General features: G+C 66.9%; 105 protein-coding genes, 6 tRNA genes and 1 pseudogene. 40 read left to right on the top strand and 72 right to left on the bottom strand.

All coding sequences use genetic code 11. The annotated features are described in order from the left end of the window. Window positions 1-71: 71 nt before the first annotated feature. The 17 genes and pseudogenes from DIE06_RS09885 to hemN form a co-directional block, all read right to left on the bottom strand. Window positions 72-293, bottom strand: a pseudogene (locus tag DIE06_RS09885) (type VI secretion system tube protein Hcp); the annotation flags it as partial. A gap of 147 nt (window positions 294-440) precedes the next feature. After that, window positions 441-1,088, bottom strand: a complete 648-nt coding sequence (gene ureG / locus DIE06_RS09880; RefSeq protein WP_124661253.1) for an urease accessory protein UreG — start codon at window positions 1,086-1,088, stop codon at window positions 441-443. 12 nt (window positions 1,089-1,100) lie between these two features. After that, window positions 1,101-1,781 carry an urease accessory protein UreF gene (locus DIE06_RS09875; RefSeq protein ID WP_124661252.1) on the bottom strand — a complete coding sequence of 227 codons (681 nt, stop codon included), beginning with the start codon at window positions 1,779-1,781 and terminating at the stop codon, window positions 1,101-1,103. Further along, a complete protein-coding gene (gene ureE, locus DIE06_RS09870) occupies window positions 1,768-2,370 on the bottom strand; it encodes an urease accessory protein UreE (RefSeq protein ID WP_124661251.1) in 603 nt (200 codons plus the stop codon). Before ureE ends, DIE06_RS09875 begins: the two co-directional genes overlap by 14 nt. 18 nt (window positions 2,371-2,388) lie before the next feature. Further along, on the bottom strand, window positions 2,389-4,095 hold the full coding sequence (gene ureC, locus DIE06_RS09865) for an urease subunit alpha (RefSeq protein ID WP_124661250.1): 1,707 nt from the start codon (window positions 4,093-4,095) through the stop codon (window positions 2,389-2,391). A gap of 133 nt (window positions 4,096-4,228) precedes the next feature. Next, window positions 4,229-4,534: an urease subunit beta gene (locus DIE06_RS09860; protein ID WP_059455900.1), complete on the bottom strand. Its 306-nt coding sequence runs from the start codon at window positions 4,532-4,534 to the stop codon at window positions 4,229-4,231. Between the two features lie 14 nt (window positions 4,535-4,548). After that, window positions 4,549-4,851 carry an urease subunit gamma gene (ureA, locus tag DIE06_RS09855; protein ID WP_006048588.1) on the bottom strand — a complete coding sequence of 101 codons (303 nt, stop codon included), beginning with the start codon at window positions 4,849-4,851 and terminating at the stop codon, window positions 4,549-4,551. 238 nt (window positions 4,852-5,089) lie between these two features. Beyond that, window positions 5,090-5,965: an urease accessory protein UreD gene (locus DIE06_RS09850; RefSeq protein ID WP_124661249.1), complete on the bottom strand. Its 876-nt coding sequence runs from the start codon at window positions 5,963-5,965 to the stop codon at window positions 5,090-5,092. 173 nt (window positions 5,966-6,138) lie between these two features. Beyond that, window positions 6,139-6,831 (bottom strand): urea ABC transporter ATP-binding subunit UrtE, encoded by a 693-nt coding sequence (gene urtE, locus DIE06_RS09845; protein WP_124661248.1) that lies wholly within the window; start codon window positions 6,829-6,831, stop codon window positions 6,139-6,141. A 4-nt stretch (window positions 6,832-6,835) separates the two neighbouring features. Continuing rightward, entirely contained in the window at window positions 6,836-7,693 is an 858-nt protein-coding gene (gene urtD / locus DIE06_RS09840) for an urea ABC transporter ATP-binding protein UrtD (protein ID WP_124613340.1), read from the bottom strand. Then, window positions 7,690-8,874 (bottom strand): urea ABC transporter permease subunit UrtC, encoded by a 1,185-nt coding sequence (gene urtC / locus DIE06_RS09835; protein ID WP_124661247.1) that lies wholly within the window; start codon window positions 8,872-8,874, stop codon window positions 7,690-7,692. The genes urtD and urtC overlap by 4 nt, the downstream gene beginning before the upstream one ends. Before the next feature lies 1 nt (window position 8,875). After that, window positions 8,876-10,495, bottom strand: coding sequence for an urea ABC transporter permease subunit UrtB (gene urtB, locus DIE06_RS09830; protein WP_124661246.1), 1,620 nt, complete (start codon window positions 10,493-10,495; stop codon window positions 8,876-8,878). Window positions 10,496-10,637: 142 nt separating this feature from the next. Continuing rightward, window positions 10,638-11,945: an urea ABC transporter substrate-binding protein gene (urtA, locus tag DIE06_RS09825; protein WP_124661245.1), complete on the bottom strand. Its 1,308-nt coding sequence runs from the start codon at window positions 11,943-11,945 to the stop codon at window positions 10,638-10,640. Window positions 11,946-12,408: 463 nt separating this feature from the next. Next, a complete protein-coding gene (locus DIE06_RS09820; RefSeq protein ID WP_006758748.1) occupies window positions 12,409-12,732 on the bottom strand; it encodes a rhodanese-like domain-containing protein in 324 nt (107 codons plus the stop codon). An 11-nt stretch (window positions 12,733-12,743) separates the two neighbouring features. Further along, on the bottom strand, window positions 12,744-13,400 hold the full coding sequence (locus tag DIE06_RS09815; protein WP_124661244.1) for a protein-L-isoaspartate O-methyltransferase: 657 nt from the start codon (window positions 13,398-13,400) through the stop codon (window positions 12,744-12,746). A 105-nt stretch (window positions 13,401-13,505) separates the two neighbouring features. Beyond that, on the bottom strand, window positions 13,506-13,763 hold the full coding sequence (locus tag DIE06_RS09810; protein ID WP_006488573.1) for a hypothetical protein: 258 nt from the start codon (window positions 13,761-13,763) through the stop codon (window positions 13,506-13,508). Window positions 13,764-13,834: 71 nt separating this feature from the next. Beyond that, window positions 13,835-15,226, bottom strand: coding sequence for an oxygen-independent coproporphyrinogen III oxidase (hemN, locus tag DIE06_RS09805; RefSeq protein ID WP_124661243.1), 1,392 nt, complete (start codon window positions 15,224-15,226; stop codon window positions 13,835-13,837). A gap of 170 nt (window positions 15,227-15,396) precedes the next feature. Between hemN and DIE06_RS09800 the strand changes: the two genes are divergently transcribed. From DIE06_RS09800 to DIE06_RS09790, 3 genes are all read left to right on the top strand, one after another. After that, window positions 15,397-15,714, top strand: a complete 318-nt coding sequence (locus DIE06_RS09800; protein WP_124661242.1) for a YkgJ family cysteine cluster protein — start codon at window positions 15,397-15,399, stop codon at window positions 15,712-15,714. Window positions 15,715-15,845: 131 nt separating this feature from the next. Beyond that, window positions 15,846-16,427, top strand: a complete 582-nt coding sequence (locus DIE06_RS09795) for a DUF1439 domain-containing protein (protein ID WP_044846254.1) — start codon at window positions 15,846-15,848, stop codon at window positions 16,425-16,427. Between the two features lie 78 nt (window positions 16,428-16,505). Then, a complete protein-coding gene (locus DIE06_RS09790) occupies window positions 16,506-17,336 on the top strand; it encodes an undecaprenyl-diphosphate phosphatase (RefSeq protein WP_124661241.1) in 831 nt (276 codons plus the stop codon). A gap of 119 nt (window positions 17,337-17,455) precedes the next feature. Here DIE06_RS09790 and trmB read toward each other — a convergent pair whose 3' ends face one another. Then, on the bottom strand, window positions 17,456-18,223 hold the full coding sequence (gene trmB, locus DIE06_RS09785; RefSeq protein WP_124661258.1) for a tRNA (guanosine(46)-N7)-methyltransferase TrmB: 768 nt from the start codon (window positions 18,221-18,223) through the stop codon (window positions 17,456-17,458). 131 nt (window positions 18,224-18,354) lie between these two features. Beyond that, a tRNA-Gly gene (locus DIE06_RS09780) sits at window positions 18,355-18,429 on the bottom strand. A gap of 295 nt (window positions 18,430-18,724) precedes the next feature. Here DIE06_RS09780 and DIE06_RS09775 point away from each other — a divergent pair. Next, complete coding sequence (locus DIE06_RS09775; protein ID WP_006752094.1) at window positions 18,725-19,069, top strand: cupin domain-containing protein; 345 nt, start codon at window positions 18,725-18,727, stop codon at window positions 19,067-19,069. Window positions 19,070-19,156: 87 nt separating this feature from the next. On the opposite strand, the gene DIE06_RS09770 is transcribed toward DIE06_RS09775, so the two are convergent. Beyond that, window positions 19,157-19,483 (bottom strand): helix-turn-helix domain-containing protein, encoded by a 327-nt coding sequence (locus DIE06_RS09770; protein WP_124661240.1) that lies wholly within the window; start codon window positions 19,481-19,483, stop codon window positions 19,157-19,159. 315 nt (window positions 19,484-19,798) lie between these two features. Between DIE06_RS09770 and DIE06_RS09765 the strand changes: the two genes are divergently transcribed. Next, window positions 19,799-20,959, top strand: coding sequence for an enolase C-terminal domain-like protein (locus DIE06_RS09765; RefSeq protein WP_124661239.1), 1,161 nt, complete (start codon window positions 19,799-19,801; stop codon window positions 20,957-20,959). A 57-nt stretch (window positions 20,960-21,016) separates the two neighbouring features. Here the strand turns inward: DIE06_RS09765 and DIE06_RS09760 are convergent, their stop codons facing one another. The 3 genes from DIE06_RS09760 to DIE06_RS09750 form a co-directional block, all read right to left on the bottom strand. Next, window positions 21,017-21,505, bottom strand: coding sequence for a chromate transporter (locus DIE06_RS09760; RefSeq protein WP_124661238.1), 489 nt, complete (start codon window positions 21,503-21,505; stop codon window positions 21,017-21,019). Beyond that, window positions 21,502-22,092: a chromate transporter gene (locus tag DIE06_RS09755; RefSeq protein WP_124661237.1), complete on the bottom strand. Its 591-nt coding sequence runs from the start codon at window positions 22,090-22,092 to the stop codon at window positions 21,502-21,504. The genes DIE06_RS09760 and DIE06_RS09755 overlap by 4 nt, the downstream gene beginning before the upstream one ends. Window positions 22,093-22,219: 127 nt before the next feature. After that, window positions 22,220-22,975, bottom strand: coding sequence for a DeoR/GlpR family DNA-binding transcription regulator (locus DIE06_RS09750; RefSeq protein ID WP_124661236.1), 756 nt, complete (start codon window positions 22,973-22,975; stop codon window positions 22,220-22,222). An 81-nt stretch (window positions 22,976-23,056) separates the two neighbouring features. Here DIE06_RS09750 and DIE06_RS09745 point away from each other — a divergent pair, with 81 nt between their 5' ends. Further along, the gene (locus DIE06_RS09745; protein WP_124661235.1) at window positions 23,057-23,662 is read left to right on the top strand and encodes an NUDIX domain-containing protein; all 606 of its coding nucleotides are present in this window, start codon (window positions 23,057-23,059) and stop codon (window positions 23,660-23,662) included. Window positions 23,663-23,741: 79 nt separating this feature from the next. Then, window positions 23,742-24,626 (top strand): Sir2 family NAD-dependent protein deacetylase, encoded by an 885-nt coding sequence (locus tag DIE06_RS09740; protein ID WP_124661234.1) that lies wholly within the window; start codon window positions 23,742-23,744, stop codon window positions 24,624-24,626. A gap of 33 nt (window positions 24,627-24,659) precedes the next feature. Here DIE06_RS09740 and DIE06_RS09735 read toward each other — a convergent pair whose 3' ends face one another. Both DIE06_RS09735 and DIE06_RS09730 read right to left on the bottom strand, forming a co-directional pair. Beyond that, window positions 24,660-25,871 (bottom strand): S53 family peptidase, encoded by a 1,212-nt coding sequence (locus tag DIE06_RS09735; RefSeq protein ID WP_124661233.1) that lies wholly within the window; start codon window positions 25,869-25,871, stop codon window positions 24,660-24,662. Between the two features lie 198 nt (window positions 25,872-26,069). Next, entirely contained in the window at window positions 26,070-26,261 is a 192-nt protein-coding gene (locus tag DIE06_RS09730; RefSeq protein WP_124661232.1) for a hypothetical protein, read from the bottom strand. A gap of 25 nt (window positions 26,262-26,286) precedes the next feature. On the opposite strand from DIE06_RS09730, the gene crcB reads away from it, so the two are divergent. Both crcB and DIE06_RS09720 read left to right on the top strand, forming a co-directional pair. After that, complete coding sequence (crcB, locus tag DIE06_RS09725) at window positions 26,287-26,673, top strand: fluoride efflux transporter CrcB (RefSeq protein ID WP_124661231.1); 387 nt, start codon at window positions 26,287-26,289, stop codon at window positions 26,671-26,673. A 24-nt stretch (window positions 26,674-26,697) separates the two neighbouring features. After that, window positions 26,698-27,048: a DUF190 domain-containing protein gene (locus tag DIE06_RS09720; protein ID WP_124661230.1), complete on the top strand. Its 351-nt coding sequence runs from the start codon at window positions 26,698-26,700 to the stop codon at window positions 27,046-27,048. 9 nt (window positions 27,049-27,057) lie between these two features. Here the strand turns inward: DIE06_RS09720 and DIE06_RS09715 are convergent, their stop codons facing one another. Both DIE06_RS09715 and DIE06_RS09710 read right to left on the bottom strand, forming a co-directional pair. Next, on the bottom strand, window positions 27,058-27,621 hold the full coding sequence (locus DIE06_RS09715) for a YggT family protein (RefSeq protein WP_059448134.1): 564 nt from the start codon (window positions 27,619-27,621) through the stop codon (window positions 27,058-27,060). A gap of 76 nt (window positions 27,622-27,697) precedes the next feature. Beyond that, on the bottom strand, window positions 27,698-28,627 hold the full coding sequence (locus DIE06_RS09710; protein WP_124661229.1) for a Rossmann-like and DUF2520 domain-containing protein: 930 nt from the start codon (window positions 28,625-28,627) through the stop codon (window positions 27,698-27,700). A gap of 512 nt (window positions 28,628-29,139) precedes the next feature. On the opposite strand from DIE06_RS09710, the gene DIE06_RS09700 reads away from it, so the two are divergent. Beyond that, window positions 29,140-29,430, top strand: a complete 291-nt coding sequence (locus tag DIE06_RS09700) for a hypothetical protein (RefSeq protein WP_124661227.1) — start codon at window positions 29,140-29,142, stop codon at window positions 29,428-29,430. A 110-nt stretch (window positions 29,431-29,540) separates the two neighbouring features. Here the strand turns inward: DIE06_RS09700 and DIE06_RS09695 are convergent, their stop codons facing one another. Continuing rightward, entirely contained in the window at window positions 29,541-30,212 is a 672-nt protein-coding gene (locus DIE06_RS09695) for a LysE family translocator (RefSeq protein ID WP_124661226.1), read from the bottom strand. 34 nt (window positions 30,213-30,246) lie between these two features. Then, window positions 30,247-31,803 (bottom strand): UbiD family decarboxylase, encoded by a 1,557-nt coding sequence (locus tag DIE06_RS09690; RefSeq protein WP_124661225.1) that lies wholly within the window; start codon window positions 31,801-31,803, stop codon window positions 30,247-30,249. Between DIE06_RS09690 and DIE06_RS09685 the strand changes: the two genes are divergently transcribed. Then, the gene (locus DIE06_RS09685) at window positions 31,775-31,969 is read left to right on the top strand and encodes a hypothetical protein (RefSeq protein WP_124661224.1); all 195 of its coding nucleotides are present in this window, start codon (window positions 31,775-31,777) and stop codon (window positions 31,967-31,969) included. The genes DIE06_RS09690 and DIE06_RS09685 overlap by 29 nt on opposite strands. A gap of 431 nt (window positions 31,970-32,400) precedes the next feature. After that, window positions 32,401-33,528: a lytic transglycosylase domain-containing protein gene (locus DIE06_RS09680; protein ID WP_124661223.1), complete on the top strand. Its 1,128-nt coding sequence runs from the start codon at window positions 32,401-32,403 to the stop codon at window positions 33,526-33,528. Window positions 33,529-33,638: 110 nt separating this feature from the next. Here the strand turns inward: DIE06_RS09680 and DIE06_RS09675 are convergent, their stop codons facing one another. From DIE06_RS09675 to DIE06_RS09635, 9 genes are all read right to left on the bottom strand, one after another. After that, window positions 33,639-34,835 carry a pyridoxal phosphate-dependent aminotransferase gene (locus tag DIE06_RS09675; protein ID WP_124613312.1) on the bottom strand — a complete coding sequence of 399 codons (1,197 nt, stop codon included), beginning with the start codon at window positions 34,833-34,835 and terminating at the stop codon, window positions 33,639-33,641. 64 nt (window positions 34,836-34,899) lie between these two features. Further along, window positions 34,900-35,337, bottom strand: a complete 438-nt coding sequence (gene nusB, locus DIE06_RS09670; RefSeq protein ID WP_059530215.1) for a transcription antitermination factor NusB — start codon at window positions 35,335-35,337, stop codon at window positions 34,900-34,902. Next, window positions 35,334-35,852 carry a 6,7-dimethyl-8-ribityllumazine synthase gene (ribH, locus tag DIE06_RS09665; protein ID WP_059530212.1) on the bottom strand — a complete coding sequence of 173 codons (519 nt, stop codon included), beginning with the start codon at window positions 35,850-35,852 and terminating at the stop codon, window positions 35,334-35,336. The genes nusB and ribH overlap by 4 nt, the downstream gene beginning before the upstream one ends. Window positions 35,853-35,905: 53 nt before the next feature. Further along, the gene (gene ribBA / locus DIE06_RS09660) at window positions 35,906-37,048 is read right to left on the bottom strand and encodes a bifunctional 3,4-dihydroxy-2-butanone-4-phosphate synthase/GTP cyclohydrolase II (RefSeq protein WP_124661222.1); all 1,143 of its coding nucleotides are present in this window, start codon (window positions 37,046-37,048) and stop codon (window positions 35,906-35,908) included. Window positions 37,049-37,235: 187 nt separating this feature from the next. Further along, on the bottom strand, window positions 37,236-37,754 hold the full coding sequence (locus DIE06_RS09655) for a DUF1993 family protein (protein ID WP_124661221.1): 519 nt from the start codon (window positions 37,752-37,754) through the stop codon (window positions 37,236-37,238). Between the two features lie 182 nt (window positions 37,755-37,936). Beyond that, window positions 37,937-38,566: a riboflavin synthase gene (locus DIE06_RS09650; RefSeq protein WP_124661220.1), complete on the bottom strand. Its 630-nt coding sequence runs from the start codon at window positions 38,564-38,566 to the stop codon at window positions 37,937-37,939. A gap of 14 nt (window positions 38,567-38,580) precedes the next feature. Next, a complete protein-coding gene (ribD, locus tag DIE06_RS09645; protein WP_124661219.1) occupies window positions 38,581-39,702 on the bottom strand; it encodes a bifunctional diaminohydroxyphosphoribosylaminopyrimidine deaminase/5-amino-6-(5-phosphoribosylamino)uracil reductase RibD in 1,122 nt (373 codons plus the stop codon). Window positions 39,703-39,717: 15 nt separating this feature from the next. Continuing rightward, window positions 39,718-41,001 (bottom strand): glutamate-1-semialdehyde 2,1-aminomutase, encoded by a 1,284-nt coding sequence (gene hemL / locus DIE06_RS09640; RefSeq protein WP_124661218.1) that lies wholly within the window; start codon window positions 40,999-41,001, stop codon window positions 39,718-39,720. Between the two features lie 226 nt (window positions 41,002-41,227). Then, window positions 41,228-41,680, bottom strand: a complete 453-nt coding sequence (locus DIE06_RS09635) for a hypothetical protein (protein ID WP_124661217.1) — start codon at window positions 41,678-41,680, stop codon at window positions 41,228-41,230. 244 nt (window positions 41,681-41,924) lie between these two features. Here DIE06_RS09635 and DIE06_RS09630 point away from each other — a divergent pair, with 244 nt between their 5' ends. Continuing rightward, on the top strand, window positions 41,925-43,142 hold the full coding sequence (locus DIE06_RS09630) for a Bcr/CflA family multidrug efflux MFS transporter (RefSeq protein WP_124661216.1): 1,218 nt from the start codon (window positions 41,925-41,927) through the stop codon (window positions 43,140-43,142). Between the two features lie 171 nt (window positions 43,143-43,313). On the opposite strand, the gene DIE06_RS09625 is transcribed toward DIE06_RS09630, so the two are convergent. The 5 genes from DIE06_RS09625 to zwf all read right to left on the bottom strand — a co-directional run bounded on the left by DIE06_RS09625 (window position 43,314) and on the right by zwf (window position 48,746). Then, complete coding sequence (locus tag DIE06_RS09625) at window positions 43,314-43,775, bottom strand: type VI secretion system amidase immunity protein Tai4 (protein WP_124661215.1); 462 nt, start codon at window positions 43,773-43,775, stop codon at window positions 43,314-43,316. Further along, complete coding sequence (locus tag DIE06_RS09620; RefSeq protein WP_260433579.1) at window positions 43,772-44,248, bottom strand: type VI secretion system amidase effector protein Tae4; 477 nt, start codon at window positions 44,246-44,248, stop codon at window positions 43,772-43,774. Before DIE06_RS09620 ends, DIE06_RS09625 begins: the two co-directional genes overlap by 4 nt. A 355-nt stretch (window positions 44,249-44,603) precedes the next feature. Beyond that, complete coding sequence (locus DIE06_RS09615; protein ID WP_124661214.1) at window positions 44,604-46,532, bottom strand: bifunctional transcriptional regulator/glucokinase; 1,929 nt, start codon at window positions 46,530-46,532, stop codon at window positions 44,604-44,606. Continuing rightward, a complete protein-coding gene (gene pgl, locus DIE06_RS09610) occupies window positions 46,510-47,190 on the bottom strand; it encodes a 6-phosphogluconolactonase (RefSeq protein ID WP_124661213.1) in 681 nt (226 codons plus the stop codon). Before pgl ends, DIE06_RS09615 begins: the two co-directional genes overlap by 23 nt. Before the next feature lie 86 nt (window positions 47,191-47,276). Continuing rightward, window positions 47,277-48,746, bottom strand: coding sequence for a glucose-6-phosphate dehydrogenase (gene zwf / locus DIE06_RS09605; protein WP_124661212.1), 1,470 nt, complete (start codon window positions 48,744-48,746; stop codon window positions 47,277-47,279). A 431-nt stretch (window positions 48,747-49,177) separates the two neighbouring features. Here zwf and DIE06_RS09600 point away from each other — a divergent pair, with 431 nt between their 5' ends. The 4 genes from DIE06_RS09600 (at window position 49,178) to DIE06_RS09585 (ending at window position 53,579) form a co-directional block, all read left to right on the top strand. Then, the gene (locus DIE06_RS09600) at window positions 49,178-50,425 is read left to right on the top strand and encodes an ABC transporter substrate-binding protein (protein ID WP_124661211.1); all 1,248 of its coding nucleotides are present in this window, start codon (window positions 49,178-49,180) and stop codon (window positions 50,423-50,425) included. Window positions 50,426-50,563: 138 nt separating this feature from the next. After that, a complete protein-coding gene (locus DIE06_RS09595; RefSeq protein WP_124661210.1) occupies window positions 50,564-51,502 on the top strand; it encodes a carbohydrate ABC transporter permease in 939 nt (312 codons plus the stop codon). Beyond that, complete coding sequence (locus DIE06_RS09590) at window positions 51,492-52,349, top strand: carbohydrate ABC transporter permease (RefSeq protein WP_124661209.1); 858 nt, start codon at window positions 51,492-51,494, stop codon at window positions 52,347-52,349. Before DIE06_RS09595 ends, DIE06_RS09590 begins: the two co-directional genes overlap by 11 nt. A 111-nt stretch (window positions 52,350-52,460) precedes the next feature. Then, window positions 52,461-53,579: an ABC transporter ATP-binding protein gene (locus DIE06_RS09585; RefSeq protein WP_124661208.1), complete on the top strand. Its 1,119-nt coding sequence runs from the start codon at window positions 52,461-52,463 to the stop codon at window positions 53,577-53,579. Between the two features lie 355 nt (window positions 53,580-53,934). Here DIE06_RS09585 and DIE06_RS09575 read toward each other — a convergent pair whose 3' ends face one another. The 4 genes from DIE06_RS09575 to trxB form a co-directional block, all read right to left on the bottom strand. Continuing rightward, window positions 53,935-54,738 (bottom strand): hypothetical protein, encoded by an 804-nt coding sequence (locus tag DIE06_RS09575; protein WP_124661206.1) that lies wholly within the window; start codon window positions 54,736-54,738, stop codon window positions 53,935-53,937. A 255-nt stretch (window positions 54,739-54,993) separates the two neighbouring features. Next, the gene (locus DIE06_RS09570; RefSeq protein WP_124613300.1) at window positions 54,994-55,617 is read right to left on the bottom strand and encodes a trimeric intracellular cation channel family protein; all 624 of its coding nucleotides are present in this window, start codon (window positions 55,615-55,617) and stop codon (window positions 54,994-54,996) included. Beyond that, window positions 55,604-56,383: a Smr/MutS family protein gene (locus DIE06_RS09565; RefSeq protein WP_124661205.1), complete on the bottom strand. Its 780-nt coding sequence runs from the start codon at window positions 56,381-56,383 to the stop codon at window positions 55,604-55,606. Before DIE06_RS09565 ends, DIE06_RS09570 begins: the two co-directional genes overlap by 14 nt. A gap of 136 nt (window positions 56,384-56,519) precedes the next feature. Continuing rightward, entirely contained in the window at window positions 56,520-57,482 is a 963-nt protein-coding gene (gene trxB, locus DIE06_RS09560; RefSeq protein WP_124661204.1) for a thioredoxin-disulfide reductase, read from the bottom strand. Window positions 57,483-57,776: 294 nt separating this feature from the next. Here trxB and DIE06_RS09555 point away from each other — a divergent pair, with 294 nt between their 5' ends. From DIE06_RS09555 to DIE06_RS09545, 3 genes are all read left to right on the top strand, one after another. Further along, window positions 57,777-60,086: a DNA translocase FtsK gene (locus DIE06_RS09555; protein ID WP_124661203.1), complete on the top strand. Its 2,310-nt coding sequence runs from the start codon at window positions 57,777-57,779 to the stop codon at window positions 60,084-60,086. A 46-nt stretch (window positions 60,087-60,132) separates the two neighbouring features. Next, window positions 60,133-60,822 (top strand): outer membrane lipoprotein chaperone LolA, encoded by a 690-nt coding sequence (gene lolA / locus DIE06_RS09550; RefSeq protein WP_124613296.1) that lies wholly within the window; start codon window positions 60,133-60,135, stop codon window positions 60,820-60,822. A gap of 187 nt (window positions 60,823-61,009) precedes the next feature. Further along, entirely contained in the window at window positions 61,010-62,320 is a 1,311-nt protein-coding gene (locus DIE06_RS09545) for a replication-associated recombination protein A (RefSeq protein WP_124661202.1), read from the top strand. A 40-nt stretch (window positions 62,321-62,360) separates the two neighbouring features. Here the strand turns inward: DIE06_RS09545 and DIE06_RS09540 are convergent, their stop codons facing one another. Further along, window positions 62,361-62,627, bottom strand: a complete 267-nt coding sequence (locus DIE06_RS09540; protein WP_124661201.1) for a DUF2164 domain-containing protein — start codon at window positions 62,625-62,627, stop codon at window positions 62,361-62,363. A 251-nt stretch (window positions 62,628-62,878) separates the two neighbouring features. On the opposite strand from DIE06_RS09540, the gene serS reads away from it, so the two are divergent. The 3 genes from serS (at window position 62,879) to DIE06_RS09525 (ending at window position 66,225) form a co-directional block, all read left to right on the top strand. After that, window positions 62,879-64,180, top strand: coding sequence for a serine--tRNA ligase (gene serS / locus DIE06_RS09535; RefSeq protein WP_124661200.1), 1,302 nt, complete (start codon window positions 62,879-62,881; stop codon window positions 64,178-64,180). A 130-nt stretch (window positions 64,181-64,310) separates the two neighbouring features. Beyond that, a tRNA-Ser gene (locus DIE06_RS09530) sits at window positions 64,311-64,401 on the top strand. A 288-nt stretch (window positions 64,402-64,689) separates the two neighbouring features. After that, window positions 64,690-66,225, top strand: coding sequence for a methyl-accepting chemotaxis protein (locus tag DIE06_RS09525; RefSeq protein ID WP_124661199.1), 1,536 nt, complete (start codon window positions 64,690-64,692; stop codon window positions 66,223-66,225). A 33-nt stretch (window positions 66,226-66,258) separates the two neighbouring features. Here DIE06_RS09525 and DIE06_RS09520 read toward each other — a convergent pair whose 3' ends face one another. Beyond that, window positions 66,259-67,419, bottom strand: coding sequence for an alkane 1-monooxygenase (locus tag DIE06_RS09520; RefSeq protein WP_124661198.1), 1,161 nt, complete (start codon window positions 67,417-67,419; stop codon window positions 66,259-66,261). A gap of 542 nt (window positions 67,420-67,961) precedes the next feature. Between DIE06_RS09520 and DIE06_RS09515 the strand changes: the two genes are divergently transcribed. The 5 genes from DIE06_RS09515 (at window position 67,962) to DIE06_RS09495 (ending at window position 71,247) form a co-directional block, all read left to right on the top strand. Next, window positions 67,962-68,615 carry a GNAT family N-acetyltransferase gene (locus tag DIE06_RS09515; protein ID WP_260433576.1) on the top strand — a complete coding sequence of 218 codons (654 nt, stop codon included), beginning with the start codon at window positions 67,962-67,964 and terminating at the stop codon, window positions 68,613-68,615. A gap of 166 nt (window positions 68,616-68,781) precedes the next feature. Continuing rightward, entirely contained in the window at window positions 68,782-69,546 is a 765-nt protein-coding gene (gene minC, locus DIE06_RS09510; RefSeq protein ID WP_124661197.1) for a septum site-determining protein MinC, read from the top strand. Window positions 69,547-69,605: 59 nt separating this feature from the next. Beyond that, on the top strand, window positions 69,606-70,421 hold the full coding sequence (gene minD, locus DIE06_RS09505; protein ID WP_124661196.1) for a septum site-determining protein MinD: 816 nt from the start codon (window positions 69,606-69,608) through the stop codon (window positions 70,419-70,421). Window positions 70,422-70,433: 12 nt separating this feature from the next. Further along, window positions 70,434-70,688: a cell division topological specificity factor MinE gene (gene minE, locus DIE06_RS09500; RefSeq protein WP_006486661.1), complete on the top strand. Its 255-nt coding sequence runs from the start codon at window positions 70,434-70,436 to the stop codon at window positions 70,686-70,688. A 157-nt stretch (window positions 70,689-70,845) separates the two neighbouring features. Further along, window positions 70,846-71,247 (top strand): YXWGXW repeat-containing protein, encoded by a 402-nt coding sequence (locus tag DIE06_RS09495; RefSeq protein WP_124661195.1) that lies wholly within the window; start codon window positions 70,846-70,848, stop codon window positions 71,245-71,247. Between the two features lie 116 nt (window positions 71,248-71,363). On the opposite strand, the gene DIE06_RS09490 is transcribed toward DIE06_RS09495, so the two are convergent. Beyond that, the gene (locus DIE06_RS09490; RefSeq protein ID WP_124661194.1) at window positions 71,364-72,917 is read right to left on the bottom strand and encodes a chloride channel protein; all 1,554 of its coding nucleotides are present in this window, start codon (window positions 72,915-72,917) and stop codon (window positions 71,364-71,366) included. 182 nt (window positions 72,918-73,099) lie between these two features. Between DIE06_RS09490 and waaC the strand changes: the two genes are divergently transcribed. Next, a complete protein-coding gene (waaC, locus tag DIE06_RS09485; RefSeq protein ID WP_124661193.1) occupies window positions 73,100-74,098 on the top strand; it encodes a lipopolysaccharide heptosyltransferase I in 999 nt (332 codons plus the stop codon). Window positions 74,099-74,154: 56 nt separating this feature from the next. Here waaC and DIE06_RS09480 read toward each other — a convergent pair whose 3' ends face one another. The 9 genes from DIE06_RS09480 to rph form a co-directional block, all read right to left on the bottom strand. Continuing rightward, on the bottom strand, window positions 74,155-74,334 hold the full coding sequence (locus tag DIE06_RS09480; protein WP_124661192.1) for a hypothetical protein: 180 nt from the start codon (window positions 74,332-74,334) through the stop codon (window positions 74,155-74,157). A gap of 102 nt (window positions 74,335-74,436) precedes the next feature. Then, window positions 74,437-75,747, bottom strand: coding sequence for an MFS transporter (locus DIE06_RS09475; protein ID WP_124661191.1), 1,311 nt, complete (start codon window positions 75,745-75,747; stop codon window positions 74,437-74,439). 285 nt (window positions 75,748-76,032) lie between these two features. After that, the gene (locus DIE06_RS09465) at window positions 76,033-76,524 is read right to left on the bottom strand and encodes an energy transducer TonB (RefSeq protein ID WP_124661190.1); all 492 of its coding nucleotides are present in this window, start codon (window positions 76,522-76,524) and stop codon (window positions 76,033-76,035) included. Between the two features lie 239 nt (window positions 76,525-76,763). Next, complete coding sequence (locus DIE06_RS09460) at window positions 76,764-77,057, bottom strand: hypothetical protein (RefSeq protein WP_124661189.1); 294 nt, start codon at window positions 77,055-77,057, stop codon at window positions 76,764-76,766. 157 nt (window positions 77,058-77,214) lie between these two features. Further along, window positions 77,215-77,616 carry a hypothetical protein gene (locus DIE06_RS09455; RefSeq protein WP_124661188.1) on the bottom strand — a complete coding sequence of 134 codons (402 nt, stop codon included), beginning with the start codon at window positions 77,614-77,616 and terminating at the stop codon, window positions 77,215-77,217. Window positions 77,617-77,768: 152 nt separating this feature from the next. Continuing rightward, window positions 77,769-77,856, bottom strand: a tRNA-Ser gene (locus DIE06_RS09450). Window positions 77,857-77,898: 42 nt separating this feature from the next. Next, entirely contained in the window at window positions 77,899-79,113 is a 1,215-nt protein-coding gene (hemW, locus tag DIE06_RS09445; protein ID WP_124661187.1) for a radical SAM family heme chaperone HemW, read from the bottom strand. A gap of 34 nt (window positions 79,114-79,147) precedes the next feature. Then, window positions 79,148-79,777: an RdgB/HAM1 family non-canonical purine NTP pyrophosphatase gene (rdgB, locus tag DIE06_RS09440; protein ID WP_124661186.1), complete on the bottom strand. Its 630-nt coding sequence runs from the start codon at window positions 79,775-79,777 to the stop codon at window positions 79,148-79,150. Continuing rightward, window positions 79,770-80,510: a ribonuclease PH gene (gene rph / locus DIE06_RS09435; protein ID WP_124661185.1), complete on the bottom strand. Its 741-nt coding sequence runs from the start codon at window positions 80,508-80,510 to the stop codon at window positions 79,770-79,772. Before rph ends, rdgB begins: the two co-directional genes overlap by 8 nt. A gap of 175 nt (window positions 80,511-80,685) precedes the next feature. Between rph and DIE06_RS09430 the strand changes: the two genes are divergently transcribed. From DIE06_RS09430 to DIE06_RS09415, 4 genes are all read left to right on the top strand, one after another. Next, window positions 80,686-81,609 (top strand): YicC/YloC family endoribonuclease, encoded by a 924-nt coding sequence (locus tag DIE06_RS09430; protein WP_057928524.1) that lies wholly within the window; start codon window positions 80,686-80,688, stop codon window positions 81,607-81,609. Window positions 81,610-81,615: 6 nt separating this feature from the next. Further along, complete coding sequence (gene gmk / locus DIE06_RS09425) at window positions 81,616-82,299, top strand: guanylate kinase (protein ID WP_124661184.1); 684 nt, start codon at window positions 81,616-81,618, stop codon at window positions 82,297-82,299. Between the two features lie 58 nt (window positions 82,300-82,357). Then, window positions 82,358-82,561: a DNA-directed RNA polymerase subunit omega gene (rpoZ, locus tag DIE06_RS09420; RefSeq protein WP_006025620.1), complete on the top strand. Its 204-nt coding sequence runs from the start codon at window positions 82,358-82,360 to the stop codon at window positions 82,559-82,561. Window positions 82,562-82,624: 63 nt separating this feature from the next. Continuing rightward, entirely contained in the window at window positions 82,625-84,991 is a 2,367-nt protein-coding gene (locus DIE06_RS09415) for a bifunctional (p)ppGpp synthetase/guanosine-3',5'-bis(diphosphate) 3'-pyrophosphohydrolase (RefSeq protein WP_124661183.1), read from the top strand. 175 nt (window positions 84,992-85,166) lie between these two features. Here the strand turns inward: DIE06_RS09415 and DIE06_RS09410 are convergent. Beyond that, window positions 85,167-85,243: transfer RNA gene (locus DIE06_RS09410), tRNA-Arg, on the bottom strand. Window positions 85,244-85,310: 67 nt separating this feature from the next. After that, window positions 85,311-85,387, bottom strand: a tRNA-Arg gene (locus tag DIE06_RS09405). A gap of 130 nt (window positions 85,388-85,517) precedes the next feature. Here DIE06_RS09405 and greB point away from each other — a divergent pair. Beyond that, on the top strand, window positions 85,518-86,081 hold the full coding sequence (gene greB / locus DIE06_RS09400; protein WP_124661182.1) for a transcription elongation factor GreB: 564 nt from the start codon (window positions 85,518-85,520) through the stop codon (window positions 86,079-86,081). A gap of 104 nt (window positions 86,082-86,185) precedes the next feature. Here the strand turns inward: greB and DIE06_RS09395 are convergent, their stop codons facing one another. Then, complete coding sequence (locus DIE06_RS09395; RefSeq protein WP_124661181.1) at window positions 86,186-87,328, bottom strand: porin; 1,143 nt, start codon at window positions 87,326-87,328, stop codon at window positions 86,186-86,188. 507 nt (window positions 87,329-87,835) lie between these two features. Then, window positions 87,836-88,099 (bottom strand): hypothetical protein, encoded by a 264-nt coding sequence (locus DIE06_RS09390; RefSeq protein WP_124661180.1) that lies wholly within the window; start codon window positions 88,097-88,099, stop codon window positions 87,836-87,838. Window positions 88,100-88,490: 391 nt separating this feature from the next. Here DIE06_RS09390 and DIE06_RS09385 point away from each other — a divergent pair, with 391 nt between their 5' ends. Together DIE06_RS09385 and DIE06_RS09380 are read left to right on the top strand one after the other, a co-directional pair. Next, complete coding sequence (locus DIE06_RS09385; RefSeq protein ID WP_006476615.1) at window positions 88,491-88,694, top strand: cold-shock protein; 204 nt, start codon at window positions 88,491-88,493, stop codon at window positions 88,692-88,694. Window positions 88,695-88,855: 161 nt separating this feature from the next. Next, window positions 88,856-89,983, top strand: a complete 1,128-nt coding sequence (locus DIE06_RS09380) for an exonuclease domain-containing protein (protein ID WP_124661179.1) — start codon at window positions 88,856-88,858, stop codon at window positions 89,981-89,983. Between the two features lie 41 nt (window positions 89,984-90,024). On the opposite strand, the gene DIE06_RS09375 is transcribed toward DIE06_RS09380, so the two are convergent. Further along, a complete protein-coding gene (locus DIE06_RS09375; RefSeq protein WP_124661178.1) occupies window positions 90,025-90,618 on the bottom strand; it encodes a chorismate mutase in 594 nt (197 codons plus the stop codon). A gap of 224 nt (window positions 90,619-90,842) precedes the next feature. Continuing rightward, on the bottom strand, window positions 90,843-90,989 hold the full coding sequence (locus DIE06_RS38235) for a hypothetical protein (RefSeq protein WP_009690993.1): 147 nt from the start codon (window positions 90,987-90,989) through the stop codon (window positions 90,843-90,845). A 198-nt stretch (window positions 90,990-91,187) separates the two neighbouring features. Between DIE06_RS38235 and DIE06_RS09370 the strand changes: the two genes are divergently transcribed. The 4 genes from DIE06_RS09370 (at window position 91,188) to DIE06_RS09355 (ending at window position 95,788) form a co-directional block, all read left to right on the top strand. Next, window positions 91,188-91,577 (top strand): DUF2946 domain-containing protein, encoded by a 390-nt coding sequence (locus tag DIE06_RS09370; RefSeq protein WP_124661177.1) that lies wholly within the window; start codon window positions 91,188-91,190, stop codon window positions 91,575-91,577. A 127-nt stretch (window positions 91,578-91,704) separates the two neighbouring features. Beyond that, window positions 91,705-94,062 carry a TonB-dependent receptor gene (locus DIE06_RS09365; protein ID WP_124661176.1) on the top strand — a complete coding sequence of 786 codons (2,358 nt, stop codon included), beginning with the start codon at window positions 91,705-91,707 and terminating at the stop codon, window positions 94,060-94,062. Further along, entirely contained in the window at window positions 94,050-95,309 is a 1,260-nt protein-coding gene (locus tag DIE06_RS09360; protein ID WP_124661175.1) for a sialidase family protein, read from the top strand. Before DIE06_RS09365 ends, DIE06_RS09360 begins: the two co-directional genes overlap by 13 nt. Then, complete coding sequence (locus DIE06_RS09355) at window positions 95,306-95,788, top strand: TlpA family protein disulfide reductase (protein ID WP_124661174.1); 483 nt, start codon at window positions 95,306-95,308, stop codon at window positions 95,786-95,788. Before DIE06_RS09360 ends, DIE06_RS09355 begins: the two co-directional genes overlap by 4 nt. An 84-nt stretch (window positions 95,789-95,872) precedes the next feature. Here the strand turns inward: DIE06_RS09355 and DIE06_RS09350 are convergent, their stop codons facing one another. From DIE06_RS09350 to pepN, 7 genes are all read right to left on the bottom strand, one after another. After that, window positions 95,873-96,127 (bottom strand): GlsB/YeaQ/YmgE family stress response membrane protein, encoded by a 255-nt coding sequence (locus tag DIE06_RS09350; RefSeq protein ID WP_059530096.1) that lies wholly within the window; start codon window positions 96,125-96,127, stop codon window positions 95,873-95,875. Between the two features lie 231 nt (window positions 96,128-96,358). Continuing rightward, window positions 96,359-96,571, bottom strand: coding sequence for a hypothetical protein (locus DIE06_RS09345; RefSeq protein ID WP_124661173.1), 213 nt, complete (start codon window positions 96,569-96,571; stop codon window positions 96,359-96,361). After that, complete coding sequence (locus DIE06_RS09340; protein WP_124661172.1) at window positions 96,568-98,313, bottom strand: FAD-dependent oxidoreductase; 1,746 nt, start codon at window positions 98,311-98,313, stop codon at window positions 96,568-96,570. Before DIE06_RS09340 ends, DIE06_RS09345 begins: the two co-directional genes overlap by 4 nt. 175 nt (window positions 98,314-98,488) lie before the next feature. Next, window positions 98,489-99,298, bottom strand: a complete 810-nt coding sequence (locus tag DIE06_RS09335) for a LuxR C-terminal-related transcriptional regulator (protein ID WP_124661171.1) — start codon at window positions 99,296-99,298, stop codon at window positions 98,489-98,491. A gap of 182 nt (window positions 99,299-99,480) precedes the next feature. Continuing rightward, window positions 99,481-99,556 (bottom strand) — tRNA-Thr (locus DIE06_RS09330). A 208-nt stretch (window positions 99,557-99,764) separates the two neighbouring features. Next, window positions 99,765-100,778 (bottom strand): class 1 fructose-bisphosphatase, encoded by a 1,014-nt coding sequence (locus DIE06_RS09325; protein ID WP_124661170.1) that lies wholly within the window; start codon window positions 100,776-100,778, stop codon window positions 99,765-99,767. Between the two features lie 285 nt (window positions 100,779-101,063). Next, the gene (pepN, locus tag DIE06_RS09320) at window positions 101,064-103,757 is read right to left on the bottom strand and encodes an aminopeptidase N (protein ID WP_124661169.1); all 2,694 of its coding nucleotides are present in this window, start codon (window positions 103,755-103,757) and stop codon (window positions 101,064-101,066) included. Window positions 103,758-103,806 lie beyond the last annotated feature (49 nt).

The raw sequence follows: 103,806 nt of genomic DNA, 5'->3' as shown, positions 1-103,806 counted from the left end.
GGCGCTCAGATGCTGGTATTTCGTCATTGCAACACCCTACCTCATCAAAGGTGTTGCACTTGAAACTAGAGTCTAAGCAGATAGGAAGTCGCCGCGTCGAATTCCTTTTCGAACGCAATCGGTGAATGCGTACGCTTGCCGGTGATCTTGCCGTTAGCACCGTCAACCGGCAGATTTACACCGTGGCCAAAACTGATGATTTCAATGCTTCCTTCGCGGTCCTGGACGGTTGACGAGCCTTTGATGTCTGCGCCGCCATCATCCTTAAGCCACATATGTGCGGGAATCGGCATATCGAAAATCCTCACTTATGAAGAAAGCGTAATGTAAGGAATTGATGCCGGCCGAGTCAATTGGCTTCGCAAAGTCGCTGGAGGCCTTTCGGCAGCGGGCTCGCTCTTGCGTGCGCAAACGCTATGTCGTTCTGCCTGGACACTTATTCAAACCGTCAACAACCCCTTTTTCTCGATGAACGCGACGACCTCCGCGACGCCTTCGAGCGCCTTCAGGTTCGTCATCACGTAAGGCCGCTCGCCGCGCATCTTCTTCGTGTCGGAGGCCATCACGTCGAGGTTCGCGCCGACGAGCGGCGCGAGATCCGTCTTGTTGATCACGAGCAGGTCGGACTTCGTGATGCCGGGGCCGCCCTTGCGCGGAATCTTCTCGCCGCCGGCGACGTCGATCACGTAGATCGTCAGGTCCGACAGCTCGGGGCTGAAGGTCGCCGCGAGATTGTCACCGCCCGACTCGATGAACACGATGTCGGCATCCGGAAAACGCGCCAGCATCCGGTCGACCGCCTCGAGATTGATCGACGCATCCTCGCGGATCGCCGTGTGCGGGCAGCCGCCCGTCTCGACGCCCATGATGCGTTCCTCGGGCAGCGCGCCCGCGACCGTCAGCAGGCGCTGGTCTTCCTTCGTATAGATGTCGTTCGTGATCGCGACGAGGTCGTAGCGCTCGCGCATCGCCTTGCACAGCATTTCGAGCAGCGTGGTCTTGCCGGAGCCGACGGGGCCGCCGATGCCGACGCGCAGCGGCGGCAGTTTCTTGGTGCGGCGGGCGGAGGAGGGAGCGGGTGCGTTCATGGCGTGTCGGGTTCAGGAGCGGAACAACCGCGAATACTGGGTTTCGTGCCGCGCGGACAGGATGCCCAACTGCGGTGCGAACGTGTTGATGGCGTCGGGTGGCGTCGCGAGCGCGCGGTTCACGGCCGCGTCGATCGCGCCGCGCAGCGCGACGATGATGCGCTGGCCCGCGAGCTGGCCGAGCGGCACCGCTTTCAGCGCGGCGGAGGTCTGGTTCTCGACCCAGCCGAATGCGTACGCGGCGAGCACGGCGTCGGCGCTCGCGTCGTGCGCGGCCGCCGCGTAGGCGAACGCCGTCGGCAGCGCGATCGGCGAAAGCGTCGAAAGCGTCGCGCGGCGCGCGGTATCGCCCCATTCGAGCGACGCGCAGAGTTGCGCGAGCGACCAGCCCATCTGTTCGGTTTCGCGGCGCAATTCCGCCGATTCGCGACTCGCGACGAACCACGCGTTTTCGTGCGCGAGCGCGTCGGCGTCATGAGCCTGCCAGCGCGCGAGCTGGTGCGCGAGGAACGGCAGCTCGCCGTGGGCGAGCACGTCGGTCAGCCCGCTCGCGATCCAGTCGCGTGCGGTGTCGGCGTCGCGAATCAGGTTCGCGTCGAGCGCGGCTTCGAGTCCCTGCGAATAGCTGAACGCGCCGATCGGCAGCGCGGGCGACGCGAGATGCAGCAGCGCGACGAGTTCAGTGGTGGTCATGACCGTGATGGCCGTGCGAGCAGCCCGGACCATGCTGGTGATCGTGATCGTGATCGTGATCGTGCGAGTGGCCGTGGTGTTCGCCGAACACCTGCTGCGCGAGCGCGTAATCCTCGGCGAACGTGGCATCGTGCCCGTGCTTGTGGCCGCCGCCGTACGCGCCGGTTTCCGGCTGGAACGGTGCGCTCGCTTCCTCGACCTGCGTGCCGAGCCGGCGCAGCATGTCCGCGAGCACCGGATCGGCTTCGAGTTTCAGATAGCCGTCGCCGATCTCGACCGGCGTGTGACGGTTGCCGAGGTGATACGCGGCACGCATCAGTGTCAGCGGGTCGGTCGCGCGCACGAGCAGCACGGTCTCGGGCGCCGCGGCGACGCGCACGAGCGCGCCGTCGTCGGCGACGAGCACGTCGCCGTCGCGCAGCACGGTGCCGCGCGGCAGCAGGACCGCGACGTCCTCGCCGGTGTCGAGCGTGGCCGCGAGGCGGCTCTTGCAGCGGGCGTCATAGGCGAGCGTGAGCGTCGGCGCGCGCGCGACGAGCGACGCGGCGAGCTTCACGTTCGGGGCAATGCGTTTGTCGAGGGTGCGCATGGAACGGAAAACCGGAAATCAGAACAGGAAATAGCGCTGCGCCATCGGCAACACCGTCGCCGGCTCGCAGGTGAGCAGCTGGCCGTCGGCGATCACGTCGTAGGTTTCGGGGTCGACGCTGATCGACGGGCGCCACGCGTTGTGGATCATGTCGGCCTTCGTCACGTTGCGGCAGTTGCGCACCGGCACGATCCGCTTCGCGAGCCCGTAGCGTTCGGCGATGCCCGCATCGGCGGCCATCTGCGACACGAAGGTCAGCGACGTGCGCGCGAGCGCACCGCCGCGTGTGGCGAACATCTCGCGGTAGTGGACGGGCTGCGGCGTCGGGATCGACGCGTTCGGGTCGCCCATCTGCGCCATGGCGATCATCCCGCCCTTCAGGATCATCGACGGCTTGATCCCGAAGAACGCCGGTTCCCACAGCACGAGGTCGGCCCACTTGCCGGGTTCGATCGAACCGACTTCGTGTGCAATACCGTGCGTGATCGCCGGGTTGATCGTGTACTTCGCGACGTAGCGCTTCGCGCGGAAGTTGTCGTTGCGCGCGCCGTCCTCCGGCAGCGCGCCGCGCTGCACCTTCATCTTGTGCGCGGTCTGCCAGGTGCGGATGATCACTTCGCCGACGCGGCCCATCGCCTGCGAGTCGGACGACAGCATCGACAGCGCGCCGAGGTCGTGCAGGATGTCCTCGGCCGCGATCGTCTCGCGGCGGATTCGCGACTCCGCGAACGCGAGATCCTCGGCGATCGACGGATCGAGGTGGTGGCACACCATCAGCATGTCGAGGTGCTCGTCGAGCGTGTTGATCGTGTACGGGCGCGTCGGATTGGTCGACGACGGCAGCACGTTCATCTCGCCGCACACCTTCAGGATGTCCGGCGCATGGCCGCCGCCCGCGCCTTCGGTGTGGTACGTGTGGATCGTGCGGCCCTTGAACGCGGCGACCGTCGATTCGACGAAGCCGCCTTCGTTCAGCGTGTCGGTGTGGATCGCGACCTGCGTGTCGGTATCGTCGGCGACCGACAGGCAGTTGTCGATCGCGGCGGGCGTCGTGCCCCAGTCTTCGTGGAGCTTCAGGCCGATCGCGCCGGCGGCGATCTGTTCGACCAGCGGCTGCGGCAGGCTTGCGTTGCCCTTGCCGAGAAAGCCGAGGTTGATCGGCCAGCCGTCCGCCGCCTGCAGCATCCGCTCCATGTGCCACGGCCCCGGCGTGCAGGTCGTCGCGTTGGTGCCGGTGGCCGGCCCCGTGCCGCCGCCGAGCATCGTCGTGACGCCCGACGCGAGCGCCTCGTCGATCTGCTGCGGGCTGATGAAGTGGATGTGCGTATCGATGCCGCCGGCCGTCACGATCAGCCCTTCGCCGGCGATCACTTCGGTCGCCGCACCGATCGCGATCGTCACGCCGGGCTGGATGTCCGGATTGCCGGCCTTGCCGATCGCGGCGATGCGGCCGTGCTTGATCGCGATATCGGCCTTCACGATGCCCCAGTGATCGAGGATCACCGCGTTCGTGATGATCGTGTCGGGCACGTCGGCGGCCACGCGCTGGGACTGGCCCATCCCGTCGCGGATCACCTTCCCGCCGCCGAATTTCACCTCCTCGCCGTAGGTCGTGTAGTCGCGTTCGATCTCGATCAGCAGTTCGGTATCGGCGAGCCGCACGCGGTCGCCCGTCGTCGGCCCGAACATTTCCGCGTACGCGCGGCGGCTCAAGCGTAGTGTCATCAGAATTTGCTCCGAGAAACCCCGCCATTGATGGTGGGAAGGCCGATGCGGACGTGCATCGCCAGGTGTGGGAATCTTCCGCCTTTAGGCGGAGGAGGACGTCAAGTGCTGTTCCTGAAGAGCGGGGCGCGGCTTACAGCGGCCCCATCACCTTGCCCTGAAAACCGTAGACGGCGCGTTCGCCGGCCAGCTCGACGAGCTCGACGGTGCGTGTCTGGCCCGGCTCGAAGCGCACGGCCGTGCCGGCCGCGATGTTGAGCCGGAAGCCGCGCGCGGCCGCGCGATCGAACGACAGCGCGTCGTTGACTTCGAAGAAGTGGTAATGCGAGCCGACCTGCACCGGGCGGTCGCCGGTGTTCGCGACGACGAGCGAGCGCGTCGCGCGGCCCGCGTTCAGTTCGTGCTCGCCGTCGTCGGTGAGGATTTCGCCGGGGATCATGCGTGCTACCTCGGTCACGGAATCGGGTGGTGGACGGTGACGAGCTTGGTGCCGTCCGGGAAGGTCGCCTCGACCTGGATGTCGGGGATCATTTCCGGCACGCCTTCCATCACGTCGTCGCGCGTGAGCAGCGTCGTGCCGTAGTGCATCACCTCGGCGACGGTCTTGCCGTCGCGCGCGGCTTCCATCAGTGCGGCGGTGATGAACGCGACCGCTTCCGGATAGTTGAGCTTCAGCCCGCGCGCGCGGCGGCGTTCGGCCAGCAGCGCCGCCGTGAAGATCAGCAGCTTGTCCTTTTCTCGGGGAGTCAGTTTCATGAAGGCAGTCGTTCAGGAAAACGTAATTTTTATCGATGCGCGGCGGTTCCGGCGATGGCGCGGTTCATCGTAGCACCGTGCCGATTCGCGTGCGTCGTGTATCGGTTATGTAAGGAGCAAGGCGCGTGCCATGACGGCGGGACGCGGGGTAATGCGCGTTCGTGGTGCGCGCTGCATGGATTGCATGCACCGCGGCGGCGGCACTGCGCCGAAATGGTGCGTGCGTTGCCGCACGTGCTCAGGTCTGCCAGAGGCGCAGCGGACGTGCATCGACACCGTGCACGATCGGCCGCAGGTAAAGCCAGCAGTCGGTGAAGTGACGCTGCAGCGCTTCCATCGACGTCGATACCGCGCGCACCACCAGGACGCCCGGCGTCACGCAGGTCGCGCCCGCGCGCAGCGTGTCGTCGAACGGCATCCGGGCGGCGAGCGTCTCGGCGAGCGCGGCATCGCACACGGCGCCGGCCGCCCACAGCGTGCCGTACACGGGAAAGCCGGCGAGGCCCTGCAGCGCGCCGCGCAGCGGATCGTGCGCATCGAGCAGCGCGCGCTCGGTCCACAGCGGCCGGCCGTCGGCATCGACGAGTGACGAACCCGACGCGATGCGGCCCGCCGACCACGTTTCGCCGGCCGCCTGCCGGCCGAGTTGCGTCGCGTCCCAGCCGATCGCGCTCGCGCCCGCGCCGAGCGTCACCGTGAAGTCGAGCGCGGCGTGGGCCGCGTCGAAGAACAGGTTGTTCTGCGGCAGCCAGTCGAGCTTCGCGTGCGCGCCGACCGTGATGCCGATGCGCTGCGTCGCGTCGAGGCCGTTCGACTTGTACCACTTGGTCGCACCGGGCGTCGTCAGCACCGCATGCGTGCCGTCGCCGAGCGCGATGTCGATGTCGAGCCGATCGCCGCCCGCGACGCCGCCCGGCGGGTGAACGATGACCGCGTGGCAGATCGCGTCGCCTTCCGGATACAGCGGCCGCTGCACGCGCAGCGGGCCGTCGTGCAGCCGATGGACGAGCGTCGTGCGCGCGCCGTGCCGTTCGAAGCCGAGTTCGAGGCGGCCGCGCCACGACTTGGCGACGGCGGGACGGGACAGCGGAGCGTGGGAATCGAGGGCGGACATCGGCGGGAAGCAGGGGACGGACGCGGTGATCGAGGATGCTACCGCAACACTATACGCTTGGGTGTTCGGGTTGTTGAACGTGATGATGGGAAGGGACGACGGCGCCGACGATCGCATGACATGCATGGGTCGCCGGCGCCACGCGTCGGCGCGCTCACACGCTGCGTGCCGCGCTACACCGCGATCAGCTCGCGCACGCCGTTCGTCTCCATGTCCCGCGCAGCGCCGCCCGCAATGACCTCGCCGCGGCTCATCACCCAGTAATGGTCGGCGATCGAACGCGCGAAGTCGTAGTACTGCTCGACGAGCAGCACGGTCATCCTCGATTCGTCGACGAGCTGGCGCAGCGTGCGCCCGATGTCCTGGATGATCGACGGCTGGATGCCCTCGGTCGGCTCGTCGAGGATCAGCAGCTGCGGCTCGCTCATCAGTGCGCGGCCGATCGCGAGCTGCTGCTGCTGACCGCCCGACAGGTCGCCGCCGCGCCGTGCGCGCATGTCCTTCAGCACCGGGAACAGGTCGTAGATGCGGTCGGGCATCTTCGATGGCGCCTTGCGGCTTGCCGCGCCGACGAGCAGGTTCTCCTCGACGGTGAGGCGCGGAAAGATGTCGCGGCCCTGCGGCACGTACGCGAGCCCGGCCGCGACGCGTGCATACGGCGGCAGTGCGCCGAGCGCCGTGCCGCGCCACGACACACTGCCGCTCTTTGCCGTGACGACCCCCATCAGGCAGCGCAGCAGCGTGCTCTTGCCGACGCCGTTGCGGCCCAGCAGCACGGTGAGCTTGCCGTCGTCGGCGGCCAGCGTCACGTTGCGCAGGATATGGCTGCCGCCGTAGTACTGGTTCAGTGCATCGATCTTCAGCATCGCATCATCGTCCGAGGTAAGACTCGATCACCGCGTCGTCGCGCTTGACCTGGTCGAGCGTGCCTTGCGCGAGCACCGCGCCTTCGGCCATCACCGTCACGCGGCCCGTGTCGCCCGCGAGCGCCGCGACGAACTCCATGTCGTGCTCGACGACCATCATCGAGCAGGTGCCGCGCAGCGTGTTCAGCAGCTTCGCGAGTTCCATCGTCTCGTGGTCGGTCATCCCGGCCGCCGGCTCGTCGAGCAGCAGCAGAGCCGGGCGCTGCATCAGCAGCATGCCGATCTCGAGCCGCTGCTTCTGCCCGTGCGACAGCTCGCCGGCCGCGCGATACGCGTCGCTTTCGAGGCCGATCAGCGCAAGCGTCTCCTCGATCTTCGCCTGCGCGGCGCGGTCGAGCCGCGCGCGCAGCGATGCGAGCCAGCCCTTGTCGGTCTGCATCGCGAGTTCGAGGTTTTCCCACACCGGATGCTGTTCGAATACGGTCGGTTTCTGGAACTTGCGGCCGATCCCCGCACGCGCGATCTCGGGTTCGTTCATCCGCGCGAGGTCGATGGTCTGGCCGAGAAACACCTTGCCCGCATCGGGACGCGTCTTGCCGGTGATCACGTCCATCATCGTCGTCTTGCCCGCGCCGTTCGGACCGATCACGCAGCGCAGCTCGCCCGCGTCGATCGCGAGCGACAGCTTGTTCAGCGCGCGAAAGCCGTCGAAGCTCACCTCGATGTCCTCGAGGTAGAGGATCGTGCCGTGCGACGTGTCGATGCCGGGCGGCACCACGCGGCCCATCGATGCGGTGCCGCTGACGGCCAGCAGCTCGTCTTCCGGCGGTGGCGTGAACTGGTAGAGGGCCGTGCCGTTCATGCGCGTTTCCCCTTCGCAAGCAGCGTGTCGACGAGGCCCATGATCCCGCGCGGCAGCAAGAGCGGCACCAGCACGAAGATCAGGCCGAGAAAGAACAGCCAGTATTCGGCGAAATACGCGGTAAAGAAGCTCTTCGCGCCGTTCACCGCGAACGCGCCGACGATCGGCCCGATCAGCGTGCCGCGGCCGCCCACCGCGACCCAGATCGCCATTTCGATCGAGTTGCCGGGCGACATCTCGCCAGGATTGATGATGCCGACCTGCGGCACGTACAACGCGCCCGCGATCCCGCACAGCACGGCCGACAGCGTCCACACGAACAGCTTGTACGCGAGCGGGCTGTAGCCGAGGAACATCAGCCGCGTCTCGCCGTCGCGCACCGCGGTGACCACGCGCCCGAGCTTGCTGGTGACGATCGCGCGCGCGACGATGAACGCGAGCACGAGCGTCGCGAAGGTCAGCAGCAACAGCACCGTGCGCGTGCCGGGCGACGTGATCGGAAACCCGGCGATGCGCTTGAAGTCGGTGAAGCCGTTATTGCCGCCGAAGCCCGTCTCGTTGCGAAAGAACAGCAGCATCGCGGCGAACGTCAGCGCCTGCGTGATGATCGACAGGTACACGCCTTTCACGCGCGAGCGGAACGTGAAGAAGCCGAACACCCATGCGAGCATCGCCGGCACGAGCACGACCAGCGCGAGCGCCCACGCGAGATGCTGCGTGCCGCTCCAGTACCAGGGCAGCTGATGCCAGTCGAGGAACACCATGAAGTCGGGCAGGTCGCTGCCGTATTTGCCGTCGCGGCCGATCTCGCGCATCAGGTACATGCCGATCGCATAGCCGCCGAGCGCGAAGAACAGCCCGTGGCCGAGGCTGAGGATGCCGCAGTAGCCCCACACGAGATCGAGCGCGAGCGCGGCGATTGCGTAGCACATCAGCTTGCCGGCGAGCGTCATCGCGTACGCGGACAGATGGAACGCGCTCGACTCGGGCGCGACCAGCGCGGCGAGCGGCACGCAGATGCCGATCGCGATGCACAGCGCGACGAGCGCGACCCATGCGCGGCGCGACAGCAGCGCGGGGCGGGGCGGCAGGCCGAGCGCGAATTTTCCCTCCGCACGCGCGGCGGCGGGCTTCGGTGCGTCGGCGATCGGGTTCGACAACGAGTCGGTGAATGAAGTCATGTCAGGCCTCCGCGCTGCGTCCCTTCGGGGCGAACATGCCCTGCGGACGTTTCTGGATGAACAGCACGATCATCACGAGCACCGCGATCTTCGCGAGCACGGCGCCCCAGAACGGCTCGATCGCCTTGCTGACGAGGCCGAGCCCGAAGCCGCCGAGCACGGTGCCGGCGATCTGGCCGACGCCGCCGAGCACGACCGCCATGAACGAATCGATGATGTAGTTCTGTCCGAGGTCGGGGCCCACGTTGCCGATCTGCGACAGCGCGCAGCCGCCGAGCCCCGCGATGCCCGCGCCGAACGCGAACGCATACGCGTCGACGCGCGCGGTCTTCACGCCGACGCACGCGGCCATCCGGCGGTTCTGCGTGACCGCGCGCACGAACAGGCCGAGCCGCGTCTTCGTCAGGACGGCCCATGCGACGAACACGACCGCGAGCGCGAACGCGAGGATCACGAGCCGGTTGTACGGCAGGATCAGGTTCTGCATCACCGTCACGCCGCCGCTCATCCACGACGGGTTCACGACCTGGACGTTCTGCGCGCCGAACAGCATGCGCGTCGCCTGGATCAGGATCAGGCTCACGCCGAAGGTCGCGAGCAGCGTCTCGAGCGGGCGGCCGTACAGGTGCCGCAGCACGAGCCGTTCGAGCACGATGCCGACCAGCGCGGCCGCCGCGAACGACACCGGCACCGCGACGAGCGGATACCAGTCGAACGCGGCCGGCGCATAGCGCTGGATCAGCGTCTGCACGACATAGGTTGCGTACGCACCGATCATCAGGAATTCGCCGTGCGCCATGTTGATCACGCCGATCAGCCCGTACGTGATCGCGAGGCCGAGCGCGGCGAGCAGCAGCACGCTGCCGAGCGACAGGCCCGCGAACACGGTGCCGGCGATCTCGCCGCGGCGCTGCAGCGCGTGCAATGCGTCGAGCCCTTGCTGCGCGGCTTCGCGCACGCGCGCGTCGGATTCGGTGTAGCTGCCGTCGGCATTCTTCGCGACGAGCGGGCGCAACTGTTCGATCATGTCGAGATCGCGGCGCGCGGCCACCACCTGCACGGCTTCGAGGCGCTTCGCCGGATCGGCATCATGCAGCGCGGCGATGGCCCACAGTGCGTCGAGGCGGCGCTTCAATGCCGGATCGGTTTCCTTCGCGCGTGCGCGATCGATCATCGGCTTGAGTGCCGGGTCGGGCGACTTCAGCAGCGCGTCGATCGCGTCGCGGCGCGCGGCGACGTCGGGCGATGCGAGTGCGAGGCCCGACAGCGCGCCGGCGATCTTCGTGCGCAGCAGGTTGTTCAGCATCACCGGCTGTGCGTCGCCGGCCGGTGTCGCGGCCTGGGTGAGCGCGTCATGTGCGGTGTCGCCGGTCTGGATCAGCACGCGGCCGTCGCCGGTCGCGAGCGCGTCGCCGCTCGACAACGCATTGAGCAACGCGACGGCGCGCGGATCGGCATCGGCGGCAAGATGGTCGATCGCAGCCGTTTTCGCGTCGAAGTCGTCGCCGGCGAGCGCGGCGGTATCGGCGGCCGTCAGGGCGAACGCGGCGCGCGGCAGCGCGCACGCCAGTGCAACACAGGCGACGGCCGCGACGGCGGCGCGGCGAAAGCGTGTAGGCATCGGGAGATCCTGTCGGGCGTGGGAAAGCGAATACGTGCGGCGATGCGCGGGCGGGTGCGGTTCGTTACGGTGAGCCGGCGTTCGCGCACCTGCCTGCGAGCGGAGCGCCACGCCGGTGCGCAGCGCCCCGCATCGCCTCGCGTCAGGCCAGCGCCGCGCGCTGCCGGCGCAGGAACGCCGGGATCGAGCTGACGATGTCCGGCTTGCCCTGGTTCCCCGCGATGAACGGGCTCCACGGTTGCGCACGCACCGCGGTCTTCGTCTTCCACACGACGTTGAATTGCCCGTCGCCGCGGATCTCACCGATCATCACCGGCTTGTGCAGGTGATGGTTGCCGTCCATCGAGAGCGTGAAGCCCGACGGTGCGGCAACCGTCTGGCCGATCATCGCGACGCGCACCTTGTCGACGTCGGTGCTCTTCGCCTTTTCGACGGCCTGCTTCCACATGTGGATGCCCACGTAGGTCGCCTCCATCGGATCGTTGGTCACGCGCTTCGCGCCGCCCGGCAGGTTGTTCGCCTTCACCCATGCGGCGAACTGGTCCTTGAACTTCGTGTTCGTCGGGTTCTTCACCGACATGAAGTAGTTCCACGCGGCGAGATGGCCGACAAGCGGCTTCGTGTCGATCCCGCGCAGCTCTTCCTCGCCGACCGAGAACGCGACCACCGGCACGTCGGTCGCCTTGATCCCCTGGTTGCCGAGCTCCTTGTAGAACGGCACGTTCGAATCGCCGTTGATCGTCGAGATCACGGTCGTCTTGCCGCCCTGCGAGAAGTTCTTGATGTTCGCGACGATGGTCTGGTAATCGCTGTGGCCGAACGGCGTGTAGACCTCCTGAATGTCGGCGTCCTTCACGCCCTTCGATTTCAGGAACGCGCGCAGGATCTTGTTGGTCGTGCGCGGATACACATAGTCGGTGCCGAGCAGGAAGAAGCGCTTTGCACCGCCGCCTTCCGCGCTCATCAGGTACTCGACGGCCGGGATCGCCTGCTGGTTCGGCGCGGCGCCCGTGTAGAACACGTTGCGCGACATTTCCTCGCCCTCGTACTGCACCGGGTAGTAGAGCAGGCCGTTCAGTTCCTCGAACACCGGCAGCACCGACTTGCGCGACACCGAGGTCCAGCAGCCGAACACGCACGCGACCTTGTCCTGCGTGAGCAGCTGGCGCGCCTTCTCCGCAAACAGCGGCCAGTTCGATGCGGGGTCGACCACCACCGGCTCGAGCTTGCGGCCCATCACGCCGCCGCTCTTGTTGATGTCGGCGATCGTCATCAGCGCCGTGTCCTTCAGCGACGTTTCGGAGATCGCCATCGTGCCCGACAGCGAATGCAGGATGCCGACCTTGATCGGGCCCGTGCCCGCATCGGCCGCGTGCGCGAACGGGCTCTTGCCCGCGAGCGCGAGTGCACCGGCCATCGAACCGAACTTCAACAGACTGCGACGTTTCATCGGGATCCCCTTGTCGTGTTGGATAGTCGTGCGCCGTGACGGCGCCGGCATCGGAGTAACGCAAGGCATGTGCCAGTCGCATGGATGCACGCCGGGCGTGCCCGCGCGGGGTGGCGCGGGGCGCCGGCACGGTGCGCATGACGCGTCGTGCAGCATGCGCGACCCGTTGCGGTGCGCATGCACGGGCGCAAATGGTGCACGACGGGTGATCGTGTCGACGCACGCGCGACGTGTGATTCAGTGCGACGGGAAAGGGCGGGAAACTGAAGCAGAAGCCGAAGCCGAAGCCGAAGCCGAAGCCGAAGCCGAAGCCGAAGCCGAAGCCGAAGCCGAAGCCGAAGCCGAAGCCGAAGCGGAGGCAGAAACGCAAACGGGCGCGCCATGCGCGCCCGTTCGGCGGATCGGAGCGATCGGCTGCAACGCGCCGGTCGCCGTGGCGGCGCGCGATGCGCCGCCGGGAAGGTCAGTAACGCGGCACGGACGGATCGACGTCACGCGACCACGCGTCGATCCCGCCCTGCAGGTTGTACAGCTTCGTGAAGCCGCGCGATTCGAGGAACATCGCGACCTGCGCGCTGCGCATCCCGTGATGGCACACGCAGACGATTTCCGCTTCGTCGTCGAGCTCCTCGCTGCGCGCGGGGATCTGCTGCATCGGGATCGACACGCTGCCGGCGATCTGCGCGGTGGAAATTTCCCACGGCTCGCGCACGTCGAGCACGACCGGCGCGGGGCGCGCCGGATCGCGAAGCCATTCCGCGAGCATCGCGGGCGTCAGGATCTGCATGGGGCCGCCGCTCAGAACTTGAAACGCGACGGTTCGATCGCGTTGACGAGGTGATTGACGTAGGTTTCGAACACGTCGGCGACGCGGTACTGCTTCTCGTCGATGCGCGTGATGATCTGCGCCTTCATCACCGGACGGCCGCCGACGAACGCCGACAGGCGGCCGCCGACCTTCAGCTGTTCGAGCATCTGCTGCGGCACGACCGGCAGGCCGCCCGCGACGCAGATCACGTCGTACGGCGCCTTGTCGGGCCAGCCGAGCGAGCCGTCGCCCAGTGCGACTTCCGCGTTCGTCACGCCGTCGTTGCGCAGATTGTCGGCCGCGAACTTCGCGATGGCCGGATCGATCTCGACGGCCGTCACGTGCTGCGCGCGATGCGCGAACAGCGCGGCCAGGTAGCCCGAACCCGCGCCGATCACGAGCACGTTCTCGTGCTTCTTGACCGCCAGTTCCTGCAGCACGCGCGCTTCGACGCGCGGGAACAGCATCTTGCTGCCGCCGCCGGGCAGCGGCAGCTCGAGGTCGGCGAACGCGAGATCGCGGTATTCGGCCGGAACGTAGTTTTCCCGCTTGACGATCGACAGCAGGCCCAGGACGTCCAGATCCAGCACGTCCCACGGCCGGATCTGTTGTTCGATCATGTTGAAACGCGCGTTTTCGATATTCATGGTGTGGTCACGCAGCCAGGTCGGCCATCAGCGGGGGATAGAGAAACTTCGTGATTGTACCAAACGGGGCGGCGGCAAAGCCTTCAGACGGCCTGCAACAGACCTTTACCCTTTGCTCTTCTTGATCTGCGCCTCGAATGCGAGGTCGAGCTTGCTCGCCTTGCGCGGCTTTTTGGGGCCGAATTCGTCGACGAACTTGACGAATTCGTCGAGCGGCAGCGGCTCGCAGCGCTTCTCGGCGGTGCCGCCGGAACGGTCGACCAGGTAGAACAGTCCACCCGCCATCGCGACGGCCGCGAACTGCGGGTTGCCGGAACGGGTCTTCAGGCGTTCGACCGCGTGGGTTGCCTTGGTGGTGCGCATCGTGCGGATTCTTGCAGGGGCGTTGAGCCCGCTACTTTATCAAACCGGCCGCCCGCACGCGCCGTGCGGCGTCAGACGGTGCGCGAGTAGCGTTGCCGCGGCGTCTGGCCGAGGTACGCGTCGAAGGCCATCGCGATGTTGCGCACGACCATCCGGCCGGCCGGGTGGATCGTCAGGCGATCGCTTGCCACGGTCAGCAGGCCGTCCTGCTCGAACCCGCGCAGCGCGTCGAGCTCGCGCGCGAAGTGGTTGGCGAAGCGGATCCCGTGCGCCGCCTCGATATGCGAGAACGGCAGCTCGAGGTTGCACATCAACTGCGTGATCACGTCGCGGCGCAGCCGGTCGTCGGGCGTGAGCCGCACGCCGCGCGCGATCGGCAGCCGGCCCGCGTCGAGCGCCGCGCCATAGGCTGGCAAGTCCTTCGCGTTCTGCGCGTAGACGTCGCCGACCTTGCCGATCGACGACACGCCGAAGCCGATCAGGTCGGTGTCCGCGCGCGTGCTGTAGCCCTGGAAATTGCGCTGCAGCGTGCCGTTGCGCTGCGCGCGCACGAGTTCGTCGGACGGCCGCGCGAAGTGATCCATCCCGATGTACACGTAGCCGGCCGACGTCAGCATGTCGATCGCGAGGCCGAGCAGCGCGATGCGCGTTTCGGGCGACGGCAGCGTCGCGTCGTCGATCTGCCGCTGCATCTTGAACAGGTGCGGCATGTGCGCGTAGCCGAATACCGACAGGCGGTCCGGCGCGAGTTCGATGATCGTCTCGAGCGTGCGCGCGAACACGGCGACCGTCTGGTGCGGCAGCCCGTAGATCAGGTCGACGCTGACCGAATGGAAGCCCGTCGTGCGCGCGGCGGACAGCAGGTCGGCCGTCATCGCGAGCGGCTGGATCCGGTTGATCGCCTGCTGCACGACCGGATTGAAATCCTGCACGCCGAGGCTCAGCCGGTTGAAGCCGATGTTGCGCAGGTGGACGACCGTCGCGGGCGTGACCGTGCGCGGGTCGATCTCGATCGAGAACTCGGCGTCGGCGTCCGGCGCGAGCGCGAAGTGTTCGCGGGTGGCCACCATCAACTCGGCCGTTTCGTCGTCGGACAGGAAGGTCGGCGTGCCGCCGCCCCAGTGGAGCTGCGTGACCGGGCGCGCGGGATCGAACAGCGCGGCCTGCAGCACCAGCTCGCGCTTCAGTTGCTCGAGATACGGGCGCGCGCGGCGGCGGTTGTTGGTCGCGATCTTGTTGCAGCCGCAATAGAAGCAGGCCGTGTTGCAGAACGGGATGTGGAAGTAGAGCGACAGGTCGCTGGACGACGCGCCGGGATCGCCCGCGGCGCGCACGTAGTCGGCCGGGTCGAAATCGTCGCGGAATTGCAGCGCGGTGGGGTAGGACGTATAGCGCGGCCCGTTCGCGCCGTACTTCGCGAGCAAATCGGGACGGAACACTGTGTCAGCAGAACCGGAGTTCATGATGGTCTCGCTCTTTTTAGATGCTTTCGAGTATATGAATGCGCGATTCGGCTGCATTGTGTAATAACGTCGCAGCCGGCGGTGGCACAATGCGCAGTGGGCTGCCGCACGCTGCGTCCGGTTGCCGCACCGTTTTGTGTTGTTCGTGAGAGAGCCGAGTGTCCGTCGAAATGCCTGTCCGTCCGGCGCCCGCCGATGTCCCGCCGCCGCATGCGTGCCGCGAGGGGTGCGGCGCATGCTGCATCGCGCCGTCGATTTCCTCGCCGATTCCGGGGATGCCCGACGGCAAGCCGGCCGGCGTGCGTTGCGTGCAGCTCGGCGCCGACCTGCGCTGCCGGATCTTCGGCCGGCCCGAGCGTCCCGCGTGCTGCTCCGGGCTGCAGCCGTCCGCCGAGATGTGCGGTGCGTCGCGCGACGACGCGCTCGCGTGGCTGACGCGCCTCGAGGTCGCGACGCAGCCGGCGCCCGGCGCCGACGCGGCCCGCTGACGTGCCGCCGCGGGCCGTGGGTCGAGGGAACCGGCGGCATGCGCCGAAACACTAACTTCGGTCCACGGCCTCACACGGGGCGGAGCCGATAGCCAGACTGCCGCTTCGCCCGCTACAGGAGATTGTTCAGCATGACCGCATCTTGCACGCCCGGCCGGCGCCGCTTCCTCGCCGCCTGCGCCGGCGCCATCGGCGTGTCGGTATCGCTCGCCGCCTGCGCGTCGACGTTCCCGTTCATCCCCGATCACTACACGTTCTCGCGCGGCGACGTGCAGAAAGCCGTCGCGCGCAAGTTTCCGTACCAGAAGACGGTCGCGCAGGTCGTCGACGTGTCGCTCGCGAATCCGGCCGTCAACCTGCTGCCCGACCAGAACCGCGTCGCCGTGCAGCTCGACGCGCATTTCGCGAGTCCGTTCCTGAGCGAACCGGTGAGCGGCAAGTTCACTGTGTCCGGCCAGCTGGCTTACGACGCGCCGAGCCGCTCGGTCGTGCTGAAGGCGCCGGCCGTCGACAGCCTCGTGCTCGACGGCAACGCGCAGATGTACGCGCAACAGGTCGGCGCGGCCGCCGGCCTGCTCGCGACGCAGGTGCTGACCAACTATCCGATCTACACGTTCAAGCCCGAGCAACTGCAATTTGCCGGCGTGAACTACGAACCCGGTACAATTACGATTCTTACAAACGGCATACGCGTGGCGATCGTCGAAAAGTGACGGCGCACCGCGCGCGGCCGGGCGGGCCGCGGCGGTGACGTGGCCCTTTCTTTCGACTACTTCGGAGTTGGGCCACGGATGGACTGGATCCTGATCTGCAAGGCATTGATCCTCGGCGTCGTCGAGGGGCTGACGGAATTCCTCCCGGTGTCGAGCACCGGCCACCTGATCGTCGCGGGCAGCTTCCTGAATTTCAACGATGCGCACGCGAAGACCTTCGACGTCGTGATCCAGTTCGGCGCGATCCTCGCGGTCTGCTGGGAATACCGGCAACGGATCGTGTCCGTCGTGACCGGGCTGCCGAGCCGGCCCGACGCGCGGCGCTTCACGCTGAACGTCGTGATCGCGACGATTCCCGCGATCGCGCTCGGCCTGCTGCTCGAGAAGAAGATCAAGGCCGTGCTGTTCTCGCCGGTGCCGGTCGCATTCGCACTCGTCGTCGGCGGCGCGATCATCCTGTGGGCCGAGGCGCGGCAACGCGAACGCAGCGAGCCGCCGCGCGTGCAGTCGGTCGATGCGCTCACGCCGCTCGATGCGCTGAAGGTCGGCATCGCGCAATGTTTCGCACTGGTGCCGGGCATGTCGCGCTCGGGCTCGACGATCATCGGCGGGATGCTGTTCGGCCTCGACCGGCGCGTCGCGACCGAATTCTCGTTCTTCCTCGCGATTCCGATCATCTTCGGCGCGACGCTCTATGAAACCGTCAAGGACTGGCAGGCATTCACGGTCGATTCGCTCGGCCTGTTCGCGCTCGGGCTGGTTGCCGCGTTCGTCAGCGCGTTCGTGTGCGTGCGCTGGCTGCTGCGCTTCGTCGCGACGCATGACTTCACCGTGTTCGCGTGGTACCGGATCGCGTTCGGCCTGTTCGTGCTGCTCGTGGGTTACAGTGGATGGTTGAACTGGGCGTGATGCCGGTGCGGGGGCGAAGGTGTTCCCGATAGATGGAAAACGGCCCGATCGGCAGATGCCGGTCGGGCCGTTTGTCATTGCACGGCGCGTAGCGTGCGGTGCGTCGCGGCAGCGGGAATTCAGCCGGCGCGCTTGCGGAACACCAGGTCCCACACGCCGTGGCCGAGCCGCAGCCCGCGCCGTTCGAACTTCGTGACGGGGCGGTAGTCGGGGCGGGGCGCGTAGTCGGCGGCCGTGTTTTCGAGCGTCGGCTCGGCGCCGAGCACTTCCAGCATCTGTTCCGCGTAGTTCTGCCAGTCGGTCGCGCAATGCAGGTACGCGCCCGGCTTCAGGCGCGACGCGAGGTGCGCGACGAGCGGCGGCTGGATCAGCCGGCGCTTGTGGTGACGCGCCTTGTGCCACGGATCCGGGAAGAAGATATGCACGCCGTCGAGGCTTTCGGGCGCGAGCATGTGCTCGAGCACTTCGACAGCGTCGTGCTGGATGATGCGGATGTTCGGCAGGTTCTGTTCGCCGATCAGCTTCAGCAGTGCGCCGACGCCCGGCTCGTGTACCTCGACGCCGAGGAAGTCGTCGCCCGGGCGGTGCGCGGCGATTTCCGCGGTCGATGCGCCCATCCCGAAGCCGATCTCCAGGATGCGCGGTGCGCTGCGGCCGAACACGGCGTCCCAGTCGGGGAGTTCAGCGGCGTACGGGACGACGAAGCGCGGGCCGAGATCGTCGAGCGCGCGGCGCTGGCCGGTCGACACGCGGCCGGCGCGCGTCACGAAGCTGCGGATGCGGCGGCGGTGCAGCGGATTGACTTCGTCGGCGCCGTCGGCGGCTTCGTCGGGAAGGGCGGCGTCGTTCGGCGGCAGGCCGGCTTCGTTCGGATCGTCGTGCATCATCGGTGACAAGAAAGGCTCGGTTCGGGCGCGGGCCCGTTACGCGCAGCGGTGCGCCGGATGAACGGGCACATGGTACAAAAAAGCCGCCTTCGACGAGGCGGCTCTTGCGCTGGCTGCCGTGCAGCCGAAAGTGGAGCGGGCGATGGGAATCGAACCCACGTCATCAGCTTGGGAAGCTGAGGTAATGGCCATTATACGACGCCCGCAGAACGCGTAATTCTACAGGGTTTAGCCGAGACGTTGCAAGCGAGGCGTTTTGGCCGCCGATCTCGAAGCCGGCGTGGCCCGGGGTGGCGGGGCGACGGCATCGCCAGGAAGGGTCGTCAAGGTCCGGCCGGAAGCGGTCCGTCAACGCAAGGTAGAACGCAACGAACGCGTGCCGCATCTGCCTGCCAGCCGGTGTCGAAAATAGACGAGTCGGTGTCGGAACCATACAAGCCCCGTTACAGCTTTCGAACTAACGTGACAGACCTCTTACCCGATCGTTAGTCTGGAGCCGACATGTCCGATTTCATCACCGTTCTGCGCGAAACCTGCCCGACCCCGGTCCTCGATGCGACCAAGTGGAAGCGCATCGGCGGCGATCCGCACACCGTGAACCTCAACGCATACCTGTCGAAGGACGGCAGCAAGATCATGGGCACCTGGATCTGCACGCCGGGCAAGTTCGAGGTGAACTACGAGAAATGGGAGTACTGCCACTTCCTCGACGGCTACTGCATCATCACGCCGGAAGGCGAGGAAGCCGTGCACCTGAAGGCCGGCGATGTGTTCGTGATCGAACCCGGCATGAAAGGGACCTGGGAAGTGGTGGAGACGGTGCGCAAGTACTTCGTCTTCGCCTGAGCGAGGCTGCAGGCTCGATCCCCGCATTCCGTCGTCGTCCGAAACGCGCCCGACTCCCGGCGCCGGGAGGGCAAGCGGGGATCGCGCTCAATAAAACGCGTTCCGGTTCGGAAACAGCTCGCCGAGCGTGGTCGTACGCTCGGCCGGTTCCGCCACCCCGCCGATCGCGCCGGGTGCCTGACGCTCGCGATAGGCGCTCGGCGACATGCCATGCGCGCGCCGAAACTCGCGCCCGAGCTGCGACGCATCGGCAAATCCGCAGGCCGTCGCGATTTCAGAAACGTTCTTGTTCAGATGTACCCGCATCCACGCGGCCGTGCGAATCCGGATCGCCCGGTAGCACGCGGCCGGCCCGCTTCCGGTCGCTTTCCTGAACAGCCGTTCCAGCTGTCTCGTCGAGAGGCATCGTGACATGGCGTTGCTTCCGGCCTGTCGCCAGGCCCGCGCGACTACCCTTCATGTCGTCCTCCAATCCGTGTTTTTAATGTCTTGCCTGCGGTCCGTTGAACTGCGCGTTGCAGGAGGGTGAAATATCCGACCGCGACCCATGACAAATGCGGCGCGATGTTGATCGGTGGCGACACGTTTCGCGGGCGATGCCGATCGGCGCGACGGTCGCGCGTCTGCAGGACGGCGCGCAAGGGCCTATGATGCAGCGATCCGCCAGTCGCGCCGGCCACCGCGCGAGCATGGCCCGCGAACGCTGAACGTTCTTCCGGAATCCCGACCATGCGTATCACCGACATCCGCGAGCAAGCGATCCCGGTTTCCCGCTATGCCGATCCGGCGATTCCGTCCGGCGGTTTGACGACGAGCGTTGTCGCGATCGTCACCGATGTCGTACGGGATGGCCGGCCGGTCACCGGTTACGGCTATGCGTCGGTCGGCCGCCATGCGCAGGGCGGGCTGATTCGCGAACGGTTCGCGCCGCGTCTGCTGGCCGTCGCGGACGCCATCGCCGACGACGCCGGCACGAACCTCGATCCGTTTCGCGCATGGCGCGCGATGATGGCAGGCGAGAAGCCCGGCGGTCACGGCGAGCGCTGTGTCGCGGTCGGCGTGCTCGACATGGCGATCTGGGATGCCGCCGCGAAGATCGCGGGCCTGCCGCTCCATCGCTTCGTCGCCGACCGGCTCGCGCGCCACGCAGCGCCCCGCGTGCGGGTCTACGCGGGCGGCGGCTACCGCTATCCGCACGACGATCTCGCACGCCTGTCGGACGAGATGCGCCGCATTGCAGATCTCGGCTACACGCACGCGAAGATCAAGATCGGCGGCCCGGATATCGACCAGGACAAACGACGCATCGAAGCCGCCGCGGCCTGTCTTGTCGACAGCTCGCATCTCGCGGTCGACGCGATGAACACGTACGACGCGACGAGCGGCCGCGCTGCCGCCGCGCTGCTGGCACCGTTCGCACTCTGGTGGTTCGAGGATCTCTGTGATCCGCTCGACCTGCCGCTTCATGCGGACCTGACTGCGCAATACACGCCACCGGTCGCCGCCGGCGAGGCGTTGTTCTCGCTCGCGGAAGCGAAGCTGCTCGAACGCTACGGCGGCGTGCGCCCGGACCGCGACGTCCTCGTGTTCGATCCGGTGCATTGCTATGGCCTGCCGGGCTACCTGCAGATCGTCGACCATTTCGTGTCGAACGGCTGGCGTCGCGATGCATTCTGGCCGCATGGCGGTCATCTGTTCTCGCTGCACGTCGTGTCCGCGCTCGGGCTCGGCGGCGCGGAAGTCAGCCCGTTCGCGTTCCATCCGTTCAGCGGGCTGGCGGACGGCGAAACGGTCGATGCCGGCTGCGCGGCGGTGCCGCAGGCGCCGGGCATCGGCTTCGAGCTTCATGCCGATGCGTATCGCGCGTTTCGCTCGGTAGCGGGCCGCTGAACGGCGCCGCCGGCTTCAGCGCGCGGCGGTCGCGAACGGCGCGTCCGGCGCCTGCCGTCAGCCGATCGCATGCACGCCGACCAGCAGCAACGCGCCGACGACGATCAGCAGCAGCGCGTGAATGCGCGTGACCATCACGCACACGGTCGACCCGACCGCGATCGCCCGCGCGGGCCAGCCGCCGTCGAGCGCCTGCAGCAGCACCCAGACCGACGCGAGGATCATGCCGGCCGCGACCGGGCGCAGGCCGGCTTCGAGCGCGATCTGCCAGCGTGCGCCCTGGTGCCGCCGCCACAGGTGCGCGACGCCGTAGATCAGGAACGCGGTCGGCCCGAACAGTGCGAGCGTCGCGATCACCGCGCCGGGGCCCGGCGCCATCCGCGCGATCGCGAAGTCGTTCACGAACTGCGTGGCCGTCATCCAGTGATGCACGTCGACGACCTGTCGCTGGATGTCGGCGATAATCGTCTGGCCGCCGCCGATCGTCGCGATCGACAACGGCGCGAACACGCCGAACAGGGCGGCGTAGCGTGACGAGGCGGTCATCGTTCGTCGCTCCGGACGACGGAGGCGGCCGCCCGGCGGTATTCGAGCGCGACGCTCAGCGTGCCGCCGATCAGCACGGTCCATACGAGCGGCCAGTGCAGCACCGCCACCGACACGAACGTGAGCGTCATCACCGCGAACGGCAGCGCGCGGCGCGGCAGCCGGCGCACCGCGGTGATCGCCATCGCGATCGACAGCCCGATCGCCGCGGCGGCCGCGCCCGCGAGCGCGACATGCGTGAGCGGAAAGCGCGTCAGCGTCGAGAACGCGACGCCGAACAGCACGATCAGCACGGCAGGCGGCGCGATGATCCCGGTGAAGCCGGCCACCGCGCCGCGCCATCCGGCCAGTCGGAAGCCGATCCAGATCGCAAGGTTCTTCACGTTGACGCCTGGCAGTGCCTGCGAGAGCGCAAGGCCGTTGAGGAACGCCTCTTCATCGAGCCAGCGCCGCTCGTACACGAAGTCGCGCATCATGCGCCCGCTCAGCCCGCCGCCGAAGCTGGTGAGGCCGATCTGCGCGAACGCGGTGAACAGCGCGAGGACGCCGGGCGGCGCGGGTGCGCTCGGGGGGGCGGGCGAAGACATCGGGCGGACAGGACGCGGCGGGTGGGCAGTGGCCCATGGTAGCAAGTGGTGCCTGTCGGCACGCTGACATCCAGCCGGCGAGGGGGCTTGCCATGCCCCCGGCGCTGCCGCCGAAACCGGCGCGCGGCTAGGCCCGCACGACCGTCACGCCCGCGGCCTCGATAGGCTCGGTCAGCGCGGCATCGGTTTCCCGTTCGACGACGATGGCTTGCGCGAGCGCGAGCTCGCCGATCACGAACTGCGACGCCGCACGCAGTTTGGATTGCGATGCCAGCACGACCGTTTCGCCGGCACGCTCGGCCAATGCACGCTTGATCGCCGCTTCCTCGAAGTCGCCGGTGCTCAGCCCCGCGACCGGATGAACGCCGGTCACGCCCATGAAATACAGGTCCGCGTGGATGCGCGCGATACCTTCCATTGCCGCGGCACCCACCGCGACGATCGAATGCTTGTACAACCGTCCGCCGATCAGGATCACGTCGATCGACGGATGCGCGGCCAGCGCGACGGCGACGCTCGGGCTGTGCGTGACGATCGTCGCGCGCAGGTCGGGCGGCAACTGGCTGACGAGCAGGGCCGACGTCGTGCCGCCATCGACGATCGCGACCTGTCCGGGCGCGATCATCTGCGCGGCGCGGCGCGCGATACGTCGCTTTTCCGCGGTTTCGAGCGTCTCGCGCTGCGCGAACGGCGCGACGGCCGGCGATGCCGGCAGCGCGCCGCCGTGCACGCGCTGCAGCAGGCCTTCGGCCGCCAGCTCGCGCAGGTCGCGGCGGATCGTGTCCTCGGACACGCCGAATTGCGCGCTCAGTTCGACAGCCAGCACCTGGCCGTCGCGAGCGAGTGCGTCGAGGATCGCTTTCTTGCGTTGGGTCGTCAGCATCGGGTATGCACGAAATTTCTTGAAATTGCACGAATATGCACGTTACCATGCGTGCCGTCACTTGTCGAATGGGAGGCCGCCATGGCCGCAACGCGGGACCGCGTCCGCATCGTCGATACGACGGTGCTGTCCGATGACTGGTATGTGCTGAAGAAGGTCACGTTCGATTTCCTGCGCCGCGACGGCACGTGGCAGCGCCTGAGCCGCGAAACCTACGACCGCGGCAACGGCGCGACCATTCTGCTGCGCAACGCGGCGACGGGCGACGTGCTGCTCACGCGGCAGTTCCGGATGCCGGCGTTCGTCAACGGACACGACGGGATGCTGCTCGAAGCCGCCGCCGGCCTGCTGGACGACGCGACGCCCGACGCACGCATCCGCGCCGAGGCCGAAGAGGAAACCGGCTATCGCGTGCGCGGCGTGCGCAAGGTGTTCGAGGCGTTCATGAGCCCGGGCTCGGTGACGGAGAAGCTGCATTTCTTCGTCGGCGAATACGATGCGTCGCTGCGCACGGGCGACGGCGGCGGCATCGCGGAGGAGGGCGAGGATCTCGAGGTCGTCGAGATGCCGCTGCACGCGGCGCTGGATGCCGTCGAGCGCGGCGAGATCGTCGACGCGAAGACGATCATGCTGCTGCAGTACGTCGCGCTGCGGGAACCCGCGGGCGTGCGCACCGCAGCTGGGTGATGCCGCGGCGCGGCGCACGAACGGGCGTATGATCGCGCGACGCCACTCGCGCACCGTTCGACGCTACCACTGCTCCATCATGCCGCTTTCCGACTCGCCTGACTCCACCGGCTCTGCCGATTCCGACACGGCGGCCGCGCCACTGCCCGCTCATCTGGTCGCGTCCGCCGTCGAGGCGCTCGCGCGCGCCGATGCGCTGCTCGTGACCGCCGGCGCGGGCATCGGCGTCGATTCGGGGCTGCCCGATTTCCGCGGCACGGACGGCTTCTGGCGTGCGTACCCGGCGCTGCGCCACGAGCGTTTCGAATTCCACGAGATCGCGTCGCCGCAGGCATTCCGTGCGCATCCGCAGCTTGCGTGGGGTTTCTACGGGCACCGCCTCGCGCTCTACCGGCAGACGGTGCCGCATGCGGGCTTCGCGATCCTGCGGCGCTGGATGGACGCGATGCCGAACGGCGGCTTCGTGCTGACGAGCAATGTCGACGGTCAGTTTCAGAAGGCCGGTTTCGATCCGGCGCGTATCGCCGAGATCCACGGGTCGATTCATTCGATGCAGTGCCTGCGACCGTGCTCGGACGACACGTGGGACGCCGCGCCGTTCACGCCCGACGTAGACGCGGCCGCGTGCCGGCTGGTCGGCGAGTTGCCGCGCTGCCCGCGTTGCGGCGGCCTCGCGCGACCGAACATCCTGATGTTCGGCGACCATGGCTGGCTCGGCGAACGCTATGACGCGCAGGAGCGGGCGTTGCAGGACTGGATCGCGCAGGCAGGACGGGTGACCGTCGTCGAGATCGGCGCGGGCACCGCGATTCCGACCGTGCGTCTGCTGAGCGAACGGCTCGGCGCCGACGTGATCCGCATCAACGCACGCGAAGCCCATGCGCGCCGCGCGGACGTGATCGGGCTGAGGGGCGGCGCGCTCGCGACGCTGGTCGCGCTTGACCGTGCATGGCGCGGCGGTTGACCGCCGCACCCCGGGACGACCGGCGTTGGTGCGTTACGGCTGGCCGACGAGCGCCTGCACGAGCGCCGGGGCTTGCGGCGAACCGAGGCCGGTCACGTAGTCGTAGCCGCCCGCGGCGTTGCAGACGCTGCCGCAGCTGCCGTTGGACCCGGTCGTTACGTCGTGATAGTCGCTACCGTAGGCGTTTTTCCCGACCGTATAGAGCGTGTTGTAGGCACCGCTCAACCGGCTTTTGCCGGCCGCCGCGCGCAGCGAATTCGCGATCGCGACGAGTGCCGACCATTGCGGCGCGCCCGCGCTGGTGCCGCCGACCTGGAACCAGCCCGCCTGCCCCTGGTAGGTGACCGAGTCGTACACCGCAAAACCGCTGGACGGGTTCGCGTCGTAGCTGACGTCGGGCACGCCGCGCTTGCCGGCGACCGGCACCGGCCACACGGTCTGGCCGGCCGGCTCGGCCTCGAGGGAACTCACTCCGCCGCCGCTGCCGCTCCACGCGGCCTCGCTGACGTAGGCGCCGGACGTGTCGGTGGACAACGTCGTACCGCCCACCGCCACCACGTACGGCGAAGCCGCCGGGTACTCGGTGCCGGTGCCGCTGTCGCCGGACGACGCGACGAACGTGACGCCCGATACGTTGAAGTGGCTGTCGAAGCCGGTTTCGCTGCTGAATTCGTTGCCGCCGAAACTCATCGACACGACCGACGCACCGCGCTTGACCGCGACGTCGACCGCGGCCATCAGGTCGTTGAAGCTGGCCGACGCGGCCTCGACGAGCACGATCTTCGCCTTCGGCGCGATCGCGTGCACCCATTCGACGTCGAGCGACATCTCGAGCGACCAGCCCGAGTCCGTCTTGGGCCGGGAGCCCCGCGCGTACACCTTGGTGAAGCAGCCATTCGCGGTGGTACAGGCCGGCAGCGAGAACGCGTTGCTGAACACGCCGAGATCGGCTTCGATCTTCGGGTCGTCGTACGCGTCGACGATCGCGACGACCATCCCGTCGCCCTGGTTGGCGAGTGTGTCGAACCCGTATGCATGCCGGACGAGCACGGGCGTAAGACCGGCGATCGTGGCGGTGCTCGCGCGTGGCTTCGTATGGAACGGCGGACGCGCGAACCCTTTCGGCGCGCGGTGGCCTTCGACGTAGGACGGCGCTCCGTCGTCGGCGGCGAGCGCGACGGTCGACGCGAGCAGCGACGCGCACAGCGCCGGAATCAACATGGATGACAGGCGGATATTGTTCATTTTCTGAATCTCCATGTCGATGGAGTAGGGTGGCGAAATGATTTTACGGAATCGGTAATGCGGATTGCATCAAATATCGGTCGAATTCGGGAAAGCGATGATAGGGGAAAGTACGCGGAATGCCCATGAAACCTAGGGTTTTGAGGGTTAACGTGTGGCGGGGTAAAGCGGGTTTTCGATTTTTAAATGCTGAATAAATTAGCGGTCCGGGTTTGATTGATTTGTAATGTCCTGAGTAATTCGCTGGAAAATATCGTTTGAGACGGCCGTGCCGGAATAATGAAATGCGTCGTGCCGGTGTGGCCCGCGCCGGTCCATGCCGACCGGCCTGCCGGCATTGCCGTCGCGGCGCGATTCCGCATACAGTTCGGCGTAGGCCGCATCCGCCATGCGGCCTCGTCAGCGAGGAGCTTCCTTGTTCTATTCGATCGTCGCGATCTTCGTCGGCGCCGGGCTCGGCGCATTGCTGCGCTGGTTCCTGAGCCTGGCGCTCAACGCGTTCTTTCCCGCCGTGCCGCTCGGCACGCTCGCCGCGAACCTGATCGGCGGCTACGTGATCGGCGTGGCCGCGGTTGCTTTTACCACCCGCGTCGGGCTGCCGCCCGAGTGGCGGCTGTTCGTGATCACCGGCTTCCTCGGCGGCCTCACGACGTTCTCGACCTATTCGGTCGAAGTGATGATGCACGCGGTGCAGGGCGAATTCGGATGGGCGTTCGCGGTGGCTGCCCTACACTTGACTGGATCGTTCACGCTGACGGCGCTCGGCATGTGGACCGCGCGCGCGTGGTTCGCGGCGGCCTGAGCGCGCCAGCACCGGGAGGACGCGATGGACAGGGTCTTCTTGCGCTTCTACGTACACGAGCAGCACCGGCTGCACTGGAAGCCGCTGTGGGAGTGGTTGCTGGAGGAAGGCAACCGGATGGGCGTCGCGGGCGGTTCCGCGTTCCGTGCGATGGCCGGCTTCGGCCGGCATCGGGTGCTGCACGAGGACCGCTTTTTCGAACTGCAGGGCTCGCTCGCGATCGAGGTCGAGTTCATCGTCACCGAGGACGAGGCGCAGCAACTGCTCGAGCGGCTGTCGCGCGAGAAAGTGCGCGTGTGCTACGCGATGATTCCGGCGAATTTCGGCGTGATCGACACGCTCGGGGCGCAGCCGGCGCAGGGGCCGGCCGCGTAGCACAGCACGTCAGATGCCGAACATCGTCAGCGACACGGCGGCGCGCGTGACGATCATCAGCAGCACCTGCACGATCACGAACAGCAGGATTGGCGACAGGTCGATGCCGCCGAGGTTCGGGATCACGCGGCGCAGCGGGTTCAGGAACGGCGCGGTGAGCTGGTAGAGGATCGGCATCGCCGGCGAGCGCGGATTGAGCCACGACAGCAGCGCCATCAGGATCGTCATCCAGATCACGAGATTGAGCGCCCACTTCACGACGGTGAGCAGCGCGACCACGACGAGCGTCGCGATCACCGAGGCCGGATCGAAGCCGGCCATCACGACCATCAGCACCACATAGACGAGCGCGGTGAGCAGCGCGGCGACGACGCTCGCCCAGTCGATGCCGCGCACGCCCGCGATCACGCGGCGCAGCGGCAGCACGAGCCAGTTGGTCGCCTGCAGCACGGCTTGCGTGACGGGGTTGTACGGCGGCACGCGGACGGCCTGCATCCAGACGCGCAGGATCAGCGCGGCGCCGAACAGCGTGAAGACGGTATTGAGCAGAAAACGGGCGATCTCGCCGAACATCGTTGGCATCCTTTTTATACAGTCGAGTAGCGTGCGGCCGCCAACGCCGGATGGCGGCGCATCGGCCGACACCTTATCACGCCTCGTCCCGCGACGGGGAGGGGTGCCCGGTCGTGCGCGCGAGCGACGTTTCGACGGCCTGCGCGAGCGCCGGCAGCGCGGCGGGCGGCGCGGTGCGCTTCGCCGCGAGCGCGACCGCGCGGCGGGTCATCAGCGCATACAGCGTCGCGTGGTCGCCGCCGCGCGCCTCGAGCAGCGCGAGCTGACGCTCGACGATGCCGGTGTCGCCGCGCGATACCGGGCCCGCGAGTGCGTTCGCGAGGCCCTTGTCGCGTGCCGTCTCGATCGTGCCGGCGAGCATCGGCAGCAGCGCGCGCAGCGCGGCTTCCTCGTCGAAGCCGAGGCCACGCCACAGCTCGACCGCTTCCGACAGCCCGCACAGTGCGAAGCTCGCCGCGTAATGCGCGGCCGCGTGATAGAGCATCCGGCCGCCGGCCGGAATCGACAGCGGATGGCAGCCGAGTGCGGCAGCAAGTCGCAGCAGCGTCGCGTGCAGCGCGCCGTCCGCTTCGAGCGTGACCGAGCAGCCGTCGATGCGGGTGAGATCGGCGTCCGTGCCGCCGAACAGGTAGAGCGGATGGAAGCCACCGGTGGCCGCGCCTTGCCGCTTTGCCGGATCGAGTAGCTCGACCGCCGACGCGCCGCTGCAGTGGACGAGCGCCTGGCCCGCCGCGCGCGATGGATCGAACCGCAGCGCCGCGGCGGTCGACGCGAGATGGTCGTCGGGCACGGTCAGGAAGATCAGGTCGGCCGCGTCGACGACCTGCTGCGGTGTGGCGACCGCCCGGCAGCCGTCGATGCGCGACGCGACTGCCGTGGCCGAAGCCGCCGTGCGGCTCGCGATCGCGACGACCGGGAAGCCGGCCGCCGCGAAACGCCGGGCGAGGCAGCGCGCCAGGCGGCCGGCGCCGATGAAGCCGAGGCGGGGAATGTCGGGGAGGGACATGGCGGGTCACGAAGCGAAAACGGAGCAGCCGCCAGTATCGCAGGAATGACGAGGCGGTCGCGGATGGGCGGTGCCGGACGGGGACGACCTGAGCGGCGGCGTTCGATGCGGGGACTCGGTCAATTCGCGGAGCAGTCTCGCCGCCTGATGACGATCGCTGAATCCGGCCCCGAATTACACGCGTTCCGCGTCCCTCCCGAATTGTCGGCGTCTTGTCTCAAATTTGTAATCGTTGATTACGGAAGCGTGCCTGCCGCGCTTACCGGATCCGGTAAGACTGACCGGCCAATGTGTCGCGATTTGACGGGTGGGACGGAATCACGCGACCGGCAAGGGATGTCGAGGATCCGTAAAGCCATGCCGCACGGTGGCTGCAGCCGCGTGGAATTGCAATTTGCAACAAATGCGCGATACGCGCGGGGCGGGTTTTCGCTACATTGCTTCCATGCGACGTGCATGCCCGCCGTTGCCGACAGGAGCGCATAAATTACCGCTCCAGCAGGAGAATCGAAGTGAAAAAGCTCATTCCGTTCATCGCCGCCGCCGCGCTGGGCCTGGGTGCCGCGAGCGCCGCGCAGGCTCACGTGTCGATCGGGGTCGGCATCGGGGTCCCGATCGCACCCGCGTATCCCGTGTATGCAGCGCCGCCGCCGGTGTACTACGCACCGCCGCCGCCCGTGTATTACGCGCCGGCGCCCGCCTACTATGCACCGCCCCCCGTGGTCGTCGGCGGCTACTACGGTCGTCCGTACTGGCGTCACGGTTATGGTGGCTGGGGTCACCACGGTTACTGGCGTCGTTGACGCGTCGCGCGGCCTGACTGCGCGCGGCAAAACGGCGCAACGTCCCTCGCGGGGCGTTGCGCCGTTTTTTCATTTGGGGCGCGGCTCGGCGTGTGGCCGGCGCAGGGCGGTCACACCGCGCGTGCAATCAGGTCGCGATAGCCGCCGACGATCACGCTGTACGAGAAATACGCGAATAGCAGCGCCGACGCGACGTGGCACGCGCGCATCAGCCCCGCGCCCGCGCGCTTGCGGCCCTGGCTCGCGAGCGTGCACATGAAGAGCGTCCACGCGAGCCCGCCGAGGAAGAACCCGGACAGGAACACCGACGCCGTCGCCGGCGTGGTCGCGCCGGCTTTCGCGATCAGCGCACCGCCGACCGCCGCGAACCACAGGATCGCGCTCGGCGACGACATCGCGAGCAACATCCCGCGCATGAAGCTGCGCCGCGCACTGGCCCGCGGCTGCGGCGTGTCGTCCCCCTCGCCATCGTCGGCGCCGCCGGCCGGCGCGAGCGCTTCACGCGCCATCTTCCACGTGAGGAACAGCAGCACCGCACCGCCGCCGATCCAGACGATCCAGCGCACCGCCTCGAACTGCAGCAGCACGGCCATGCCCGCGAGCGCGAGCGCCGCGTAGACGAGATCGCCGACGCACGAGCCGACGCCGAGCCAGAAGCCCGGCCGGAAGCCGTGCGACAGCGTCAGCGACAGCATCGCGACGTTGACGAGGCCGATGTCGAGACACAGCGACAGCGAGAGGAAGAATCCGTCGGACAGCATCGAGGTGGGAGGAAAGCTCATCGTCGTTCTTGTCGGGTGCGTTCAACGCGCGGACTTACAGTCCGATCTCCTGCCAGAGGCGATCGACGCGCGCCTTCACGGCGGCGTCCATCTCGATCGGGCGGCCCCATTCGCGGTTCGTCTCGCCGGGCCACTTGTTGGTCGCGTCGAGGCCCATCTTCGAGCCGAGGCCCGCGACGGGCGACGCGAAATCGAGATAGTCGATCGGCGTGCTGTCGACCATCACGGTGTCGCGCACGGGGTCGACGCGCGTCGTGATCGCCCAGATCACCTCGTTCCAGTCGCGGATGTTCACGTCCTCGTCGACGACCACGATGAACTTCGTGTACATGAACTGCCGCAGGAAGCTCCACACGCCGAACATCACGCGCTTCGCATGGCCGGCGTAGCTCTTCTTCATCTGGACGATGGCCATCCGGTAGCTGCAGCCCTCCGGCGGCAGGTAGAAGTCGGTGATCTCGGTGAACTGCTTCTGCAGCAGCGGCACGAACACCTCGTTGAGCGCGACGCCGAGCACGGCCGGCTCGTCGGGCGGCTTGCCCGTATAGGTCGAGTGATAGATCGCGTCGCGGCGCATCGTGATGCGCTCGACGGTGAACACCGGGAACCACTCCTGTTCGTTGTAGTAGCCGGTGTGGTCGCCGTACGGGCCCTCGAGCGCGTGCTCGTACGCCGCCGACGCATTGCCGGCCGGCCGCGGCGGTGCGCCGGCCGGGGCAGGGGCGGGCGCGCCTTCCTGCGGATAAATGAAGCCTTCGAGCACGATCTCCGCGCGGGCGGGCACTTGCAGCGTGTCGACGCCGGGCGTCAGGCACTTCGCGAGCTCGGTGCGGCTGCCGCGCAGCAGGCCGGCGAACTGATACTCGGACAGCGAATCGGGCACGGGCGTCACCGCCCCGAGCGTCGTGGCCGGATCCGCACCGAGCACGACCGCGACCGGATACGGCTTGCCGGGGTTCTTCAACGCGAATTCGCGGAAGTCCAGTGCGCCGCCGCGATGCGCGAGCCAGCGCATGATCAGCTTGTTGCGGCCGATCAGCTGCTGGCGGTAGATGCCGAGGTTCTGGCGCGGCTTGTTCGGCCCGCGCGTGACCGTGAGGCCCCACGTGACGAGCGGCCCCGCGTCGCCGGGCCAGCAGGTCTGGATCGGCAGCTTGTTCAGGTCGACGTCGGCGCCTTCCCAGACGATTTCCTGGCACGGCGGCGACGACACCGATTTCGGCGCCATGTCCCACACGGCCTTTGCGAGCGACAGCAGCTTGCCGGCGTCCTTCAGGCTCTTCGGCGGATCCGGCTCCTTCAGCGCGGACAGCAGCCGCCCGAGGTCGCGCAGCGAGCCGAGCGCGGCGTCGTCGCCCGCATCGACACCCATCCCGAGCGCGACGCGGCGCGGCGTGCCGAACAGGTTGCCGAGCACCGGAAACGCGTTGCCGGGCGGCGCGTTGAACAGCAGCGCCGGGCCGCCGGCGCGCAGCACGCGGTCGCACAGCTCGGTCATTTCGAGCACGGGCGACACGGGTTGTGTGACGCGCCGCAGTTCGCCGAGTGCCTCGAGGCGCTGGATGAAATCGCGTAAGTCTTTGTATTTCATGAAGAAGGTCCGGGCCGCCCGCAAGTCGGGCAGCGATGGGCGGGCGCAGCGGCCGGCTGCGGCCCCGAATCGACCGACGATTTTACCCGCGCCGCAGCGCGCACGCCCGGCGGAGAAAAAAGTCGACCGCGCGCAGAGCCCCTACGGCAGGGGGCTCGCGATCTGAAGGGCGATTCAAAATTACTTTTTGTTATAATTTGAAGGTTTTATAGTGTTGACGATCTATAAAACCCTGCTAGAATCCGCTCACATTGGCTGCAGGGTAAAAGGCTTCGAGCCGCCAATCACCGATCTTTGACGCAGCGCGTCACCGTCCGCCGACACCTGCACGGCGTATTCGACGGCCTTTGTCGTAGTCCCAGCCAGCGCCACCAGACGCTGGTTTTTTGCGTGGGTGCCACCGCGTATGCCCGCCTCGCCCAGTGTGCGAAGGTGCCGGCCCTCTTACACCGTGGCCTCGAACGGTACTTATACCGTTTCCCCCGATGCTTGCGCGTCCCAACCAAGGCGTGCGGCGTCGTGATTCCGCGGCGCGTTTTCTGTCTCGCCATCGAGCCGAGCGAGCCGCACGAGTCATGTTCATGGGAGATGATCTGAATGAACGCTTGGTTATCGTGGCGTCCCAGTGAGCAGCATGCACAAATCGTGCGCAACATGCTGCGTCGCGGGACGCGTGTCAGTCACCATTTATTCAGCGTTGTCGGCTGTTTCGCTGTCGCGATCGCACTTGCCCTGTGGCTGCTGCCGACCGTGCGCGGGAACCTCGCCGCGAAGCTGATGCCGGTCGTATCCGCGGCCGTGCAGGCCGGTCCGGCCCGTCTGCTGACCGGTCATCCGCTGCCGAACTTCGCGCCCGCCGGCGCGCAGCCGCAGCAGGAAGACGCCCCCGAAACGGATGCGCTCGCCGTCGGTCTCGACGTCGCACCGGAAACCGCCGCGCAGAACGATGCGTCCGATCCGGCCCGCAACGGCCCGTCGCCCGTCGCGCTGGCGAAACTGATCCCGAGCCAGCGGGTGCCGGCCGATGCGCGCGACGATCGTGCGCTCGCGTCGAACCGCCAGCAGGCGCTCGTCGCCACCTATCTGTCGCGCCGTTACCGGGTCGCCCAGGAGCCGCTCGGCCAACTCGTCAAGGCCGCGTTCCAGACCGGCCACGACGTCGGCCTCGATCCGCTGCTGCTGCTGTCCGTGATGGCGATCGAATCGGGCTTCAACCCGTACGCGGAAAGCGGCGTCGGCGCGCAAGGCCTGATGCAGGTCATGTCGAAGGTGCATTCCGACAAGTTCGAATATTTCGGCGGTACCGACACCGCGCTGCAACCGCTCGCGAACCTGCAGGTCGGTGCGCTCGTGCTGAAGGACTGCATCGCCCGTGGCGGCTCGCTCGCGAACGGCCTGCGCCTGTACAACGGCTCGACCAACCCGGACGACACCGTATACGGCTCGAAGGTCATGGCCGAGCGCGGTCGCCTGCGCGACGTCGCGCATGGCCGCAACGTGCCGGTCAATGCGCCGCAGGCGCCGGCCCAGCCGTCGAAACCGATCGTCACCGCGGCCGTGACGGCAACGGCAGGCGGCGCGAAGCGCGTGCACGCGACGCTCGACGGCGCGCAGCCGATCACCGCGAAGGCCGCCGCCACGCCGAAGGGCACGCCGCAGCAGGACGACGCGAGCGTCGACACCGCGAAGCAGCCGCACGGCGATCACTCGGAGCTCGGCGCATAACGCTACGCGGTTCCGGCCCGACCCAAGCAAAAAGCACCCGATTCGGGTGCTTTTTCTTTTTGCGCGGACGGAACGGGCCTTGCATGCCGGCCGCCAAGGCCGGCCGGGCGTCAGTGCTGGCCGAACAGCGTCGCCAACCGCTCGACGGCCTCTTCGAGGCGCGAGTAGGCGGTCGCATAGGACAGCCGGATATAGTCGCGCGGCGCATGCACGCCGAAATCCATGCCCGGCACCAGCACGACGCCTGCGTCGTGCAGCATCGCCTGCGTGAGCGCCGCGCTGTCGCCGGCCGCCGGATGGGCGACGCCGCCGCAATGCGCATACACGTAGAACGCGCCGTCCGGCATCACGGGTACCGTGAAGCCGAGCCGTTCGAGCGCCGGCGCGATGAAGTCGCGACGACGCTTGAATTCGAGGCGGCGCGCTTCGTAGATGTCGAGCGCCGCCGGTTCGAAGCACGCGAGCGCCGCATGCTGCGCAAGCGCGGACGGGCAGATGAACAGGTTCTGCGACAGCTTTTCGAACGTGCTCACGAGCGCGGGCGGCACGACGAGCCAGCCGAGCCGCCAGCCGGTCATGCTGAAGTACTTCGAGAAGCTGTTGACGGTGACGACATCGTCGCCGTACGACAGCGCCGACACGGGCGCCGCGTCGTAGCTGAGCCCCTGGTAGATCTCGTCCACGATCGTGAAGCCGCCGCGTGCGCGCACGGCCTCGACGATGCGCTTCAGTTCGTCCGGCTCGAGCGACGTGCCGGTCGGGTTCGACGGCGACGCGAGCAGCACGCCGCGCGTGCGGTTGCCCCAGCGCGTGCGGACGTCGTCCGCGGTGAGCTGGAAGCGCGCTTCCGGGCCGCTCGGCACGAGCACGGGGCGGCCTTCGGCCGCCGCGACGAAGTGCCGGTTGCACGGATACGACGGGTCGGGCATCAGCACCTCGTCGTCGCGGCCGACAAGCGCGAGGCACGCGAGCAGCAGCGCGGCCGACGCGCCGGCCGTCACGACGATCCGCTCGGGGCTGATCGTGAGGCCGTAGGCGCGCGCATAGTGCGCGGCGATCGCTTCGCGCAGCGGTGCGATGCCGAGCGCGCTCGTGTACTGCGTGACGCCGCGGCGCAATGCGGCCGCGGCCGCCTCGACGACGGGCTCCGGCGCGGTGAAATCCGGCTCGCCGATGCCCATGTGGATAACATCGCGCCCGGAGGACTCGAGCCGCTGTGCCTCCTTCATCAGTTCCATCACGTAGAAGGGCTGGATCGCGTCGACGCGTGCGGCGAGCGTGACGAGCGAATCGGCGGTGGTATTCATCGGTCGGGCGGGGCGGGAAGGGAGAATGAAAAACGGGCGCTTGCGCGCCCGTCCAACTGCGGAATCAGCCGTTGCGGCGCGCCTGCGTTTCAGCGGGGCGCAGCTTCGCGGCGAGCTTGTCGAGCACGCCGTTGACGTACTTGTAGCCGTCGGAGCCACCGAACGTCTTCGCGAGTTCGACCGCTTCGTTGATGATCACGCGGTACGGCGTTTCGACATGATGCGTGAGCTCGAACGTCGCGATCAGCAGCACGGCGCGTTCGACCGGCGACAGCTGGTCGACCGGACGGTCCAGCGACGGCGTGAGGGCTTCGACGAGCGTTGCGTGCTCGCGAATCACGCCGTGCAGGATCGCGTCGAGCAGCTCCTTGTCGGCCTTGTCGTAACCGAGCGCGCCGCGCAGTTGCGCGTCGATCTCGCCGGAGGCCGCGTTCGACAGCAGCCACTGATACAGGCCCTGCGTCGCCAGCTCGCGCGATTGTCGGCGGGCGCTCTTCTTCATGCGCGCTCCTCTTCGTCGTCTTCGTCCTCTTCTTCCTCGTCCTCGTCGTCGCCGAGCTGGTCGAGTGCCATCGTCAGGTTGGCCATCTCGACCGCGACGCGTGCGGCGTCACGACCCTTTTCGGTCATGCGCGCGACGGCCTGCTCGTCGTTTTCGGTCGTCAGGACCGCGTTCGCGATCGGCAGGTTGAAGTCGAGGCCGATGCGGGTGATGCCCGCGCCGCTTTCGTTCGACACGAGTTCGAAGTGGTACGTCTCGCCGCGGATCACCGCGCCGAGCGCGATCAGTGCGTCGAACTGGCCGCTTTCCGCCAGCTTTTGCAGCGCGAGCGGGATTTCCAGCGCGCCGGGCACCGACACGAGCAGCACGTCTTCACCGGAGACGCCGAGGCGCTCGAGTTCTTCGACGCACGCATCGGCGAGGCCGTTGCAGACGGGTTCGTTGAAGCGGGATTGCACGATGCCGATACGCAGGCCGTCGCCTTCGAGATTCGGTTGGTATTGTCCGATTTCCATGATCTGGTCCGTGGTGTGGATGAACGGTTATAGGGCGAAAGCGTCGTGGCGGGTTACGCGTTGGACGCCGGGCAGGACTTGGCTTCGCCGCCGGGCATCGGAATGAAGCCCGTGACTTCGAGGCCGTAGCCGGACATGCTGCCCAGCTTGCGCGGATTCGACAGCACCTGCATCTTGCCGACGCCGACATCGCGCAGGATCTGCGCGCCGATGCCGAACGTCTTGAAATCGACCGGCCGGCGCTTCAGCGCAGCGGCCTTTTCTTCCTCGTCGAACGCCTTGAAGACGTCGATCAGATGTTCCTTCGTGTCGCCGCAGTTGAGCAGCACGATCACGCCGAGGTCGCGTTCCGCGATGTCGTGCATCGCCGCGTCGAGCGTCCACGAGTGCGTCGAGATGCCGGTCTCGAGCAGGTCGAGGACCGACAGCGGCTCGTGCACGCGCACCGGCGTGTCAACGTCGGGCGACGGCGTGCCACGCACCAGCGCGATGTGCGGCGAGCCGCTCGGCTGGTCGCGATACAGCACCGCGCGGAACGTGCCGTGCGCGGTCTGCATCGTGCGCTCGGCGATCCGCTCGATGATCGATTCGGTGCGGCTGCGGTAGTGGATCAGGTCGGCGATCGTGCCGATCTTCAGGCCGTGCTCCTTCGCGAACTCGAGCAGGTCGGGCAGGCGCGCCATCGTGCCGTCGTCCTTGATGACCTCGCAGATCACCGCGGCCGGCGTGAGCCCGGCGAGCGCGGTGAAGTCGCAGCCGGCCTCGGTGTGGCCGGCGCGCACGAGCACGCCGCCCGGCTGCGCCATGATCGGGAACACGTGGCCCGGCTGCACGATGTGCTCGGGGCGGACGTCGTGCGCGACCGCCGTGGCGATCGTGTGCGCGCGGTCGGCGGCCGAGATGCCGGTCGTCACGCCTTCGGCCGCTTCGATGCTGACCGTGAACGCGGTGCCGTACTGGGTGCCGTTGCGGTAGGTCATCAGCGGCAGGTGCAGCTGCTTGCAGCGTTCCTGCGTCAACGTCAGACAAATCAGGCCGCGGCCGTACCTGGCCATGAAGTTGATCGCTTCCGGGGTGACGAATTCGGCGGCGATCACGAGGTCGCCTTCGTTTTCGCGGTCTTCTTCGTCGACCAGGATCACCATCCGGCCGGCTTTCAACTCCGCGATGATGTCGAGCGTGGAGGCGAGCGTCATAAGGGGGCGAGAAAGAGGAAAGTGCGTATTTTACGCCAGCCGGACGACGTTTCGGCTGGCACCGGCTGCGTGCGGCCGGCGAGCGCGCGGAAACGCGGCGCGACCGGCCTGCGAGGCGGGCTTGCCCGGGCCGCCTCGGCTGGCCCGACGACAGGCAGCCGCAGGCCGGCCGGGGCCCGGCCGTGCGTCAGGCGTGCTCGTTGCGGCCGCCGAGGTAGTCGAGCTTGCCGAGCTCGACGCCGCTGTGACGCAGGATGTCGTACGCCGTCGTCACGTGGAAGAAGAAGTTGGGCAGCACGAAGTTCAGCAGGTACGACTGCCCGGTGAACTCGATCGGGCCGACGCGCATCTTGAGCACGACCTGGCGCGCTTCGCTGCCGTCGATCTGCGCGGCCTCGAAGCCCTTCAGATAGTCGATCGTCTTCTGGATGCGCGCATGCAATTCGTCGAACGTCTGCTCGACGTCGGGATAGCTCGGGATGTCGACGCCGGCGAGCCGTGCGGCGCAGCCCTTGGCCGTGTCGGTCGCGATGTACACCTGGCGGACGAGCGGCAGCATGTCCGGATAGAGGCGTGCGCCGATGAACACCGACGGGTCGATCTGCTTCTCGGCCGCATGCGCCTGCGCCTTGCCGAGGATGTGCTGCAGGTTGGTGAGGCCGCGGATCAGGACGGGCAGCGAAGCCTGGTACATCGAGATGGACATGGGGACGACTCCTGGAGGAAGAGGGGGCAGCCGGTACGCGGCGCACCGTGCGTCGCGGCGCCGAAACCGCTGCCGTTGCATCTTAGCGCGACGGGAAGACCCGTGCGCGTCGTTGGCCATCAGGCCAGGTGTCGGGCCGCATCGCCAGCCGTCATTCCCCATCCAGGGGCGGAACCGCCCGATCAGTCCTGGTGCACGCCCTGCGATGCCGACATCATCCGCTCGACATACCGCGCAATCATGTCGATTTCGAGATTGACCTTGTCGCCGGCCTTCACGTGACGCAGCGTCGTGACCTCGACCGTATGCGGGATCAGGTTGATCGAGAATTCGCAGCCATCGGCGCGATCGTCGACCGTGTTGACGGTCAGGCTCACGCCATTGACCGTGATCGAGCCCTTGTACGCGAGGTAGCGGCCGAGTTCGCGCGGCGCGACGATCCGCAGCTCGTGCGATTCGCCGACCGGCGCGAAGCGCGTCACGGTGCCGAGGCCGTCGACGTGGCCTGACACGATGTGTCCGCCGAGGCGGTCGTGCGCGCGCAGCGCTTTCTCGAGGTTCACTTCGCCGGGTTGCGCGAGGCCGACCGTGCGGTTCAGGCTTTCGCGCGACACGTCGACGTCGAATCCGGTTTCGGTCTTTTCGATCACCGTCATGCACGCGCCCTGGATCGCGATGCTGTCGCCGAGCGCGACATCGGCGAGGTCGAGCCCGCCGGCCTGCACGGTCAGCCGCACGCCCGCGTCGGGCGACGCGCCGAGCGGGTTGATCGCTTCGATGCGGCCGACGGCCGCGACAATTCCGGTAAACATCGCAACGGCTCCGTTCAATGAGTGACGGGTGGCGGCGCGACACGCGCCAGGATCCGCAGATCGTCGCCGATCCGCTCGACGCTGTGGAACGCGAGCCGCGTGCGGGCATCGAGGCTTGCCGGTGCGGCGAGGTCGAACATGCCGGCCGCGTCGCTGCCGAGCAGGCTCGGCGCGAGATAGACCAGCAGCTCGTCGACGCACTGCTCGCGCAGCAGCGAGCCGTTCAGCTTGTGGCCGGCCTCGACGTGCAGCTCGTTGACGCCGCGCGCGCCGAGCGCCGCCAGCATCGCGGGCAGGTCGACCTTGCCGTGCGCATTCGCGAGCGGCACGATTTCCGCGCCGCGCGACTTCAGCACGTTCGCGCGCACTTCGCCGGCAGCGTCGAGCCGCCCGCAGAAGATCAGCAGCGGCGCGCCTTCGAGCAGGCGCGCGTCGAGCGGCAGGTCGAGGCGGCTGTCGACCAGCACGCGTTGCGGCTGGCGCGGCGTGTCGATGCCGCGCACGGTCAACAGCGGGTTGTCCTCGCGGACGGTGCCGATGCCGGTGAGGATCGCGCACGCGCGCGCGCGCCACGCGTGACCGTCGAGGCGCGCGGCCTCGCCGGTGATCCACTGGCTTTCGCCGGACGGCAGCGCGGTGCGTGCATCGAGCGACGCGGCCGTCTTCATCCGCACCCACGGGCGGCCGCGCGTCATCCGCGACACGAAGCCGATGTTCAGTTCGCCCGCTTCGTTCGCGAGCAGCCCGCAGCGCACGTCGATGCCCGCGTCGCGCAGCATCCCGAGGCCGCGCCCGGACACCTGCGGATTCGGGTCTTCCATCGCCGCGACGACCTTCGCGACGCGCGCGTCGATCAGCGCGTTCGCGCACGGCGGCGTGCGGCCGAAGTGGCTGCACGGCTCGAGCGTCACGTACACGGTGGAGCCGGCGACGTCATGGCCGCGCGCGCGCGCGTCCTTCAGCGCCTGCACTTCCGCGTGGTCCTGGCCGGCCGGCTGTGTGAAGCCTTCGCCGATCACGTCGCCGTCCTTGACGATCACGCAACCGACGCGCGGGTTCGGCGCGGTCGTATACATGCCGCGCGCCGCGAGCGTCAGCGCGCGCTGCATATGGGCGAAATCGGTATCCGAGAACATGCGTGCGGACCCGGGTCAGGCGGCGAGGGCCGCGAACGCGCGGCGGGCGGCCGCGAGCGTCGCGTCGATGACCGCGTCGTCATGCGTGCTCGACACGAAGCCGGCCTCGTACGCGGACGGTGCGAAGTACACGCCTTCGTCGAGCATCAGGTGGAAGAAGCGGTTGAAGCGCTCGGTGTCGCTCTTCGTGACTTCCGCGAAGCTGGTCGGCACGCGCTCGGCGAAGTACAGGCCGAACATCGCGCCGATCGAGTCGGCCGCGAACGGCACGCCGGCCGCGCGCGCTTCGGCCGCGAGGCCGTCGGCGAGGCGCTTCGTCTGCGCGGTGAGCGCATCGTAGAAGCCCGGCGCCTGAATCAGCTGCAGCGTTTTCAGGCCTGCGGCGACCGCGATCGGGTTGCCCGACAGCGTGCCGGCCTGGTACACGCCGCCGAGCGGCGCGAGGTGGGCCATGATGTCGCGGCGGCCGCCGAACGCGGCGGCCGGCATCCCGCCGCCGATCACCTTGCCGAGGCAGGTGAGGTCGGCCGTGATCCCGTAGTATTGCTGCGCGCCGCCGAGCGCGACGCGGAAACCGCACATCACCTCGTCGAAGATCAGCACGGCGCCGTGCTTCGTGCACAGCGTGCGCAGCGCGTTCAGGAATTCGGGCGTGCCGCGCACGAGGTTCATGTTGCCCGCGACGGGCTCGACGATCACCGCGGCGATCTCGTCGCCGAATGCGCCGAAGGCTTCCTCGAGCGCGGCGACGTTGTTGTATTCGAGGACGGTCGTGTGCTTCGCGATGTCGGCGGGCACGCCGGCCGACGTCGGGTTGCCGAACGTCAGCAGCCCCGAGCCGGCCTTGACCAGCAGGCTGTCCGCGTGGCCGTGGTAGCAGCCCTCGAACTTGACGATGCGGCTGCGGCTGGTGAAGCCGCGCGCGAGACGCAGCGCGCTCATCGTGGCCTCGGTGCCGCTCGACACCATCCGCACCTGCTCGATCGACGGCACGAGCTTGCAGATTTCCTCGGCGATCTCGATCTCGGCTTCGGTCGGCGCGCCGAACGAGAAGCCGTCGGCGAGCACGTTCTGCACGGCCGACAGCACGTCCGGATGGACGTGGCCGACGATCATCGGGCCCCACGAGCCGATGTAGTCGATGTACTGCTTGCCGTCGGCATCCCAGAAATACGGGCCTTGCGCGCGCGCGACGAAGCGCGGCGTGCCGCCGACCGAACGGAATGCGCGCACCGGCGAGTTGACGCCGCCGGGAATGGTCTTCTGGGCGCGTTCGAAGAGGATCTGATTGTTGGACATGAGCGAAACCTGCGAGAGAAGGGCGCGGGGGCCTGTGCACGGGCCGCGGCGCTTGGGCGGAACGATCGTCTGATTGTACCGGAGACGCGCCTGGCGGGCCCGCGGCCGGGTCTGCGGCCTTTCGGCGCGAGGGGATCGGCGGGACGGCCGGAAACGAGGGCTCGATTCGATCGATCGACTGGCCCGATTTCCGGCCGAAGAGCGATCGCCGCGACTGCCGCCCCGGCTATCGCGGCGGCTTGCGCTTGCCGGTCAGCTCGGCCCAGCGCTTCTCGAGCGGGCCTTCGACCATCGGCTTGATCGATGTGCCGGAGGACTGTGCGTCCCAGGTCTGCACCGAGTACGGATGCACGCGCAGCGCGTCGCGCGCGATCACGACGTCGTGGTGGGCGTCGACCAGCCAGTCGTACACGAAGTCGATGCACAGCCGGTAGCCGCGCTTCGTCGCCGGGTCGGGCACTTCGTAAGGCGCGCGTGTCACGTAGCCGGAACCGAACACGCCCTTCGGCTCCTTCGCGACGCGGTGCAGGAACACGCGGTCGCCCGGCAGGATGCCGCGCGCGAAGCCGCAGCCCCACACGTCGTGCACGGCCTCGCCGGCCTTCACGCGCGCGGCGACGTCGGGCAGCTCGGGCCACGGCCATTTCTTGGGGCTCCAGATCAGCAGGAAGGCGGTCATCGGTTCGGTCGTGCGTCGATTTTGTCAGATAAGAGAGGCGGGGAGCAGCAAGCTTAATCGAATCCGCTCGCGACCATGCGCGACGCCGGCCGCACGGCGCTTTCAGGCCGTGCGCGGCAGCCGGCCGGCGGCACGTGAAAAAGTTGCGCGTACAATCATGGGCCTGAGCGCCGTCCGCGGCGCGGACTCCCGTCTTCACCGCCATGCGCGCCCCGATGCGCGCGGGCCTCCATTCCGGATACCCATGTCCCACGTCGTCCGGCGCCGGCCCGATGCCCGGCTGATCCTGTTGCTCGGCGCACTCGCCGCCTGCGGGCCGATTGCCACCGACATGTACCTGCCGAGCCTGCCGTCGATCGCCGAGGGCTTCTCGGTGAGTGCCGGCGCCGCGCAGCGCACGCTGACGAGCTTCATGGCCGGCTTCTCGGTCGGCATGCTGCTGTACGGTCCGCTGTCCGACACGTGGGGCCGTCGCCCGGTGCTGCTCGGCGGCATCGCGCTGTTCACGCTCGCGAGCGTCGGCTGTTTCGTGTCGGGCTCGATCGACATGCTGATCCTCGTGCGCTTCCTGCAGGCGCTCGGCGCGGGCGCCGCGTCGGTGCTCGCCCGTGCGATCGCGCGCGACGCGCACGAGCCGACCGATGCGGCGAAGGTGCTGTCGATGGTCGCGATCGTCACCGCGGTCGGGCCGCTGCTCGCGCCGCTGCTCGGCGGCCAGATCCTGCGTTTCGCCGGCTGGCGCGGCGTGTTCGTCGTGCTGGCAGCGTTCGGTGCACTGTGCGCGGTGACCGCGTACCTGCGCGTGCCCGAAACCTGGCCGAAGGAGCGGCGCAAGAGCGCGGCCGTGCTTGCGTCGTTCGCGTCGTACGGGCGCATCCTGTCCGACCCGGTCGCATGGGGGCACATGCTGTGCGGCGGGATGGCGTTCGCATCGATGTTCTCGTACATCACCGCGACACCGTTCGTGTACATCGAGTATTTCCACGTGTCGCCGCAGCACTACGGGCTGCTGTTCGGGCTGAACGTCGTCGGGATCATGATCGGCAACTTCGCGAACACGCGGCTCGTCGGCCGCATCGGCTCGCTGCGCATCATCGCGGCCGCGTCGTTCGTGAGCTGCATCGCGTCGCTCGCGGTCGCGCTCGTCGCGCTGACCGGGTGGGGTGGGCTGTGGTCGATCGTCGTGTGCCTGTTCTTCGTCGTCGGCGTGGTCGGGATCCTGTCCGCGAACTGCACGACCGACCTGATGCACCGCTATCCGCACAACGCGGGCGCGTCGGCGGCCGTGTTCGGCGCGATGCAGCTCGCGCTCGGCGCGCTCGCGAGCGTCGCGATCGGCGCACTCGCGGACGGCACGCCGTTCGCGATGGGCGTGACGATCGGCGTCACCGGCGTGCTGTGTTTCGCCGGCCGCTACCTCGTGCTGCGCTGGCATGGCCGGCCGGTGAAAGCGGGGGCTTGATCCGCCCGGCTGGATGGGCGGGCGACCAGGCGGCGGACGCGTGAGCGCAGCCGCGACGCGCGATGCTTGTGATTGCGTTGCGGATCGCTGCCGTCGAGTGGAACCGCGATCTCGCGGTATGGGTGCGTGTGGTCGATGTGCGACGCATGCATGAGGCTCCGCACGTCAGCGTCAGTGGGAACGGGCAGGCGAACGATTGTCGAGCTCGTAGCTGCGCTTGGGGCGGATCACATACAGCTTGACCTGGGCATCGAGTTCCTGGCTGTGGTACAGGTCCAGGCACTTCAGAAAGTCGAACCTCACGCCTTTGATCTCGGATTCGACGATCGGATTGCGGTAGTCCCGCGCAAGAAAGCGATTGACCAGCGATTTGCCCGCGTCGGGGTTACGTTCCAGATCGAAGTATGTCCAGTCCATCAGCGCGCTGGCGCTGCTTCCCGCGTCCCTCGCGGCGGACGGTTGATCCCGATAAGCGGTTGCGACGCATTCCGCGAGCACCATGTCCTTGTAGTTCTGCGCATAGGTTCGGGCGCTTGCTTGCGGTGACGACGCGGTATCCGTCGCATGGCTCGACCGCGCCCCTAACGTCAGTGCCCACAACATCACGCTCGATAACAGCAGATTTCTTCTCATGGCAGGCTCCAGAAGTGCGCGCGATCGGTGCGGTAATTTGTCCCCGGCTCGTTGAAATAGCACTGATCGCAACAGGTACTTCCATTGAAAAGGGTTGCATGTCCGGTGGCATTCGACCAACCCGAAACCTCGAAGAGAATGATCCCCTGCCGGTTTGTCAGGGCGTTGCCTCCACGGGGTGGCGGAAATCTGATCACCTCCGCCTTGCCCCATCGCTGCTCGAGAAAGTCGATGAGGTTCTTGACGCGGAAGAAGTACCAGCGCTTGTCCGCACCAGATACGGTTTGCCCCAGGATGTAAGGTATCGGCATGCCAGCTTGGCCGAGGATATAGCTCAGCCGCACCGCACAGTATTCTCCCAACGTAACTTCGGGTCCCTGCTGTTGATATTGGTGGCCACATTGCCGCCAATCATCAGAGCAACTTTCTCCGCAGAGTTTATCGGGGCGTAAATTCGCATTGCTGCTGCCCATGCAGCAGAAAAACGTGGTCTCAGCATTTTCTTCTCCGCATATTGGATGAACGCGATGCTGTCGATGCCAATGCCCGAGACGCGTATCTGTGCTTTTTGCGAAGCGCGCTATTTTGTGCGTTGGATCGACATGGAGACATCACATGCAGTGAAGGAAGTTACGAGTCCGGGCAACGGCTGACAATTGGACTCGTTCGAAACTGAGCGTCTGTACGATGCAGGTATCGTCAGAGCGACCGTCGACGATCGGCGATACCCCGCGGTCCGCGCCGATGTCGATCATGCAAAAACACCCCGGACGCCGGGCCTGAATCCAGCGTTCGGGGTGTCGTGTATCGACGGTGTTGCGCCGCGCGTCAGTCCCGCGCGACGTCCTTCGCCGCCGGTGACGCGCCGTGGCTCAGCCAGTCGAGCACGTCGGCCGTTTCGTCGTCGCTCGCCCGCGCGCGCGCCTGCGCGACGGCCTCCGGCAGCTCGCCGTTGGTCGACGCGCGACGGATCGCGACGCCGACCGCGAGGATGTCGATCATCAGCAGATGCAGGATCCGCGAGATCATCGACAACTGCGATTCGCGCATCTCGATGTGGTCGGTCTCGAGCGCGACGGTCGCGCGTTTCGCGAGCGGCGTGTTGCTCGACGTGATCGCGATCACCTTCGCGCCGGCCTGCATCGCGACGTCGAGCACGCGCAGCAGCTCCGGCGCGCGTCCCGACTTCGACACCGCGACGATCACGTCGCCCTTGCCGAGCAGCGCGGCCGATGCGGCCTGCATGTACAGGTCGCCGTACGCGATCGTCGGAATCCCGAAGCGGAAGAACTTGTAGTGCGCGTCCTGCGCGACGATGTTCGAGTTGCCGAGCCCGTAGAACTCGATGCGGCGCGCGCCGTTCAGGATCTCGATCGCATTCTCGACGTGCTCGAAATTCAGGTGCTCGCGCAGCTGCAGGATCGCGGACACCGTGTTGTCGAGCACCTTCGCGCCGAAGTCGGTGGCCGTGTCGCCGAGATGCACCTGGCTGTGGCTCATCGGAATCGTGCCGGTAAGGCCGGTCGCGAGCTTCAGCTTGAAGTCCGACAGCCCCTGGCAGCCGAGCGAGCGGCAGAAGCGGATCACCGTCGGCTGGCTCACGTCCGCCTTGCGCGCGATGTCGACGATCGGGTCGTTGATGATCGAGCGCGGATGGTTCAGCGCGAGATCGGCGACGCGGCGCTCGGCCGGCGTCAGCGCATCGCGCATCTGGCGGATCCGCTCGAACACGGCCGACGACGCGCCGCCCGAACGGTTCGACAGCTGCTCCGCGAGAATCGCCGACACCCCGAGGAACGCCGGATATTCGGCGGTGATCAGGTAGGTCGGGATGTTCTGGAGATACTGCGTGAAGCGGCCCTTCGCCTCGAAGCGCGCGCGGAACGACGAGCGCGTGAACAGTTCGCCGAGCTTCAGCGCGACGCCGCCGCCGATGTATACGCCGCCGAGCGCGCCGAGCGTCAGCGCGACGCTGCCCGCGAACGCGCCGAGAATCCCGCAGAAGCATTCGACCGTCTCGAGCGCGAGCGCGTCGCCCGCGTGCGCGCGCTCGACAATCTCGACCGTGTCGACGGTCGCGGCGACGCGCTTCTTGTCGCGCGCGGCGAGCGCACGATAGATGATCTCCATGCCGGGGCCGGCGCACACGCGCTCGAACGACACGTGCGGAAACTTCTTGCGCGCGTACTGCAGCACGAGATCCTCGCGTTCGTCCTGCGGCGCGAACGACGCGTGACCGCCTTCGCTGCCGAGCGCGATCCAGCGGTCGTCCGCCGGAATCAGGCCGGACACGCCGAGCCCGGTGCCGGGCCCGAGCAGCCCGATCACGCTGTTCTGGCGGCGCGTGCCGCCGCCGATCTGCACGCGCTGCGCATCGGTCAGGCCCGGCAGCGCCATCGCGAGCGCGGTGAAGTCGTTGACGACGAGCAGCGTGTCGAAGCCGAGCGCGCGACGCGTCGCCTCGATCGAGAAGCTCCAGTCGTGATTGGTCATCGTGACCTGATCGCCGTCGACCGGGTTCGCGATCGCGATCGCCGCGTGGTTCACGCGGGCGATCTTCACGTCCTTCAGATACTTGCGGATCGCGTCGGTGAGCGTCGGATAGTCGGCGCCGGGATAGACGCGGATCTGCGTGATCTCGCCGGGGCCGGTTTCCAGCGCGAAACGCGCGTTGGTGCCGCCGACGTCCGCGAGCAGGCGCGGGCCGTCGGCATGCTGGCCCGCGACGACAGCCTTACTTTGCGCACCAGTAGACATCGAGCTGGGTCCCCTTGTCGTTGGCCAGTTGGGAAATCGCGTTCTTCTGCAGCGTCGCGGCCGCGGCGTCGAGCACGTCGCGTTTGCGGCTGCCCGCGATCAACAGGAAGAGCCGGTCGACGCGCTTCAGCGCATCGAGCGAAAAGCTCACGCGTGCATGCGGCGCGGCGCCGGGATGCACGGCGACGAAGCGCTCGGGCGTCGCGATCGCGTGGTCCCATTCGGGCGCGTCCGCGAAGATCGACGCGGTGTGGCCGTCCTCGCCCATGCCGAGCACCGCGACGTTCGGTATGCGGTAGTCGGCGTTCGCGTTGAGTGCGGCGACGTGCGCGTCGAGCGCTGTGCGCGTGTCGACGAGCGGCAGGAAGCGGGCAGGGGTCGCCGCGTGCTGCAGCAGCGTGTCGCGCACGAGATGCGCGTTGCTGGCCGCGTCGTCCTCCGGCACCCAGCGGTCGTCGACCAGCGTGACGTCGACGCCGGCCCAGTCGAGCGCCGTGTGCGACAGCGTTTGCAGGAACGGGCGCGGGCTCGTGCCGCCGGACACCGCGAGCGTCGGGCGCGCGGGGCCGGCGAGCGCGGCGCGCAGCGCATCGCCGACGGCGCGCGCGAGCGCTTCGCTTTGCGCTTCCTGGGTGTCGAAAGCGTGGATCTCGATCACATCTCCTCCGGACTGCTTTGTCTGTTCAATTCGTGCGAATCGTGGGGCACGTTGCCGCGCGCTGGTGCGCACGGCAACGGTCTGCATCAGTTTTCTTCTTCGAGCCAGCAGGTGCCGTGCTGCGCGAGCATCGCGCTCGCCGCGGCCGGCCCCCACGTGCCCGCCGCATACGGCTTCGGTGGCTTCAGCGAGCGTGCCCATTCGTTCAGGATCGGCTCGACCCAGCGCCATGCGGCTTCCTGCTCGTCGCGACGCACGAAGAGGGCGAGGCGGCCGTTGATCACGTCGAGCAGCAGGCGCTGGTACGCCTCCATCTGCCCTTCCTTGAAGAACTGGTCGAACGCGAGGTCGAGGTGCACGCTCGCGAGGTTCATCCCTTCGCCGGGCTGCTTCGCGAGGCAGTACAGGCGAATCGTCTCGTTCGGCTGCAGCCGGATCACGAGGCGGTTCGAGCCGGCGCGCAGCGCGGTGGGCCCGAGCGCCGAGTGCGGCACCGGTCGGAAGTTGACGACGATCTCCGCGACGCGGTCGGCGAGACGCTTGCCGGTGCGCAGGAAGAACGGCACGCCGGCCCAGCGCCAGTTCTCGATCTCGACCTTCAGCGCGACGAAGGTTTCGGTCGGGCTGTCGGGCTTCACGCCCGGCTCGGTTGCATAGGCCGGCACCTGCGCGCCCTTGATCACGCCCGCATGATACTGGCCGCGCACCGCGACCTTGCCGATGTCGCGCGGATCGACGGGCTTCAGCGCGCGCAGCACGCGCAGCTTCTCGTCGCGCACCGCGTCGGAATCCATCGAGTGCGGCGGTTCCATCGCGACGATCGACAGCAACTGCAGCAGGTGGTTCTGCACCATGTCGCGCAGCGCACCCGTATTGTCGTAGAAATCGCCGCGCGCCTCGACGCCGAGTTCCTCGGCGATCGTGATCTGGATGCTCTCGACCCATTCGCGGCGCCACAGCGGCTCGAACAGCGCATTGCCGAAGCGCAGCGCGAGCAGGTTCTGCACCGGCTCCTTCCCGAGGTAGTGGTCGATGCGGTAGATCTGGTCTTCCGCGAAGATCTCGCCGACCGCGTCGTTGATCGCGTTCGACGAGCGCAGGTCGTAGCCGAGCGGCTTCTCGAGCACGATGCGCGCGCCTTCATTCAGGCCGACCGACGCGAGTGCCTTGCAGATCGGCACGAACAGCGACGGCCCCGTCGCGAGATAGAACACGCGGATGCCGGACAGCTGCGCGACCGCGTCGCGCAGCACGACGTAGTCCTCCGCGCGGCCGAGGTCGAGCTTCACGTAGTCGATGCGCTCGAGGAAGGACTTCCACGCGCTTTCGTCGAATGCCTTGCCGGCCGCCTTCACGGCGTGCGGCTTCACGTGCGTGTCGACCCACTCGAGATAGCCGGCCCGATCCGATTCGTGCCGTGCGACGGCAACGATCCGGCCGCTTTCCGCGAGCATGTTGCCGCGGTGCGCTTCGAACAGCGCGGGCAGGATCTTGCGCATCGACAGGTCGCCGGTGCCGCCGAAAAGTACGAAGGTAAAGCTGGAATCGGTATGCATGTGTCTCCGCCGGTTGGGGGGGCTGGGAAGCGATCCGTAGTGCGATAAAAATATTTTTGACACTGAATTGTAGTTTAACTACAATCCGCCGCAAGGGGTAGCACCTGGGTGAAGAAAAAAAGAAGTGCGGTCGATGAACTGCGCGAGCTTCGCCTTCGGGAACGCCTTGTGCCGAATGTTATCGGACATTGACGGTGCGCATCGTCCGCGCGCCGTCGCCCCCGGGCTCGCGCCGCGCCATCGCGGTGGGCCAGAAACACAAAGAGGAGACACGCCGTTGAATCTCGATTCACGCTTTCTGTAAGAGCCCGGCCGGTCATCGGCCCCGAACGCTGCATGCGTCCCGCGGCTCGATTTCCCCGTCGTTTATCAAGAAGCCGGTTCCCCGTCGGGGAACCTCACGAGTTGATTCAGTCTGGAGGAGATAAGTAATGAAAGTTCGCTCGATCATGGGCGCGCTCTGCGCCGCGGGTCTGATGGCTGGCGCCGTGGCGGCGCAGGCGGCCGAGAACGTAACGGTGCTGCACTGGTGGACCTCGGGCGGCGAGTCGAAGGCCGTCGGCGTGCTGAAGGACGACGTGCAGAAGCAGGGCTACGTGTGGAAGGACTTCGCGGTCGCGGGCGGCGCGGGCGCGGCGGCCATGACCGCGCTGAAGACCAAGGTGATCAGCGGCGACGCACCGTCGGCCGCGCAGATCAAGGGCCCGCTGATCCAGGACTGGGCCGACCAGGGCGTGCTCGTCAACATCGATTCCGCTGCCGGCGACTGGAAGCAGAACCTGCCGCCGGAAATCGACAAGATCATCAAGTACAAGGGCCATACCGTCGCCGCGCCGTTCTCGGTGCACCGCGTGAACTGGCTCTATATCAACAAGGCCGCGCTCGACAAGGTCGGCGCGAAGGTGCCGACCACCTGGGCCGAATTCTTCGCGGTCGCCGACAAGCTGAAGGCTGCGGGCATCCAGCCGGTCGCGATGGGCGGCCAGCCGTGGCAGGACCTGACGCTGTGGGAAGACGTCGTGCTGTCGCAGGGCCCGGCGTTCTACAAGAAGGCGCTCGTCGATCTCGACCAGGCGACGCTGACGTCGCCGCAGATGCTGTCGGTGTTCGACACGGTCCGCAAGATCCAGGGCTATTTCGATACCGGCCGTAACGGCCGCGACTGGAACCTCGCGACCGCGATGGTGATCAACGGCAAGGCCGGCATGCAGTTCATGGGCGACTGGGCGAAGGGCGAGTTCGAGAACGCCGGCAAGAAGGCGGGCAAGGACTATATCTGCGCGCCGGTGCCGGGCACCGCCAGCTCGTACACGTTCAACGTCGACTCGTTCGTGTTCTTCCAGCAGAAGGGCCAGAAGGACGCGACGCCGGGCCAGATCGCACTCGCGAAGACCATCATGACGCCGGACTTCCAGGAGCAGTTCAGCCTGCTGAAGGGCTCGGTGCCCGTGCGCCTCGGCGTGAAGATGGACAAGTTCGACGACTGCGCGAAGAAGTCGTATGCCGACGAGCAGACCGCGATCAAGTCGGGCGGTTTCGTGCCGTCGCTCGCGCACGGAATGGCGCAGGGCGATGCAACGGCCGGCGCGATCACCGACGTCGTCACGAAGTTCATGAACTCGCAGCAGGATTCGAAGAGCGCGGTCGCCGCGCTCGCGAAGGCCGCGAAGGTGAAGTAAAGCGCGACAGGCGCCCGGCCGGAAACGCATCGTCGGCCGGGCGCTCTTGCATGTGCAGCAAACGGGCTCGCCCGCGGGCCCGCGCCGTACCCGGCGCCGGCCTGGCCTGCGTCGCCCTCGTTCCAGGAGTCGAATCAAGTGGCTGCCCCTCTTAGCGGAAACGGATCCGGCGCTGCCGCCGCACGGCGCACGTCGCCGATGTCGGCCTTCGCCGATCGCTGGATTCCGAAGCTCGTGCTCGCGCCGAGCCTCGCGATCGCCGTGGTGTTCATCTATGGCTTCATCCTGATTACCGGCTATCTGTCGCTGACCAACTCGCGGCTGTTGCCGAACTACGCATTCGACGGCTTCGGCCGTTACTCGGACCTGTTCCAGAACGACGTGTGGTGGACCTCCGCCGCGAACCTCGGCTGGTTCGGGATTCCGTTCATCGCGATCTGCGTCGCGCTCGGGCTGTTCCTCGCGATCCTGCTCGACCAGCGAATCCGCAACGAAGGCGCGCTGCGCGCGATCTTCCTGTATCCGATGGCGCTGTCGTTCATCGTCACGGGTACCGCGTGGCAGTGGATCCTGAACCCGGGCCTCGGCCTGGAGAAGGTGATGCACGACTGGGGCTGGACGAGCTTCTCGTTCGGCTGGCTCGACGATCCGGACAAGGCGATCTTCTGTATCGTGATCGCCGCCGTGTGGCAGTCGACCGGCTTCGTGATGGCGCTGTTCCTCGCCGGGTTGCGCGGCGTCGACGCCGAGATCTTCAAGGCCGCGCAGGTCGACGGCGCGACGCTGCCGACCATCTACCGCAAGATCGTGATCCCGAGCATGCGCCCGGTGTTCTTCTCGGTGCTGCTGATTCTCTGCCACATCACGATCAAGACCTTCGACCTGGTCGTCGCGCTGACGGCGGGCGGCCCCGGCACGTCGTCGTCGCTGCCGGCCATGTTCATGTACACGTTTTCGTTCAACCGCGGCCAGCTCGGGCTCGGCGCGGCGTCGTCGGTGATGATGCTCGCGACCGTGGTCGCGGTGCTGGTGCCGCTGATGTATATGGAATCGAGGAGCACCCGCAATGCAGCCTAAGATGACGGTCAGCCGGGCAGTGATCTATGCGGCGCTGATCCTGTTCGCGCTGTATTTCCTGTTCCCGATCTACGTGATGCTGTCGACGTCCTTCAAGGACCTCGACCAGCTGCGCACCGGCAACCTGCTGACGCCGCCGACGCACTGGACCTTCGATCCGTGGGTGAAGGCGTGGAGCGGCGCGTGTACCGGCGTGCGCTGCGACGGCATGAAGCCGTTCTTCCTGAACTCGTTGCAGATGGTGATTCCGGCCGTGCTGATCTCGTCGCTGATCGGCGCGTTCAACGGCTACGTGCTCACGCACTGGCGCTTTCGCGGCGCGGATGCGCTGTTCACGATGATGCTGGTCGGCTGCTTCATCCCGTTCCAGGTGATCCTGTTGCCGATGGCGCGCCTGCAGGGGATGCTCGGCCTCGCGAACACGATTCCGGGCCTGGTGTTCGTGCACGTCGTGTACGGGATCGCGTTCACGACGATGTTCTTCCGCAACTTCTACGTGAGCGTGCCGGCCGAACTCGTGAAGGCCGCGCGCATCGACGGCGCGGGTTTCTTCACGATCTTCACGAAGATCCTGCTGCCCGTGTCGCTGCCGATCTTCATGGTGTGCCTGATCTGGCAATTCACGCAGATCTGGAACGACTTCCTGTTCGGGATCGTGTTCTCCGGCGTCGACTCGATGCCGATCACGGTCGCGCTGAACAACCTCGTCAACACGTCGACGGGCGTGAAGGAATACAACGTCGACATGGCCGGCGCGATCATCGCCGCGCTGCCGACGCTGCTCGTCTACGTGGTCGCCGGCCGCTACTTCGTGCGCGGGCTGACGGCGGGCGCGGTGAAGGGGTAAGCGCGGCTTCATCCGATACGACGAACCGGCCGCGCTCGCGCGCGGCGCATCGAAACGAACCCGACGCGGCGCCGCAGTGCGCCGCGCGAGACGAGACAGAGGATTCACAGCATGGCAAGCCTTTCCATCCGTGACGTGTACAAGACCTACCCGAACGGGGTGCCGGTCCTGAAGGGTGTCGACATCGAGATCGAGGACGGACAGTTCCTGATCCTGGTCGGCGGGTCGGGCTGCGGGAAGTCGACGCTGCTCAACATGATCGCCGGCCTGGAGACCGTGACGAGCGGCGAGATCTGCATCGACGGCAAGGTCGTCAACGACCTGTCGCCGAAGGATCGCGACATCGCGATGGTGTTCCAGTCGTACGCGCTGTATCCGTCGATGACGGTGCGCGAGAACATCTCGTTCGGCCTGAACATCCGCAAGGTGCCGAAGAGCGAGCAGCAGCAGATCGTCGAGCGCGTGTCGGCGATGCTGCAGATCCAGCACCTGCTCGACCGCAAGCCGGGCCAGCTGTCGGGCGGCCAGCGCCAGCGTGTCGCGATGGGCCGGGCACTGGCGCGCGATCCGTCGCTGTTCCTGTTCGACGAGCCGCTGTCGAACCTCGACGCGAAGCTGCGCATCGAGATGCGCGCGGAAATCAAGCTGCTGCACCAGCGCCTCGGCACGACGATCGTCTACGTGACGCACGACCAGATCGAGGCGATGACGCTCGGCGACCGGATCGCGGTGATGAAGGACGGCGTGGTGCAGCAGTTCGGCGCGCCGCAGGACATCTACGACTCGCCGTCGAACCTGTTCGTCGCCGGCTTCATCGGCGCGCCGCCGATGAACTTCATCAACGGCAAGCTGGTCGAGCAGGGCAGCGGGATCGCGCTCGAGATCGACACGGGCGTCAAGCGCGGCGCGCTGAACCTGCCGTTCGAGGCGGGCAAGCTGAAGTCGCACGTCGGCCGCGAGGTGATCCTCGGCCTGCGTCCGGAGCGCATCACCGACGTGCGCCACGCGCACAACGGCGACGCGTCGCACCTGCAGCCGTTCGACGTGCGCGTCGACGTGACGGAGCCGACTGGCCCGGACACGCACGTGTTCGCGCAGGTGAACGGCAAGCGCATCGTGAGCCGCGTACATCCGGCCGCGAACCCGCAGCCCGACCAGACGCTGTCGCTGCTGTTCGACGTGTCGAAGGCCGTGCTGTTCGATCCGGCGTCGGAAGAGCGGATCGCGTGAGGCGAGCGGAATCAGGGCATCGACGACGCGTCCGGATCATCACTCGATCTGGATCCCGTCGATTGCCCCGATTCGCTCGACGTAGTTGAATTCGACGCAGATGTCGTTGTCTATCCGCCTCGTGATAGCCGGCGAGGGCGATCATGGACTCGGTAGCGACAAGAAATACGAACCGATCGCGTGCATTATCGGCATGAACAGAAGGCACGCGAAGACGGCTGGAAAATAAAATCTCGAGTGGCGGACGGCGGAGAACAGGCCGGCCGCTGCGACGATCAGACATACCGTCGCGAGTGCGCCGAACAGATCGCTATCTGCGATTACCGAAAAGAGCACGCGCATCCTTGCCCCCGGCTTACTGATTGAATACGGCGAAATTCCAGCGATACAGCTGGAACTGCTTTAGAAAGTCTTTGACTTCGGCACCTGTCGTCTCGTTTCTGTAGTTCCACCCGTCCTCGTCGGGTGTGTAGTGTCCGTTTTCGACCCCCATGCCTGCATAACTGGCGCTTTGCGGATCTGCACGGTTGCGGCCGAATATCCTCATGATCGTCGTGAACGGACGCACGATCACACCGCTGGAATTTCCTTGCATGATCGAAATGGACGAAGGCGAGGTGCGCGTGACTAATTGGACGTGATGCCCTATGCCTGCGCGATCATTGGCCTGTACGAGCATATCTCCTGGCAGAAGCGACTCCGGTGTCGAGAGCTGTACGGTATTCGAATCGGTGCGTGGTGTGTCCGGCGCACCGAAAGTCAATGACACCATCGCGGCGGAACCGTACATCGTCGAATCGTATCGCTGGTGTTCTGATTCGCCGTAGATTTCCACGTTTCGATAACTACGTACGCCGGTCGTCAACCTGAGCGGCAACCCGCGCAGGGCGGCGAACTGGATAAGCAACCGTAACGCGAAGTCTTCGCAGGTAAATCGATTCACGCGCGTGCTGCCGTTGCGATCCCAGTATGTTTTCGTCTGCAGTTGCCTTGCCAGTTGCGGGACTGCCCGCTGGTATTCGGCGATGTCGGCATCGGTCCATGTGCGGACCGTTTTCCAGAATGTCTTGAATCGGGCGGTGACAGGCTTCGGCGACGCACGTGTTGCACTACGCGCGTTGTCCGACGAACGTGATTCTCCGGCGTTTGCCGTCTTCACCCATGATCGTTCCGCACTTACCGCCGTCGAGTACGTCTCCGCCGCGGTCTAACGGATCGTCTTCAACTACCGCGTAAAAAATAGTCAAGCCGGTCCCTCGTTTGCCGTCATCGGGCGGAACGTAGCACGGCACTATCCGAATTGAAGGGTGAATGTAAATATTTGTGTCCGATAGATCGTGTGCTCCTGGATCACCGGCATGCAACGACGAGGGGCTGTTTCAACCGCCCCTTGTGTTTCGGACGATGCGTGGATTCAGTGCGGCAACCGCACGTCGAACTTGAACGTCGCGAGCCGCGCAACGAGGATGAAGCCGGTCGCGAGCAGCACGCTGTACACCGAGTCGAACTGCAGCCACGCGAGCAGCAGGTAGAACCAGCAGCCGACGAACGCGCAGGTCGCGTACGGCCGCGAATCGCGCAGGATCAGCGGGATGTCGTTGCACAGCACGTCGCGGACGATCCCGCCGACCACGCCCGTGATCACGCCCATCATCACCGCGATGAAGCGCGGCATCTCGGCATCGAGCGCGATCGCGGTGCCCGAGATGCTGAAGATGCCGAGCCCGATCGCGTCGGCCACCAGCAGCAGCCGCTCCGCCGACAGCCGCGACAGCATCCGCAGCACGAACGGCGCGAACAGCGCGAGCACGAAGATCGCGATCACGTAGTCGTCGTGCACGACCCAGTAGAACGGCCGGCGTTCGAGCAGGATGTCGCGCAGCGTGCCGCCGCCGAACGCGGTGGCGAGCGCGACGACGAACGTGCCAACCGAGTCGAGACGGTTCTTGCGCGCCTCGATGAAGCCCGAAATCGCGAAGGCCAGCGTCGCGATCGCCTCCAGTATCGCGATCGCGAGCGTCAGCCTAGGATGCGGCACGTGGCCCCCGATCGGCGGGCGCCGCCAGCGGCTGCAGCAGCACGAGCACCGCGCCCGCGCCGCCGTCGTGGCTGCGTGCCTCGCAGAACGCGATCACTTCTTCCTTCTGCACGAGCCACGCGCGCACCTTGCCCTTCAGCACGGGTTCCTTGCCGATCGAGCCGAGCCCCTTGCCGTGGATCACGCGCAGGCAGCGCAGCCCCTTCTTGCCGGCCTCGCGAATGAACTCCGCAAGCGCGTCGCGCGCTTCGTCGCGCCGCATCCCGTGCAGGTCGAGCTGCGCCTGCACGATCCATGCGCCGCTCCTCAGCTTGCGCACGATGTCGCGGCTGATGCCGGGACGGTGGTAGTACAGCGATTCGTCGCTGTCGAGCAGCGTCTCGGGATCGAATTCGTCGGACAGCGTCGCGTTCAGCACGTCTTCCTCGTCGCGCTGCGTCTGCTTCGGCACCGGGTCGGGCGGCGTGCGGCCGGATTTGGCGCGCGGCGGCGCGTTCAGCGGCTGGATCGCGCCGATTTCGTTGCGGAACAGGTTCGCGTCGGCCTCGGCCTGCCGCGTGGCCTTCGCGGTTTCGACGCGAGTGCGCTCGCGGCGGTCGGCTTCGCGTTGCAGCGACTTGCGCAAGGCGCCGAGGCCGGCCAGGCCCTGGCCGCGCAACGCGGCTGCGTCGGGCGCGGGTGGCGGCGCGGCGGGCGCCGGGTTCGCGGGACGGGCGGCGATCTGCCGCTTTGCGGGATCGCTCGGATGGGGCTGGTTCTTCGCCATGATTCGGTAACCGGGCAGGCGCGTTCGGGCGCGCGGGCACAAAAAAAGCCGCTGCACGGCGGCAGCGGCTTTCCGGTCAAGCCCGCTTCGCGGCAGCGGACGCCATTGTAGCGCCCGTCGCGCGAAGGCTTGACGCTTACTTCTTGTCGTGCAGGCTTTCGAGGTAGCGCTGCGCGTCGAGCGCGGCCATGCAGCCCGTGCCGGCGCTGGTGATCGCCTGGCGGTACACGTTGTCCTGCACGTCGCCGGCGGCGAACACGCCGGGCACGCTGGTCGACGTCGCGTTGCCCTGCAGGCCGCTCTTCGTCAGGATGTAGCCGTCCTTCATCTCGAGCTGGCCCTGGAACAGGTCGGTGTTCGGCTTGTGACCGATCGCGACGAACACGCCCTGCACGGCGAGGTCCTGCTTCTCGCCGGTCTTCACGTTCTTGATGCGCAGGCCCGTGACGCCCGAATCCTCGCCCGTCACTTCGTCGAGCACGTGATCCCACTTGATGTCGACGACGCCTTCCTTTTCCTTCTCGAGCAGGCGGTCGATCAGGATCGGCTCGGCGCGGAACTTGTCGCGGCGGTGGATCACCGTGACCTTCTTCGCGATGCCCGTCAGGTAGAGCGCTTCCTCGACGGCCGTGTTGCCGCCGCCGATCACCGCGACTTCCTGGTTGCGATAGAAGAAGCCGTCGCAGGTCGCGCAGGCCGACACGCCCTTGCCCATGAACGCTTCCTCGGAAGCCAGGCCGAGATACTGCGCGGACGCGCCGGTCGCGATGATCAGCGAGTCGCACGTGTATTCACCGGAATCGCCGATCAGCCGGATCGGCTTTTCGTGCAGTTTCGCGGTGTGGATGTGGTCGAATACGATTTCGGTGTTGAAACGCTCGGCGTGCTCGAGGAAGCGCGCCATCAGTTCCGGGCCTTGCACGCCCTTCGCGTCCGCCGGCCAGTTTTCGACGTCGGTCGTGGTCATCAGCTGGCCGCCCTGCGCGATGCCGGTGACCAGCACCGGGGACAGGTTGGCGCGAGCCGCGTAGACGGCAGCCGTGTAGCCGGCGGGGCCGGAACCGAGAATCAGGACTTTGGCGTGTTTGGGCGTGGACATGTGCGAATCGAATCCGTAAAAGGCGGCCGCGGCGGGCGGGGTAAGGCTCGCCGGACGGTCTGGGTTGACCGGGATGCCGTCATAGATGGGTATCAGACGCGCATTATAAAGGCCTCGTTGCTGCGCTGCCGAACGAGAGTTTCAATCGTCGCGATAGCGTTGCCCGGCGTCCGCTTCGGGCACCCCGGCCCTGTTATGTAACCGTCATTTACACTTGACGCCCCGGTGCAGCGTTTACAATAAGCGCGATCGAACGACAGGCGGGCGCGCGGCCCGTCCTCTTTATACGGATTCATGGCAAAAGCTCCTTATTCCGCCCAGGCACAGGCGTTGCCGCACCGGATGTCGAAGCTCCTCACGGAGATCCGCTGGATTCTCCAGGTCGCGCTCTGCGCTTTTCTGGTGATGGCCCTGTTGAGCTACAGCCGGCGCGATCCGAGCTGGACGCACGCCGCGCAGGTGGACCACATCTCGAACTGGGCCGGCCGCGTCGGTGCGTGGACGGCCGACATCATCCTGCTGCTGTTCGGCCTGTCGGCCTACTGGCTGATCGTGCCGCTCGGGCGGCGCATCGCGGTCAACTACCGGCGCATCACGCGTCACGAGGCGGTCGCCGACGAACCCGAGCGGCCGATCGGCTGGCTCACCGAGATCTTCGCGTTCGTGCTCGTCGTGCTCGCGTGCGACGGCATCGAGGCGCTGCGGATGTGGTCGCTGAAGGTGCAGCTGCCGCGCGCGCCGGGCGGCGTGATCGGCGAGGCCGTGGCGGGTGCGATGTCGCACGCGTTCGGCTTCACCGGCGGCACGCTGCTGCTGTTGATCCTGCTCGCCATCGGCCTGTCGCTGTATTTCCGCTTCTCGTGGCTGTCGGTCGCCGAGCGCGTCGGCGGCGCGATCCTGTCCGCCGTCAACGTCGCGAAGCTGCGCCGCGAGGCCGAGCGCGACCGCAAGCTCGGCGAGGCTGCGGCCGTGCGCCGCGAAGGGAAGGTCGAAGAGGAGCGCGTGCGTATCGAGGATCACGAGCCCGTGACGATCGTGCCGCCGGTCGTCACGCCGGCGAAGTCCGAGCGTGTCGAGCGCGAGCGCCAGGTGCCGCTGTTTACCGACCTGCCGGGCGATTCGACGCTGCCGCCGGTGTCGCTGCTCGATCCCGCGCCGAAGACGCAGGAAGCGATTTCCGCCGACACGCTGGAATTCACGTCGCGCCTGATCGAGAAGAAGCTGAAGGACTTCGGCGTGGAGGCGAGCGTCGTCGCCGCGTATCCGGGCCCGGTCGTCACGCGCTACGAGATCGAGCCGGCCACCGGCGTGAAGGGCAGCCAGATCGTCAACCTCGCGAAGGATCTCGCGCGTTCGCTGTCGCTCGTGTCGATCCGCGTGGTCGAGACGATCCCCGGCAAGAACTACATGGCGCTCGAGCTGCCGAACCAGCGCCGCCAGACGGTGCACCTGTCCGAGATCATCGGTTCGGAAGTCTATGCGGCCGCGTCGTCGGCGCTCACGTTGAGCCTCGGCAAGGACATCGGCGGCAAGCCGGTGTGCGCGGATCTGGCGAAAATGCCGCACCTGCTGGTCGCCGGCACGACCGGTTCCGGCAAGTCGGTCGGGATCAACGCGATGATCCTGTCGCTGCTGTACAAGGCCACCGCCGAGCAGGTGCGCCTGATCCTGATCGATCCGAAGATGCTCGAAATGAGTGTCTACGAAGGCATTCCGCACCTGCTGTGCCCGGTCGTCACCGACATGCGCCAGGCCGGCCATGCGCTGAACTGGACCGTCGCGGAGATGGAGCGCCGCTACAAGCTGATGAGCAAGCTCGGCGTGCGCAACCTTGCCGGCTACAACAACAAGATCGACGAAGCGGCGAAGCGCGAGGAAAAGCTTCCGAATCCGTTCAGCCTGACGCCGGACGATCCTGAGCCGCTCGGCCGCCTGCCGAACATCGTCGTCGTGATCGACGAGCTGGCCGACCTGATGATGGTCGTCGGCAAGAAGGTCGAGGAACTGATCGCGCGGATCGCGCAGAAGGCGCGCGCGGCCGGCATCCACCTGATCCTCGCGACGCAGCGTCCGTCGGTCGACGTGATTACCGGCCTGATCAAGGCGAACGTGCCGACGCGGATCGCGTTCCAGGTGTCGTCGAAGATCGACTCGCGCACGATTCTCGACCAGATGGGCGCCGAATCGCTGCTCGGGATGGGCGACATGCTGTACCTGCCGCCGGGCACCGGGCTGCCGGTGCGCGTGCACGGCGCGTTCGTCGCCGATGACGAAGTGCATCGCGTCGTCGAGAAGCTCAAGGAGCACGGCGAGCCGAACTACGTCGAAGGGCTGCTCGAAGGCGGCACCGCCGACGGCGACGAGGGTTCGGCCGGCGCGGGAACCGGCGAAGGCGGCGGCGAGTCTGATCCGCTGTACGACCAGGCGGTCGAGATCGTCATCAAGAACCGCCGCGCGTCGATCTCGCTCGTGCAGCGTCATCTGCGGATCGGCTACAACCGCGCGGCGCGGCTGCTCGAGCAGATGGAACAGTCGGGGCTCGTGTCGGCGATGTCGTCGAGTGGCAACCGCGAAATTCTTGTGCCGGCGCGCGACGCGGAATGAGTCCGCGGCGCCCGCAGCGCCGGCCACCCAGGGAGAAAACCGCATCATGCAGCAACTTTCGTTCGTTCCTTCCCTTCGTTCGACGCGGCGCTGGCTCGGCGCGGCGTTCGCCGGCGCATCGCTGATGCTCGCGGCGACGCACGCGTTCGCGGGCGGCACCGAACAACTGAAGGCCTTCGTGTCGCAGGTGCGTTCGGCGAAAGGCGATTTCACGCAGCAGATCGTCAAGGCGCCGGCCAAGGGCGCGAGCGCCGCGCAGGCCGCGCCGAAGCCCAACGACAATTCGAGCGGCACGTTCGTGTTCTCGCGTCCGGGCAAGTTCATCTGGACGTACCAGAAGCCGTACCAGCAGGTGCTGCAGGCTGACGGCGACAAGCTCTACGTGTACGACCGCGACCTGAACCAGGTCACCGAGCGCAAGCTGAACGGCGCGCTGGGCGCGAGCCCGGCCGCGATCCTGTTCGGCAGCAACGATCTCGACAAGAACTACACGCTGCGCGATGCCGGCGAGAAGGGCGGCATCGAGTGGCTCGAGATGCTGCCGAAGGCGCAGGACACGCAATTCCAGCGGATCGGTATCGGCTTCCGCAACGGCACGCTCGCCGCGATGGAGCTGCACGACGTGTTCGGCAACGTCACACTGCTCACTTTCACGAACATCCAGACGAACCCGCCGCTGAAGGGCGATGCGTTCAAGTTCGTCGTGCCGAAGGGCGCGGACGTGATCAACGGCTGACCGTCAACACGCCGTTTTCCCGACACGGGCCTGCCGGCAACGGCAGGCCCGTGTTGTTTTCGAGCGCGGGCACCGGGCGCGGGCACTGGGCGCGGGCACCGGGCGCGGCGGTGCAGTCGCGCGGCTGTCATAATGTCGGGTCCGGCGGCCGGTTCGGCCGCCATCGTTTGATCTGGAGCGAGGGTTCATGTCCGACCTGTTTCAAGTCGAGCCGCGCCGGCCGCTCGCCGAGGCGCTGCGGCCGAAGACGCTCGCCGAGGTGATCGGCCAGACGCATCTGCTGGGCGAAGGCAAGCCGCTGCGGCTCGCGTTCGAATCCGGCAAGCCGCATTCGATGATTCTGTGGGGACCGCCCGGCGTCGGCAAGACGACGCTCGCGCGCCTCACCGCGCTCGCGTTCGACTGCGAGTTCATCGCGCTGTCCGCGGTGCTCGGCGGCGTGAAGGACATCCGCGAGTCGATGGAGCAGGCGAAGGACACGCTGAATCGCACCGGCCGTCATACGATCCTGTTCGTCGACGAAATCCACCGCTTCAACAAGGGGCAGCAGGACGCGCTGCTGCCGTTCGTCGAGTCGGGGCTCGTGACCTTCATCGGCGCGACGACCGAGAACCCGAGCTTCGAGGTCAACTCGGCGTTGCTGTCGCGGGCGCAGGTGTACGTGCTGCAGTCACTGAACGACGACGAGATGCGTCAGCTGCTCAAGCGCGCGCAGGAAATCGCGCTCGACGGCCTCGCGTTCGACGACAAGGCGATCGATACGCTCATCGGTTATGCGGACGGCGACGCGCGGCGCTTCCTGAACCTGCTCGAGCAGGCGCAGACGGCCGCCGCGTCCGCCCGGGTGACGACCATCGATGCCGAATTCGTCAGCAGCGCGATGACGCTGAACACGCGGCGCTTCGACAAGGGTGGCGACAATTTCTACGACCAGATCTCGGCGCTGCACAAGTCGGTGCGCGGCTCGAGCCCGGACGGCGCGCTGTACTGGTTCTGCCGGATGATCGACGGCGGCGCGGATCCGAAATATCTCGCGCGGCGGATCGTACGGATGGCGTGGGAAGACATCGGCCTCGCCGATCCGCGCGCGCTGCAGGTGGCGAACGACGCGGCCGAGACCTACGAGCGGCTCGGCTCGCCCGAAGGCGAGCTGGCGCTCGGGCAGGCGGTGATCTATCTCGCGTGCGCGGCGAAGAGCAACGCGGGCTACAACGCGTTCAACCAGGCGATGGCATTCGTGAAGCAGGACAAGTCGCGCGAGGTGCCCGTGCATCTGCGCAATGCGCCGACCAAGCTGATGAAGGAACTCGGCTACGGCCACGCGTATCGCTACGCGCACGACGAGCCGAACGCCTATGCGGCCGGCGAGTCGTATCTGCCGGAAGGGATGCGCGAGCCGCGCTGGTACAAGCCGGTGCCGCGCGGGCTCGAATCGAAGATCGCCGACAAGCTCGCGTGGCTGCGCGATCTCGACCGCGAGGCCGGCAAGAAGGACTGAACGACCGCGCGGCCCGGCGGCCGGCGCTGCCAGGGGCGCGTCAGCGCTTGCGGCCCGGCTGCTTCTTCCAGTACTCGAACGGCTCCTCGTGGCATTCGATGTCGAGCTCGGCGACCCGTGCGTGCAGGCGCTCCTGCGCATCGGCGATCGCGAGGTTGTAGATCGCCGGCGCGATTTCCTCGACGAAGAAGTGCAGCAGCGCACCGGCCTGGATGTTGCCGATCGGCTCGTCCATGTTTTCTGTGAAATAGCGTTGCAGCGATGCGATCGCGCGGTCGCGGACATCCTTGTCCAGTTCGATGGTCATCGGGTTCCCTCGGGTGATGGTGATGCGAAGGCGGGTGCGTTGCCCGCCGCGTGACGCCCGGCCGGGGCGGCTGTCGCGCGCTGCGCAGCGGCGTTGCGCAACGCGCTTCGCCGGCTGCCGACGCGCAGGCAGGCCATGCGATACTGCCACGCCCGTCGCGCGTTTGCGGCACTGTCCATCCGGCCAGTGCCGTGGCGGCCCCGCGGTGCGTTAGAATTCCCGTCTTACACAACGATTTTCCAAGTCCTCCCATGCTCGACATCCAGTTGCTGCGCAAAGACCTCGACGGCGTCGCGAAGCGCCTCGCCGATCGCGGCTACACCCTTGACGTCGCCGCGTTCTCCGCCCTCGAAGCGGAACGCCGCGCGATCCAGACCCGTACCGAAGAGCTCCAGGCGCGCCGCAACAGCCTGTCGAAGCAGATCGGCGCGATGAAGGGGAAGGGCGAGGACACGTCGGCCGTGATGGCCGAAGTCGGCGGGATCGGCGACGAAATGAAGGCGTCGGAGATCAAACTCGGCGAGATCCAGGCGCGCCTGTCCGACCTGATGCTGGGCATGCCGAACATCGCGCACGAAAGCGTGCCGGTCGGCCAGGACGAGGCCGACAACGTCGAAGTGCGCCGTTGGGGCACGCCGCGCCAATTCGACTTCCAGGTGAAGGATCACGTCGACGTCGGCACGCCGCTCGGCCTCGATTTCGAAACCGGCGCGAAGCTCGCCGGCGCACGCTTCACGATGCTGCGCGGCTCGATCGCACGCCTGCACCGCGCGCTTGCGCAGTTCATGATCGACACGCACACGCTGCAGCACGGCTACAGCGAGACGTACACGCCGTACATCGTGAACCCCGAGATCCTGTACGGCACCGGCCAGCTGCCGAAGTTCGCGGACGACATGTTCCGCGTCGAGAAGGGCGGCGCCGAGAACACGATCACGCAGTACCTGATCTCCACGTCCGAGATTTCGCTGACGAACACCGTGCGCGAGTCGATCGTCGAAGGCTCGGCGCTGCCGATCAAGCTGACCGCGCATTCGCCGTGTTTCCGCTCGGAAGCCGGTTCGTACGGCCGCGACACGCGCGGGATGATCCGCCAGCACCAGTTCGACAAGGTCGAGATGGTGCAGGTCGTCGCGCCGGACGCGTCGTACGCGGCACTCGACGAGATGGTCGGCCACGCGGAGGCGATCCTGCAGAAGCTCGGCCTGCCGTACCGCGTGATCACGCTGTGCACGGGCGACATGGGCTTCTCGGCCGCGAAGACGTTCGACCTCGAAGTGTGGCTGCCCGCGCAGAACACCTATCGCGAGATCTCGAGCTGCTCGAACACCGAGGCGTTCCAGGCGCGCCGGATGCAGGCACGTTTCCGCAACGCGCAGGGCAAGCCGGAACTCGTGCATACGCTGAACGGCTCCGGCCTCGCCGTCGGCCGCACGCTCGTCGCGGTGCTGGAGAACTATCAGAATGCCGACGGTTCGGTCACGGTGCCCGAGGCACTGCGTCAGTACATGGGCGGCATGGAGCGAATCGAAGCGCCTGCGCAGGTGTCGTGAGATCGCTCCACGATCGGTCTTCGAAGGGCTCGCAAAAAATTTGCAAAAAACGCTTGTGAGTTCCGAAGAGATCGTTCTATAATCTTTTCTTTCCCGGACGCGACCAACCGGGAAATGAAGCAGGAAGGAAGGAGAGGTGGCAGAGTGGTCGAATGTACCTGACTCGAAATCAGGCGTACGGTTTCCCCGTACCGTGGGTTCGAATCCCACCCTCTCCGCCAAAATACGAAGCCCCGTGATCCGGAAGGATCACGGGGTTTTTCGTTTGGTTCGCACGCGCGTGAACGTTGCTGCGTCGATGCCGGTGTTCGGCCGTGCGCACGCAACGGCCTGCATGCGCTTGCCGGCAGCCCGGTGCCCACCGTCGCCGGATCGCCACCTTTTTCGCGGCCGTCCCACGAGTCTCCACCGCCATTTTCCCGCTTCAGCCTTGGCTTCGCGCGCCGTTAACAGTGGGCGGCGGCAAGCGCCTTTTGCACCGTCGCCGTCTCCCGTCGACTCAAGGTCCCATGAAGCTGAGCTACAAGATTCCCCTCGCATTCGCCGTTGCGCTGCTGCTGATGTTCTGCGGCGCGCTGTACGGCATCCGCATCCTCAATCGCTCGATCGATACGTTCGCGAACGACGTGCAGACCCATGTCGCCGACGAGCGGCTCGTGTCGGCGACGCTCGTGCAGTTCAAGCTGCAGGTCCAGGAATGGAAGGACACACTGCTGCGCGGCAAGCAGCCCGACAAGCTCGACAAGTACTGGCAGGCATTCCAGACGCGCGAGCGCACGGTCGACACGCTCGCCGCGCAGCTCGTGCACCAACTGCCGCCCGGCGAGAGCCGTACGCTCGTCGAGCAGTTCATGCGCGCGCATGCGGCGATGGGCGACGGCTACCGGCGCGGGTTCGACGCATTCAAGGCCGCGGGCTTCGAGCCGACGGCCGGGGATGCGGCCGTGGCGGGCGTCGATCGGGCGCCCGCCGCGCTGCTCGAGCGCGCGGCGAAGACGATCGCCGACGAGAGCGCTGCCGTGTCGGCGCAAGCGAGCCGCGATGCGAGCCACGCGACCACGGCGAGCGTCGTGCTGATGCTGATCGTGCTCGGCATCGCGATGATCGGTGCGTTCCTGTTCAGCCGCGCGATCCTGCGGCCGCTCGATCGCGCGGTTGCCTGCGCACAGGCGGTGGCCGGCGGCGACCTGACGCGCGACGTCGACGCGGCCGGCCGCGACGAGATCGCCGATCTGCTGCGCGCGTTGCAGACGATGCAGGCGAGCCTGTCGGGTGTCGTGCTCGAGGTGCGTACGCATGCCGAAGCCGTCGCGACCGCGAGCGCGCAGATCGCAGCGGGCAATCACGACCTGTCGTCGCGCACCGAGGCCCAGGCTGCGTCGCTCGAGGAAACCGCGGCCAGCATGACCGAACTGACGGGCATCGTGCGCCAGTCGGCCGAGCATGCGCAGCACGCGGCGCAACTGGCACGGGACGCATCGGACATCGCGTCCGCGGGCGGCGGCGTGATGACGGACGCCGTCGACACGATGAGCGGGATTGCCGCCAGCGCGGCGAAGGTCGGCGAGATCATCGCGGTCATCGACGGCATCGCATTCCAGACCAACATCCTCGCGCTGAACGCGGCCGTCGAGGCGGCGCGGGCGGGCGAGCAGGGGCGCGGCTTCGCGGTCGTCGCGTCGGAGGTGCGCACGCTCGCGCAGCGCAGCGCGGCCGCTGCGAAGGAGATCAAGGCGCTGATCGAGCGATCGACGCGGCGGGTCGACGAGGGGGCCGTGCTGATCGGCCGCGCGGGCGAATCGATCCACGAGATCGTCGCTGCGGTGCAGCGGGTCACGTCGATCGTCGGCGAGATCTCGTCCGCATCGCAGGAGCAGAGCGGCGGCATCCAGCAGGTGAACGTCGCGGTCACGCAGATGGATGAAGCGACACAGCGCAATGCGGCGCTGGTCGAACAGGCGTCGGCCGCGACGCAGGCGCTGGCCGAGCAGGCGAGCGCGCTGCGGCACGCGGTCGCCGTGTTCAGGCTGCCGCAGGCGGCGTGACGATATTGCCGACCGCGACCACGCCGTCCTGTATCACGCCGCGGCCGAATATTGTGCGAGCACACGGGCGCGGATCGACGGCTTGATGTTCGATTGCGCCATGTCGCCGCCGTAGTGCGCGACGACACGCGGATTCATCACGCGATACCAGAGCGGCGGCACATACGCGAACAGGATCATCGTCGCGTAGCCGGCCGGCAGTTGCGGCGAGTCGTCGAAGTGGCGCAGTGCCTGGTACGAGCGTGTCGGGTTCGCGTGATGGTCGGCGTGCCGTTGCAACTGGTACAGGAACAGGTTGGTGACGACGTGATTGCTGTTCCACGAATGCTGCGGTGTGCAGCGTTCGTAGCGGCCGCTCGGCAGCTTGCGGCGGCCGAGCCCGTAGTGCTCGACGTAGTTGACGACTTCGAGCAGCGACGCGCCGTACACGGCCTGGATCACGAGGAACGGGATCACGACCTTGCCGGCCATCGCGATCGCGATACCCCACACGATGACGGTCATCGCCCACGCGTGCAGCACCTCGTTGCGCCAGGTCCACGGCGAATGCCCGAGCCGCTCGAGGCGTGCCTTCTCGAGCCGCCACGCCGAGCGGATGCTGCCCGTCACCGTGCGCGGCAGGAATGCCCAGAACGATTCGCCGTAGCGCGCGCTCGCCGGATCCTCGGCCGTCGCGACGCGCACGTGATGGCCGCGGTTGTGCTCGACGAAGAAGTGCCCGTACGCGACCGGTGCGAGCGTGACTTTCGCGAGCCAGCGCTCGAAGCGGTTGGTCTTGTGCCCGAGTTCGTGCGCGGTGTTGATCGAGATGCCTGTCGCGGCACCGAGCGACAGCGCGAAGCCGACGTAGTCGTACCACGCGAGCGCATGCGTGCCGACGATCCGCACGCACATGAAGAACGCGACATATTCGACCAGCGTCGCGAGATAGACGATGTAGCGGTAGTAGCGCTCACGTTCGAGATGCGGGACGACGGCGTCGGGCGGATTGTCGCGATCGTCGCCGATCAGCGTGTCGAGGACCGGGATCACGCCGAACGCGAACAGCGGGCCGAACCACCAGAAGACGTGAAGGCCTGTCGACAGCGCGAGCCGGGCCGAGAGAATCGGCAGCGTGATCGTTACCGCGCCGAGCAGCCACAGATAACGCTTGCCATCCGACCAGCCCGAGGCCGATGCGTCGGTCATTGCCATTGTCTCCCTCCCTTTTTGGGCCGGCTCCTGCGTTTGCGGGCGCGGCGGCCGAGTGACGCGTTTATCGTCGTTCGAATCGTCGTGGGTCCGCGGCGGGGCGCGCGGCACCGGATCGGTGGTCCGGTTGTGCCAGTTATACGACCGTCGCGCGCGCTTTCCAAACCCCGGCGCTAGGCGTGCAACTCCAAACGGCGGCCCGTGCATGACGCGGGTCGGGAAGGGCCGATACCGCGGTGATTGAAACAGGCCGGCATGGGCCCGATCCGCCCGCGCGACCGGCGTTCTCGTCAGATGAATGCGCGAGCCAACGTGAGCGAGTCTCCGGCGACGAGGTCCGCAACAAATGTTGCAATGCAATAAATGCGATGCGCCGGCGCGGGGCCGCGCGGCCCTTTCGCGTACATATATTACGGATCATTACGACCGCGGCCGCGAAACGCCGGACCTTCGTCGCATGACTACCGCGCATGACAAGGCGAGCGGGGCGACGGGTCCGACTTCGCTGTTCCGATTGCCATGCGTCGTCGCGCATCGCTGCGTCGATGCTGCACCTGCACACCCGTGCGTGCGCGGCAGCTGCTGCCTCTCGATCCGCGCTGCCATTTGAAAATAACGATTTGACTCATGCCCCGCTTTCGGTTGAAGCTAGTAACTTGCTGTCCGAAGGGGGCTGTGCCTGCATGAGTTCGACCTTGACCGTTCGTCGTATCGCTGCCAACCAGGGCGGCGTGTATCGCGAACTCCGCGCCGCATCACTGCGTGAGCCCTACGCGCCCGGCGAAGCGCCGGAGGCCGAATTGCTGAACGTCGATTCCGACGCGGCGGCGGCCATCGCCGCGCTGCGTGCCGCGTCCGACGAGTCGACGACTTTCCTGCTGTACACCGAAGGCCATCCGGCCGGCATGATCGGCGCGTATTTCGACAATACGCCCGAGCGGCGCGCGTTCGTCAGCGAGCTGTGGGTCGCGCACGCGGTCCGCCACTTGCGCGGCGGCGTGCTGTTGCTCGAAACGGCCACCGCGTGGCTGGCCGAACGCGGTGCGCAGGATGTCTACGCATGGATCGCCGATGCGAACCGCACCGCGATCCGTTTCTACGAACGCGCGGGTTTCGGCAACACGGGCGAGCACGCGCCGATCGCGCGGATGCCCGGCGCGATGAAATCGTTGTTCGTGTCGCACTTCAACACGCCCTGACGCATGAATGCGCGGGCCGCACGGCGCGATGAAGGCCCGGTTGCCCGTCCGACTGCCCGCTTGCCGGTCGCGCGCTCGCCGCGACCGTCGCCGCCCGGTTTCCCAAAAATAATGGCTGCACGCGTGGACGCCTGTAAAATACGCAAAAATTTTTTGCAGAGTGTCCATGTCGCTTAAAAAATCGCCATTCTTCGAGCTGCGCAGCGGATCGGTCGATACGTTGCTGTTCACCGTGAAGACGACCGATCTCGAGGCGTTGCGTACCGAACTGGTCAAGCGCTTCGAAGCGACTCCCGAGTTTTTTGCCGATGATGTCGTCGCGATCGACGTCCGCCGCCTCCCGGACGGCGAACGCGTCGCGCTCGCCGACATCCGCCAGATGCTGAACGACGTGCGGATGCGCCCGGTGGGCGTCGTCGCGCTGGCCACGCAGGGCTGGGCAGGGGAAGCCGGCCTGCCGTTGCTCGAGGCGCGCGACCGCCGCGTGTCGGCCGCGAAGCCGGCCGAGGACGCGGAGCCGGCGGCTGCCGTTGCCGCGGCGGCTGCGGCAGCCGAACCGGCGCCGGAGCAGGCACCGACGCCGATTCCGGCGGGCGGCCAGACGCTGGTGATCGATCGGCCGCTGCGTTCGGGGCAGCAGATTTACGCGAAGGGAGACCTCGTGGTGCTTGCGCCGGTCAGTCACGGCGCCGAGATCATCGCGGAAGGCAACATCCACATCTACGCGCCGTTGCGCGGCCGCGCACTCGCGGGCGTGCACGGCAATCACGACGCGCGCATTTTCTGCACGTGTCTGGAGCCGGAACTGATCTCGATCGCGGGTATCTATCGAACGACCGAGAACCCGTTGCCCGCCGACATACTGGGCAAATCGGTGCAGATCCGGCTCGAAGAGGAAAAACTGATGATCGAACCGCTGCGCCTGACGTGATTCACGCGGCGCGCTCCGGATCGATCGGCTCTCATTGACGAACACAGGGTATTGGGTAAATGGCAAAAATCATCGTGGTGACTTCGGGCAAGGGCGGCGTGGGCAAGACGACGACCAGCGCGAGCTTCGCGTCCGGCCTCGCGCTGCGCGGCCACAAGACGGCCGTGATCGACTTCGATGTCGGCCTGCGCAACCTCGACCTGATCATGGGCTGCGAGCGCCGCGTGGTGTACGACCTCGTCAACGTGATCCAGGGCGAAGCGAACCTGAACCAGGCGCTGATCAAGGACAAGAAGTGCGAGAACCTGTTCATCCTGCCGGCGTCGCAGACGCGCGACAAGGATGCGCTCACGCGTGACGGCGTGGAGAAGGTGCTGAACGACCTGGTCAAGATGGACTTCGAATACATCGTCTGCGACTCGCCGGCCGGTATCGAGGCGGGCGCGCTGCACGCGATGTATTTCGCGGACGAAGCGCTGATCGTCACGAACCCGGAAGTGTCGTCGGTGCGCGACTCGGACCGCATTCTCGGCATCCTGTCGTCGAAGACGAAGCGCGCGTCCGAAGGCAAGGATCCGATCAAGGAACACCTGCTGATCACGCGTTACAGCCCGAAGCGCGTGAGCGAAGGTGAAATGCTGTCGCTCGAGGACATCAGCGAGATCCTGCGCATCAAGCTGATCGGCGTGGTGCCCGAATCGGAAGCCGTGCTGCACGCATCGAACCAGGGTCTGCCGGCCGTGCATATCGACGGCACCGATGTCGCGGAAGCGTACAAGGACGTCGTCGCCCGGTTCCTCGGCGAGGACAAGCCGCTGCGCTTCACCGATTACCAGAAGCCGGGCCTGCTGCAGCGCCTCTTCGGCAGCAAGTAACGGAGGCCGTCCATGTCCATCCTTTCGTTTCTCCTCGGCGAGAAGAAGAAGTCCGCATCGGTCGCGAAGGAGCGCCTGCAGCTCATCATCGCGCACGAGCGGGTCGGCGGCCGGCCGCCGGCCGATTACCTGCCGGCGCTGCAGAAGGAGCTGGTCGCGGTCATCTCGAAGTACGTCCATATTTCGAACGACGACATTCGCGTGAGCCTCGAGCGCCAGGACGATCTCGAAGTCCTCGAAGTGAAGATCGAGATCCCGCAAGCCTGACCGTTGGCTGTCCCTCCGCACGGCGGCGCCTGCCGCCGTGCGCGTCTTACGCCCTGTTGCACTTTCGGGCTCGCCGTAACAAGGCGCCTGTCGGCCGTTGGTCGACCTCCCGCATTGAACGAAGACGCTCGCGTCATTTGTTAATCAGGAGGTTGTGATGGCTGTCTCTACTGTTCAACGTCGTATCGTTTCGCTCGCACTGTTCGCCGCGGGCCTGTCAGCCGTCGTCGCGCCGCTCGCCGCACGCGCGGACGAAATCCTCGTCGGCACGCCGGTGATGGTGCAGTCGGGCCGGATGGTCGTCGCCGAACCGGTGGCCGCGCCCGCCGAGGAAATCGTCGTCGTCGCGCCGAACGCGCCGCCGCCCGTGCGCTACGAGGTCGTGCCCGACGCACGCGTCGGTTACGCATGGGAGCGCGGTCACTGGCGCTGGGATCATGGCCGCTACGTCTGGATCGGCGGCCACTGGGAAGCCGAGCGTATCGGCATGCACTGGGTGCCGGGCCACTGGGATCAGCGCGGCCCGAACTGGTTCTGGACCCGCGGCCACTGGGCCTGACGGACGCCCGCGATGCAACGAACCGCCATTGCCATCGCGCTCGTCGCGATCACGCTCGCCGGCTGTATCGTCGTACCAGCCCGGCCTGTCTATTATCGGCCCGCACCGGTGGTGATCTACTGAGGGTTGCGCGGGCCCGCCTGCGCCGGGCCGCTCGCGCCGGATGCGGACGGTCCGCCGTCGTGCGGCGTCGCCGGCGTGTGCGTGGCGCCGTTGCCCGCCGCCGGGGCTTCCGGCTCGCCCCCGTCCCGTTCGCGCAGCGTGTCGAGTGGATCGGCGGGCGTGGCGGCCGCATCCTGCGGCTCGATGACGCCGGCTGCAGCCGCCGGGGCCGCGGCGGGTTCGGCGGCGGCCGCAGGTGGCGCGAGATAGCGCTGCGCGAGCGTTTCGTAGAGCGGCGGCGCGAAGAAGCGTGCCATGCGGCTCGACACCAGCGCGGTCGCCATCAGCGAAATCACGAGCGCGTGGCCGTTGATCATCTCCATCACGATCACGAATGACGTGATCGGCGACTGCGTGACTGCCGCGAGGTAGCCGACCATCGCGAGCGCGATCAGCATCGGCAGGCTCATGCCGCCGAACACGATGTGCAGCAAGTTGCCGAACCCGGCGCCGATCGACAGCGACGGCGCGAAAATCCCGCCCGGGATGCCCGGCAGGTAAGATGCGACCATCGACACCATCTTCAGGAACGGATAGAGCACCGACAGCTGTTCATGGCCGTCGAGCAGGCCGCGCGCTTCGGCATAGCCGCTGCCGAACGTCGTCCCGCCCGACACGAGGCCGACGACGGCGATCACGAAGCCGCACAGCGCCGCGAACGCGATCGGGCGCTCGCGATACAGGGCGAGCAGGCGCGCGGGCAGCCAGCGCCCGGTATTGAGCAGCAGCCAGCTGAAGAGGCCGCCCGCGATGCCGGTCACGAGCGCGGTGACGAGCACGGCGACGGCAAGCATCTTCGGGAAATGCTGGCCGGCGTCGATCGTGCCGAAGTACGTGTAGTTGCCGTTCAGGCCCAATGCGACGACACCGGCGAGAATGATCGCGGTGATCAGCACGCCGCTTGCGCGGGCGGAGAAGCTGCGGGTCAGTTCCTCGATCGCGAACACGATCCCGGCGAGCGGCGTATTGAACGCGGCCGACAGGCCGGCCGCCGCGCCGGCGAGCACGAGTTGCCGTTCGATCTGCGCGTTCGAGCGCGGGTAGAAGCGCCGCAGGTTGAACATCAGCGCCGCACCGACCTGCACGGTCGGGCCTTCACGGCCGATCGTGAAGCCGCCGAGGATCCCCATGAACGAGATCAGGACCTTGCCGAACAGGATGCGCAGCGTCAGCAGCCGCGCGCCGAATGCGCCCGGGCTCGCATGCAGCGTCGCAATGACCTGCGGAATCCCGCTGCCCTCGGCGCCGCGGAAGAAGCGGCGCGTGAGCCACGCCGATGCCGCGGCGATCGATGGCGTCAGCAGCAACGGCAGCCACGCGGCATGGTCGCGCATCGTGCGGAAGGTGTCGTAGCCCCAGTCGATCAGCCGCGCGTACAGCACGGCCGCGAGGCCCACGGCGATCGCGCCGAGCCAGAACACGCCGTACTGGCGCCAGATCCGCAGCGAGCGGCGGGTGAGGGCGGGAAACAGCCCGGAAAGCAGGGCGGGGAGGGCGGAGCGTTGCATCTGCGGCGGGCCGGGAGGGCAAAGAACGCATTATAAAAAGAACCGGATGCGGCCGGGGCTCGACAAACCTTCACAAAAACGTCGCATTTTGTTGCAAATGTAATGTTGGCGTAATGTATCTGCGAGGCAAGCGTCGTTAGCATCACCAGATGGTCGGCCCTTCCCCATTCCCAACAAGAAACGTGAAACGCATCCTCATCGTGAAAGTGACGTCGCTAGGCGACGTCGTCCAGACGCTGCCTGTCGTCGCGGACCTCCACCGTGCCTTTCCTGGCGTGACGGTCGATTGGGCCGTCGACGAGTCGTGCGCGGAGGTCGTGCGCTGGCACCCGGGCGTGAGCAAGGTGCTCTGCGCGCCGCTGCGGCGGTTCAAGAAGCTCCGGAACGGCGGCGACCTGAAGGCGATCTCCGCGTCGATCGGCGCGCTGCGCGCGCACCGCTACGATGCGGTCATCGATCTGCACGGAGTCTACAAGAGCGCGATCATCTCGGCGCTCGCGCGCGCCGCGCGCCGCGTCGGCTATCAGACGCAGGATCTGGGCGAGACGGGCGCCCGCTTCGCATACTCGCATCGCTTCGGCCCGCGGCCGGACTGCGACGCGTGGCACGGGATGCGCGTGAGCGCCGGCGAGGCGCTGGGTTATGTCCCCGAAGGCATCGCCGCGTACGGGATCGTCCCGCCGCAGGATGCGAGCCTGCCGCCCGCGGTGACCGACGGCGCGCCGTTCATGCTGCTGTTTCACGCGACGTCCAATCCGGACAAGCAATGGCCCGCCGACCACTGGGCCGCGCTGGCTACGCGGATGATGGCGCGCGGCGTGCGCGTGCTGGTGCCGTGGGGATCGGCAGCCGAACACGACGATGCGCAGGACATTGCCACGCGCGCGCCGGGTGCCATCGTGCTGCCCGCGATGTCGGTGCGCGAACTGGGCGCGGCCATCGGCCGGGCTGCGCTCGTGGTGGGGGTCGATACCGGGTTTGTGCACATGGCGCACGCGCTGCAGCGGCCGACCGTGATGATTTTCGTCGCGACGTCGCGCCACCATTGCGGCATCGGCGGCGCGCCGAATGCGCTGTCGATCGGCGAACCGGGCGCGCCGCCGTCGGTTGCGCAGGCACTCGACGCGATCGATGCGGTCGGGCCGGCCTATGGCGCGCTGCGTGATCGGCTGACGGCTTAGGGCCCGCGCAAGCCGCCATGAGCGTGAATCGGCCTCAGGGAAGCGGGGCCAGGCGTTCAGGCGAGCAGTGCTTCGACCGTGACCACCGCGGCGATGGCGGCCAGGTTCGCGAGAAGCGCCTCGAACAGGAGGCCGCGCCAGGTTTTCGGCCGGAAGCGCGCCGCGAGCAGCAGGGCGCCACCCAGCGCGAGCGCCAGGATCAGGACGAGGTCGGCGTTGCCGAGGTGGAGGTTCATCGCGGCGGCTCCTTCAGGGAGGAATCCGGGGGCGCGCGGTGGCGCCCCCGGATCGAGTATAGGCAGCGCCGCCCGCCGCACAACCCGGGGCGCCCCCAAGGCTCAGACGAGCGATGCGTCGCGGGTTTCGCGCATCAGCAGCACGCCGATCAGGCTGATCGCCGCCGCGACCGACACGTAGCCGCCGACCCACGACAGGCCGCCGCGCGCGGCGAGCAGCTGCGCGATGTACGGCGCGATCGACGCGCCGAGAATCCCGCCGAGGTTGTACGCGACGCCCGCGCCCGTATAGCGGACGTTGGTCGGGAACAACTCGGGCAGCAGCGCGCCCATCGGCGCGAACGTCACGCCCATCAGGAACAGCTCGATGGTCAGGAACAGCGCGACGAGCGGCATCGAGCCGCTGCCGAGCAGCGGTTCCATCGCGAAGCCGGACAACAGCGCGGCGATCGCGCCGACGATCAGCACCGGCTTGCGGCCGAAGCGATCCGACGCCCACGCCGACAGCGGCGTCGCGAGCCCCATGAACACGACCGCGAAGCACAGCAGGCCCAGGAAGCTCTGGCGCGGAATATGCAGCGCCGACACGCCGTAGGACAGCGAGAACACCGTCGAGATATAGAACAGCGTGTAGCAGACCACCATCGCGAGCGCGCCGAGCAGGGTCGGCTGCCAGTGTTGCGAGACGAGTGTCGCGACCGGCACGCGCACGCGCTCGTTGCGGTCCAGGGCGGCCTGGAACGCCGGCGTTTCGGTGATCTTCAGCCGCACGTACAGGCCGAGTGCGACGAGCACCGCGCTGACGAGGAACGGGATGCGCCAGCCCCAGCTGCGGAATTGTTCGTCGGACAGCGACAGCACGAGCGCGAAGAACAGCCCGTTGGACATCAGGAAGCCGACCGACGGGCCCAGTTGCGGGAACATCCCGAACCAGCCGCGCTTGCCTTGCGGCGCGTGCTCGGTCGCGAGCAGTGCCGCGCCGCCCCATTCGCCGCCGAGGCCAATCCCCTGCCCGAAGCGCAGCACGCACAGCAGCACCGGTGCAAGTGCACCGATCGCGTCGTAGCCGGGCACGAAGCCGATGGCGGTGGTGGACACGCCCATCACGAGCAGCGACGCGACGAGCGTCGATTTGCGGCCGATGCGGTCGCCGAAGTGGCCGAACAGGAACGAGCCGATCGGCCGTGCGATGAACGCGATGCCGAACGTGACGAATGCGGACAGCGCCTGTGCGGTCGCGGAGCCGTGCGGGAAGAACACGGGACCGATGACGAGTGCCGCGGCGGTCGCGTACACGTAGAAGTCGTAGAACTCGATCGCGGTGCCGATGAAGCTCGCGAACACGATGCGCCGGTGGCTGACGGCGCCGGCCGAACCGGTTGCGTGTGCAACGGCCGGGGGAGATGCGGACATGGATGTCTCCGTTTTGTCGTTGGGGCGGTCGGCTGGGCGTGCGCTCGGGCAGGCGGACGCCTGCCGGGAGCGGCCGAGCGGATGGATGCGGCGGCGTGGACGCGCGCCGTGGCGCGCACGTCACCCGCCGGTCGGCGATGGAGACGGATAGGCCGCCGCCCGGTGCCGGCGTGGTCGGCTCGCATGCCGGGTGCGGCGCGCGAACGCGCGCGGGAGGATGGCCGCGCGATTGCGGAAAATTATAGCCAGCGCCGCAACATGGCGGCAATCGCACGCGGCGCGAGGTCAGTCGAGCGATTGCGCCTGTGCCGACGCGGTGCTTTGCAACTGGAAGTGGCCGTCATCGTTGAACAGCCAGCCTTCCATCATCTCGACCCGACCGTCGCCGTCGAGCAGTTTCGACGGCGGTGCCGGCAGCGGTGCCGAGCGGCGCAGCGACGCGAGCGCGAGCGCTTCCGCTTCGCTGTCGCCGTTGCTGCGATAGACCGATGCATTGACGAGGCGGCCGCCGCGATCGACCGTGAACGCGACGACGACGAGCGAGCGCAGCATCGCCTGCGGCGTCCCGTGCGATACGCCGGACGGATTGTGTTCGGCGACGCATTGCGCGACTTCCACGCGGTACTGGTCGCGATTCGCGCTGCGGATGACCGACGGAATCGTCAGGACCGAGCGTAGCGACGGGGGTGGCGTGATCGTGCAGGCAGCAAGCAACGAGGCGGTGACCAGCGCGGCGATACGCAGCCGGTCGACGCCCGGGCGGGGAAGAGGGGGCATGGGAGGAAAACCGGAGGGTGACTATAAAAAAATGATAGGCGTCCGGGCGCGATGTGATATCGGGAGAAACGCATAACGCGCGATGGCTGAAGATGACCAGGGCAGGCATGACGTATGCGCATGCGATTCGTGCGCCTGCGCGCAGCGTAGTGCAGGGCGGCGCGCGATCCGGCGCGCGATGCGAATTGAAATGCGGCACGAGCGCTTCGCGTGCGGCCGCGGCCGCACGGTCGGCCCGGTCAGTAGCCGTGCGTGACGAGCGACAGCACCGACAGGTCGGGATGCGTGCCGTCGATGATGCTCTTGCCGATGTGCACGGCTTCCTGAACTGCTTCGTCGACGCTCGCGAAGCTTTCCTCACCGTCCGCGTGGAAGGGCACCGCATGATCGGGCAGCGCGGGATTCACGCCCGGATGGCAGACATAGCCGGTGTAGGTGTAACGCGCGTCGCTGCCGGGAACGAGGGCCGGCACCACATGGATCTCGAAGCCTTCGTAATCGACGTGATCCGTCGCAGTCGACAGTTCGGTCATGGCGGTCTCCGTGTGCCGTACGCACGGATGGCGCGGGCGGCATCGAGTTGCGGCGGCGGTCGTGTCGCCGTGCTGATCGAATTCTAGGCGATGGCGGCCCGGCCCGTGAGGCCTGCGCGCATCGCCTGCGGCAATGTCGAGCGTGCCGTGTCGCGCATTACCGCGTGCAGCGCGCGTCCTTGCGCTGCACGACGAGGATCACGGGATACTTCTGGCCGTGCTCGAGTTCCACCGGCGCGACGACGGTCAGTGTCGCCGGGTCGGAATCGTCGTACACGCTGACCTGCTCGTTGCGGATGTAGGTCACGCCGGTGCAGTTCGATGCGCGCCCGTCGTCCGACACCTTGCACTGGATCTCGTTTTCCTTCAGGTAGTTGTACGGCGTCGGGCTCGCGAGATATTCGCGCAGGCTGCGCGGCGAGCCGCCGACGCCCTTCACGTACGCGATCGCGCACGACGGCGTTTGCGCGTCGGTGCCGGAGGCGGAATCGGCGGCCGCTGCGTGCGTGCCGATGGCGGCCAGCAAGGCGACAAGCGACGAGGCGATGAAGGGCTTCATGACGTGGGTTTCCCGTTTCGCGAATCGGAGCGCCGGATTGTAACGGCATCCGGCGCGACGTGTCGGCACGCGGGGCGGGCTCCGCGGGCGACGCGCCGCGGACAAACAAAAACCCCGTCGTTCGATGAATCGACGGGGTTTGGCGAACTTCCTGGCGGAAGCGGTGAGATTCGAACTCACGGACAGTTTCCCGTCGCCGGTTTTCAAGACCGGTGCCTTAAACCGCTCGGCCACGCTTCCACACGAGGCGGCATTGTAACCGAAATGTCGCCTCGTTCCGCCTCAATCGTCACGCAGGAACAATTCCTGCAGGTCGTTGAGGAAACGCTGGCCCAACGGTGTCGGCGCGATCTGCGCGAAATCGCGCGTGATCAGCCCGCGCCGCTCCGCTTCCTGGAGTGCCGGCTCGATGGTGCTGATCGGCAGGCCCGTGCGTTCGACGAAGCTGTGCACGGGGAAGCCCTCGACGAGCCGCAGCGTGTTCAGCATGAACTCGAACGGCAGGTCGCGCGCGCCGACTTCACGCTCTTCCTGCACCGGCGTGCCGGCCATCGCCTGTTCGATGAAGGTGGCCGGATGCTTGTAGCGTGCCTGCCGCAGGATCCGGTTCGGGAACGACAGCTTCGTGTGCGCACCCGCGCCGATCCCGAGATAGTCGCCGAAGCGCCAGTAGTTCAGGTTGTGCTTGCTCTGATGATTCGGCTTCGCGTACGCGGATACTTCGTAGCGTCCGTAACCGGCTTCCGCCGTGCGTTCGTGGATCCATTCCTGCATGTCGGCCGACGCGTCGTCGTCGGGCACCGCGGGCGGAAATTTCGCGAACAGCGTGTTCGGCTCGAGCGTCAGGTGATACAGCGACAGATGCGGCGGCGCGAACGACAGCGCGGTCTCGATGTCGGCCCGGCATTCGTCGAGCGTCTGGTTCGGCAGCGCGAACATCAGGTCGAGGTTGAAGTTGTCGAACGTCTTCGCGGCGATCTCGACGGCCGCGCGCGCCTGCGCGGTGTCGTGAATGCGGCCGAGCGCTTTCAGATGGCCTTCGTTGAAGCTCTGGATGCCAACCGACAGGCGGTTCACGCCGCTCGCGCGGAACTGCGCGAACTTCGCGGCCTCGAACGTGCCCGGGTTCGCCTCGAGCGTGATCTCGGCGTCGGCATCGAGCGGCAGCAGCGCGCGCACGTCGGACAGCAGCCGGTCGAGGCCGGCCGCGGACAGCAGGCTCGGCGTGCCGCCGCCGATGAACACCGTATGCACCTGCCGGCCCCAGACGAGCGGCAGCGCCTGCTCGAGATCGGCGCGCAGCGCATCGAGGTACTCGGTTTCCGGAAACCGCTCGCCTTTCCACTCGTGCGAGTTGAAATCGCAGTACGGGCACTTGCGCACGCACCACGGAAAATGCACGTACAGCGCGAGCGGCGGCAGCGACGTGAGCCGTACCTGCCCGGGCGACGTGAAGGTCGCGACGACGCGCGCGCCGGTTTCCGCCGCCTGGCTCATGCGGCCTCCGGCTGCGAATGCGTGACGAAGACGATCATGCTGGTTCCTCTGCGAGCCGCGCGAGCAGTGCCTTCAGCGCGAGCGCGCGATGGCTGTGGGTGTTCTTCACGGCTGGCTCGAGTTCGGCCGCCGTCGCGCCGAGCGACGGCAGGTGGAAATACGGGTCGTAGCCGAATCCATGCTCGCCGCGCGGCGTGTCGACGATCTCGCCCACCCAGCGGCCTTCGGCGAACAGCGGCTCTGGATCGTCCGCGTGGCGCACCAGCGTGAGCACGCAGCAATAGTATGCGCGCCGGTCGGCGATGCCGCGCAGCTGCTCGACGAGGTATGCATTGTTCGCCGCGTCGCCCTTGTCGCCGCCCGCGCGTTGCGCGTAGCGCGCCGAATAGACGCCCGGTGCGCCGCGCAGCGCGCGCACGCACAGGCCAGAATCGTCGGCGATCGCCGGCAGGCCGGTGAGCCGCGACGCGTGCCGCGCTTTCGTCAGCGCATTCTCGATGAACGTGCCGAACGGTTCTTCCGCCTCGGGCACGGCCAGGTCGCCCTGCGGCACGATCTCGATGCCGACCGTCGAGAACAGCGCGGTGAATTCGCGCAGCTTGCCGGCGTTGTTCGACGCGAGCACGATGCGCGACAGCGGCGCGAGGGTGCGATCGTCAGACATGGCTGGCGCCCAGCGCGTCCTTCTGCAGCTGCACGAGCTGGCCGATCCCGCTTTGCGCGAGGTCGAGCAGCGCGTTCATCTCGGCGCGCGAGAACGGCACGCCTTCGGCGGTGCCCTGGACTTCGACGAAGCCGCCGGCGCCCGTCATCACGACGTTCATGTCGGTGTCGCACTGCGAATCTTCCGCGTAGTCGAGATCGAGCACGGGCGCGCCTTGGTACACGCCGACCGAGATCGCGGCGACGTGGTCGGTGATCGGCGAGCGCGCGAGCTTGCCGGCCGCGATCAACTTCGACACGGCGTCGTGCGCGGCGACGAAGGCGCCGGTGATGCTCGCCGTGCGCGTGCCGCCGTCGGCCTGGATCACGTCGCAGTCGATGTGGATCGTGCGCGGGCCGAGCACCTCGAGATCGAACACCGCGCGCAGCGCGCGGCCGATCAGGCGCTGAATTTCCTGCGTACGGCCCGTCTGCTTGCCGCGCGCCGCTTCACGGTCGCTGCGCGTGTGCGTCGCGCGCGGCAGCATCCCGTATTCGGCCGTCAGCCAGCCTTGGCCGCGATCGCGCAGGAATTCGGGCACGCGTTCGGCGACGCTCGCGGTGCAGATCACCTTGGTATCGCCGAATTCGACGAGTACCGAGCCTTCGGCGTGTTTCGTGTAGTGGCGCGTGAGGGCGACCTTGCGCAGTTCGTCGGCGCGGCGGCCGCTCGGGCGGGACAGGGAAGACGTCATGGAGGAATCGTGGACGGAAGAGGAAACCCCGATTTTAGCGCCGAACGGCGGGCGTGCCCGGCGGGGTGGGGCGCAAAAATGGGATAATGCGCGCTTCCCGCCCCGCGCCTTGCAATGCGCCGGGCGCCTCGACATATTCCCGCCCGACAAGGGCACCCAGACGGCGAGACGAACCATGATCTACAGCATGACGGGCTATGCGAGCGCGACGCGCGAACTCGCGACGGCCACCGGCAACGGCGGCACCAGCGTGTCGGTCGAACTGCGCACCGTGAACTCGCGCTTCCTCGACCTGAACTTCCGCATGCCGGACGACGTGCGCGCGTGCGAACCCGCACTGCGCGAAATGCTGATGAACAAGCTGTCGCGCGGCAAGGTCGACGTGCGCATCAACCTGCAGCGCGGCGAGCAGAGCATCGGCGCGGGCGCGCTGAACCAGTCGGCGCTCGGCCAGCTTGCCGAACTCGAGCGCTCGGTGCTCGATGCGTTCCCGGGTGTCGGCCGCCTGCGCGCGGGCGAGATCCTGCGCTGGCCGGGCGTGCTCGCCGAAAGCGGCGTGTCGGCGGAAGCGATCCGCGACGCGGTGCTCGCATGCGGCAAGGAAGCGATCGGCGAACTCGTCGTCGTGCGTTCGCGCGAAGGCGCGCAGCTGGCGACGATGCTGCTGTCGAACGTCACCGAGATGGAAGCCATCGTCGCGCGCATCACGCCGCTCGTGCCGGAGCTGATCGCGAAGCATCAGCAGAAGATCGTCGAGCGGCTGCAGGAAGCGCTCGGCCTCGCGGCACCCGAAGGCAGCGCGGCGATCGTCACGCGCGAGGAAGCCGCGGAACGCATTCGTCAGGAAGTGACGATGTACGGCATCCGGATCGACATCGCGGAAGAGCTGTCGCGACTCACCGCGCACCTGAACGAAACGCGTCACGTGATCGAGAAGGGCGGCCGCGTCGGCAAGCGTCTCGACTTCATGATGCAGGAACTGAATCGAGAAGCAAACACGCTCGGCTCGAAGGCGGCGGCGAAGGAACTGGCCGACGCATCGATGGCGCTCAAGCTGTTGATCGAGCAGATGCGTGAGCAAGTGCAAAACCTGGAGTAAAGCAACATGACCGAATCCCACCGCGACGGCCACACGTCGCATGCGCTGCACGGCGGCGTCTATCCCGGCAACCTGTTCATGGTCATCGCGCCGTCGGGCGCCGGCAAGTCGACGCTCGTGAACGCGCTGCTGTCGAAGGACAGCGACATCTGCCTGTCGATTTCGTACACGACGCGCAAGCCGCGCCCGGGCGAGCAGGACGGTCAGCACTACCACTTCACGACCGTCGAGGATTTTCGCGCGCGCCACGCCGCGCACGAATTCCTCGAAAGCGCGGAAGTGCACGGCAACTACTACGGCACGTCGCGCGTCTGGATCGAGGAGCAGATGGCGATCGGTCACGACGTGCTGCTCGAGATCGACTGGCAGGGTGCGCAGCAGGTGAAGAAGCAGTTCCGCAACGCGGTCGGCATCTTCATTCTGCCGCCGTCGCTCGATGCGCTCGAGGAGCGGCTGAAGAAGCGCGGGCAGGACGAGCCGAACGTGATCACGCGACGCCTGCTCGCCGCGGGCAGCGAGATGGCGCACGCGTCCGAAGCGGAATACGTCGTGATCAACGAGAATTTCGATCGTGCGCTGGCCGAGCTCGAATGCATCGTCGCGGCGACGCGCCTGCGCTTTGCTTCGCAGTACGCGCGACACGCCGAGCTGTTCATCGAGCTCGGCATCCATTTGCCCCACGCGGAATGACGCGGGGGTAGAGGGACATAAGGTAGAATAGGGACTATATTCAGAAGGAATTACCAACATGGCTCGCATTACCGTCGAAGACTGCCTGAAGCAAATCCCCAACCGCTTCGAACTGGCGCTCGCCGCCACCTATCGCGCGCGGCAGCTCGCGCAAGGCCATACGCCGAAGATCGAGAGCCGCGACAAGCCGACCGTCGTCGCGCTGCGCGAGATCGCCGCCGGCCAGGTCGGCGTCGAGATGCTGAAGAAGGTGCCGGTGTAACGCGCATCCGGCCCGTTCCAGCCATGTAGTCCACGCGCGCAACGACTCGACCTGGAGGCGAATATGAGCACCACCCCATCGTCCGCCTCCGCGGATTCGACCACCGAAGCCACGGCCCAGTCGCCTGCGCGCCAGTACATCGACGCGGTCCTCGAACAGTCCTTCCGGCATCTGTTCGGGCCGACCGCCACACCGGAGCAGCCGCGCAAGCATGGCGTCGTTTCGATCGCGAAACTGACGGCCGCGCTTGCCGAGTATCTTCCTCCGGAAGAAATCAAGGAGGTCAAGGCGGCGTTCCACTTCAGCGACGAAGCCCACCTCGGTCAATATCGCCAGAGCGGCGAACCCTACATCACCCATCCCGTCGCCGTCGCGGAAATCTGCGCCGGCTGGAAGCTCGACGCGCAAGCCGTGATGGCAGCGCTGCTGCACGACGTGATGGAAGACCAGGGCGTGACCAAGAGCGAGCTGGCCGAACGGTTCGGCCCGAAGGTCGCCGAACTGGTCGACGGCCTGTCGAAGCTCGACAAGATGGAGTTCCGCAGCCGCGAGGAAGCGCAGGCGGAAAACTTCCGCAAGATGCTGCTCGCGATGGCGCGCGACGTGCGGGTCATCCTCGTCAAGCTTGCCGACCGTCTGCACAACATGCGCACGCTCGGCGCGGTGCCGATGGAAAAGCGCCGCCGCGTCGCCCGCGAGACGCTCGACATCTATGCGCCGATCGCGCACCGCCTCGGGTTGAACAACACGTATCGCGAACTGCAGGACATGAGCTTCGCGAACTTCAACCCGCATCGCTACGCGACGCTCGAGAAGGCCGTGAAGGCCGCGCGCGGCAACCGCCGCGAAGTGATCGGCAAGATCCTCGAGGCGGCACAGCGCGCGATGGGCGATGCGAAGCTCGACGCCGAGATCACCGGCCGCGAAAAGACGATCTACAGCATCTATCGCAAGATGCGCGACAAGCAGCTGTCGTTCTCGCAGGTGCTCGACGTGTACGGCTTTCGCGTCGTCGTCGAGAGCCCGCTCGACTGCTACACGTGCATCGGCGCGCTGCACGCGCTGTACAAGCCCGTGCCCGGGAAGTTCAAGGACTACATTGCGATCCCGAAGATCAACGGCTATCAGTCGCTGCACACGACGCTCGTCGGCCCGTTCGGCGCGCCGATCGAGTTCCAGGTGCGCACGAGGAAGATGCACGAGATCGCCGAGGCCGGCGTGGCCGCGCACTGGCTGTACAAGAACGGCGGCGCGGATCTGAACGACGTGCAGAAGCGCGCGCACCAGTGGCTGAAGTCGCTGCTCGACATCCAGAGCGAGGCCGGCGATTCGAGCGAATTCCTCGAGCACGTGAAGATCGACCTGTTCCCGGACGCGGTCTATGTGTTCACGCCGAAGTCGAAGATCATGGCGCTGCCGCGCGGCGCGACGGCGCTCGATTTCGCGTATTCGATCCACAGCGATCTCGGCAACCAGTGCGTGGCCGTGAAGATCAACAACGAGTTGCTGCCGCTGCGTACTGAGTTGAAGAGCGGCGACATCGTCGAGGTGATCACCGCGCCGTATTCGAAGCCGAACCCCGCGTGGCTCGGTTTCGTCCGTACCGGCAAGGCGCGTTCGGCGATTCGTCACTACCTGAAGACGATGCGCCTGAACGAGTCGGTGCAGCTCGGCGAGCGGCTCGTCGACCAGAGCCTGAAGGGTTACGGGTTCGCGCTGGCCGACGTGGGGCCCGAGGTCTGGGAGAAGCTCGTCCAGTGGACCGGCAACAAGAGCCGCCAGGAAATCTTCGCGGATATCGGCCTCGGCCGCCGCGTCGCCGCCGTGATGGCCAAGCGCATCGAGGTGCTGATGAGCGGCCGCGATGCGGACGACGATCTGCCGAAGTCCGAGCGGCATCCCGCGCACAATGCGCCGCCGGTCGTGATTACCGGCACCGAAGGGATGTCCGTGCAGCTGTCGGCATGCTGTCGGCCAATTCCGGGCGATGCGATCATGGGCTATATCGGTATCGGCCTCGGGATGGCGATTCATACGACCGATTGCCGGGTCGCGCAGCGCATCCATCGCCGCGATCCGGGCCGCTGGATCGACGTCGAATGGGCGCCGCAGCCGGGTCGTCTGTTCGACGTCGCGGTGAAGGCGCTCGTGAAGAACACGAAGGGCATCTTCGCGCGTGTCGCGGCGGACATCACGTCGGCCGACGCGAACATCGTGCACATCGCGATGGATGAGGATCTGACGCACGAATCGACGGTGCTGCGCTTCGTGATCCAGGTCAGCGATCGCGTGCATCTCGCGAACGTGATGCGCCGCGTGCGGACCAATCCGGACGTGATGCGGATCATGCGCGAGCGTTCGACCGACGATAGCGTGCATGCGCGTCACGACGGCGGCATGCGCATCGAGCGCGAGCGGCAGGATTACTGACGCGCGCGCTGGTTCGCGCGAATGCGACGGCGGCCACGGGCCGCCATTTTCATATGTGCTGCGGATCAGGCGATGTTGTGCGGTGGCAACCGGGCTCGGGTCGAGCGGGGTGGTGGCCCAAGAAGAGGGGGCGGAAAAGAAAAAAGGGCCTTCCCGGAGGAAGGCCCTTCTGAGGTGGCGCGGCTGGCAGGATTCGAACCCACGACCCCTTGGTTCGTAGCCAAGTACTCTATCCAACTGAGCTACAGCCGCACGCAAAAACAAAACACTACAACTTCGAACTGAAAGGGCCTTCGGTTGGGAAGGCCCTCGAAAAAGGTGGCGCGGCTGGCAGGATTCGAACCCACGACCCCTTGGTTCGTAGCCAAGTACTCTATCCAACTGAGCTACAGCCGCACGCAGAAGCGGAAGTATAGCAGGGTTGCATAAAAAGGGAAGCCTTATTCGCAAAAAATGTCGCACGATCTTGCGCGGCCGGCTTCGTGTACCCTTGAAGCATCAGTCATCCATGTGTTGAATCCGCATCATGAACAAGGCATTTGTCAAAGAGTCGGACGGCGACGACGACGATCTCGACCCGAGTCAACCCGCGATTCCAGCGGGTTCGAAGAACTACATCACCCCGGCCGGCCACAAGCGGCTCAGGGACGAACTCCTGAACCTGATCGACGTCGAGCGTCCCGAGGTCGTCCGGCTCGTGTCGTGGGCCGCGTCGAACGGCGACCGGTCGGAAAACGGCGACTACATCTACGGCAAGCGGCGGTTGCGCGAGATCGACCGCCGGATCCGCTTCCTGACGAAGCGGCTCGATCTTGCCGAAGTCGTTGACGCGAGCCGGCAGGAGAACGTCGACCAGGTGTTCTTCGGCGCGACGGTCGATTACGCGACGCCGGACGGCGAGGATCACACCGTTACCATCGTCGGAATCGACGAGGTCGATCTCGATCGCGGTTGCGTCAGCTGGATCTCGCCGGTTGCGCGGGCGCTCATCAAGGCGAAGATCGGCGATACCGTCACGCTGATGACGCCGGCCGGTCCCCAGCCGATCGACGTGCTCGACGTTCGCTACCCGGCATCGGGCAGCGCGTGAGCACCGGGCGGCGGATCCGCGCAGCGCGTCGCTGAAACGAACGAGTGCCCCGGGTGGGGCGCTTCGTCATGACGGTCCGGGCCGAACGGCCTCAAGCGCATCGCTCAGAAGCGGTGGCGCATGCCGGCCGTGACGGCGATCTGCTTGTTCGTGGACGACGCGGTGCCGAGCCCGTTGATATTCGCGCCGATCGCCAGGCCGTCCGAATTGACCCGCTGGTATTCGCCCTGCAGGTACAGGTCGGTGCGCTTGGACAGCGCATAATCGGCCTGCAGGTTGAACTGGTGCCAGCTCGGCGTCTGGCCGTCGAGACGGCTGTCGGTGTACGTGTACGAGCCCGCGAGCGAGAACGCCGGCGTCAGCGCGTAGCGGCCGTTCACTTCGTAATTGTTGAAGCGCGTGCCGCCGGCGAGCGGGATGCCGCCCGATACGCCCGACTGCCCGGCGCTGATCCTGGCCGAATCGGTCAGGCGCGTCTGCGTGAACACGAAGCCGGCCGTCGCGGGCCCGAACGTGTAGTTGAGGCCCGCGCCCCAAGTGCGCTGACGGCTGGCCGCGAATGTCCAGTCGCCGGCCACCGCGCCGGGGTCGCTCACCGCGAGCGCAAGCGCGTTGATGTTGTTGTTCAATTGCATGTACGCGGCCGCGACGTTGAAGCCCAGGTAGCTGTACGACGCGCCCACGCTGTACGCGCGGTTGTTCGAGAAATCGCTGGAATTCGAGAAGCCGTACAACGCGCCGAACTTCAGGCCGCCGTAGTTCGCACTCTGGTACTTGACCGAGTTATTGATCCGGAACGAGTTGTTCAGGTTGTCGTTGTCGAACGGGTGCGCGAACTGCGTGCCGCCGTACTGGGTGCCGGTCAGCGACAGCGGGCCGAGGAAATCGACGACGCTGTCGTACTGGCGGCCGAGCGTGAGCGAGCCATAACTCTCATGCGCGAGCCCGACGAACGCCTGGCGGCCGAATTCGCGGCCGTTCTGCTTCAGCGAGCCGTTGTTGATGCCGAAACCGTTTTCCAGCGTGAAGATCGCCTTCAGTCCGCCGCCGAGATCCTCGGTGCCGCGCAGGCCCCAGCGACTGCCGTTGATCGAGCCGCTCGTCTCCTGCCATGCGCTGTGACCACCCTGGTTGTTCGTATAGGTGATGCCGGCATCGATCAGGCCGTACAGCGTGACGCTGCTTTGCGCATGGGCGCCGGTGGCATACACGCCCGCCAATGCGGCGACGATCAGGGTCTTTTTCATGATCTGTCTCCAAACAGGATGAGGTCGATCGAACCTGCTGCGGGCATCGGCGGCGTCGCAAGTCGGCGACGCCGTGCGCGTGGGGCGCGGCACCCTCGTCGGATATCCATTTGCAGTGTACGGATCGGTCCGGCCGCAAAAGAGAACTGCTTCCTGCAATACTGTATTTTGAATTTCGCAAGAATTAGCGCATGCGCCGAGAGCCCCGGCCATCAAGACTTTGCGGCAGCGCAGCAGGCGGAAAGGTGATCAGGACTGCATATCGGGTGTCGCGGGCGTTGCGCGATCGCGACAGGCGATCAATGACGGGCGAGGGGCGGCCTAGCGCGATTATTGACACATCGGCAATAGAGGTTTGTGTGGAGCATGGATAATGAAAGGATGTTCTCTCGCTATACTGCGATCTCTGCTTTCCGAAGCAGACTTTTTCGTTGACGGAAAAGATCTCCAAACCTTTGTCGGCGCGACTTCCCAGTCGCGCTTTTTTTCGCCCTGTCTTACCGATCCCTACTGCGGGTGCGAGCGCCGCTTGCGCCTGCCTGTCGGCTGCGAGTCGTCGGCTTCGGCCTGCGGCGGCGTGTACGTCCAGTCTTCCATCACGTAGTGACGGGCGTCCAGCGGTGACGCCAGCAGGTTCTGCCAATGATCGCCGTGCCAGGTCGGGTCGAACTCCGTGTCGCACGGCGCTTCACGGGACTCGGCCAGCGCACGGGACTTGCGGCGTACGCGTGCGAGCCGGCTCGCGAAGCGCTTGATTCCGTCCAGCAACATGGCCTTCTCCTTCCATTGCCTTGCACCAGCATCGCAACGTCCCTCGTTTTCCGCAACCCGGAAAAAACCCGAGGAATTTACCGACTCGATTCGTCCCCGGTATGTTTTTCACGGTTTCGATTATTGGTGATCCGATCCCGGTAATAATGACAGGTTTTTGATTCAAATCAATTAATAAAAGACGATGGTGTACCGATTCCAGTGCTATTGACGTTTTTTTGATAAAGAAGGCGTTCAAAATTCCCTTGACGCACCCGGATTGTCCAATTTATAAAGTCAGCACTCCGTCCCCGGGCGGAGCGCTGGGGGGAGTATCGGCGCGCCGTTGCGGGATTTCGGGAAGCGGCTATAACAGTAGCTTTTTTGATCTAAACGAGTGGGGAACGAAGGTATGGATACCGGTATCGTAAAATGGTTTAACGATGCTAAAGGTTTCGGTTTTATTACGTCCGACAATGGTGGCGAAGATTTGTTTGCGCACTTTTCCGAAATCCGGATGGACGGCTTCAAAACGCTGAAGGAAAACCAGCGCGTTTCCTTTGACGTGAAAGTCGGGCCGAAAGGCAAGCAGGCAGCGAATATCCAGGCGGTCTGACGCGCCACGCATTGCCGATCACGTCCGGCCCCCGCATCGCGGGGGCCTTTTGCTTTTGAGGGCACGAAAACCGGCGGCCTGCGAATCGACTCCGGTTCGGACTGGTCGCGAACACGCCTGCCGGTGCATACTCACGAAAGCATCGTTTCCCCTGTCTTTTCATGTCCGATTCTCGTCCGTCCGATCCCGCCTGCGAACAGCCGCTCGTCTTCGTCGACCTTGAAACCACCGGTGGCTCGCCCGCCGAGCATCGCATCACTGAAATCGGCGTGGTCGAAATCGGTCCGCTCGGCGCATCGACATGGACGACACTGGTCAATCCGGGGCAGTCGATTCCGCCGTTCATCCAGCAACTGACGGGCATTTCGGATGAGATGGTGCGCGACGCGCCGTCGTTTGCGTCGCTCGCGCCCGCGCTGTTCGAGCGACTCGACGGCAAGCTGTTCGTCGCGCACAACGCGAGCTTCGACCGGGGCTTCCTGCGTGCCGAATTCGAGCGCGCCGGCATCGCGTTCAATCCGGACGTGCTGTGCACGGTGCGCCTGTCGCGCGCGCTGTTTCCGCGCGAGGCGCGGCACGGACTCGATGCGCTGATCGAGCGGCATGGCCTCGTTCCAGCTGCACGTCACCGGGCACTCGCGGATGCCGATCTCATTTGGCAGTTCTGGCGGCAATTGCACGAGATCGTGCCGCTCGAGCGTCTGCGCGACCAGATTGCGCGCACGACGCGCCACTTCCGTCTCGCGGGTGGCATGACCGAAGCGTGGCTCGATACCGCGCCGGCCGGCTGCGGCGCGTACGTGTTGTTCGGGGAGGGCGACGCAGCGCTGTATGTCGGCCGCAGCGTGCGCGTGCGGCAGCGCTTGCGCGCGCTGCTGACCGGCGAGCGGCGCTCGTCGAAGGAAATGCGGATTGCGCAGCAGGTACGGCGAGTCGAATGGCGTGAGACCGGCAACGAACTGGGCGCAATGCTTGCCGAAGCGCAGTGGATCGCCCAACTGCGTCCGTCGTACAACCGGCGTCCCGCAGCCGATAACGTCCGTGCGGGCAATGCGCCCTGGCCGTTCGACGGCGCGGTTGCGTTCGAGGCGAGCGGCGAGCGCCGCCTGTTTCACGTGATCGACGGCTGGCGTTACCTCGGTGCGGCGGAGTCGCTCGACGCGGCCGTGCGGCTCGTGGCCGACGGCGCGGACGGCGCGTTCGAACCCCATACCCATCGTCTGCTGCAGACGCATCTCGCGCGCGGCCTGCAACTGATTCCGCTCGCGGCACTCACGCCTGCCGATTGAGCACCGCAGGCTGCAGCGCGCAATGCAATGGCCGTCAGCCGTCAGCCGATCGCGCTGGCACCGCCGGCGGAGCAGACGTGCGACAGCGCTGTGCCGAGCGCCTGCGTCTGGGTGGAATCGTGGCGAGTGAGCGACTTCCAGTTCGCGATGCTGCGTGCCAGCCGCGCCTGGCAATCGGGTGCGTCGCGCAGCGGTGCGACTTGCGCGAGGCCCGTCAGCATCTTTTGCGTGAGCTGGTCGAGCGCCGGCCGCGTGCTGGTCGCGAGGTCGGGCGGCACGCCTTCCGGCGGCCGCGTCGCGCGCCACTTTGCAAACAGCGCGTTCTGCACGTCCTTGCTCGCGGCGATCTGATCCTCGAAGAACGTGCGCGCGAACACCGGATCCACACCGGACTGTGCGGCGCGCTTCTCCAGCGATGCGAGCAGTGCCGCTTCGCGCGGCCGGTCCTCGATCTCCTTGTGGTTCGCCCATTTCCATCGCGCGACGGGTTCGGCAAGCGCGAGCCGCTGCGACGCGAGTGCGACGAGATTGGTGAGCGCGGTGTCGTCGCCGTCGGCGCGTGCGATGTGCGGTGACGAAAAAAGGGCGACGCCGAGCGTGGCGATAGCGACGCTGGCACGAATGGCTTGTTTCATCGGAGCGATCGGAAGAGGGGAGAGCCGGGCCGGCCGGGGGAAAACCAGAAGGATAGACGAAGACGGTCGCGCGGCGAAACGACGCGACAGAAGAATCAGCGGATGAACTGATCCGGCACCGTCAGGCCGTTGCAGCCCGGGTGCGTAGCGATCTGCGCCGAAAACGCAGCGATGAACCGCACGATATCGATCGACACGTGGCGGTTACAGAACGGAACGTAGGTTCACTTCGGCGAGTACAGCTTGTGCTGCTCGTCGAAGAATGCCCGCACGTGCTCGGGCAATTCGGCGAGGAATTCCACGCCGACGGGTTCCGGATCCGGGCTCATCACTTGCTCGGGCGGCGGCATGCGAGTTGGTCTTTCGTCCATGGTCATTTCTCCAGCAGGTTCAATAATTATCAACCTCGCGCTCGGCTTTATGCCAGTGGCGAATCGTTAGATTTTGTCTCTGTTGTATTAACGGCACATGCGCTGCTGCGCGCCGTGCGATGCCGGCTATCACACCCCGCGCGATCGGCAACAATCAGGCCGCTTGCTATACTTGCGCGCACTTTTTCCTGGACCGCGATGAAACGAACGACGCGATGGATCGGCCTCGTATGGCTGGCGCTCGTACTGAACGTACTGTCGCCCGTCGTCGGCTACGCGCGTCTCGCATCGAGCAGTTCCGGCGCGCTCACGCTCGAGTTGTGCAGTGCGGCAGGCGCCCGCCAGGTCGTCCTCGCGCCGTCGGGCGACGACCGCGGCACGTCGTCGTTCGACCATGCCGGCGTGCCGCACTGCGTGTACTGCCCCGGCTTCGCGGCGAACGCCGCGCTCGGCGCGAGCCTGCCCGCGTTGCCGGGTTTCGTGCGCGCGTTCGCGTACCGGGCGGCTGCTCCGGCCGTTCCCGATTTTCCCCGCAGGGGCATCCGTCTCGCGCAGCCGCGCGGTCCGCCTGAAAACGTCCCGATCTGATTGATATCGTCCGCGCGCCCCGGTGGCGCGTGTGCCGTCCGCGGCCCGGTCCGCGCGCCGCGCCGTCTGCGCGCGGCGCGTCGGCTCGCGTCCGGCGGCGTCCGGTCACGTTTTCAGGAATTCATCCATGTCGTTCACCTTCGCCGCGCGGCCGTCGCGCGGCCGGCTCGCGCTTGCCTGCGCGGCCGCCTTTGCCTGGCCGACCGCACAGGCGGCCCCGATCGATGGCGCATCCGCCGACCCGGTGCACGGCGGCTCGGACAACCCGGCCGGCCGTGCCTCACCGGTCGTCGCGGTCGCCGCGGCCGCATCTGCGGGCGACACGCTGACCGCCGTCAGCGTCACCGCCCAGCGGCAAGCCGTCGATCCGGATACGCCGGCCGTCGTCGAGTCGATCACGCGCGAGCAGATCGACGCGCACACCAACGTGACCACCGAGGACGCACTGAAGTACGCGCCCAACCTGATGGTTCGCAAGCGCTACATCGGCGACCGCAACAGCGTGTTCGCCGGCCGCGACTTCAACGAACTGCAGAGCGCGCGCGGGCTCGTGTACGCCGACGGCCTGCTGCTGTCGAACCTGCTCGGCTCGAGCTATGCGTACCCGCCGCGCTGGTCGCTGATCGCGCCCGACGATATCGCGCGCGTCGACGTGCTGTATGGCCCCTTCTCCGCGCTGTATCCCGGCAACGCGATCGGCTCGACCGTGCTGCTGACGACGCGGCGCCCCGACAAGCTCGAGGCGTCGCTGTCGACACAGTTCTTCACGCAGCGCTATCACGACGGCTACGGGTTCGCGGACAGCTTCGGCGGCAACCACCAGACCGCGCGGATCGCGAACCGCGTCGGCAAATTCTGGTTCTCGCTATCGCTCGATCGGCTGGAGAACGACGGTCAGCCGATGCAGTATGCGAGCCCCAATTCCGCCCACAACCCGCGGCTCGGTACCGCGGTGCCCGTGACGGGTGCGGCAACCGACATCGGACCGAACGGCAAGCCGCGCAAGATCGTCGGCGCGCAGAACATCGAACGGACCGAGCAGCTCAACGAGACGGTCCGAATGGGCTATGCGTTCACGGACCGCCTCGACGCGACGCTGACGCTCGGGCACTGGGAAAACCATTTCCGGCAGCACGGCGAAACCTTCCTGCGCGACGCGGCCGGCAATCCCGTCTACGGCGGCAACGTGTCGATCGGCGGGCAGAACATGACGGTCGCGCCGAGCGCGTTCGCGCCGCAGCGCGGCGAGCAGGAGAACTGGCTGTACGCGCTCGGTCTGAACGGCCGGCTCGATTCGGGCTGGCGGCTGTCGGGCGTGGTGTCCGCGTACGACGTGTCGCGCGACGTGCTGCGCGCGGCATCGACCGCGCAGGGCGGGGCGGGCACGCTGTTCCAGGGTGACGGCACGGGCTGGCGCACGTTCGACCTGAAGGCCGAGGCGCCGGAAGTGAAGGGCCACACGTTCACGTTCGGCTATCACTACGACAACTATTTCCTGCGCAACGTCGCGTACAACACGGCCGACTGGCTGGCCGGGCCGACCACGTCGCTCGCGAGCATCTACCGGGGCGACACGCGCACGCAGGCGCTGTTCGCGCAGGACGCGTGGCGTTTCGCGCCGGGCTGGCTCGCGACCCTCGGCTTGCGCTACGAGCGCTGGGATGCGTACGGCGGTGCGCTCGGCAACGCGAACGGCACGCTCGGCTACGCGGACCGCGGCGCGAATGCGCTGTCGCCGAAAGTCGCGCTGCAGTGGGACGCGACGGACGTATGGCGTTTCCGGCTGTCGTTCGCGACCGGCACGCGCTTCCCGACGGTCGGCGAGCTGTTCCAGGGCACGATCTCGAACAACGCGATCGTCAACAACAACCCGAACCTGCGGCCGGAAAAGGCGATCGACTGGGATTTCACGGCCGAGCGCGACGTGGACGTCGGCGTCGTGCGCGCGAGCGTGTTCCAGAGCGACCTGCGCGATTCGATCTACAGCCAGACGACGGTGTCGGGCGCGTCGACCGTCACCAACGTCTCGAACGTCGATCGCGTGCGCGTACGCGGCGTCGAGCTCGGATTCAGCGGCCAGAACGTCGGGCTGCGCGGGCTCGACATCGACGCGAACGTATCGGCGAGCAATGCGCAGATCCTGGTCGACGCCGCGAATCCGGCGTACGTCGGCTCGCGCTTTCCGCGCATCCCGCGCATGCGCGCGAACCTGCTCGCGTCGTACCGCTTCGACGAACACTGGCTCGCGAGCGTCGGCGTCCGTTACTCGGGCCGCCAGTTCAACACGCTCGACAACAGCGACTTGAATCCGGACGTGTACGGCGGCACGAGCATCTTCACCGTCGTCGACCTGAAGGCACGTTACCGGTTCGATCGTTACTGGACCGCGTCGGTCGGCGTCGACAACCTGACGGACCGCCGCTATTACGTGTTCCACCCGTATCCGGGCCGCACTTTCTTTGGAGAACTGAAATGGTCGCTGTGAAATCGTTCGCGGCAGGCTGCGCGCTGTGGCTCGCGGCGCTGTCGCCCGTCGGCGCGCACGACGCACCGAAAGCCGCCGATTCGCATGCGGCGCACATGAGCACGCAGGCCGCACCGGTGCAACAGAAAGAGCCGCTCGCGACCGGCGCGGCGTTCGGCGCGCGGCACCGGCTGTGGGTCGCATGGGTCGACGGCGCGCACGTCGTCGTCGCGCACTCGGACGACGCGGGCCGCACGCTGTCCGCGCCCGTGACCGTCAACGCGCTGCCCGAGCCGGTCTACACGAGCGCGGAGAATCGCCCGAAGATTGCGACGAGCCCGGACGGTCGCGCGGTGTACGTGTCGTGGTCGATGCCGCTCGATGCGCCGTACACAGGCATGGTGCGCTTCTCGCGTTCGCTCGACGGCGGCGCGACCTGGAGCGTGCCGGTCACCGTGCATCGCGACCGGCAGGCGATTACGCACCGCTTCGACATGATGGCCGTCGATCCGGCCGGCAACATCGCGATCGCGTGGATCGACAAGCGCGATCTCGTCGCGGCGAAGGCGGCGGAGCAGGCGTACGACGGCGCGGCCGTCTACTACGCGATGTCGCGCGACGGCGGCGCATCGTTCGAGCCCGAGCGCAAGGTGACCGACCACACGTGCGAATGCTGTCGCATCGCGATGGCGATCGATCCGGCCGGACACATCGAAGCCGTGTGGCGCAACGTGTTCCCTGGGCAGATCCGCGACCATGCGCTCGCGGTGTTGCCCGTGTCGGCGTCGGCGCCCGTCCTGCCGGTGCGTGCGACGTTCTCGAACTGGCATGTCGAGGCATGTCCCGAGCACGGGCCGGCGCTCGCGATCACGCCGGACGGCACGCGCCATCTTGCGTGGTTCGGCGTCGTCGACGGCCGCGCCGACGCGTTCTATTCGCGCATCGGCGCCGATGGCCGGCCGCGCGGCACGCCCTGGGCGTTCGGGGCGAATCCGGCGGTGCAGGCCGAGCAGGCATCGCATGCGGCGCTCGTCGCGCGCGGTGATGTCGTCTGGCTCGCATGGAAGGCGTTCGACGGCGACACGTTGCAGATCAAGCTGCGCCGCTCGGACGATCGCGGCGAGCACTGGTCGGCGCCGCGCGCGATCGCTTCGACGTCGGGCGCGAGCGACAACCCGCAACTGCTCGACGATGCGGGCCGTATCTATCTGTCGTGGCGTACGCGTAACGACGGCTACCGGCTGATTCCCGTGGAGGGTGCGCAATGAAACGGCTGGTGGTGTTGATCGGCGCCGTGCTTGCGAGCGTGCCCGCCTGGGCTGGCGAACTGCAGCCGCTGCGCGCGGCCGAGGTCGCGAAGGTGTACGCGACCGCGCACGAGCGGCCGCTCGCGGTCGCGATCTGGTCGCTCGATTGCGGATACTGCCGCGAGAACGCCGCGCATCTGGTTGCATGGCAGCGCCGGCATCCGGACGTGCAACTCGCGATGGTCTCGATGGACGCGTACGACGACAACGGTGCGGCAATTGCACAGGCGCTCGCGCAAATGAACCTGCCGCCGCAGGTCGCACAGTATGCGAACGCGGAGCCGATGCCCGAGCGTTTGCGGGCGGCGCTCGATGCGGGGTGGCGGGGAGAAATGCCGCGTACCGTATGGATCGGACGCGATGGCGCACGTGAAGCGCGCAGCGGATTGCTGACGACCGACGTGCTCGACGTCTGGTTGCAGCGCGGCAAGGACCGCTGAAACAGGGGGGGCGGCGCGCGGGCGATGCCGCGCGCCGCTTCGATGCAAAAACGGAAGCGCGCCCGAAGGCGCGCGAGAAGATCGTCAGGCCGCGCGCCTGAAAAGCCGGATCACGAACAGCAGGATCACGGCGCCGATGACCGCGACGATCACCGAACCGATGAAGCCGCTGCCGAGGCTGATGCCGAGCACCCCGGCCAGCCAGCCGCCGATCACCGCGCCGACGATACCGACGATGATGTCGACGATCAGGCCGAACCCGCCGCCCTTGACGAGCAAGCCCGCCAGCCAGCCGGCGATCGCGCCGATGATGAGCCACATAATCAAGCCATGAGTCATGGTGATCCTCTCCTTGTATTGAGTCGAAATGACCGGACGTCGGCTGTTTCGCCGCGAGCTGCATGAAGGCGGCATGCGACCTGCCGCGCCGCCCACGCAATGTAACGCGATAGACGGGTCGGAATCGTTAAGTAATGTTATGCACCCTTAAAGGGTTTTTCCAGGTGATTTGTCTGTCTACGAAATCAATCTGTAAGGAATGGCAGTGGCAGCACGGTGGTGCGTCATGCGTCACCGCCCGTGCGTCGGCATCGGTGCGTCCGTTTCGGGCAGACCGCCGCCGGCATCGGCAATCAGGCGGGCGACGGTCGTCGCATCGTCGATCGCCTCGATCGCCAGCAGCGCGAAGCGGGCGAGAAAGAGCGACGCATCGGTTTCGCCGATGCGGGTCATCGTGCGGCACAGGTCGGTGTAGAGGACGTCGCGCTCGGTGTCGGTCATCATGCGTTCTCCTGAAGATCGGTTGACGTGTGCGGGTGGAGCGCGCGTTCGAGTGCGGCGGTCAGGTCGCCGGCGCGTGCATCGTGCCAGCGGCCGAGCACGTGTCCGTCCGGACGCACGAGATAGACGGTGCCGTCGCGCGCACCGTACAGGTCGAACAGCCGGCCGTCGGCATCGTAGCCGACGCACCCCGGCTGTTGCGGTGCCGCGTGCCGCGCGAGCGTGACCAGCGCGAACGGTAGGCCGGCGTCGTGCAGGCGTTGCTCGAGATCGGCGAACGACGGATCGGGCGCACCGTCGCGTGTGAAGCGGAGCGCGGTGAAACGCGGACCGACGAGATCGGTCAGGTGGCCGCGCCGCACGTCGTCGGCGTTGCCGATGTTGCTCGACGCCTGCAGCATCAGCGGACATTCCGCGAGTACCATGCCGGGCGCCGGCCCGGCCGAAAACGTATCGCGCTCGTCCGCATTGAGCGGCGACGCCGTGTAGGCGATGGCCGATGTCTGGCGCGGATTGATCAGCGAACGCAACGCCGGATGCCGGAGCGCGAGCGTAAGCACGGCCTTGCGCATCAGGTCGAACGCGAACGATGGCGGCGCCATGAACTCGGTGCTCTTGGTGCCGTAGCGCAGGTTTTCGTGCGTCGCGAACACGCGCTCGTCCGAATAGCTGTCGAGCAGCGTGTCCGATGCGAGGCCGCGAATCACGTACGCGAGTTTCCACGCGACATTGTCGGCGTCGTCGATGCCCGAATTCGCGCCGCGCACGCCGAAGATCGGCACGAGGTGCGCGGCGTCGCCGCAGAACAGCACGCGGCCGTACCGGTAGCGTTCGAGCGTCAGTGCGTTCGCCTTGTAGATCGTGATCCAGATCGGCGACCAGTCGCCGCGCTCGCCCATCATGTCGAGCAGGTTCTGCACGCGCGGGATCACGTTCTCGGGCTTCACGGCCGCTTCGGGGTCCTCGTCGTCGCGCAACTGGTAGTCGATCCGCCACACGTTGTCGGGCTGCTTGTGCACGAGCACCGTCGAGCCGGGGTTCGATGCCGGGTCGAAGTATGCGAGCCGCTCGGTCGGCCGATCGTTGTCGAGCGCGATGTCGACGATCACGTAGCGGCCTTCATAGCTGGTGCCCTGCAGCGACAGGCCGAGCGCATCGCGTATCGTGCTGCGCCCGCCATCGCTCGCGACGACCCAGTCGGCATCGAGTGCGTAGCCGCCGAGCGGCGTATCGACGTCGACGCGCACGCCGTCCGGGCGCCGCGTGACGCCCGCGACCTTCGCCTGCCAGCGGATCTCGATGAGTTCGGGGCGGCGCAGCGCGGCATCGAGCAGGAACTGCTCGATGTGATACTGCGCGAGGTTCACCATCGGCGGCAGCTTCTGGTTCTCGTCCTGCGGCATCGTGAAATGCAGCACTTCGTCGCGACGATAGAAACTGCGTCCGCCGCTCCACGGCAGTCCGACGCGCATGAAGCTGTCGAGCGCGCCGAGCCGCTCGATGATCTCGAGGCTGCGTCGCGAGATGCAGATCGCGCGGCTGCCGTGACAGACCGAATCGTCGGCTTCGAGCAGCACGCTGCGGATGCCGTGATTGGCGAGGCCGAGTGCGACGGCGAGGCCCACCGGCCCGCCGCCGACGATCGCGACGCGGTGCCGCTGCGTATCGACACCGTCGCTGTGGGGCGGCAGGTGCGCGCGATGGCGTGCGGCGACGAACGGATATGGCTTGAATTCGATGCCCATCGTTGGCTTCCAGGTTGCACTGATCGGACGCGCACGCTCGACGACGCGATGCGTGCGGGCGGTTGGATGCAGTATGGAAGCCGCGCCGGACGCCGCTGTCCCCATTCCGGGTACTGTGAGCGGCTGGCGGCGGGCCGGGATTTACCCCGACGCGCTCAGGATCGGCGCGCGCGGTTCAGGGTTGCAGGCACAGCGCAAACAGCTGGCGCTGGCTCGAGATGCCGAGGCGCCGGTACGCACGCTTCTGGTAGGTGACGACGCTCGAGGCCTTCACGCCGATCGTGTCGCCGATCTCCTGCGCGGTCTGGCCTTCGAGCACGCCGCGCAGCACGTCGAGTTCGCGCTTCGACAGTCCCGGGCATGCGCCGCGCAGCCGCGCGAGCATCAGTTGAGGGATGCCGATCCGCGTCGAGCCAGCGAGCGTGTAGTGATGCTGTGCAGCCTGCGCGATCAACGGTGCGAGCGTTTCGACGGCCGCGATCTCGCGCGGCTGGAACGCGCCGCCGCGGTGCGCACGATACAGGTTGATCGACAGCCAGGTCGAGTCGTTCGGCTGCATCAGCAATGCGAGGCGATCGGATACGTCCGGGCCGCGGTAGCAGGCCGCGCGATACGCATCGTGGCCGATCTCGTCGCCGGCCTGCTGATGCAGCAGCACGTCGCGGCGGTGCGTGCCGCGACCGGTGGTCGAGACGATCTTCTGGTTGCCGTCGAGGGCATAGAAATGTCGCGCGTAGGTGTCGGCGACATCGCGCAGGTAGCGGCCGCCGCGATGATCGGCGACCGACACGGTGCGCGGCCGGTTGCCGCACTCATACGCGAAGATCGTGCACTGCGTGATGCACAGCGCATCGTCGAACAGCTTCAGGATTTCCGCGGCGAACGCGTTCGGTTCGCTGCCGCCGATCGCGGCGACGAGACCGGTTGCGCGGGACACGTCCAGTTGCCCGCTGAGGTTCGGTCGCTCGAGACGCCAGGTGCGCATGATGCTCGGGGAGGGGCGGGTGGTTCGGCGATTGTAATCGGCGGCGTGCGGCGCGGGAGTCGGGAGATGCCCGCAAGCGGCGGACAATGACGGGGAGGGCGGGCGCACGATTTCGTGTATCGGAAACGTGGCCGGAAAAGAGAAAAGGCCTGATAAGCATCGCTTATCAGGCCTTTATATCTTGGTGCCGGAGATAGGAGTCGAACCTACGACCTTCGCATTACGAATGCGCTGCTCTACCAACTGAGCTACACCGGCAGCAGAGAAGTGAAATTATATGGTCAAATCCGAGATCTTGGCAATAGGTTTTGCGAATTTTTTTCAGCTTGCTGCTGCTGCTTCGCGAAACCCTCGATCCGGCGGATTCTCCGCTTTCACTTCACTGCGATGCAGCCTGTCAGGGCCACATCGCGAAGGCGCGATTGTACTGAGGTCTCGCACCTCCGTCTAGTGCTGCAGTGCAAATTTATTTGCCTTCGACGTGATAGCCGGTCACGCGCTCGACTTCGTTCTTCGAACCGAGGAACACCGGCACGCGCTGGTGCAGGCCGGTCGGCTGCACTTCCATGATGCGCTGCGTGCCCGTCGTCGCGGCCCCGCCTGCCTGTTCGACGATGAACGACATCGGGTTCGCTTCATACATCAGGCGCAGCTTGCCCGGACGATCGGGCGTGCGCTTGTCGGCCGGGTACATGAAGATGCCGCCGCGGTTCAGGATCCGGTGCACGTCAGCCACCATCGACGCGATCCAGCGCATGTTGAAGTTGTCGCCGCGCGGGCCTTCCTTGCCGGCGTTCAGCTCGTTGACGTAGCGCTGGACCGGTTCGTACCAGTGGCGTGCGTTCGATGCGTTGATCGCGTATTCGCGCGTATCGGCCGGGATTCGCATGTTGCTTTGCGTGAGCACCCACGAGCCGACTTCGCGATCGAGCGTGAAGCAGTTCACGCCGTTGCCGGTCGTCAGCACGAACACGGTTTGCGGGCCGTACACCGCGTAGCCGGCCGCGACCTGCTCCGTGCCCGGCTGCAGGAACGATTCCTCGGTGGCCAGCTTGCCGTCCGGGCAGCGCAGCACCGAGAAGATCGTGCCGATCGACACGTTCACGTCGATGTTCGACGAGCCGTCGAGCGGGTCGAACACGAGCAGGTATTCGCCGCGCGGGTAGTTCGCGGGGATCGGGAAGAACGTTTCCATTTCCTCCGACGCCATCGCGGCGAGGTTGCCGCCCCATTCGTTCGCGTCGAGCAGGATCTCGTTCGACAGGATGTCGAGCTTCTTCTGCACTTCGCCCTGGACGTTCTCGCTGCCGGCGGTACCGAGTGCATCGCCGAGCGCGCCCTTCGACACGTTGTAGCTGATCGCCTTGCACGCGCGGGCGACGACTTCGATCAGCAGGCGGAGGTCAGCGGGGAGGTTGTTGGTCTCACGCTGCTGCTCGATCAGGAACTTGGACAGCGTGGTGCGGCGGGCAATGGACATGACAGACTCCGAAAGGCCAAAGAATCCTTGAATTGCCGCAATTTTACCCGGCGCGCCTCCCGCCCCGCCGCCTTTTTTCGTCCGGTTACATGGTCGGGTGGCCAATTCGGCCGGCTCCGGCGTGCATGGCGCCGTGGATTGGCCTGCCGCGGCGGGAATGCCGGACGCTCGCACCCTTGTCCGGCTCCGACCCCGCCAACCTTCAGCCGATAAAAAAGCCGGCGCCGCAACGGGGCGGCGCCGGCTTCGTCGTGCGGACGCGCGACGCGAATCGCGCGCGTTACGTCATGCGAGCGCCTTCTCGACGATCTCGCGCACGTCACGCGATTTCGCGCCGGCGGCGACCTGCTCGAGCGCTTCGCGCATCCGGTCGCGCAGCGCCGGCGTGAAGCGGCGCCACAGTTCGAGCGAGCGGGCGAGGCGCGCGGCGACCTGCGGGTTGATCGCGTCGAGCGCGAGCACCTGTTCGGCCCAGAACGCGTAGCCCGAGCCGTCCGCCGCGTGGAATTGCGCCGGGTTCGCCGCGCAGAAGCTGAAGATCAGCGAGCGTGCGCGGTTCGGGTTCTTCAGGTTGAACGCGGGATGCGCCATCAGCGTGCGGACCTTCGCGAGCGTCGGCTGAGCGGACGTGCCGCGCTGCGCGGCCTGCATCGCGAACCACTTGTCGATCACGAGCGCTTCCTTCTCGAAGCGACGGTAGAAGTCGTCGAGCGCACGCGTGGCCGCGTCGTTCGCGCCCGACGCCGCGGCGGACAGCAGCGCGCCGAGCGCGGCGGCGCGATCGGTCATGTTGTTCGCGGCGTCGTACTGCGCGGTTGCGATGCGCACGGTGTCGGCCGGATCCTCGAGTTCGGCGAGATACGCGAGCGCGAGGTTCTTCAGCGCGCGGCGGCCGGATGCTTCGGGTGTCGGCTCGTACGCGCCCGGCGTCTGGTGCTGCTCATAGGCGGCGAGCCACTCGGCGCGCAGCGCGGTCGCAAGCCGGCGGCGCACGAACTGGCGCGCGCGATGCACGGCGGCCGGATCGGCTTCCGCCATCTGGTCGGCCAGATAGGTTTCCGACGGCAGCGTCAGTGCGAGTTCGCGGAACGCGGGCGACAGGTTTTCATCGGTCAGCACGCGGCGGAACGCGGCGACGAAATTCTCGCCGAGCGTGAGCGGCTCGTTCGCGGCGGCGCGCGCAGCGAGCGTCAGCAGCGCGCGTGTCGCGAGGCGCTGGCCGGCTTCCCAGCGGTTGAACGGGTCGCTGTCGTGCGCGAGCAGGAACGCGAGGTCGTCGTCGGTATAGTCGTACTCGACGATCACCGGTGCCGAGAAATTGCGCAGCAGCGACGGCAGCGGCTGTTCCGGCACGTCGACGAACGTGAAGGTCTGTTCGGTATCGGTGAAGTCGAGCACGCGCGTCGTGCCCGTGGCGGCGGCTTCGCCGTCGAGGCGCAACGGCAGGTCGCGGCCGTCGCGGCCGATCAGGCCGATCGCGAACGGAATCAGCAGCGGCCCCTGCTGCGTCTCGCGCGCGGCCGGCGACGCATCGCCGTAGCCTTGCGCAAGCGTGACCGTGTAGCGGCGCGCGGCCGCGTCGTAGGCGGTGCGCACCGACACGCGCGGCGTGCCGGCCTGGCTGTACCAGCGCTCGAATTGCGCGAGATCGCGCCCGTTCGCGTCGGCCATCGCGTGACGGAAGTCGTCGCACGTCACCGCGTGACCGTCGTGGCGCTTGAAGTACAGGTCCATCCCCTTGCGGAACCCGTCGCGGCCGAACAGCGTCTGGTACATCCGCACGACTTCCGAGCCTTTCTCGTAGACGGTCATCGTGTAGAAGTTGTTGATCTCGACGTAGCTTTCCGGACGCACCGGATGCGCCATCGGGCCCGCGTCCTCGGCGAACTGCAGCTGGCGAAGCACGCGCACGTCCTCGATGCGCTTGACCGCGCGGGCCGCGGATCCGACGTCGTCACCCGCGGCCATGTCGGCCGAGAATTCCTGGTCGCGGAACACGGTCAGCCCTTCCTTCAGGCTCAGCTGGAACCAGTCGCGGCAGGTCACGCGGTTGCCGGTCCAGTTGTGGAAGTACTCGTGGCCGACCACCGATTCGATGTTCGCGAAGTCGGTGTCGGTTGCTGTCTCGGGGTTCGCCAGCACGTACTTCGTGTTGAAGATGTTGAGCCCCTTGTTCTCCATCGCGCCCATGTTGAAGTCGCCCACCGCGACGATCATGAAGCGGTCGAGATCGAGTTCGAGGCCGAAGCGCTTCTCGTCCCAGCGGATCGAATGGATCAGCGAATCCATCGCGTGACGGGTCTTGTCGAGATCGGCCGGTTCGACCCACACCTGCAGCAGCTTTTCCTTGCCGGAGCCGGACGTGATCTTCTCCTCGATCGCGACGAGCTTGCCCGCGACCAGCGCGAACAGATAGCTCGGCTTGCGGAACGGGTCCTCCCATTTCGCGAAGTGGCGGCCGTCGGGCAGCTCGCCCGAGTCGACGAGGTTGCCGTTCGACAGCAGCACCGGATACGCGCTCTTGTCGGCGCGCAGCGTGACGGTGTACGACGCCATCACGTCGGGGCGGTCGAGGAAGTAGGTGATGCGGCGAAAGCCTTCGGCCTCGCACTGCGTGAAGAAGTTGCCGCTCGACACGTACAGGCCGGACAGCGTCGTGTTCTGGTCCGGCGCGCACGCGCTGTCGAGCGTGAGTTCGAACGCGTCGGGCACGTTTTCGACGGTCAGCCCGTGTTCGTGCGCGCGCACCGGACCATACGGCGCGCCGTCGACCTGTGCGCCGAGGAATTCGAGCGCTTCGCCCATCAGCTCCAGATGCGGGGTGGGCGCCGCATCCGGGTTGCGGCGCACGCGCATCGTATTCCTGACGATCGTGCGGGCCGGCGCGAGATCGAATTCGAGTGCGACGGAATCGATGAGGAAGGCCGGCGGCGTGTAGTCGGCGCGGCGGATCACGGTGGAGGAGGCGTTGTCGGACATGGTCGTCGAGATCGGTGGAGTGGGGATCGGGCCCGCTGCGCGGGCCGGG

The organism is Burkholderia sp. Bp8998 (assembly GCF_003854235.1).
Classification (GTDB): domain Bacteria; phylum Pseudomonadota; class Gammaproteobacteria; order Burkholderiales; family Burkholderiaceae; genus Burkholderia.
This window is presented reverse-complemented; position numbering and strand designations above follow the sequence as displayed.

Excerpts from the sequence above, each read along its gene's own strand:
- ureG (WP_124661253.1), bottom strand. The coding sequence starts at position 1,088 with ATGAACGCACCCGCTCCCTCCTCCGCCCGCCGCACCAAGAAACTGCCG.
- DIE06_RS09875 (WP_124661252.1), bottom strand. The coding sequence starts at position 1,781 with ATGACCACCACTGAACTCGTCGCGCTGCTGCATCTCGCGTCGCCCGCG.
- ureE (WP_124661251.1), bottom strand. The coding sequence starts at position 2,370 with ATGCGCACCCTCGACAAACGCATTGCCCCGAACGTGAAGCTCGCCGCG.
- ureC (WP_124661250.1), bottom strand. The coding sequence starts at position 4,095 with ATGACACTACGCTTGAGCCGCCGCGCGTACGCGGAAATGTTCGGGCCG.
- DIE06_RS09860 (WP_059455900.1), bottom strand. The coding sequence starts at position 4,534 with ATGATCCCCGGCGAAATCCTCACCGACGACGGCGAGCACGAACTGAAC.
- ureA (WP_006048588.1), bottom strand. The coding sequence starts at position 4,851 with ATGAAACTGACTCCCCGAGAAAAGGACAAGCTGCTGATCTTCACGGCG.
- DIE06_RS09850 (WP_124661249.1), bottom strand. The coding sequence starts at position 5,965 with ATGTCCGCCCTCGATTCCCACGCTCCGCTGTCCCGTCCCGCCGTCGCC.
- urtE (WP_124661248.1), bottom strand. The coding sequence starts at position 6,831 with ATGCTGAAGATCGATGCACTGAACCAGTACTACGGCGGCAGCCATATC.
- urtD (WP_124613340.1), bottom strand. The coding sequence starts at position 7,693 with ATGAACGGCACGGCCCTCTACCAGTTCACGCCACCGCCGGAAGACGAG.
- urtC (WP_124661247.1), bottom strand. The coding sequence starts at position 8,874 with ATGACTTCATTCACCGACTCGTTGTCGAACCCGATCGCCGACGCACCG.
- urtB (WP_124661246.1), bottom strand. The coding sequence starts at position 10,495 with ATGCCTACACGCTTTCGCCGCGCCGCCGTCGCGGCCGTCGCCTGTGTT.
- urtA (WP_124661245.1), bottom strand. The coding sequence starts at position 11,945 with ATGAAACGTCGCAGTCTGTTGAAGTTCGGTTCGATGGCCGGTGCACTC.
- DIE06_RS09820 (WP_006758748.1), bottom strand. The coding sequence starts at position 12,732 with ATGCAGATCCTGACGCCCGCGATGCTCGCGGAATGGCTTCGCGATCCG.
- DIE06_RS09815 (WP_124661244.1), bottom strand. The coding sequence starts at position 13,400 with ATGAATATCGAAAACGCGCGTTTCAACATGATCGAACAACAGATCCGG.
- DIE06_RS09810 (WP_006488573.1), bottom strand. The coding sequence starts at position 13,763 with ATGCGCACCACCAAGGCAACCCACGCGGTCGAACGCCTGAAGACCCGT.
- hemN (WP_124661243.1), bottom strand. The coding sequence starts at position 15,226 with ATGAACTCCGGTTCTGCTGACACAGTGTTCCGTCCCGATTTGCTCGCG.
- DIE06_RS09800 (WP_124661242.1), top strand. The coding sequence starts at position 15,397 with ATGCCTGTCCGTCCGGCGCCCGCCGATGTCCCGCCGCCGCATGCGTGC.
- DIE06_RS09795 (WP_044846254.1), top strand. The coding sequence starts at position 15,846 with ATGACCGCATCTTGCACGCCCGGCCGGCGCCGCTTCCTCGCCGCCTGC.
- DIE06_RS09790 (WP_124661241.1), top strand. The coding sequence starts at position 16,506 with ATGGACTGGATCCTGATCTGCAAGGCATTGATCCTCGGCGTCGTCGAG.
- trmB (WP_124661258.1), bottom strand. The coding sequence starts at position 18,223 with ATGATGCACGACGATCCGAACGAAGCCGGCCTGCCGCCGAACGACGCC.
- DIE06_RS09775 (WP_006752094.1), top strand. The coding sequence starts at position 18,725 with ATGTCCGATTTCATCACCGTTCTGCGCGAAACCTGCCCGACCCCGGTC.
- DIE06_RS09770 (WP_124661240.1), bottom strand. The coding sequence starts at position 19,483 with ATGTCACGATGCCTCTCGACGAGACAGCTGGAACGGCTGTTCAGGAAA.
- DIE06_RS09765 (WP_124661239.1), top strand. The coding sequence starts at position 19,799 with ATGCGTATCACCGACATCCGCGAGCAAGCGATCCCGGTTTCCCGCTAT.
- DIE06_RS09760 (WP_124661238.1), bottom strand. The coding sequence starts at position 21,505 with ATGACCGCCTCGTCACGCTACGCCGCCCTGTTCGGCGTGTTCGCGCCG.
- DIE06_RS09755 (WP_124661237.1), bottom strand. The coding sequence starts at position 22,092 with ATGTCTTCGCCCGCCCCCCCGAGCGCACCCGCGCCGCCCGGCGTCCTC.
- DIE06_RS09750 (WP_124661236.1), bottom strand. The coding sequence starts at position 22,975 with ATGCTGACGACCCAACGCAAGAAAGCGATCCTCGACGCACTCGCTCGC.
- DIE06_RS09745 (WP_124661235.1), top strand. The coding sequence starts at position 23,057 with ATGGCCGCAACGCGGGACCGCGTCCGCATCGTCGATACGACGGTGCTG.
- DIE06_RS09740 (WP_124661234.1), top strand. The coding sequence starts at position 23,742 with ATGCCGCTTTCCGACTCGCCTGACTCCACCGGCTCTGCCGATTCCGAC.
- DIE06_RS09735 (WP_124661233.1), bottom strand. The coding sequence starts at position 25,871 with ATGAACAATATCCGCCTGTCATCCATGTTGATTCCGGCGCTGTGCGCG.
- DIE06_RS09730 (WP_124661232.1), bottom strand. The coding sequence starts at position 26,261 with ATGGCGGATGCGGCCTACGCCGAACTGTATGCGGAATCGCGCCGCGAC.
- DIE06_RS09720 (WP_124661230.1), top strand. The coding sequence starts at position 26,698 with ATGGACAGGGTCTTCTTGCGCTTCTACGTACACGAGCAGCACCGGCTG.
- DIE06_RS09715 (WP_059448134.1), bottom strand. The coding sequence starts at position 27,621 with ATGTTCGGCGAGATCGCCCGTTTTCTGCTCAATACCGTCTTCACGCTG.
- DIE06_RS09710 (WP_124661229.1), bottom strand. The coding sequence starts at position 28,627 with ATGTCCCTCCCCGACATTCCCCGCCTCGGCTTCATCGGCGCCGGCCGC.
- DIE06_RS09695 (WP_124661226.1), bottom strand. The coding sequence starts at position 30,212 with ATGAGCTTTCCTCCCACCTCGATGCTGTCCGACGGATTCTTCCTCTCG.
- DIE06_RS09685 (WP_124661224.1), top strand. The coding sequence starts at position 31,775 with ATGAAATCGCGTAAGTCTTTGTATTTCATGAAGAAGGTCCGGGCCGCC.
- DIE06_RS09690 (WP_124661225.1), bottom strand. The coding sequence starts at position 31,803 with ATGAAATACAAAGACTTACGCGATTTCATCCAGCGCCTCGAGGCACTC.
- DIE06_RS09680 (WP_124661223.1), top strand. The coding sequence starts at position 32,401 with ATGAACGCTTGGTTATCGTGGCGTCCCAGTGAGCAGCATGCACAAATC.
- DIE06_RS09675 (WP_124613312.1), bottom strand. The coding sequence starts at position 34,835 with ATGAATACCACCGCCGATTCGCTCGTCACGCTCGCCGCACGCGTCGAC.
- nusB (WP_059530215.1), bottom strand. The coding sequence starts at position 35,337 with ATGAAGAAGAGCGCCCGCCGACAATCGCGCGAGCTGGCGACGCAGGGC.
- ribH (WP_059530212.1), bottom strand. The coding sequence starts at position 35,852 with ATGGAAATCGGACAATACCAACCGAATCTCGAAGGCGACGGCCTGCGT.
- ribBA (WP_124661222.1), bottom strand. The coding sequence starts at position 37,048 with ATGACGCTCGCCTCCACGCTCGACATCATCGCGGAGTTGAAAGCCGGC.
- DIE06_RS09655 (WP_124661221.1), bottom strand. The coding sequence starts at position 37,754 with ATGTCCATCTCGATGTACCAGGCTTCGCTGCCCGTCCTGATCCGCGGC.
- DIE06_RS09650 (WP_124661220.1), bottom strand. The coding sequence starts at position 38,566 with ATGTTTACCGGAATTGTCGCGGCCGTCGGCCGCATCGAAGCGATCAAC.
- ribD (WP_124661219.1), bottom strand. The coding sequence starts at position 39,702 with ATGTTCTCGGATACCGATTTCGCCCATATGCAGCGCGCGCTGACGCTC.
- hemL (WP_124661218.1), bottom strand. The coding sequence starts at position 41,001 with ATGTCCAACAATCAGATCCTCTTCGAACGCGCCCAGAAGACCATTCCC.
- DIE06_RS09635 (WP_124661217.1), bottom strand. The coding sequence starts at position 41,680 with ATGACCGCCTTCCTGCTGATCTGGAGCCCCAAGAAATGGCCGTGGCCC.
- DIE06_RS09630 (WP_124661216.1), top strand. The coding sequence starts at position 41,925 with ATGTCCCACGTCGTCCGGCGCCGGCCCGATGCCCGGCTGATCCTGTTG.
- DIE06_RS09625 (WP_124661215.1), bottom strand. The coding sequence starts at position 43,775 with ATGAGAAGAAATCTGCTGTTATCGAGCGTGATGTTGTGGGCACTGACG.
- DIE06_RS09620 (WP_260433579.1), bottom strand. The coding sequence starts at position 44,248 with ATGGGCAGCAGCAATGCGAATTTACGCCCCGATAAACTCTGCGGAGAA.
- DIE06_RS09615 (WP_124661214.1), bottom strand. The coding sequence starts at position 46,532 with ATGTCTACTGGTGCGCAAAGTAAGGCTGTCGTCGCGGGCCAGCATGCC.
- zwf (WP_124661212.1), bottom strand. The coding sequence starts at position 48,746 with ATGCATACCGATTCCAGCTTTACCTTCGTACTTTTCGGCGGCACCGGC.
- DIE06_RS09600 (WP_124661211.1), top strand. The coding sequence starts at position 49,178 with ATGAAAGTTCGCTCGATCATGGGCGCGCTCTGCGCCGCGGGTCTGATG.
- DIE06_RS09590 (WP_124661209.1), top strand. The coding sequence starts at position 51,492 with ATGCAGCCTAAGATGACGGTCAGCCGGGCAGTGATCTATGCGGCGCTG.
- DIE06_RS09585 (WP_124661208.1), top strand. The coding sequence starts at position 52,461 with ATGGCAAGCCTTTCCATCCGTGACGTGTACAAGACCTACCCGAACGGG.
- DIE06_RS09565 (WP_124661205.1), bottom strand. The coding sequence starts at position 56,383 with ATGGCGAAGAACCAGCCCCATCCGAGCGATCCCGCAAAGCGGCAGATC.
- trxB (WP_124661204.1), bottom strand. The coding sequence starts at position 57,482 with ATGTCCACGCCCAAACACGCCAAAGTCCTGATTCTCGGTTCCGGCCCC.
- DIE06_RS09555 (WP_124661203.1), top strand. The coding sequence starts at position 57,777 with ATGGCAAAAGCTCCTTATTCCGCCCAGGCACAGGCGTTGCCGCACCGG.
- lolA (WP_124613296.1), top strand. The coding sequence starts at position 60,133 with ATGCAGCAACTTTCGTTCGTTCCTTCCCTTCGTTCGACGCGGCGCTGG.
- DIE06_RS09545 (WP_124661202.1), top strand. The coding sequence starts at position 61,010 with ATGTCCGACCTGTTTCAAGTCGAGCCGCGCCGGCCGCTCGCCGAGGCG.
- DIE06_RS09540 (WP_124661201.1), bottom strand. The coding sequence starts at position 62,627 with ATGACCATCGAACTGGACAAGGATGTCCGCGACCGCGCGATCGCATCG.
- serS (WP_124661200.1), top strand. The coding sequence starts at position 62,879 with ATGCTCGACATCCAGTTGCTGCGCAAAGACCTCGACGGCGTCGCGAAG.
- DIE06_RS09525 (WP_124661199.1), top strand. The coding sequence starts at position 64,690 with ATGAAGCTGAGCTACAAGATTCCCCTCGCATTCGCCGTTGCGCTGCTG.
- DIE06_RS09520 (WP_124661198.1), bottom strand. The coding sequence starts at position 67,419 with ATGGCAATGACCGACGCATCGGCCTCGGGCTGGTCGGATGGCAAGCGT.
- DIE06_RS09515 (WP_260433576.1), top strand. The coding sequence starts at position 67,962 with ATGCTGCACCTGCACACCCGTGCGTGCGCGGCAGCTGCTGCCTCTCGA.
- minC (WP_124661197.1), top strand. The coding sequence starts at position 68,782 with ATGTCGCTTAAAAAATCGCCATTCTTCGAGCTGCGCAGCGGATCGGTC.
- minD (WP_124661196.1), top strand. The coding sequence starts at position 69,606 with ATGGCAAAAATCATCGTGGTGACTTCGGGCAAGGGCGGCGTGGGCAAG.
- minE (WP_006486661.1), top strand. The coding sequence starts at position 70,434 with ATGTCCATCCTTTCGTTTCTCCTCGGCGAGAAGAAGAAGTCCGCATCG.
- DIE06_RS09495 (WP_124661195.1), top strand. The coding sequence starts at position 70,846 with ATGGCTGTCTCTACTGTTCAACGTCGTATCGTTTCGCTCGCACTGTTC.
- DIE06_RS09490 (WP_124661194.1), bottom strand. The coding sequence starts at position 72,917 with ATGCAACGCTCCGCCCTCCCCGCCCTGCTTTCCGGGCTGTTTCCCGCC.
- DIE06_RS09480 (WP_124661192.1), bottom strand. The coding sequence starts at position 74,334 with ATGAACCTCCACCTCGGCAACGCCGACCTCGTCCTGATCCTGGCGCTC.
- DIE06_RS09475 (WP_124661191.1), bottom strand. The coding sequence starts at position 75,747 with ATGTCCGCATCTCCCCCGGCCGTTGCACACGCAACCGGTTCGGCCGGC.
- DIE06_RS09465 (WP_124661190.1), bottom strand. The coding sequence starts at position 76,524 with ATGCCCCCTCTTCCCCGCCCGGGCGTCGACCGGCTGCGTATCGCCGCG.
- DIE06_RS09460 (WP_124661189.1), bottom strand. The coding sequence starts at position 77,057 with ATGACCGAACTGTCGACTGCGACGGATCACGTCGATTACGAAGGCTTC.
- DIE06_RS09455 (WP_124661188.1), bottom strand. The coding sequence starts at position 77,616 with ATGAAGCCCTTCATCGCCTCGTCGCTTGTCGCCTTGCTGGCCGCCATC.
- hemW (WP_124661187.1), bottom strand. The coding sequence starts at position 79,113 with ATGAGCCAGGCGGCGGAAACCGGCGCGCGCGTCGTCGCGACCTTCACG.
- rdgB (WP_124661186.1), bottom strand. The coding sequence starts at position 79,777 with ATGTCTGACGATCGCACCCTCGCGCCGCTGTCGCGCATCGTGCTCGCG.
- rph (WP_124661185.1), bottom strand. The coding sequence starts at position 80,510 with ATGACGTCTTCCCTGTCCCGCCCGAGCGGCCGCCGCGCCGACGAACTG.
- DIE06_RS09430 (WP_057928524.1), top strand. The coding sequence starts at position 80,686 with ATGATCTACAGCATGACGGGCTATGCGAGCGCGACGCGCGAACTCGCG.
- gmk (WP_124661184.1), top strand. The coding sequence starts at position 81,616 with ATGACCGAATCCCACCGCGACGGCCACACGTCGCATGCGCTGCACGGC.
- rpoZ (WP_006025620.1), top strand. The coding sequence starts at position 82,358 with ATGGCTCGCATTACCGTCGAAGACTGCCTGAAGCAAATCCCCAACCGC.
- DIE06_RS09415 (WP_124661183.1), top strand. The coding sequence starts at position 82,625 with ATGAGCACCACCCCATCGTCCGCCTCCGCGGATTCGACCACCGAAGCC.
- greB (WP_124661182.1), top strand. The coding sequence starts at position 85,518 with ATGAACAAGGCATTTGTCAAAGAGTCGGACGGCGACGACGACGATCTC.
- DIE06_RS09395 (WP_124661181.1), bottom strand. The coding sequence starts at position 87,328 with ATGAAAAAGACCCTGATCGTCGCCGCATTGGCGGGCGTGTATGCCACC.
- DIE06_RS09390 (WP_124661180.1), bottom strand. The coding sequence starts at position 88,099 with ATGTTGCTGGACGGAATCAAGCGCTTCGCGAGCCGGCTCGCACGCGTA.
- DIE06_RS09385 (WP_006476615.1), top strand. The coding sequence starts at position 88,491 with ATGGATACCGGTATCGTAAAATGGTTTAACGATGCTAAAGGTTTCGGT.
- DIE06_RS09380 (WP_124661179.1), top strand. The coding sequence starts at position 88,856 with ATGTCCGATTCTCGTCCGTCCGATCCCGCCTGCGAACAGCCGCTCGTC.
- DIE06_RS09375 (WP_124661178.1), bottom strand. The coding sequence starts at position 90,618 with ATGAAACAAGCCATTCGTGCCAGCGTCGCTATCGCCACGCTCGGCGTC.
- DIE06_RS38235 (WP_009690993.1), bottom strand. The coding sequence starts at position 90,989 with ATGGACGAAAGACCAACTCGCATGCCGCCGCCCGAGCAAGTGATGAGC.
- DIE06_RS09370 (WP_124661177.1), top strand. The coding sequence starts at position 91,188 with ATGAAACGAACGACGCGATGGATCGGCCTCGTATGGCTGGCGCTCGTA.
- DIE06_RS09365 (WP_124661176.1), top strand. The coding sequence starts at position 91,705 with ATGTCGTTCACCTTCGCCGCGCGGCCGTCGCGCGGCCGGCTCGCGCTT.
- DIE06_RS09360 (WP_124661175.1), top strand. The coding sequence starts at position 94,050 with ATGGTCGCTGTGAAATCGTTCGCGGCAGGCTGCGCGCTGTGGCTCGCG.
- DIE06_RS09355 (WP_124661174.1), top strand. The coding sequence starts at position 95,306 with ATGAAACGGCTGGTGGTGTTGATCGGCGCCGTGCTTGCGAGCGTGCCC.
- DIE06_RS09350 (WP_059530096.1), bottom strand. The coding sequence starts at position 96,127 with ATGACTCATGGCTTGATTATGTGGCTCATCATCGGCGCGATCGCCGGC.
- DIE06_RS09345 (WP_124661173.1), bottom strand. The coding sequence starts at position 96,571 with ATGATGACCGACACCGAGCGCGACGTCCTCTACACCGACCTGTGCCGC.
- DIE06_RS09340 (WP_124661172.1), bottom strand. The coding sequence starts at position 98,313 with ATGGGCATCGAATTCAAGCCATATCCGTTCGTCGCCGCACGCCATCGC.
- DIE06_RS09335 (WP_124661171.1), bottom strand. The coding sequence starts at position 99,298 with ATGCGCACCTGGCGTCTCGAGCGACCGAACCTCAGCGGGCAACTGGAC.
- DIE06_RS09325 (WP_124661170.1), bottom strand. The coding sequence starts at position 100,778 with ATGTCCATTGCCCGCCGCACCACGCTGTCCAAGTTCCTGATCGAGCAG.
- pepN (WP_124661169.1), bottom strand. The coding sequence starts at position 103,757 with ATGTCCGACAACGCCTCCTCCACCGTGATCCGCCGCGCCGACTACACG.